Annotated in this window: 104 protein-coding genes, 1 tRNA gene and 1 pseudogene (1 of these 106 only partly in view); 57 read left to right on the forward strand and 49 right to left on the reverse strand. The window is 68.0% G+C overall.

Annotated features, from left to right (window positions below):
* The 4 genes from Q0C57_RS10740 to Q0C57_RS10755 form a co-directional block, all read left to right on the forward strand.
* Window positions 1–1027 (forward strand): ABC transporter ATP-binding protein (locus Q0C57_RS10740; protein WP_296576138.1); only part of this gene is annotated, 1027 nt, incomplete at its 5' end.
* Window positions 1024–2742 (forward strand): ABC transporter permease subunit, encoded by a 1719-nt coding sequence (locus Q0C57_RS10745; RefSeq protein WP_296576141.1) that lies wholly within the window; start codon window positions 1024–1026, stop codon window positions 2740–2742. The genes Q0C57_RS10740 and Q0C57_RS10745, both read left to right, overlap by 4 nt.
* Window positions 2743–2749: 7 nt before the next feature.
* Window positions 2750–3550, forward strand: coding sequence for an enoyl-CoA hydratase/isomerase family protein (locus tag Q0C57_RS10750; RefSeq protein WP_296576143.1), 801 nt, complete (start codon window positions 2750–2752; stop codon window positions 3548–3550).
* The gene (locus tag Q0C57_RS10755) at window positions 3550–5256 is read left to right on the forward strand and encodes a class I adenylate-forming enzyme family protein (protein ID WP_296576146.1); all 1707 of its coding nucleotides are present in this window, start codon (window positions 3550–3552) and stop codon (window positions 5254–5256) included. Before Q0C57_RS10750 ends, Q0C57_RS10755 begins: the two co-directional genes overlap by 1 nt.
* Window positions 5257–5671: 415 nt before the next feature.
* Here Q0C57_RS10755 and Q0C57_RS10760 read toward each other — a convergent pair whose 3' ends face one another.
* The 12 genes from Q0C57_RS10760 to Q0C57_RS10815 all read right to left on the reverse strand — a co-directional run bounded on the left by Q0C57_RS10760 (window position 5672) and on the right by Q0C57_RS10815 (window position 16970).
* Window positions 5672–7024 carry an MbnH family di-heme enzyme gene (locus Q0C57_RS10760; RefSeq protein WP_366937824.1) on the reverse strand — a complete coding sequence of 451 codons (1353 nt, stop codon included), beginning with the start codon at window positions 7022–7024 and terminating at the stop codon, window positions 5672–5674.
* The gene (locus Q0C57_RS10765) at window positions 6978–7874 is read right to left on the reverse strand and encodes an MbnP family copper-binding protein (RefSeq protein WP_296576150.1); all 897 of its coding nucleotides are present in this window, start codon (window positions 7872–7874) and stop codon (window positions 6978–6980) included. Before Q0C57_RS10765 ends, Q0C57_RS10760 begins: the two co-directional genes overlap by 47 nt.
* Before the next feature lie 45 nt (window positions 7875–7919).
* The gene (locus Q0C57_RS10770; RefSeq protein WP_296576152.1) at window positions 7920–8546 is read right to left on the reverse strand and encodes an SCO family protein; all 627 of its coding nucleotides are present in this window, start codon (window positions 8544–8546) and stop codon (window positions 7920–7922) included.
* Window positions 8543–9352, reverse strand: a complete 810-nt coding sequence (locus Q0C57_RS10775; RefSeq protein WP_296576157.1) for a DJ-1/PfpI family protein — start codon at window positions 9350–9352, stop codon at window positions 8543–8545. The genes Q0C57_RS10770 and Q0C57_RS10775 overlap by 4 nt, the downstream gene beginning before the upstream one ends.
* A gap of 11 nt (window positions 9353–9363) precedes the next feature.
* Window positions 9364–11493: a TonB-dependent siderophore receptor gene (locus Q0C57_RS10780; protein WP_296576159.1), complete on the reverse strand. Its 2130-nt coding sequence runs from the start codon at window positions 11491–11493 to the stop codon at window positions 9364–9366.
* An 82-nt stretch (window positions 11494–11575) separates the two neighbouring features.
* The gene (locus Q0C57_RS10785) at window positions 11576–11962 is read right to left on the reverse strand and encodes a hypothetical protein (RefSeq protein WP_296576161.1); all 387 of its coding nucleotides are present in this window, start codon (window positions 11960–11962) and stop codon (window positions 11576–11578) included.
* Between the two features lie 668 nt (window positions 11963–12630).
* Window positions 12631–13110 carry a copper chaperone PCu(A)C gene (locus tag Q0C57_RS10790; RefSeq protein ID WP_296576164.1) on the reverse strand — a complete coding sequence of 160 codons (480 nt, stop codon included), beginning with the start codon at window positions 13108–13110 and terminating at the stop codon, window positions 12631–12633.
* A 27-nt stretch (window positions 13111–13137) separates the two neighbouring features.
* The gene (locus Q0C57_RS10795) at window positions 13138–13479 is read right to left on the reverse strand and encodes a hypothetical protein (protein ID WP_296576166.1); all 342 of its coding nucleotides are present in this window, start codon (window positions 13477–13479) and stop codon (window positions 13138–13140) included.
* A gap of 68 nt (window positions 13480–13547) precedes the next feature.
* The gene (locus Q0C57_RS10800; protein WP_296576169.1) at window positions 13548–15008 is read right to left on the reverse strand and encodes a hypothetical protein; all 1461 of its coding nucleotides are present in this window, start codon (window positions 15006–15008) and stop codon (window positions 13548–13550) included.
* A 189-nt stretch (window positions 15009–15197) separates the two neighbouring features.
* Window positions 15198–15575 carry a hypothetical protein gene (locus Q0C57_RS10805; protein WP_296576171.1) on the reverse strand — a complete coding sequence of 126 codons (378 nt, stop codon included), beginning with the start codon at window positions 15573–15575 and terminating at the stop codon, window positions 15198–15200.
* Window positions 15576–15806: 231 nt separating this feature from the next.
* Window positions 15807–16433, reverse strand: coding sequence for a tyrosine-type recombinase/integrase (locus tag Q0C57_RS10810; RefSeq protein ID WP_296576174.1), 627 nt, complete (start codon window positions 16431–16433; stop codon window positions 15807–15809).
* A gap of 447 nt (window positions 16434–16880) precedes the next feature.
* Window positions 16881–16970: transfer RNA gene (locus Q0C57_RS10815), tRNA-Ser, on the reverse strand.
* A gap of 377 nt (window positions 16971–17347) precedes the next feature.
* On the opposite strand from Q0C57_RS10815, the gene rplU reads away from it, so the two are divergent.
* From rplU to mog, 5 genes are all read left to right on the forward strand, one after another.
* The gene (gene rplU, locus Q0C57_RS10820; protein ID WP_296576176.1) at window positions 17348–18001 is read left to right on the forward strand and encodes a 50S ribosomal protein L21; all 654 of its coding nucleotides are present in this window, start codon (window positions 17348–17350) and stop codon (window positions 17999–18001) included.
* Window positions 18002–18071: 70 nt separating this feature from the next.
* Window positions 18072–18341 carry a 50S ribosomal protein L27 gene (gene rpmA, locus Q0C57_RS10825; protein ID WP_296576179.1) on the forward strand — a complete coding sequence of 90 codons (270 nt, stop codon included), beginning with the start codon at window positions 18072–18074 and terminating at the stop codon, window positions 18339–18341.
* A 163-nt stretch (window positions 18342–18504) separates the two neighbouring features.
* Entirely contained in the window at window positions 18505–19152 is a 648-nt protein-coding gene (locus Q0C57_RS10830) for a GNAT family N-acetyltransferase (protein ID WP_296576182.1), read from the forward strand.
* Between the two features lie 62 nt (window positions 19153–19214).
* On the forward strand, window positions 19215–19817 hold the full coding sequence (locus tag Q0C57_RS10835) for a GNAT family N-acetyltransferase (protein WP_296576184.1): 603 nt from the start codon (window positions 19215–19217) through the stop codon (window positions 19815–19817).
* The gene (gene mog, locus Q0C57_RS10840; RefSeq protein WP_296576185.1) at window positions 19814–20353 is read left to right on the forward strand and encodes a molybdopterin adenylyltransferase; all 540 of its coding nucleotides are present in this window, start codon (window positions 19814–19816) and stop codon (window positions 20351–20353) included. Before Q0C57_RS10835 ends, mog begins: the two co-directional genes overlap by 4 nt.
* 15 nt (window positions 20354–20368) lie before the next feature.
* On the opposite strand, the gene Q0C57_RS10845 is transcribed toward mog, so the two are convergent.
* Window positions 20369–21535, reverse strand: a complete 1167-nt coding sequence (locus Q0C57_RS10845; RefSeq protein WP_296576187.1) for an acetyl-CoA acetyltransferase — start codon at window positions 21533–21535, stop codon at window positions 20369–20371.
* Window positions 21536–21839: 304 nt separating this feature from the next.
* Between Q0C57_RS10845 and Q0C57_RS10850 the strand changes: the two genes are divergently transcribed.
* From Q0C57_RS10850 to Q0C57_RS10910, 13 genes are all read left to right on the forward strand, one after another.
* Window positions 21840–23300: a D-alanyl-D-alanine carboxypeptidase family protein gene (locus Q0C57_RS10850; RefSeq protein ID WP_296576188.1), complete on the forward strand. Its 1461-nt coding sequence runs from the start codon at window positions 21840–21842 to the stop codon at window positions 23298–23300.
* Window positions 23297–24214 carry an EamA family transporter gene (locus tag Q0C57_RS10855; RefSeq protein WP_296576190.1) on the forward strand — a complete coding sequence of 306 codons (918 nt, stop codon included), beginning with the start codon at window positions 23297–23299 and terminating at the stop codon, window positions 24212–24214. The genes Q0C57_RS10850 and Q0C57_RS10855 overlap by 4 nt, the downstream gene beginning before the upstream one ends.
* Entirely contained in the window at window positions 24204–25313 is a 1110-nt protein-coding gene (locus tag Q0C57_RS10860) for a GTP-binding protein (protein ID WP_296576192.1), read from the forward strand. The genes Q0C57_RS10855 and Q0C57_RS10860 overlap by 11 nt, the downstream gene beginning before the upstream one ends.
* 58 nt (window positions 25314–25371) lie before the next feature.
* The gene (gene tam, locus Q0C57_RS10865; RefSeq protein WP_296576194.1) at window positions 25372–26145 is read left to right on the forward strand and encodes a trans-aconitate 2-methyltransferase; all 774 of its coding nucleotides are present in this window, start codon (window positions 25372–25374) and stop codon (window positions 26143–26145) included.
* Between the two features lie 41 nt (window positions 26146–26186).
* Window positions 26187–26939 carry an SDR family NAD(P)-dependent oxidoreductase gene (locus Q0C57_RS10870; RefSeq protein WP_296576197.1) on the forward strand — a complete coding sequence of 251 codons (753 nt, stop codon included), beginning with the start codon at window positions 26187–26189 and terminating at the stop codon, window positions 26937–26939.
* 62 nt (window positions 26940–27001) lie between these two features.
* Window positions 27002–27589: an ANTAR domain-containing protein gene (locus Q0C57_RS10875; RefSeq protein WP_296576394.1), complete on the forward strand. Its 588-nt coding sequence runs from the start codon at window positions 27002–27004 to the stop codon at window positions 27587–27589.
* A complete protein-coding gene (locus tag Q0C57_RS10880; RefSeq protein ID WP_296576199.1) occupies window positions 27586–28743 on the forward strand; it encodes a CmpA/NrtA family ABC transporter substrate-binding protein in 1158 nt (385 codons plus the stop codon). The genes Q0C57_RS10875 and Q0C57_RS10880 overlap by 4 nt, the downstream gene beginning before the upstream one ends.
* A gap of 386 nt (window positions 28744–29129) precedes the next feature.
* Complete coding sequence (locus Q0C57_RS10885) at window positions 29130–30452, forward strand: CmpA/NrtA family ABC transporter substrate-binding protein (RefSeq protein ID WP_296576202.1); 1323 nt, start codon at window positions 29130–29132, stop codon at window positions 30450–30452.
* Window positions 30453–30525: 73 nt separating this feature from the next.
* Window positions 30526–31431, forward strand: coding sequence for a nitrate ABC transporter permease (ntrB, locus tag Q0C57_RS10890; RefSeq protein WP_296576204.1), 906 nt, complete (start codon window positions 30526–30528; stop codon window positions 31429–31431).
* A gap of 11 nt (window positions 31432–31442) precedes the next feature.
* Window positions 31443–32243, forward strand: coding sequence for an ABC transporter ATP-binding protein (locus tag Q0C57_RS10895; protein ID WP_296576207.1), 801 nt, complete (start codon window positions 31443–31445; stop codon window positions 32241–32243).
* A gap of 12 nt (window positions 32244–32255) precedes the next feature.
* On the forward strand, window positions 32256–33464 hold the full coding sequence (locus Q0C57_RS10900; RefSeq protein ID WP_296576208.1) for an FAD-dependent oxidoreductase: 1209 nt from the start codon (window positions 32256–32258) through the stop codon (window positions 33462–33464).
* 2 nt (window positions 33465–33466) lie between these two features.
* Entirely contained in the window at window positions 33467–36151 is a 2685-nt protein-coding gene (locus Q0C57_RS10905; protein ID WP_296576211.1) for a nitrate reductase, read from the forward strand.
* Between the two features lie 55 nt (window positions 36152–36206).
* Window positions 36207–36986 carry an SDR family oxidoreductase gene (locus Q0C57_RS10910; RefSeq protein ID WP_296576397.1) on the forward strand — a complete coding sequence of 260 codons (780 nt, stop codon included), beginning with the start codon at window positions 36207–36209 and terminating at the stop codon, window positions 36984–36986.
* Between the two features lie 33 nt (window positions 36987–37019).
* Here the strand turns inward: Q0C57_RS10910 and Q0C57_RS10915 are convergent, their stop codons facing one another.
* From Q0C57_RS10915 to Q0C57_RS10950, 8 genes are all read right to left on the reverse strand, one after another.
* Window positions 37020–37319 (reverse strand): DUF1304 family protein, encoded by a 300-nt coding sequence (locus tag Q0C57_RS10915; RefSeq protein ID WP_296576400.1) that lies wholly within the window; start codon window positions 37317–37319, stop codon window positions 37020–37022.
* Between the two features lie 102 nt (window positions 37320–37421).
* Complete coding sequence (gene metW, locus Q0C57_RS10920) at window positions 37422–38078, reverse strand: methionine biosynthesis protein MetW (RefSeq protein ID WP_296576213.1); 657 nt, start codon at window positions 38076–38078, stop codon at window positions 37422–37424.
* Window positions 38075–39250 (reverse strand): homoserine O-acetyltransferase, encoded by a 1176-nt coding sequence (locus Q0C57_RS10925; RefSeq protein WP_296576216.1) that lies wholly within the window; start codon window positions 39248–39250, stop codon window positions 38075–38077. Before Q0C57_RS10925 ends, metW begins: the two co-directional genes overlap by 4 nt.
* A gap of 87 nt (window positions 39251–39337) precedes the next feature.
* Window positions 39338–39718: an RNA-binding S4 domain-containing protein gene (locus Q0C57_RS10930; protein WP_296576219.1), complete on the reverse strand. Its 381-nt coding sequence runs from the start codon at window positions 39716–39718 to the stop codon at window positions 39338–39340.
* 32 nt (window positions 39719–39750) lie between these two features.
* Window positions 39751–43101 carry a helicase-related protein gene (locus Q0C57_RS10935; protein WP_296576220.1) on the reverse strand — a complete coding sequence of 1117 codons (3351 nt, stop codon included), beginning with the start codon at window positions 43099–43101 and terminating at the stop codon, window positions 39751–39753.
* Window positions 43102–43458: 357 nt separating this feature from the next.
* Window positions 43459–45243 carry a PAS domain S-box protein gene (locus tag Q0C57_RS10940; protein ID WP_296576223.1) on the reverse strand — a complete coding sequence of 595 codons (1785 nt, stop codon included), beginning with the start codon at window positions 45241–45243 and terminating at the stop codon, window positions 43459–43461.
* A 2-nt stretch (window positions 45244–45245) separates the two neighbouring features.
* A complete protein-coding gene (locus Q0C57_RS10945; RefSeq protein ID WP_296576226.1) occupies window positions 45246–45413 on the reverse strand; it encodes a hypothetical protein in 168 nt (55 codons plus the stop codon).
* 5 nt (window positions 45414–45418) lie between these two features.
* Window positions 45419–46141: a response regulator gene (locus Q0C57_RS10950; protein WP_296576228.1), complete on the reverse strand. Its 723-nt coding sequence runs from the start codon at window positions 46139–46141 to the stop codon at window positions 45419–45421.
* A gap of 110 nt (window positions 46142–46251) precedes the next feature.
* Between Q0C57_RS10950 and Q0C57_RS10955 the strand changes: the two genes are divergently transcribed.
* Both Q0C57_RS10955 and Q0C57_RS10960 read left to right on the forward strand, forming a co-directional pair.
* Window positions 46252–46965: a response regulator transcription factor gene (locus Q0C57_RS10955; RefSeq protein ID WP_296576231.1), complete on the forward strand. Its 714-nt coding sequence runs from the start codon at window positions 46252–46254 to the stop codon at window positions 46963–46965.
* Window positions 46966–47236: 271 nt separating this feature from the next.
* A complete protein-coding gene (locus Q0C57_RS10960; protein WP_296576234.1) occupies window positions 47237–47662 on the forward strand; it encodes a globin domain-containing protein in 426 nt (141 codons plus the stop codon).
* Between the two features lie 5 nt (window positions 47663–47667).
* Here the strand turns inward: Q0C57_RS10960 and Q0C57_RS10965 are convergent, their stop codons facing one another.
* The 3 genes from Q0C57_RS10965 to Q0C57_RS10975 all read right to left on the reverse strand — a co-directional run bounded on the left by Q0C57_RS10965 (window position 47668) and on the right by Q0C57_RS10975 (window position 51319).
* A complete protein-coding gene (locus tag Q0C57_RS10965; protein WP_296576237.1) occupies window positions 47668–50052 on the reverse strand; it encodes a PAS domain S-box protein in 2385 nt (794 codons plus the stop codon).
* Window positions 50053–50066: 14 nt separating this feature from the next.
* Window positions 50067–50516, reverse strand: coding sequence for a cyclic nucleotide-binding domain-containing protein (locus tag Q0C57_RS10970; RefSeq protein ID WP_296576239.1), 450 nt, complete (start codon window positions 50514–50516; stop codon window positions 50067–50069).
* Window positions 50517–50632: 116 nt separating this feature from the next.
* A complete protein-coding gene (locus Q0C57_RS10975; protein WP_296576242.1) occupies window positions 50633–51319 on the reverse strand; it encodes a response regulator transcription factor in 687 nt (228 codons plus the stop codon).
* 136 nt (window positions 51320–51455) lie between these two features.
* Here Q0C57_RS10975 and Q0C57_RS10980 point away from each other — a divergent pair, with 136 nt between their 5' ends.
* Window positions 51456–51986: a L,D-transpeptidase family protein gene (locus Q0C57_RS10980; protein WP_296576244.1), complete on the forward strand. Its 531-nt coding sequence runs from the start codon at window positions 51456–51458 to the stop codon at window positions 51984–51986.
* 3 nt (window positions 51987–51989) lie between these two features.
* On the opposite strand, the gene Q0C57_RS10985 is transcribed toward Q0C57_RS10980, so the two are convergent.
* From Q0C57_RS10985 to acs, 4 genes are all read right to left on the reverse strand, one after another.
* Entirely contained in the window at window positions 51990–52757 is a 768-nt protein-coding gene (locus Q0C57_RS10985) for an SDR family oxidoreductase (RefSeq protein WP_296576247.1), read from the reverse strand.
* Between the two features lie 94 nt (window positions 52758–52851).
* Window positions 52852–54282 (reverse strand): M48 family metalloprotease, encoded by a 1431-nt coding sequence (locus Q0C57_RS10990; protein WP_296576250.1) that lies wholly within the window; start codon window positions 54280–54282, stop codon window positions 52852–52854.
* A 36-nt stretch (window positions 54283–54318) separates the two neighbouring features.
* Complete coding sequence (locus tag Q0C57_RS10995; RefSeq protein ID WP_296576254.1) at window positions 54319–55056, reverse strand: hypothetical protein; 738 nt, start codon at window positions 55054–55056, stop codon at window positions 54319–54321.
* 28 nt (window positions 55057–55084) lie between these two features.
* The gene (gene acs / locus Q0C57_RS11000; protein WP_296576256.1) at window positions 55085–57034 is read right to left on the reverse strand and encodes an acetate--CoA ligase; all 1950 of its coding nucleotides are present in this window, start codon (window positions 57032–57034) and stop codon (window positions 55085–55087) included.
* Between the two features lie 260 nt (window positions 57035–57294).
* On the opposite strand from acs, the gene Q0C57_RS11005 reads away from it, so the two are divergent.
* The 4 genes from Q0C57_RS11005 to Q0C57_RS11020 all read left to right on the forward strand — a co-directional run bounded on the left by Q0C57_RS11005 (window position 57295) and on the right by Q0C57_RS11020 (window position 62176).
* Complete coding sequence (locus Q0C57_RS11005; RefSeq protein WP_296576259.1) at window positions 57295–58464, forward strand: serine hydrolase; 1170 nt, start codon at window positions 57295–57297, stop codon at window positions 58462–58464.
* 105 nt (window positions 58465–58569) lie between these two features.
* Window positions 58570–59895, forward strand: a complete 1326-nt coding sequence (locus Q0C57_RS11010) for a peptidoglycan DD-metalloendopeptidase family protein (RefSeq protein WP_296576261.1) — start codon at window positions 58570–58572, stop codon at window positions 59893–59895.
* Window positions 59892–61274 (forward strand): S41 family peptidase, encoded by a 1383-nt coding sequence (locus tag Q0C57_RS11015; protein ID WP_296576264.1) that lies wholly within the window; start codon window positions 59892–59894, stop codon window positions 61272–61274. Before Q0C57_RS11010 ends, Q0C57_RS11015 begins: the two co-directional genes overlap by 4 nt.
* 83 nt (window positions 61275–61357) lie before the next feature.
* Complete coding sequence (locus Q0C57_RS11020; protein ID WP_296576266.1) at window positions 61358–62176, forward strand: hydratase; 819 nt, start codon at window positions 61358–61360, stop codon at window positions 62174–62176.
* A gap of 43 nt (window positions 62177–62219) precedes the next feature.
* On the opposite strand, the gene Q0C57_RS11025 is transcribed toward Q0C57_RS11020, so the two are convergent.
* The 7 genes from Q0C57_RS11025 to Q0C57_RS11055 all read right to left on the reverse strand — a co-directional run bounded on the left by Q0C57_RS11025 (window position 62220) and on the right by Q0C57_RS11055 (window position 69412).
* Window positions 62220–64010 carry a glucan ABC transporter ATP-binding protein/ permease gene (locus tag Q0C57_RS11025; protein WP_296576268.1) on the reverse strand — a complete coding sequence of 597 codons (1791 nt, stop codon included), beginning with the start codon at window positions 64008–64010 and terminating at the stop codon, window positions 62220–62222.
* A gap of 96 nt (window positions 64011–64106) precedes the next feature.
* Window positions 64107–65300: a phosphopentomutase gene (locus Q0C57_RS11030; protein ID WP_296576271.1), complete on the reverse strand. Its 1194-nt coding sequence runs from the start codon at window positions 65298–65300 to the stop codon at window positions 64107–64109.
* Window positions 65301–65303: 3 nt separating this feature from the next.
* Window positions 65304–66644 carry a thymidine phosphorylase gene (deoA, locus tag Q0C57_RS11035; RefSeq protein WP_296576274.1) on the reverse strand — a complete coding sequence of 447 codons (1341 nt, stop codon included), beginning with the start codon at window positions 66642–66644 and terminating at the stop codon, window positions 65304–65306.
* Window positions 66641–67378, reverse strand: a complete 738-nt coding sequence (gene deoC / locus Q0C57_RS11040) for a deoxyribose-phosphate aldolase (RefSeq protein WP_296576276.1) — start codon at window positions 67376–67378, stop codon at window positions 66641–66643. Before deoC ends, deoA begins: the two co-directional genes overlap by 4 nt.
* Entirely contained in the window at window positions 67371–68186 is an 816-nt protein-coding gene (locus tag Q0C57_RS11045) for a purine-nucleoside phosphorylase (protein WP_296576279.1), read from the reverse strand. The genes deoC and Q0C57_RS11045 overlap by 8 nt, the downstream gene beginning before the upstream one ends.
* Window positions 68183–68584, reverse strand: coding sequence for a cytidine deaminase (locus Q0C57_RS11050; RefSeq protein WP_296576282.1), 402 nt, complete (start codon window positions 68582–68584; stop codon window positions 68183–68185). Before Q0C57_RS11050 ends, Q0C57_RS11045 begins: the two co-directional genes overlap by 4 nt.
* 87 nt (window positions 68585–68671) lie before the next feature.
* Entirely contained in the window at window positions 68672–69412 is a 741-nt protein-coding gene (locus Q0C57_RS11055) for an MBL fold metallo-hydrolase (RefSeq protein ID WP_296576285.1), read from the reverse strand.
* 266 nt (window positions 69413–69678) lie between these two features.
* Here Q0C57_RS11055 and Q0C57_RS11060 point away from each other — a divergent pair, with 266 nt between their 5' ends.
* Together Q0C57_RS11060 and Q0C57_RS11065 are read left to right on the forward strand one after the other, a co-directional pair.
* Window positions 69679–72024 (forward strand): penicillin acylase family protein, encoded by a 2346-nt coding sequence (locus Q0C57_RS11060; protein ID WP_296576289.1) that lies wholly within the window; start codon window positions 69679–69681, stop codon window positions 72022–72024.
* A 114-nt stretch (window positions 72025–72138) separates the two neighbouring features.
* Complete coding sequence (locus Q0C57_RS11065; protein WP_296576292.1) at window positions 72139–72417, forward strand: hypothetical protein; 279 nt, start codon at window positions 72139–72141, stop codon at window positions 72415–72417.
* Here Q0C57_RS11065 and Q0C57_RS11070 read toward each other — a convergent pair.
* Window positions 72369–72824, reverse strand: a complete 456-nt coding sequence (locus Q0C57_RS11070) for an Lrp/AsnC ligand binding domain-containing protein (protein ID WP_296576403.1) — start codon at window positions 72822–72824, stop codon at window positions 72369–72371. The two genes, Q0C57_RS11065 and Q0C57_RS11070, sit on opposite strands and share 49 nt — an antisense overlap.
* 137 nt (window positions 72825–72961) lie before the next feature.
* Between Q0C57_RS11070 and putA the strand changes: the two genes are divergently transcribed.
* Window positions 72962–76054 (forward strand): bifunctional proline dehydrogenase/L-glutamate gamma-semialdehyde dehydrogenase PutA, encoded by a 3093-nt coding sequence (putA, locus tag Q0C57_RS11075; RefSeq protein WP_296576296.1) that lies wholly within the window; start codon window positions 72962–72964, stop codon window positions 76052–76054.
* A gap of 39 nt (window positions 76055–76093) precedes the next feature.
* On the opposite strand, the gene Q0C57_RS11080 is transcribed toward putA, so the two are convergent.
* Window positions 76094–76987 (reverse strand): EamA family transporter, encoded by an 894-nt coding sequence (locus tag Q0C57_RS11080; RefSeq protein WP_296576299.1) that lies wholly within the window; start codon window positions 76985–76987, stop codon window positions 76094–76096.
* Between the two features lie 205 nt (window positions 76988–77192).
* Here Q0C57_RS11080 and hisE point away from each other — a divergent pair, with 205 nt between their 5' ends.
* On the forward strand, window positions 77193–77531 hold the full coding sequence (hisE, locus tag Q0C57_RS11085) for a phosphoribosyl-ATP diphosphatase (RefSeq protein WP_296576302.1): 339 nt from the start codon (window positions 77193–77195) through the stop codon (window positions 77529–77531).
* Window positions 77532–77537: 6 nt separating this feature from the next.
* On the opposite strand, the gene Q0C57_RS21125 is transcribed toward hisE, so the two are convergent.
* The 6 genes from Q0C57_RS21125 to Q0C57_RS11115 form a co-directional block, all read right to left on the reverse strand.
* A complete protein-coding gene (locus Q0C57_RS21125) occupies window positions 77538–78155 on the reverse strand; it encodes a DUF167 family protein (RefSeq protein ID WP_366937825.1) in 618 nt (205 codons plus the stop codon).
* 7 nt (window positions 78156–78162) lie between these two features.
* Complete coding sequence (locus Q0C57_RS11095; RefSeq protein WP_296576305.1) at window positions 78163–78453, reverse strand: YggT family protein; 291 nt, start codon at window positions 78451–78453, stop codon at window positions 78163–78165.
* A gap of 88 nt (window positions 78454–78541) precedes the next feature.
* Window positions 78542–79423: an ABC transporter permease gene (locus Q0C57_RS11100; RefSeq protein ID WP_296576307.1), complete on the reverse strand. Its 882-nt coding sequence runs from the start codon at window positions 79421–79423 to the stop codon at window positions 78542–78544.
* Between the two features lie 10 nt (window positions 79424–79433).
* A complete protein-coding gene (locus Q0C57_RS11105) occupies window positions 79434–80252 on the reverse strand; it encodes an ABC transporter ATP-binding protein (RefSeq protein WP_296576309.1) in 819 nt (272 codons plus the stop codon).
* Between the two features lie 60 nt (window positions 80253–80312).
* Window positions 80313–81362 carry an ABC transporter substrate-binding protein gene (locus Q0C57_RS11110; RefSeq protein ID WP_296576312.1) on the reverse strand — a complete coding sequence of 350 codons (1050 nt, stop codon included), beginning with the start codon at window positions 81360–81362 and terminating at the stop codon, window positions 80313–80315.
* A gap of 205 nt (window positions 81363–81567) precedes the next feature.
* Complete coding sequence (locus tag Q0C57_RS11115) at window positions 81568–82383, reverse strand: DUF3108 domain-containing protein (protein WP_296576314.1); 816 nt, start codon at window positions 82381–82383, stop codon at window positions 81568–81570.
* Window positions 82384–82604: 221 nt separating this feature from the next.
* Between Q0C57_RS11115 and Q0C57_RS11120 the strand changes: the two genes are divergently transcribed.
* The 3 genes and pseudogenes from Q0C57_RS11120 to Q0C57_RS11130 form a co-directional block, all read left to right on the forward strand.
* Entirely contained in the window at window positions 82605–84269 is a 1665-nt protein-coding gene (locus tag Q0C57_RS11120) for a heparinase II/III family protein (protein WP_296576316.1), read from the forward strand.
* A 45-nt stretch (window positions 84270–84314) separates the two neighbouring features.
* Entirely contained in the window at window positions 84315–85967 is a 1653-nt protein-coding gene (gene purH, locus Q0C57_RS11125; RefSeq protein ID WP_296576317.1) for a bifunctional phosphoribosylaminoimidazolecarboxamide formyltransferase/IMP cyclohydrolase, read from the forward strand.
* 47 nt (window positions 85968–86014) lie between these two features.
* Window positions 86015–86323, forward strand: a pseudogene (locus tag Q0C57_RS11130) (heavy metal-binding domain-containing protein); the annotation flags it as partial.
* 135 nt (window positions 86324–86458) lie between these two features.
* Here Q0C57_RS11130 and Q0C57_RS11135 read toward each other — a convergent pair.
* Both Q0C57_RS11135 and Q0C57_RS11140 read right to left on the reverse strand, forming a co-directional pair.
* A complete protein-coding gene (locus Q0C57_RS11135; RefSeq protein WP_296576319.1) occupies window positions 86459–87853 on the reverse strand; it encodes an MFS transporter in 1395 nt (464 codons plus the stop codon).
* 101 nt (window positions 87854–87954) lie between these two features.
* Window positions 87955–88518, reverse strand: a complete 564-nt coding sequence (locus Q0C57_RS11140; RefSeq protein ID WP_296576321.1) for a carboxymuconolactone decarboxylase family protein — start codon at window positions 88516–88518, stop codon at window positions 87955–87957.
* Window positions 88519–88658: 140 nt separating this feature from the next.
* On the opposite strand from Q0C57_RS11140, the gene ggt reads away from it, so the two are divergent.
* Window positions 88659–90416: a gamma-glutamyltransferase gene (gene ggt / locus Q0C57_RS11145; RefSeq protein WP_296576323.1), complete on the forward strand. Its 1758-nt coding sequence runs from the start codon at window positions 88659–88661 to the stop codon at window positions 90414–90416.
* 104 nt (window positions 90417–90520) lie between these two features.
* Entirely contained in the window at window positions 90521–90913 is a 393-nt protein-coding gene (locus tag Q0C57_RS11150; RefSeq protein ID WP_296576325.1) for a hypothetical protein, read from the forward strand.
* Between the two features lie 40 nt (window positions 90914–90953).
* Here Q0C57_RS11150 and Q0C57_RS11155 read toward each other — a convergent pair whose 3' ends face one another.
* The gene (locus Q0C57_RS11155) at window positions 90954–91928 is read right to left on the reverse strand and encodes an NADPH:quinone oxidoreductase family protein (protein WP_296576328.1); all 975 of its coding nucleotides are present in this window, start codon (window positions 91926–91928) and stop codon (window positions 90954–90956) included.
* Between the two features lie 177 nt (window positions 91929–92105).
* Between Q0C57_RS11155 and Q0C57_RS11160 the strand changes: the two genes are divergently transcribed.
* Together Q0C57_RS11160 and Q0C57_RS11165 are read left to right on the forward strand one after the other, a co-directional pair.
* Window positions 92106–92816, forward strand: a complete 711-nt coding sequence (locus Q0C57_RS11160) for a YdcF family protein (RefSeq protein WP_296576330.1) — start codon at window positions 92106–92108, stop codon at window positions 92814–92816.
* A 31-nt stretch (window positions 92817–92847) separates the two neighbouring features.
* Window positions 92848–93612: a 1-acyl-sn-glycerol-3-phosphate acyltransferase gene (locus tag Q0C57_RS11165; RefSeq protein WP_296576332.1), complete on the forward strand. Its 765-nt coding sequence runs from the start codon at window positions 92848–92850 to the stop codon at window positions 93610–93612.
* Here Q0C57_RS11165 and uvrC read toward each other — a convergent pair.
* Both uvrC and Q0C57_RS11175 read right to left on the reverse strand, forming a co-directional pair.
* Window positions 93587–95650 (reverse strand): excinuclease ABC subunit UvrC, encoded by a 2064-nt coding sequence (gene uvrC, locus Q0C57_RS11170; RefSeq protein WP_296576335.1) that lies wholly within the window; start codon window positions 95648–95650, stop codon window positions 93587–93589. The genes Q0C57_RS11165 and uvrC overlap by 26 nt on opposite strands.
* Window positions 95651–95674: 24 nt before the next feature.
* The gene (locus Q0C57_RS11175; protein WP_296576338.1) at window positions 95675–96430 is read right to left on the reverse strand and encodes an SDR family oxidoreductase; all 756 of its coding nucleotides are present in this window, start codon (window positions 96428–96430) and stop codon (window positions 95675–95677) included.
* A gap of 531 nt (window positions 96431–96961) precedes the next feature.
* Between Q0C57_RS11175 and Q0C57_RS11180 the strand changes: the two genes are divergently transcribed.
* The 6 genes from Q0C57_RS11180 to Q0C57_RS11205 all read left to right on the forward strand — a co-directional run bounded on the left by Q0C57_RS11180 (window position 96962) and on the right by Q0C57_RS11205 (window position 101720).
* Entirely contained in the window at window positions 96962–97633 is a 672-nt protein-coding gene (locus Q0C57_RS11180) for an outer membrane protein (RefSeq protein ID WP_296576340.1), read from the forward strand.
* 120 nt (window positions 97634–97753) lie between these two features.
* The gene (locus tag Q0C57_RS11185) at window positions 97754–98515 is read left to right on the forward strand and encodes a heme ABC transporter permease (RefSeq protein ID WP_296576343.1); all 762 of its coding nucleotides are present in this window, start codon (window positions 97754–97756) and stop codon (window positions 98513–98515) included.
* An 8-nt stretch (window positions 98516–98523) separates the two neighbouring features.
* Complete coding sequence (gene ccmD / locus Q0C57_RS11190) at window positions 98524–98706, forward strand: heme exporter protein CcmD (protein WP_296576406.1); 183 nt, start codon at window positions 98524–98526, stop codon at window positions 98704–98706.
* Window positions 98703–99269, forward strand: coding sequence for a DsbE family thiol:disulfide interchange protein (locus Q0C57_RS11195; protein WP_296576345.1), 567 nt, complete (start codon window positions 98703–98705; stop codon window positions 99267–99269). The genes ccmD and Q0C57_RS11195 overlap by 4 nt, the downstream gene beginning before the upstream one ends.
* 85 nt (window positions 99270–99354) lie before the next feature.
* Window positions 99355–100128: an enoyl-CoA hydratase gene (locus tag Q0C57_RS11200; protein ID WP_296576348.1), complete on the forward strand. Its 774-nt coding sequence runs from the start codon at window positions 99355–99357 to the stop codon at window positions 100126–100128.
* A gap of 155 nt (window positions 100129–100283) precedes the next feature.
* A complete protein-coding gene (locus tag Q0C57_RS11205) occupies window positions 100284–101720 on the forward strand; it encodes a homospermidine synthase (RefSeq protein ID WP_296576350.1) in 1437 nt (478 codons plus the stop codon).
* Between the two features lie 248 nt (window positions 101721–101968).
* Here Q0C57_RS11205 and Q0C57_RS11210 read toward each other — a convergent pair whose 3' ends face one another.
* Window positions 101969–102460, reverse strand: a complete 492-nt coding sequence (locus tag Q0C57_RS11210) for a CinA family protein (protein ID WP_296576353.1) — start codon at window positions 102458–102460, stop codon at window positions 101969–101971.
* A 203-nt stretch (window positions 102461–102663) separates the two neighbouring features.
* Between Q0C57_RS11210 and Q0C57_RS11215 the strand changes: the two genes are divergently transcribed.
* The 11 genes from Q0C57_RS11215 to Q0C57_RS11265 form a co-directional block, all read left to right on the forward strand.
* Window positions 102664–103569 (forward strand): ABC transporter ATP-binding protein, encoded by a 906-nt coding sequence (locus Q0C57_RS11215; protein WP_296576356.1) that lies wholly within the window; start codon window positions 102664–102666, stop codon window positions 103567–103569.
* Between the two features lies 1 nt (window position 103570).
* Window positions 103571–104350: an ABC transporter permease gene (locus tag Q0C57_RS11220; RefSeq protein WP_296576359.1), complete on the forward strand. Its 780-nt coding sequence runs from the start codon at window positions 103571–103573 to the stop codon at window positions 104348–104350.
* Window positions 104351–104404: 54 nt separating this feature from the next.
* The gene (locus Q0C57_RS11225; RefSeq protein WP_296576362.1) at window positions 104405–105844 is read left to right on the forward strand and encodes an amidohydrolase family protein; all 1440 of its coding nucleotides are present in this window, start codon (window positions 104405–104407) and stop codon (window positions 105842–105844) included.
* A gap of 57 nt (window positions 105845–105901) precedes the next feature.
* On the forward strand, window positions 105902–107005 hold the full coding sequence (locus Q0C57_RS11230) for a polyamine ABC transporter substrate-binding protein (protein WP_296576364.1): 1104 nt from the start codon (window positions 105902–105904) through the stop codon (window positions 107003–107005).
* A gap of 4 nt (window positions 107006–107009) precedes the next feature.
* Complete coding sequence (locus Q0C57_RS11235; RefSeq protein ID WP_296576368.1) at window positions 107010–108155, forward strand: ABC transporter ATP-binding protein; 1146 nt, start codon at window positions 107010–107012, stop codon at window positions 108153–108155.
* Between the two features lie 3 nt (window positions 108156–108158).
* Window positions 108159–109061, forward strand: coding sequence for an ABC transporter permease (locus Q0C57_RS11240; protein WP_296576369.1), 903 nt, complete (start codon window positions 108159–108161; stop codon window positions 109059–109061).
* Window positions 109058–109849, forward strand: coding sequence for an ABC transporter permease (locus Q0C57_RS11245; RefSeq protein ID WP_296576372.1), 792 nt, complete (start codon window positions 109058–109060; stop codon window positions 109847–109849). The genes Q0C57_RS11240 and Q0C57_RS11245 overlap by 4 nt, the downstream gene beginning before the upstream one ends.
* A gap of 72 nt (window positions 109850–109921) precedes the next feature.
* Window positions 109922–110779, forward strand: a complete 858-nt coding sequence (gene tesB, locus Q0C57_RS11250) for an acyl-CoA thioesterase II (RefSeq protein WP_296576377.1) — start codon at window positions 109922–109924, stop codon at window positions 110777–110779.
* Window positions 110780–111070: 291 nt separating this feature from the next.
* Complete coding sequence (locus Q0C57_RS11255; protein ID WP_106750014.1) at window positions 111071–111409, forward strand: P-II family nitrogen regulator; 339 nt, start codon at window positions 111071–111073, stop codon at window positions 111407–111409.
* A 44-nt stretch (window positions 111410–111453) separates the two neighbouring features.
* Window positions 111454–112947 carry an ammonium transporter gene (locus tag Q0C57_RS11260; protein WP_296576383.1) on the forward strand — a complete coding sequence of 498 codons (1494 nt, stop codon included), beginning with the start codon at window positions 111454–111456 and terminating at the stop codon, window positions 112945–112947.
* A 225-nt stretch (window positions 112948–113172) separates the two neighbouring features.
* Window positions 113173–113784: the 5' portion of a DNA translocase FtsK gene (locus Q0C57_RS11265; protein ID WP_296576386.1), read on the forward strand. It continues 2076 nt past the right edge of the window; the window shows 612 of its 2688 coding nt (coding positions 1–612); it begins with the start codon at window positions 113173–113175; its stop codon lies off the right edge, out of view.

The following is a 113784-nucleotide window of genomic DNA, read 5'->3' on the forward strand; positions in this document are numbered from 1 at the left end:
ACGCCCTTCATCCCCCCTCCACCGCTCAAAAATGAACGGCGAAGCTCATGGTCCAAAGGGGTCAAAATTGAACGCCTATCCCCTCGCTCAGGGGGTCAATATTGCGTGCCGATTCACAGTCGCCGGGCTAACGGAACCATCGGGTGGAACCCTGCTGCTCGATGGCCGGGACCTGACGCACTTGCCAGCCTATCGGCGCGACATCGGCGTCGTGTTCCAGAACTACGCGCTGTTTCCGCATCTGTCGGTCTTCGAGAACATCGCCTTTCCCCTCCGGATGAGGAAGCGGCCGGACGCGGAAGTCGAGAACGCGGTTGCCGAGGCGCTGGATCTCGTTCAACTCCCCCACCTCAGGGATCGCCTCCCCCGCCAGCTGTCCGGCGGACAGCAGCAGCGCGTCGCCTTCGCGCGGGCCATCGTCTTCAAGCCGTCGCTGGTCCTGATGGACGAGCCTTTGGGCGCCCTCGACAAGAAGCTGCGCGACGAACTGAAGCTTGAGATTCGCCGGATCCACCGTGAGCTGAAAACGACGATCGTCTATGTGACGCATGATCAGGAGGAAGCGATGCTGCTCTCCGATCGCATCTGCCTGATGAACAACGCCAGGGTCGAACAGCTCGATGTCCCTCTGGCGCTGTACGAACGACCGGCCACACGATTCTCGGCCACTTTCCTCGGCGACAGCAATATCCTCGAAGGTGTCGCGCGTGATTCAGCCGTCCGGGTCGGCGGGCTGACCCTGGCCACCGCCCATGCCGATCGCCTGCCGGCGGACGGCGAGCCGGTCGGCGTGATGATCCGGCCTGAACGCATTCGCCTTGTTGCTGCCTCCGGCGGTATCGCCGCCCGGATTGCGACCGTGATCGACCTCGGCAATACCCGCCGCATCTCCGTCATTGCCGGAGAGGGCCTCACCCTCAACGTCGTGACCATGGGCGGAGGGACCTGCCCGTCCCCCGGGCAGCAGGTGGGACTCGAGATCCCGGCCATCGATGTTGTCCCGCTTGCAGCGGTGGCCATCGCATGAACAGGGGGCGCTCGGTCCAGGTTCTGTTGCTCGCCCCGGCGATGGCTCTGCTCGGCGCCTTCTTCATCATGCCGATCGGCGGTTTTCTGCTTCAGGGCTTCACCGCGAGCGACGGCAGGCTCACCCTCGTCCACGCCGACCGCATGTGGACGGCGGGAACCTATGCGCAGGTGATGTGGACGTCGGTGAAGATATCCTTCTGGGTGACCCTCCTTTCGGTTCTCGTCGGATATCCCGCCGCCTATGTGATAGCGACGGCTGACAAGCGGTCGAAGGGCTACTGGGCTCTTTTCGTCCTCCTGCCGTTCTGGTCGAGTTTCCTCGTGCGCACATTTGCCTGGATCGTGCTGCTGGGCAGGCAGGGCCCGGTCAATACAACGCTCTGGTCCTGGGGATTTGACCGGGCCGACCTGCTCTACACCTGGGGCGCGGTCATTGTCGGAATGGCCAACGTCCTGGTGCCCTTCGCCATCCTCACCATGGTCGGCGTCATGGAGAAGGTGGACCGGTCGCTGGTCGCAGCTGCCGGAACACTCGGCGCACGGCCCGTGCAGGCGTTCTTCTGTGTCTACCTTCCCCTTTCCATGCCCGGCGTCACCGCCGCCGCCATCCTCGTTTTCATCACTGCACTGGGCTTCTTCATCGCGCCAGCGCTGCTCGGCTCGGCGCGGGAAACGATGATCACGCAATTGATCATCCAGCAGGTGATCGAACTCGCAAACTGGCCCTTTGCGGCCATTCTGTGCTGGCTGTTGCTGAGCTGTGCCCTGCTGATCTTCTTGGTGTTCGATCGGCTGTTCGGGCTCTCCGCCCTGGCCGGCGAGGCACGGGCGGCAACCGGCGGCTTGATCGCGCGGATCGGCCGGCAGGGCGTGCGACTGTCCAGCGCCGTCGGCGACGGCCTGGCGCGACTCGCCGAGTTGCTGCACTGGCCCGCACCCGTTTCACCGGATGTCGCGAATCGCACCCGGTTCGCCGCCGCCCTGGTGATCCTGTTCCTGATCGCCCCGTTGCTGCTTCTGATTCCGGTCTCCTTCTCCGGACGGCCGTTCCTGTCCTGGCCACCGACCGACATCGGACTGGGATGGTATCGCGAGGCGCTGACCTCGCCGGTCTGGCTCGCGGCCACCATGCGCTCCTTCGCGGTGGCCTTCCTGACGGCACTGATCTGCTTCCTCGTTGCGACGCCCGCGGCCTTTGCCTTCCTGCGCCTGTCCGGACGGTCCGCGAGCGCCGTCTTCGCACTGATGATCTCACCGCTGCTTGTCCCGCGCGTGGTGATCGCGGTAGCCCTGTTCTGGGTCTATGCCAAACTCGGCCTCGTCGGCACGATAGCCGGGCTCGTCATCGGACATGCGGTCATCGCTCTGCCCTTCTTCTTCATCGCGGTGATCGCGGTGCTCAAGACCTATGACCAGCGGCTCGACCTCGCAGCGGCGTCACTCGGGGCGTCGCCGCTGCAGACGGCCCGCCGCGTGACCCTGCCGCTGATCGCCGGAGGCCTGACCTCTGCCGCGCTCTTTGCCTTCGTGGTCTCGCTTGACGAGCTGAACATCGCCCTTTTCGCCTCGGGTGGTCTGCAATCGACCCTCCCGAAACTGATGTGGGACGAAGCGACGCTCCGGTTCTCTCCGCTGCTGGCCGCCGTCTCCACTCTCGTTCTCCTCCTGATGAGCAGCGTCGTGCTGGTCGCGGCACGTTTGCGCAACACATGAGTTCCTGATGCCTCTCCACTACGAAAAGTCCGGCCCGATCGCGACGTTCACCATCGACAACGGGAAGGTGAATGTTTTCACCCCGGAGATGCATCTGCAGCTCTATGATGCCCTGGTCGACTTCCAGCGCGATCCGCTGATGCGTGTCGGCATCCTCGCGGGAGGCCAAGGGCGCAGCTTCTGCGCCGGCGACGACATCAAGACGCCACTTCCCGCCCTCAGCGCACATGAAGCGCTTGCCGCCCATCTGGCGCCGCATGCGCATGAACCCGAGAAGGGCCTGACCCGGCCCGGCTGGGAACAGGACGTGATGCGGCTGAAGCGCAACAAGCCGATCATCGGCGCGGTCGACGGCTACTGTCTCGGCCAGGGTCTGATCTATCTCCTGTTGCTGACCGATCTGCGCCTGGCAACGCCCGAGGCCAGCTTCGGCTTCCCGGAGATCGCCTATGGGATGGGCGGCGCGGGTGGAATGACACGCCTTGGCCGGCACATTCCCCATGCCCTCGCCATGGAGATGCTGTTGCTGGGCCAGCGGATCGATTCAGCCACGGCCCACCAGTTCCGCATGATCAACCGGATCGTCCCGCAGGACGACCTGATGGCTTCGGCGCGGGACATGGCCGAGGCCATCGCCCGGCACCCGCCGGTAGCGGTCCAGCTCGAACTCGACGCCTACAACCGCTGCATGGACATGCCCAAAGAGCAGGCCGCTGACTACGCCGGCACTCTCTTTCGCTTCCAGCGCGTCGCCTATGACCGCCCGGCAGGCAATGACGGCTTTTTCCGCGAACCGGAGGGCAAGTGATGGGAGGCAGGGCAGAACCGGGCTTCGCCGCCAAAGTTGCCGCAGAGAAGGCGCGAACACGAGCGCTCGAAGCCGGCTACCTGACGACCACCATCGGAGCCTTCGTTTCACACTGCGCCCGGAACCATGGCGACAGGCTGCTGTTCGACGTTTTCTCCCGCGGAGAGACGATCACCTATGCCGGGGCCGACCGGCGGTCCAACCGGATCGCGCACGCACTCGCGGGGCTCGGGGTCCGAAAGGGCGACCGGGTGGCGGTCATGCTGCCCAACCGGCTGGACTATCCGCTCGTCTGGTTCGCTCTCGCCAAGCTTGGCGCAGTCCACGTGCCGGTGAACACCCGCTATACCCCGCGCGAGATTGCTTACGTGACCTCCGACTCCGGGGCATCCCTGGCCGTTGTCGATGGCGCATTCGTCAAGACGTTCAGGGAAATGGAGCCTCGTCCGGCCGCCCTGCCCGACGACCGCATCGTCGTTCTCGATGGCGCGCCGGCCGGGTGCCACGACTTCGAAGCCCTCGTTTCGGCTAGCCCCGATACGTCGATCCCGGATCGGGGCGTCATGCCGGACGATCTGATGAACATCCAGTACACGTCGGGAACGACGGGTTTCCCAAAGGGCTGCATGCTCAGCCACGACTACTGGATGCTGACCGGACAGACTGCGTTCCACTGGGACGCCGTGCCGGCCGAGAGGCTTCTGACGGCACAGCCGTTCTTCTACATGGACCCGCAATGGCAGTCCCTGAAGACGATGGTTGCCGGCGGCACCCTGTTCATCGCGCCGCAACTGTCAGGAACCCGCTACATCGGCTGGCTCAAGGCGACCCGCGCCGACTGGTGCCAGTTTCCCATCCTGATGACGCGCCAGCCGGAAGCACCGGATGACGGCCAAACCGCCCTTCGACAGACGGCCTCCTTCGGCTGGGACCCCGAAACCTGCCGGGCCTTCCGGCGTCGCTTCGGGGCCCTCGCCCGCGAGGGTTTCGGCATGACCGAGATCGGGCTCGCCACCTGGATGACGCCGGCCATGGACGAGATGTACGACTCCGGCAGCGTCGGCTTCGACGCTCCCTTCCGCGAAACCACGATCCGCGACGCCGAGGGGCGGCCGGTGGTGCCCGGAGAGCGGGGTGAATTATGGGTGCGCGGGCGCTCCCTGCTGAAGGGCTACTGGAATCGCCCCGAAGCGAATGTCGAGAGTTTCCGGACTGCCGAAGATGGCGGGCTACCGTGGTTCCGAACCGGCGACCTGTTCGAGGCGGACGAACACGGCTTTCTCTGGCTCGTGGGGCGGCTCAAGGACATGATCCGCCGTTCCTCGGAGAATATCGCGGCTCGGGAGGTGGAAGCCGTGGTGCGCGAGCTGGATGCCGTCGAAGATTGCGCGGCCGTCCCGGTGCCTGACCCCAGGCGAGGCGAAGAGGTGAAGATCCTTATCCAGCTGAAGGGCGGGCTGCCAAGAGGCGCCCTTTCGCCCGAGGCCGTGCTGGCCCATTGCCGGACGCGGCTGGCAACCTTCAAGGTTCCCCGCTTCTATGCATATGTCGACAGCTTTCCGCGGACCGTCTCGAACAAGATCGAAAAGCGGGAGCTCATCAGCTCCGATGACCCCACTGCGGATTCCTGGGACGCTGAAAGTCCTCACGCTCTGACCACCGCGAGCGACCATCAGCTGACGGCGAAAGGTCCGGAAAGCAAATAGACGGCCGACCGGCCTGTTGGTCCTCGGCGCCGAACCGCAGGTCGGACCGGGTCAACGGCAGAGGTCGCCTTCGCGCCTCCTTGCCGGACATTCTGGAAGCGCCAATTGGCAGACACTGCGCGTCCACCCGCCCCTGTGGCCGGGAAGCAATGATGATCATGGCATGCACGGTCGTTGGGGGGCTCTCTGCTCCTTGCGCCGTGCCCGTCAATCCCATCGGGCCTGCGGCGCGACCTATCTGAAGACACATGCAGTTGTCCTAAGCAGTGGCGCGCACAGTTCTTGGCCGCCATTTGCCATTGGCACGGCCGCAAACATCACCTCGACGGAAATCTCCATCGCGGGTCTCGCCCGTCCAAATTTGATCGACCAACGGAGTGACTTGAATCTTGGAGCCGGTGCGCCTCCGCCGCAGTCATTCACTCGACATCCGTCGCTTCTGGGTTGCCGGATGACCGACAGGCCAGGGGTCCGAAAAGGCGCGATTCTCGATGAAGGACTGATCGGTCAGGCTTCTGAGGAAGGCAATGAGATCCGCTCTCTCCTCGTCGGCCAGCCGGAACCCCTGGATGAGGAAATCCTTGAAAGGGCTGTCTGCGCCGATGCCAGCGTTCGGCCCTGCATGAACGCGCCGTCCGCCGGCCTCGTAATGCCGCACCACCTCTTCAAGTGTGGCGATCGAGCCGTCATGCATATAGGGCGCGGTTAGTTCCACGTTGCGGAGCGAGGGCGTGCGGAAGCGGCCCATATCCTCGGCTTTGCCGGTGTGTTCGATGAGGCCCGGCGCGCTGCGGGGATAGGCGCCCTCTGCGCCGATATTGTAGAGGCCGTTGTTGTGGAACCCGACCTCAGGGAAGGGCATGCGCGAGGATTGCCAGGTGTTGGTGAAATTGAACCCCGAATGGCAGTGGTAGCATTCCAGCCGATGATCAAAGAACAGGGCCTCGCCCCGCTTCGCTTGCTCGGACAGCGCCATCTCGTCGCCGCCGTACTTGTAGCGGTCATAGGGGCTGGTGGCCGAGATTAGGGTGCGCTGGAAGGCCGCGAGCGCCCGGGTCAGCGTGAAGAGCGAGATCTCGCCGCCGCGCTCGGGAAAGGCTGCTCGGAACAGGCGCTGGTAGTCGGCATCGGCACTGAGGGTCGCGAAAAGTGTCTCTTCCCGGCCTGCCATTCCCATCTCCTCAGGATGGGTGCCGAAAATGGGGATGAGCGCCTGGAATTCCAGGCTGGTCAGGTTCGGATTCGACCAGGTCAGAACCGGTAGATAGCCGACATTGGCGAGCCCCATGGCATTGCGATGGGCCCGCTCGCCGTCCACCCCGACTGCAAGGGGGCGGCGATCGGCAAAACCATGCTGGGGCAAGTGGCACGAGACGCAGGCGAGCGTCCCGTCGCGCGACAGCCGGGCGTCGTAGAAGAGGTGCCGCCCAAGCGCGACCTTCTCCGCCGACATGGGGTTGTCCGCGGGGACCGGCGGTGGCGGTAACCAGGCGGGGATGTCCCATCGGAACGGGGACTGAGGCGATGCAGCGCGGCCGGCGGCGAGGCCGACGGCGAGCATCGCCAGCGCACCGGCGAGGAAGGCGCTCGCCTGCCAAGCCCGTGCAGTGGCTGACGCGGTTATTCTCTTCGGAGACTTGGGGCTTCGTAACATGATGGCTCGGAGCGGGACCGGTGCCGTGGCCCTCCGGAGAGGACCACGGCGTCGAAGGGGACGGGTGTCAGCGCACCGACAGGAGTTCCTGGGCAGCCGCGGGCTGCCCTCCATAGGCAAGTCCCATGGCCGCCATCACGGTTAGACAGTCGGCATCGTTGGGGAAGGACATGCAACCGGCTGGAGTCTCGGGGGCGTTCGTGTCGACATTGGCCTTGGCGAGCACACGCGCGGGATCGATGACAACGACATTGCGGGCAGCGTCGAAACGCGCGAAGCGCACGGCGATCCGGTTGGAATGGGTGCACTGCGTCGGCGCTTGCGTGCGTGACGGCGCCGTACAGACGGTCGAACCGAGATGCAGGGACCAGCCCGACGGCGTGGCGGCCGCGGGGGCGCCGCCGTGGCCCGCTGCCCCGTCGGTCTGCCGGACCGGCTGCCCGGCCGTCGACAGGTCGACCTTGATGAACTTGTAGCCGACCTGCCAATTCCAGAACATGGCGGTAAGGTTCAAGGGCGACGGGGCGAGGGTCGGGTCTGCGTGGTTGAGCGCGAAGGGCACGCCCACCGTCAGGACGAGGCCGACATAGTCGCCGCGCGGCACCGAGCCGCGGATCGTGTCGTTGGTCGCCGCTGTGCCGTTGGTGCAGGCCCCCTGACCGTTCTCGAAGTCGAGCAGGGCGACGTTCTGGTGCTGCCAGCGCCCGTCCTGGTCGAGGTCGACGAACACTGCCGACCCGTCGGCCCGCAGCAGGGCGACCTCCGAGACATAAAGGCGATAGTCGGTGACGGAGACCGTGGAGCCTGTCGTCCCGATACCGGAATAGCGCTCGGTGCAGGAGAAGGGCTTGCCGGCGAACTCGCCGGCGAAGCGGATGGCGACCGGCTGGCGGTCATTCGCAGAGGCCGCCGACGGCGCGATGAGCATGGCGGCTGCGAGCAGGGCAGAAGTGAGGTGACGCATGATGGGCTCTCTCGTTGGAGTGACGGGCGTGGGCGGGGGATCCGGTCAGCGCGCTAGGATCAGGCGCCGAAGCTTTTCGACGCTGGCGATCTGGGCCTCGCCGTAGGAGATCACAGAGGTCAGCCGTCCGGCGGCGCTCATCAGGTAGATCGTCGCCGTATGGTCCATGGTGTAGCCGGCTTCGGTCGGGACCTTGCGATAGAAGGCGCGATAGGCCCGAGCCACGGCTGCGATCTCCTCGGGCGTCCCGGTCAGACCGATGATCCGGGGGTCGAAGGAATCGGTGTAGGCCTTGAGCAGGTCCGGCGTGTCACGCTCGGGGTCGACGGAGACGAAATAGACGCGGAAGTCCCGCGCCATCTCGCCGAGGCCGTTCATGACATGGGTCATTTCGAGCATGCTCGTGGGGCAGACGTCGGGGCATTGGGTGAAGCCGAAGAAGATGGCGAAAGGCTTGCCCGCAAGGCTCGCCGAGGAGAGGCGCCGGCCGTCTTCGTCGGTCAGTTCGAACGGGCCGCCGATATCGCCGTAGCTCGGCTCGACCGACCCCGGGAGCGGCAGGCCGCGGTTCTGCCATAGCAGCAGCCCGAGCCCGCAGAGGGCAAGCAGGACGGCAACCCAGAGCGCCATCCGGACGGTGCGAAGTGCGCCGCTCGTCAAGACCTGGGTCATCGCCGGCTCCTGTCTCGCAGGACCGCCACTGTCCGCTCCTTGAAGGCGGCGAACATGTCGTCCATCAGTTTCGTAGCCTGCGGCCCTGCACCGGCGGGTGTGCCCGCCGCAAAGGGCGGTTGGGGATCGTACTCGGCCAGCAACTGGCAGGCCTTTGCGTAATCTGGGCCGCGCATCAGCGCGACCATGTGCAATCCCATGTCGAGGCCGGCACTGACGCCCGCGCCTGTGACGCGGTTGCGATCGACGACCACCCGTTGGTCGACCGGGATGGCGCCGCCATGGCGCAAAAGGTCGCGCACCACCCAATGCGATGTGGCCCGATAGTCCGTGAGTAAGCCCGCTGCTGCGAGCACGAGCGAGCCCGTGCAGACGCTGGTGACATAGGTCGCGCGTGCCCCGCGGTCGGCGACGAAGCCGAGGCTTTCGTCATCCTCGATGAAGGATAGCGTTCCGGTCGTTCCGCCTGGGACGAAGAGCACAGCTGGTTCGGCTGGGGCCTCGGTGAAGGTCATGGTCGGCAGGATCGAGAAGCCAGTGTCGCAGGCGACAGGCTCGTGCGCCTTGCCAACAAGGTGGACCTTGGCGCCGAGCACGTTGGCGAACATGTATTGCGGGCCGACGAGGTCGAGCGCCGTCATGCCTGGATAGACGACCATCACGATTTGGTCGTTGCGTCGGGCCATCTCCGCCCAATCGGGCGGCATGGGGTGATCATGGTCGGTCGCCAACGCGGCTGATGGCGCCGCCGCTGCACCGGCGGCTATCGCCGCCGACGCCGTCGTGAGAAAATCGCGTCTGTCCATCATCCGGGCCTTCAGAACTTTGTCGACACGGTGAGATAGGCAGTTCGCCCTTCGGCGGGCGCGACCCGGCCGGAGAGATAGGGATAGGGGATGAAATAGCGGCGGTCGGCGAGGTTCTTGCCGACGAGGGCCACCGTCCAGTTCCTGTACTGGTAGGAGATGCGTGCATCGAAGGTGACGAAGGCGGGCGTCCTGAAGACATTGCCGAGTTCCACCACCTGTTCGGAGGCGGCATAGAGCCCGCCCCCTACCGACAGCCCGTCGAGTGTGCCCTCAGTGAAGCGGTAGTTCGCCCATAGCCGCCCTGAATGCCGTGGCACGCCGACCAGGGTCTGGCCGACCAGGGCAGTATTGCCGTCGCGCACGACAGCAGCGTCGATATAGGCGTAGCTGCCGAGGATCGACCAGTTGCGGTTCGGCTGCCAGATCACATCCGCTTCCAGGCCGCGAGAGCGCTGCTCGCCGGTCTGCACCGCGAAGAAGCCGACCGTCGTGGGGACGTTGCGCCGCCGCAATTCGAACAGTGCGAAGGTGCCCGACAACCCGAAGGGCAGGTTAAGCTTCACGCCTGCCTCGAGCTGTTTGGATTCCTCAGGTTTTGCTGGGTCGATACCGGTATAGAAGGTGACGGGCTTGATGCCTTCGGCATAGCCGGCGAAGAGCGAGACGCCCTGGAAGATCTCGAAGGCGGCGCCAAGACGCGGCAGGATCCGCGTGGTGCTGGACTCATGTGTCTTCATGAGTGCCACGTCATTGTCGTTGATCTGCAAATTGGCGATCCGGACACCAGCCAGAAGATGCAGCCTGTTCCAAACCGAGGTTTGCAACTGCAGTGTCGCGCCCATGGTCCGATAGGCGTTGTTGGCGAGCAGATAGGGGCCGTAGAAGGGCCCGCTCTCGGCAAAAGTGGGAAAGACAGGGTTCAGGAAGTCCACAGGGGTGCCGACGTAATCGCCCCACATGCCGCCGCGCTCGACGACGCGGTTGTAGTCGACACCGATGAGCAGGCGGTGTTGTGCAGGCCCGGCCTGGAAGCGTCCGACGAGATTGGTGTTGAAGCTCGTCTCGTTCAGGCGCTCGCGGATCAGCAGGTTGTACACGTCGAAGGTCGATGGCGGCGCCGACGGAGTATTGCGGAGGATTCCCTGCGACGGCTCGTTGAAGCCCGAGGTTGCGATCCGTGCGGTGGTGAAGGTGGACCAAGTCTCGTTGAACGCATGGTCGAAGCGCAGCGTCAGCGAGGCGAGATCGGATGAGGCCTTCGGGATCGTGGGGCTGCTGGGAAACAGCGTGTTGCGGATTGAGATTGACGAGCGGTCGAGTGTTCCGATCGCCGGGAGGCCGGCATAGTCCTGCTGCTCGCGCCGGGAATAGCTGCCCTGGATGGTCAGCGATGTTCCGGCATTGTTGGTGAAGGTCAGCGTCGGGTTGATCGACAGACTGCGGCGGTCGAGCACCTCGATATTGGAGCGTGCGCCCTCGATCTGCCCGGTGATACGGAAGAGCACGGTGCCTTCCGTGTTGAGCGGCTGGTTGATGTCGAACCAGGGTGTCCAGTAGCTGCGCCCGCCCATAGTGATGCCGAACTCGGCGAAGCGTCGGTCGGTCGGCAGCTTCGAGACGACGTTGAGCACCCCGCCGATGGCGTTGGCACCGCCCGAATAGAGCAGGGCCTGCGGACCACGTAGCAACTCGATGCGCTCGACATTGACCAGGAGATCTCGCGCGCCCGGATCATAGTAGTTTGGCAGACCATCGGTCAGCCGTTCGGCCGGAAAGCCGCGGGCCTTGTGGTTAAGTTGACCATAATTGATGGTCGGCAGCGATTGCACGCCGGCGAAATTCGCGAAAACCTCGGCCTGCGAGAGGGCACCTTGCTGTTCGATCAGCTGGCGCGGAATGACCTGCACGGAGTTCGGCACCTGCTCGATCGGCGTCTCGGTCCGGGTGGCTCCGGTGGTGGTAAGGGCCCGAATGCCCTGAACCGGGCCCGCCGTGGTGGGCGTGACGTTCCGGCTTGCGCCTTCGACATCGATCTGCGGGAGGGGAGTGGTCTCCTGGGCCGAGGCGACGGTGGAGATATGGGCGAGTGCGCATGTGGCGACGCCGGCCAGAAGGCCGCGCATAAGGATAGACGACATGGACGGAACAACCTGAATAGGGGAGCGGCTGGGGCGCAGGGGCGCGCGCCGGTCGAACCGTCAGGTCAGGCCAGGCGCGACATCAGCCGCGCAACGGCGGCGCCCGCCCCGGCGGGCGGACGAAGGCGATGATTCCTCGGGTCGCTTCCACAAAAGCAGCGAAACGGATCGTTCCTTCGACGACGGTCGCAGTTGGAACCGGGGTCGATGGCGCAGGCGGGGGTTCGATCAGCCGGCATAGGTCGCAATGCGCCGATGTCCCGGCAGAGTGCTTCGGCGAGCCGTCCGAATTGGTCTCGCAAATCTCTGGCAGCGTGCCGTCGGGCAGGGCGAGGACAATCTGGGCAAGGGTCGCCAACTGACCGTTGGCGGCGCGGACCATCGGCATGTGGCCGAACGTGGCGAGCGCACTCGTCACCGCGAAAACCGCGGCGAGTATCCAGCTCACCCTGCGTCCAGCGATCGTCACAATTCGTTGCGCCCTTTGAACGAGTGGCACCATACACGAAGACGCTGCCGCGGAAAGTCCGACCGTTCCCGCGCATCAGGAGCGCCCAAGAAAGGCCAGACTCCAACCGCAGCGCGAGGGTCCAGATCAATTACGAGGTCGCTTCGCCATAATCAGCGGAGGCGGCGTTGATGCGAAAATGGGGGCTTAAGTGTGTGCCGCTGCGTCATGATGTTTCCCTCGTTCACGATGGGTCTGTGTCGAGATGCTCGCCAGGAGGCCTGGATACAGAATCGAGAAGCCAGGCCTTGGCCTCGGAATGGCGCGATGGTCGCCTTGCTGGCGGAGATCGGCGTGGCGGTTACGGTGTCTGGCGGGCCGTTGAAGATCGTCGTCGGTTTTCCCGCCGGAGGTGGGATTGACATCCTAGTGCGCACCATCGCCGAGAAAGTGCAGGCCTGCGACGGTGCCGGCATCATCGTCGAGAACAGGCCTGGTGAGGCAAACGCTCCGGAAATCCGGAGCACTGGCGAGCGAGGCAGTCCGTGTCCTCATCTTGATTGTCGCGGGACAGAACCCGGTTCGACCAGGCTGCACCCTTTGGCGTTTCGACAAGGATGCGGGCGCCTTACACATCGGAGATGCAGGTGCGGATGAGCATCGCATTCACGAGGGTATCGCCACGGGCTTCAATGCCGATGTGTATGGCCGTCGGGCCCTGCGCCCAACGCGCCGACCTCATATTCGACGCTGGCCACACCAGCATTGGCGAAGAGCAGCGTTCCTTTCAGTTTCTCGCCCTGGCGAAGAGGCCGAGTGAGATCGAGGAACATTATGTGGAAGCCGCCGGGTCTCAGCTCCACGCTGCCAAGCGCCGGAATCTCGAGCCCATTGGCGAGTTCGCGCATGCGCATGATGCCGTCGACCACAGCCATTTCATGGATCTCGACGCGGCCAGCCGCCTCCATCGTGCCCCCGACCAAGCGGTCGGCAACGGTCCCATCGTTTCGGATGCGCATGTAGCCGCCGCCCACGCGCGCGCCGCCTGGGGTGGCGCGCGACCACGTGTGGATGATGGTAATTTTGCCGAGCTTGACGTCGTGATGGGCAAGCGCGGGGCCGGTCGCGACCAGCGAAAGGCTACCGAGACATAAGGAGCGTCGGTCCATTTTCGTATTCTCCTGGGACGGGATGGATCAGTTTGCGGCCGTGGTCAGACCATGGCGCGCCTCGAGCCGGCCGATCAGCACGCCGAGACGTGCCGTTTCCTGAGCAGCCGCCCCGAAACTCGGGCCCTCGCAGCCCTTGAGCGCGGCGGTGGTCAGCCGGCCGAGTTCATCCTTCTCGGCGCTGTTGAGGCGCGCGTGGACCGGCAGTGCCATCTGGCTAGCGGCCGTGACAAAGTCGACGCAAGTGGCACGCATTTCCGCCCAGAGATCCTCGGGGTCGCAGGCTCCGGCCGGGCTGACGGCAAGCATGACGCCCAGAAGGGCAAAGGGCAGAATCGCTTGGCGCGGGAGGGTGAGAGCGTTTGGCATGACGATGTCCCTGACGTTGTGGAGGGTCTCCCGGTCGGGGCAGCCGGCCGGGAGTGAGATGATGAGGATCAGTTCGTGTGGACCGGCGGCACCGGGCCATGCGGTTTGGACGGCCCGGCGCTGCCGAAACTCGCCACGCGGTTGGGCTCCTCAGCGACCCTGATGGTGCGTGCAACACGGCGCTCGATCATGTCGACGACCGCAACGCTCTGGTCGCGGTTCGAGGGCACCAGCAGGAAACGACCGTCGCCGGTGATCGCGTAGTCGCGGTGGCCGTTGGAAGCGCCGATGTCGAGTGAGGGCAGCTGACGTGGATTGGCCGGATCTGAGACATCAAACATCACGAGCTTGCGCGAGCGGGCTTCGCGGGCCTGTTGCGGCGTCGCCCCGCCCATCGTGCCAAGAGTTACGAAGAGCGTGCGCCCATCGCCCGACAGCGCGCTGAAGGCCGGGCGAACCAGCGCTTCATCCGTGCCGGCAAGCGAGCGCGTACAGTCGGGCCCGTCGAGCTTGACAGGCACCTGCGCCGCAATGACGCTCGCTACCGGATCGAGCACTGCGATCTGCCCGATCTGGCAGGTTGAGCCAGCACGGGCGCCTTGCCCGCCCTCACGCGGCGTGAACTGGGCACCATAGACCACGCGCCCCGAAAGATGCGCTGTCATGTTGGCTCCGCCGGAGCCTCCGCGGGTCGAAATCACACCGATGCGCGGTTCGGCAAGGTCGGCGTCCACCCACACGAACTGGCCAGTGCCGTTCAGATTGTGAAAATGGCGACCGTTCACTGGCGCTGTCGTTGCGCCGTGCGGCGAAAGCCGCACGCCTTCGCGCCCGGTTGCATCGCAGGTCTTCTCGCGTGAAGAGCCGTCGAAGCCGAGTTGGGTGGCATCTATCGCCGTGATACGCGTCATTCGGCCCTGGCCGTTGATCTCGTATACGCCGAGGACTTCGTCACAATCCGCAATGTTGGACGCGGTGAAGCGGCCTGATGCGGGCGAGAAGGCCAGCTTGGCGTGGCCATTGCCTTTGCGCACCTCGCCGACTACCTGCAGCCGCGTCGGCGAGCCTGGCGTTACGTCAATGGCAGTCAACGCACTATCGATCGCTTCGGCACCGCGTGCGGTCGCACCAGCATTTCCGTCGGTGACACTGATAAAGAACTGACGGCCCCCTAGGGCGGGCGTCAGGTAGGCATGGACTGGACGCACGCCACCAATCGTAGAGGCTGGAAAGCGCTTGATCTCCTGCCCGGTGCGTGCGTCGACCGCGATTATGCCATTACCCGTGGCGCCGCCGCGGTGATTGGCCAGGACTAGGCCGTCGGCAGTGACCGCAAGATCAGTCGTGTCAGCCGATTGCGGCACGCGGGCCACTTCGGTGCCGGTCGCGAGATCATAAGTCACCAGCGCATCCTTCGCGCCAACAAACAGGAGGTCGCGTGGCTGAGGCGCCTGCTGTGCCAGTGCGGGGCCTGTGAGGACCGTCGTGGCAAGGAGGCCTGCGATCAGTCGCTTGGCGGATCGTTCCATACTTCTGTCTCCGTCCGGAAAGGGGTTTGCGACCGACGATCCCAGTGGATCGAGCGGGAAACGGCAGTTACGGCGACGCTTACGAGGAGCGCGCGAAGGGTGAGGGTTATAATGAGGAGGCAAGCCGACAGGGGCTGACCGGAAGGGCGGCGTCAGGTGCACGCCGTTTTCTTGGATCGTCCCGACAAGTCAGGCCCGTACGGGCGCTGCAGACGGTGGCGCCCTTCCAGGCGGACGCACGAAGGCGATGACCTCGCGGGTCGCCTCGGTGAAGGCTGCGAACCGGATCGTTCCTAGAACGACGGTCGCTGAAGGCGCCGCGGCCAGGGGTGCTGTTGGGGGTTCGATCAGCCTGCAAAGGTCGCAATGCGCCGAAGTCTCGGCCGAGTGCTTTGGTGTGCCGTCGGAGTTGGTCTCGCAAATCTCTGGCAGCGTGCCGTCGGGTAGGGCGAGAACAATCTGGGCAAGGGTCGCCAAATGACCGTTGGCGGCGCGGACCATCGGCATGTGGCCGAAAGTGGCGAGCGCACTCGTCACCGCGAAAATCGCGGCGAGTATCCAGCTCACCCTGCGTCCAGCGATCGTCACAGACCGTCTCGCATCGTCCAATTCCACATATCATACACGAGGCAGCCGTCACGGAAAGTCCGCCCGTTCCCTCTGTTCAAGCATGTCACCGAAACGACCGAGGCAAACTATTGCGATGAGCGTGCATCTACCCGATGTTCGCCGCTTCGGCGCATGGTCCACCGGCCGGATGGCAGCGGCGCGGCGTTCGAACGTCGCGCCGCCGATCCGTTATAGATCGACCTGCTCAGACAGCTCCAAGGCGTCGTCCAGCTCAACTCCGAGGTACCGAACTGTCGTCTCCAGCTTTGTATGCCCAAGCAACAGCTGGCAGGCACGCAGATTACCGGTTCGCTTGTAGATCAGTGCGACTTTGGTCCGGCGCAGGCTGTGCGTGCCGTAGAGCGAGTGATCAAGCCCGGCGAGACCCAGCCAATCGTTCAACAGCCGCGCGTATTGTCGGGTGGTCATGGGCTGTCCCGACCTGTTTCGGCTAGGGAAGAGCCAATCGCCATTCCGGTGAGGGCGAAGCCGCAGCCACCCCAACACAGACTCGCGCGACGCATCGGTCAGCTCGAAGACGACCGGTCGGCCGGTCTTGCTTTGCATGACGGACGCCCGCGGGCGGACGTTGCCCGCCAGAACCACGTCAGTGACGCGGAGATGCACCAAGTCGCAACCCCTCAGCTTGCTGTCGATCGCGAGGTTGAACAGCGCGAGATCGCGTATGCGGTGCTGGTGTCGGAGTTGGGCGCGGATCGCCCAGATGTCTTTCGGCTTTAGCGGCGGCTTCGGGCCAACCAAGCGCCCCGAGTTCCACGCGTGCCGAACCTGTTCGGATGATGTCTCTCTTTCCATGGCGCATCCTCCAAAGGATGCCGCATCCGGTCGAGATCATACCACCACGCAGCAGCTTCGCGCCTCTTGGCGAGAACTGTCCGTCACATTCGCTCGCCTTGCCATGCGAGCCCGTCAGCAGCGCCCCTAAGGCGCTGTGACTCTACACCTGAGGCCGCGCCACACATGCAGAATTCTTCATCCCCAACGATCCGCCGAAGCCGAAAACGGACATTCCCCATTTCCGCTTGGGGCCGAAAAGCCGACCATGATCCCGAGGCTACCGGCAAGCGAACGCGCTGCCCAAGCTAACGACGAGAACCTTTTCTGTTGCGAGTTGGGCGGTCAGCTCGTCAGCAGGCACCAGCGCAGACGAGGCCGAACAAGACCGGCGCCGGAAGCCCGTAAGGGTAGACGTTGGGGAAAGTCTCCCAACGGCCATAATTCATCAACGATTTCAAGGACGATTGGCGGAGAGGGAGGGATTCGAACCCCCGATACGGTTGCCCGTATGCCGCATTTCGAGTGCGGTGCTTTCAACCACTCAGCCACCTCTCCGCGGTCGCATGGGCGAGGGAAAGATCCATCGCCGGCTGTTGAAGCGATGCGCGACATAGCGGAACGGGACGGCGCATTCAAGCACGGGTTTCACCGGCGGCCGAGATTTCCGGCGCCGCGCCGGCGCCCCAGCGGCCCCTGGACGCCGACCGGCGCGACAAAAAAGCCGAGGCGCCGCAGGGTTTTCCTTGACTCGGGCGGGTCTTTCCAGCATTGAGCCGCCTTCCGGACGGACAGGAAGCGTCCCCCATGCGGGCCGCCTCCCGTCCGGAGCCTGAACCCACCGCGCCTCCGGGAGCGGCAAGACCAAACAAGAAGACGGCCGGCCGGCTCCTCATCGGGGCGCGCCAAGGCCCGTCGAGACAAGGACGAAGACGATGTACGCAGTCATCAAGACGGGCGGCAAACAGTACAAGGTTGCCGCCGCCGACACGATCACCATCGAGAAGCTCGAAGCCGAGGCCGGCGACGTGGTTGTGTTCCCCGAAGTTCTCATGCTCGGCGGCGAGGCCGGAACCACCATCGGCGCGCCCTTCGTGGCCGGCGCCTCGGTGTCCGCCGAGATCGTGCGCCAGGCCCGCGGCCCGAAGACGATCTCCTTCCGCAAGCGCCGCCGCCAGAATTCGAAGCGCAAGAAGGGCCATCGCCAGGACCTGACGATCGTCCGCATCTCCGAGATCCTCGTCGGCGGTGCCAAACCCTCCAAGGCCGCCGCCGGGAAGCCGGCCGCCGCCATGCCGCAGGGCATCGCCGCCATGCCCGCCGAGGGTGGCCGGGACACGTCGAACCTGTCGCTGATCGCCGGCATCGGCCCGACGATCGAAAAGAAGCTGCGTGCTGCCGGCATCACCACCTGGGAGCAGATCGCTGCCTGGACCGATGCCGACGTCGAGGCGAAGGACCAGGAGCTCGCGCTCCGCGGCCGCGCCAAGCGCGAGGAATGGGTCGAGCAGGCCAAGGAGCTGCTGGCGGGTAAGCCGCCGCGCGCCAAGGCCGATCAGGCCGAGCAGAAATCCGGTGAGGACTGGTAAGCAGCGTCCTGCTGTTGCCATCTTCGTGAATCAGACGTCTTATAAGACATAACGGAATCGGGAGCTCCTCATGGCTCACAAAAAAGCAGGCGGCTCGTCTCGGAACGGTCGCGATTCGAATGCACAGCGTCTCGGCGTGAAGCGCTTCGGCGGTCAGGCTGTCCTGTCTGGCAACATTCTCGTGCGCCAGCGCGGCACCAAGTTCCACCCGGGCACCAATGTCGGGCTCGGCAAGGACCACACGCTCTTCGCGACCGTCGACGGCCGCGTAGAATTCCGAACGAAAGCGAATAACCGCACCTACGTGTCGGTTGTTCCGATGATTGCCGCCGCCGAGTAACAGGCGGCACCGACATCGGAGCCGCCGGCGAGTTCGCCAGGCCGCTCCGCTGATCGCAGGATCAAGGATCAAGGGGCGCCCGGCAGGACCGGCCGGCGCCCCTTTTTCTTTCGGTCCTGGAAATGGTTCCGGGCCCGGCCACCGGCGAGGGAAGGAACCTGCCATGACTGCCCTGGAAACCGAACTGGAAGGCCGCTGCGGCGGCGAATTGCTGGAAAGCTGTATGCCCGTCCTCGAGACGGAGCGGCTTGTTCTCCGTGTGCCGCGTTTCGAGGACGTCCCGGCGGTCGTGGCGATGGCCAATGACCGGCGGATTGCCGAAATGACGGCCAATCTTCCCCACCCCTATGCGGTCAAGGACGCGGAGACCTGGATCGCCAATGCCTGGACCTCCCAGGACCATCCCCTTCTCATCACCCTCAAGTCCAACGGCGCGCTGGTCGGCGCGACGGGCTTCGTGCGGCCCGAACTCGGTGACCCCGAGATCGGCTACTGGCTGGGCACGGCCCATTGGGGCCAGGGCTATGCGACGGAGGCCGCCCGCGCCGTCGTCGACCACCTGTTCACTGACCGTGGCGCCGAGGCGGTGGCCGCCCGCGCCCGGGTCGTCAATCCCTCCTCCCGGCGCGTCATCGAGAAGTGCGGCTTCCAGTGGATCGGCGCGGGGCTTACCCGCTCGCGGCTGCTCGCTAGTTCGGTGCCGGTCGACAAGTTCCGCCTCGACCGGCCGCTCTGGGCGAGCCTCAAGGCCTGGCGCGACCCGATCCTCAGGCATTCGGCGGCGAAGGTCGTGATCGGTGAGCCCTGCTGAAGGCAGGGCCTTGCGGGCCGCGCCCGCCGGTTCCATACCGGCGGGAATCCCCCGGAGACCCGATGTCGCCGCCTCCCGCATTGCCCTGGCTGGACGCCGTCCCGCTCGCCACGCGCCGCCTGGTGCTGCGCCGGCCCGGCTTTGCCGACGTGCCACGTCTCGCCCTCTATGCCGGCGACCTCGCGGTGGCGCGGATGCTGGTGGCGGTGCCCCACCCCTATGGCGAAGCCCATGCCTCGGCCTTCATCGGCGATGTGCTGGCCTCCAACCTGACGGGTTCCTCCCTTGCCCTCGCCGTGGCGCGCCAGAAGGAGCCGCATGCGCTCATCGGCATGATCAGCTACAGCCGCGAGGGCCGGGGCGCGACGATCGGCTGGTGGCTCGGCCGGCCCTATTGGGGTCGCGGCTTCGCCACCGAGGCAGTCACCGCCATGGCCGGTCTTGCCTTCCTTGACCCGCAGATCGACGCCCTCGTCGCCGGAGCCTTCGCCGACAATCCCGGTTCGCTGCGGGTGCAGGAGAAGACGGGTTTCGTGCGCACCGGGCAGAGCCTGCGCCGCAGCGCGGCGCGCGGCGCGGAGGTTGTCCAGATCGACATGCGCCTCTCCCGCATCGCCTTCGCCGCATTGAGCGGGCGGGCGCCTGGCGCTATGGGAAGGGGATGAGCACAGCTTCCATTCCCATCGGCGTCGTCACCGTCTCGGACCGGGCCAGCCGCGGCGTCTACGATGACAAGGGCGGTCCCGGCATCGTCGCTGCCCTCACCGATCTCCTCGCCTCGCCCTGGCACCCCGTCGCGCGCATCATTCCCGACGAGCGGGACGTCATCGCGGCGGCGCTCGTCGAACTCGCCGATGTCGCGCATTGCCCGCTCATCCTCACCACCGGCGGCACCGGCCCGGCCGTCCGCGACGTGACGCCGGAGGCGACCGAGGCGGTCTGCGCGAAGATGATGCCGGGCTTCGGCGAACTGATGCGGCAGGTGAGCCTCAAGGTGGTGCCCACAGCCATCCTGTCGCGGCAGACGGCCGGCATCCGCGGCCGCTCGCTCATCGTCAACCTGCCGGGCAAGCCATCCTCGATCCGCGAATGTCTCGATGCGGTGATGCCGGCCATCCCCTATTGCATTGACCTGATCGAGGGGCCGCGGCTGGAGACCAACCCGGCCCATTGCATCGCCTTCCGGCCGAAGGGAGCGTGAGCGCGACGCCTGCGCTCAGCGCAGGCGCTCGAGCACGCTCACGTAGTTCGCCACCGCGGCGCCGCCCATGTTGAAGATGCCGCCGAGCTTCGCGTCCTTCACCTGGATGCCGCCGGCCTCGCCCATCAGCTGCATGGACGAGAGCACGTGCATTGACACGCCGGTGGCGCCGATCGGATGGCCCTTGGCCTTGAGGCCGCCGGAGGGGTTCACCGGCAGCCTGCCGTCCTTCTGCGTCCAGCCCTCGAGGATGGCGCGGGCGCCCTGACCTTCGGGGGTGAGCCCCATCGCCTCATATTCAATGAGTTCGGCCACGGTGAAACAGTCGTGGGTCTCGACGAAGGAGAGGTCGGACAGGGCGATGCCGGCCTCGCCCAGCGCCTTGCCCCAGGCCCTGGTGCAGCCTTCGAATTTCAGGATGTCGCGCTTCGACATGGGCAGGAAGTCCTGCACATGGGCATGGCTGCGGAAGGCGACAGCCTTCTTCATCTTCAGTGCGGTGGCGGTGTCGGTGATGACCAGCGCCGCCGCGCCGTCGGAGACAAGCGAGCAGTCGGTGCGCTTCAGCGGACCGGCGACGAAGGGGTTCTTCTCGCTCTCGGTGCGGCAGAAGTCGTAGCCGAAATCCTTGCGCATCTGCGCATAGGGGTTCTCGACGCCGTTTTTGTGGTTCTTGGCGGCGATCATGGCGAGAGCGTCGGACTGGTCGCCCCAGCGCTGGAAGTAATTATGGGCGATCTTGCCGAAGACGCCTGCGAAGCCTCCCGGCGTGTCGCCGTCTTCGGGAAGATAGGAGGCCCTGAGGAGGTTCTTGCCGATCTCCGGACCCGGCGTCTTCGTCATCTGCTCGACGCCGACGACCAGCACGACGCGGGCATCGCCTGCCTTCACCGCGCGCACCGCCTGGTGCACGGCCGCCGAGCCGGTGGCGCAGGCGTTCTCGACGCGGGTTGCCGGCTTGAAGCGCAGGCGCGGATCGGCCTGCAGCACCAGCGAGGCGGTGAAGTCCTGCGGCGAGAACCCGGCATTGAAATGCCCCAGAAGGATCTCGTCGACGTCGTCCGGTCCGATGCCGGCATTGTCGAGCGCCTCGTTGGCCACGCGGATGATCAGGCTCTCGACGGTTTCGGTCTCAAGCTTGCCGAAGGCGGTATGAGCCCAGCCGACGATGCAGGCGGTCATGGTGGCGTGTCCCGGGTCTGGTGATGAGAAATGTCATTTTAGGTGCAAGGACCGCCTTTCGCCATCCGCCGTCCGGCGCATGGCAGGCTCCGCCGCACGGCGGCGCCATGCTTTGGCCGCGTTGACGCTGTTCTTGCTCGCCGTCTGGACAGTCTCGTGCCGGCGCGCCGCCGACCTGTCGCCGCAACGCCTCCGTCTTCGCCCTTGGCGAAGCGAGCCCGAAGCAGGTAAACAGGGTCGAAGTCGCGGCGACATTCCCAAAAGGCCCATGCTCTTGCGGATCAGCATCCCTTGTCTTGCCGGCGTGATCGCGTTGTTCGTCGGCGCTTCGGCCGCCAGCGCCCAGCAACTGGGCCCGACCATCGTCGTCGACGCGGCGACCGGCCAGGTGCTGCAATCCGATCGGGGCGGGATGCCCTGGCTGCCCGCCTCGCTCACCAAGATGATGACGACCTATGTCGCTCTCCGTCAGGTGCAGGCTGGTCGCGCCACCATGAATACCGGCCTGGTCGTGTCCCAGCGCGCCTTCCGCTCGGCGCCCTCGAAGATGGGTTTCCGGCCAGGCACGGTGGTGACGCTCGACAACGCGCTGAAGATGATCATGGTCAAGTCGGCCAACGACGTCTCCGTGACGATCGCCGAGGGCCTCGGCGGATCGGTCGAGAACTTCGCCGCCATGATGAATGCCGAAGCCCGCCGCCTCGGCATGTCCGCGACCCGCTTCATCAATCCCAACGGTCTGCCCGGTGCCGGGCAGCAGACCACCGCCCGCGACATGGCGCTGCTCGCCCATGTCATGATGCGCGAATTCCCCGAGCATTCCCTGCTCTGGCGCATGCCGGCGATCCGCTTCGGCAACCGCGTCATGCGCAACCCCAACCATCTCATCGGCCGCTACCAGGGCGCGGACGGTTTCAAGACCGGCTTCACCTGCTCCTCCGGCTTCAACGTCGTGGCCACCGCCACCCGCGGCGGCCGAAAGCTCATCGTGGTGGTGCTGGGCGCGACTTCGGCGCGCGGCCGTGCGGAAACGGCGGCCGGCCTCTTCGAACGTCATTTCGTCTCGGGCGGATCGGGTATCGGTCTCGACGGCATTGCCAACGACCTGTCCTCCGGCCCGCCGAACATCCGTGACCAGACCTGTCGCCGTCGCGGCCGCGGTCCCGTTTACATCGAAGCGGCCGAGGAGCTCGACAACGAGCCCGTCGCCGCCGCGCCCAGTGATCCCGGCAATCTCACCTATGCGCAGATGATGGCCGCCTCGCAGCAGCAGCGACAGGCCCGGCCCGGCCGGCCGGCCAACGCGCTCGCTGCCATGCCCGGTGCCGTCGTCTCGCTGCTCGGCCCCTACCGCCCGTCCATGGACCCGATCCCGGTCTCGATCGGGGGAGCCGGGCCCATTGCCACGCCCGCCGCGGCGCTCGCCTCTGCCGGTTCGCGTACGGTTACCGTGCCAGCCTCGACCCAGCCCGGCACCCTTGTCGCTCCCGTCGCTCCGGCCACTGCGGCTGTCACTGCGACGCCCGGTGCCATCCGCCGCGGGGCGGCGGCACCGGCCGAGGCGCCCCCCAGGCATGGCGCCATCGGCGCGCCGATGATGCTGCCTGGCGCCTTGCCACCGGAACGTCCCGTAACGGCACCAGCCCGCACGGGCGCGGGCGCGACTCCGCCCGTCACCCGTCCGGCGGCACGGCAGGGCCGCACCGCCGCTGCCGGCACTGCGCGCCAGACCCCGCGTCAGCAGCGTCCGCGCGAGCGCAGGTGACCCTTTCCCCTGTTGCCATCGGCATCGCGGCTGCCCTCGCCTCGGCGACCGCCTACGGCATCAACATCGTCTATGCGCGGATGGCGACCCAGCAGGGCGTCTCGGCGGCCGATCTCGTCTTCCTGCGCGTCTTCCTGATGCTCGGCGCCGTCGCCGTCGTCGTCGGACTGCGCGGCCGCAGCCTCGCCATCCCGCCCGCCAGCCGACCGGCCGTGGTGGCGCTCGGTATCGCCTCGGCCGGTGTCGGCCTGGCCTATTTCTTCGCGGTTTCCTTCGTGCCGATCGGGATCGCCGCCATCATCTTCTACACCTTTCCGCTGCTCATCCTGCTGGCCAGCCCCTTCGTTGAAGGCGGCCGGCTGACGCTGCACCGGCTCGTCGTCTTCGCCCTCGCCTTCACCGGTCTGGCCATCGCCATCGGCCCCGGCCTCGGTGCCATCGACATCCGCGGCATCGCGCTTGCCGCCCTCGCCAGCACCCTCGCCGCCTGGCAGTTCTTCATGGCGGCGCGGGCCGGCCGGCATGTGCCGCCGGCGGTGCTGATGTTCTGGGCGCATGTGGTCATCATGCCCATCGCCGGTGCCGCCGCCTTGCTGCTCGGTGGCATCAGCTGGGGGACGATCGGGTCGGCCTGGTTCGCCAGCGCCATGACGGTCGCCGGCTATCTCGTCGGGTTCGCCCTGCAGATGGTCGCCGCCAGACGTGCCCCCGCGGCGCTGATCGGCCTTGTCTTCTGCCTGGAGCCGGTGGTCGCCATCCTCTTTGCCGGCCTGATCCTTGGCGAAACGCTGGGCAGTGCCCAGATGATGGGAAGCCTTCTCGTCCTCGCCGCGCTCGTCGCCTCCTCGCTCGCCGAGCTGAAGCGCGAGAGCCAGCCCGTCATGCCACGCACCAACGCCCCCGATGTCCGCTGAACCCGCTCCCCGCCGGCCGCGGCCGCCCGTTCCCGTCACCGTGCTGACGGGGTTTCTCGGCGCCGGCAAGACGACGCTCCTCAACCGCCTGCTCGCCGACGAGGGGATGAAGGACACGGCTGTTCTGATCAACGAGTTCGGCGAGATCGGTCTCGATCACCTGCTGGTGCGCACCGTCGAGGAGGGCATCGTCATGCTGTCCTCCGGCTGCGTCTGCTGCTCGGTGCGCGGCGATCTGGTGGCGGCGCTCGAGGACCTGCTGCGCGCGGTCGACAATGGCCGCGTCGAGCCGTTCTCCCGGGTGATCATCGAGACGACGGGGCTCGCCGACCCGATTCCGGTCATCCATACCCTGATGGCCCATCCCTATCTCGCCATGCGCTACCGGCTGGATGCGGTCATCACCGTCGTCGACGCGATCAATGGGCTGGCCACCCTCGACGCCCATCCCGAAGCGGTGCGGCAGGCGGCGGTGGCCGACCGGATCGTGCTGACCAAGACCGATCTGCTGACGGATGCGCCAGCCCGCGCAACCTTCGACCGTCTGATCGCCCGGCTCGCGGGCCTCGCCCCGGCCGCCCGCCGGCTCGACGCCGCGAAGGGCGAGGCGACGCCTGCGCAGGTGCTCGCCGCGGGCCTGACCGATCCGGTCACCAAGATCCCCGATGTGGCGCGCTGGCTTAACGAGGCGGCGCTCGCCGGCGCCGACGGCTCCCATACCCACGACGACGGCATCCGCGCCTTCGCGCTGACGAGCGATCAGGCCATGGGCTCCGCTGCTTTCGACATGTTTCTCGAATTGCTGCGCGGCGCCCACGGTCCGCATCTCCTGCGCGTCAAGGGCGTGGTGAAAATCGCCGAGTTTCCCGACCGGCCGGTGGTCGTCCATGGCGCCCAGCACGTGTTCCATCCGACGACGGTGCTCGATTCCTGGCCCGACGGCGATGCTCGCACCCGCATCGTCTTCATCCTGAAGGACATGGACCCCGCGGTGATCCAGGCGCTCCACAACGCCTTCCTCGGCATCGCCAGGCCCGACCAGCCAGACAGGGCGGCGCTGACCGACAATCCCCTTGCCATCCCCGGCATGCGTTTCTGACAGGTCCTCACTCTTGCCCGCCGGGCCATGCGGTGATCGACTGACTTTGGAGGCCGTCATGGACTGGTCGGCGAAACAATATCTGATGTTCGAGGACGAGCGGACGCGGCCCGCCCGCGACCTGCTGGCGGCGATCCCGACGCAGGGTCCGCGCCGCGTCGTCGATCTCGGCTGTGGCCCGGGCAACACGACAGAACTGCTGCTGCGGGCCTATCCCAAGGCCGAGGTCATCGGGATCGATTCCTCCCCTGACATGATCACCCACGCCCGCACCCGCCTCGGCGGCATCGGCTTCGCGGTGGCCGACCTGACGACCTGGCGGCCCGATCCCGCCGCCCCGGTCGACATCATCTATTCCAACGCCGTCTTCCAGTGGATTGCCAGCCACGAAACCATCCTGCCGCGGCTCGTTCACCTGCTGCCCGCGGGCGGCAGTCTCGCCATCCAGATGCCCGACAATCTCGAGGAGCCGAGCCATGTCGCCATGCGCATGGCCGCGCAGGCGGGACCATGGTCGCACAAGCTGGCCAGCGCCGAAGGCTCCCATACGCCGATCGCCCCGGCCGCCGCCTATTACCGGATGCTGAAACCCCATGCGGCGCGGGTGGATGTCTGGCGCACGGTCTATCACCATCCGCTGGATGGCATCGAGGGCATCGTCGCGTGGTTCACGGGCTCACGGCTGCGCAGCTATCTCGGCCTGCTCGATCCCGCCGAGCGCGAGGCCTATCTTGCCGCCTATCGCGCCGCGCTGGCGCCCCATTATCCTGTCGATGCCGAGGGCAGGGTCCTGCTCGCCTTCCCCCGTCTCTTCGTCGTCGCCACACGCTGACACCCCCCAACCCACGCCAGAAAAACACCGAGGAAACAGCCATGAACCGCATCGATCTCGCCGGTCGGACCGCCATCATCACCGGGGGTGCCCGCGGCATCGGCTATGCCGCGGCCGAGCGCATGCTGGAGTCCGGCGCCGAGGTGGCGCTGTGGGATGTCGATGCGACGAAGCTCGCTGATGCCGCGGCGGCGCTTGCGGCCAAGGGTCGCGTCTCCACCCATGTCGTCGAACTCACCGACGAGACCTCGGTCCAGGCGGCCACCGATGCCACCGTTGCGGCCCATGGCGGCATCGCCATCCTGGTCAACAATGCCGGCATCACCGGCGGCAACGGCAAGACCTGGGAGCTTTCTCCGGAGATCTGGCGGCGCGTCGTCGAGGTCAATCTCGTCGGGCCCTATCTGACCTGCCGCGCCGTGGTCCCGGTCATGCTGAAGGCGGGCTACGGGCGCATCGTCAACATCGCCTCCATCGCCGGCAAGGAGGGCAACCCCAATGCCTCGCATTATTCGGCCTCGAAGGCCGGGCTGATCGGCCTGACCAAGTCGCTGGCCAAGGAACTCGCCACCTCCGGCATCCTCGTCAACTGCATCACGCCTGCCGCGGCCAAGACCGAGATCTTCGACCAGATGAAGCAGGAGCATATCGACTTCATGCTGTCGAAGATCCCGATGAACCGTTTCCTGCAGGTCGCGGAGGCGGCCGCGATGATCGCCTGGCTGTCCTCCGAGGACTGCGCCTTCTCGACCGGCGCCGTCTTCGACATTTCCGGCGGCCGGGCGGTCTATTGACGGCCCTTGCCGCATCCCCTTGTGCAGTGCACCATAGGGGGACTCGCTGACGGAGCCGCGCCCTGAGTGATCTCAGTCTGACCATCGCCATCGTCGACGAGAGCCGCTCCCGCGCCGCAATCATCGAGGAGGGGCTGCGCGATGCCGGCTATTCGAAGATCGTCCATATCGGGGAGATGACCAATCTCCTCGCCCGGCTCTATGCCACCGACCCCGACGTGGTGGTCATTGACCTGGAGAATCCGTCCCGCGACGTGCTGGAACAGTTGTTCCAGGTCTCCCGCCTGGTGAAGCGGCCCGTCGCCATGTTCGTCGACCAGTCCGATACCGGCATGATCAACAAGGCGATCGAGGCCGGGGTCTCGGCCTATGTGGTCGACGGGCTGAAGAAGGAACGGGTCAAGTCCATCCTCGACATGTGCATGGCGCGTTTCCACGCCTATGCCCGGTTGCAGAACGAACTCGACCAGGCTCGCTCGGCGCTGGAGGAGCGCAAGATCGTCGAACGTGCCAAGGGCCTGCTGATGCGCCACAAGGGCGTCACGGAGGACGAGGCCTATACGCTGCTGCGCCGCCGCGCCATGAACGAGAAGAAGAAGCTGGGCGACATCGCCCAGGCGGTGGTCACCGGTCTGGAGATGCTCGGATGAGACGGATCACCATCGGTTTCATCCCTCTGACCGACGCCGCCCCTCTCATCGCCGCGCACGAGCGGGGCTTCGCGGCGGAGGAGGGTCTTGCCTTCGACCTCGTGCGCGAGGTCTCCTGGGCCAATATCCGCGACAAGCTCTCCATCGGCCTCTTCGATGCGGCCCATATGCTCACGCCGCTGGCCCTGGCGAGCGCGCTCGGGATCGGCCACGTCAAGGTGCCGATGATCGCGCCGATCACGCTGGCGCTGAACGGCAATGCGATCACGCTGTCGGCGGCTTTCGTACGCGAACTGGGGGCACTGCCGGAGGATCCGGTGGCCGCCCTGCCGTTGATCGCCGCGGCCATCCGGCGGCGGGAGAGTGCCGGATTGAGCCCGCCGGTCTTCGCCAGCACCTTCCCCTTCTCCACCCATAACTACATCCTGCGCGCCTATCTCGCCGCCGGCGGCATTGACCCGGACCGCGACGTCCAGCTCGTGGTCATCCCGCCGCCGCTGATGGCGGGATCCCTCGAAAAGGGCCTGATCGACGGCTTCTGCGTCGGCTCGCCCTGGAACTCGGTGGCCGTCGACCGCGGCGCCGGCCATATCCTCGCTCCGAGCTCGGCGCTCTTTTCGCGCATTCCCGAGAAGACGCTGGTCATCGGCGATACGCTGGCGGCCGGCGACGCCGAGACGCTGCGCGCCATCATCGCCGCGACCGCCAAGGGGGCGGCCTGGTGCGCCGATCCCGGCAATGCCCTCGAACTCGCAGCCATCCTCTCGGCCCCGCATTATCTCAGCGTCGCCGCTCCCCTGGTGCTGCGCACCATCGAGGGCCGGCTGATCTTCACGCCGGGCGGGCCGTCCCGTGCCGTTCCCGATTTCATCCGCTATGACGTGCCCGGCGCGGCCCGTCCCGATGCCGGCCGTTATGCCTGGCTCTATGCGCAGATCGTCCGCTGGGGGCAGACCCGGTTCGATCCGGAAGCGCCTTCCAAGATCGCCGCGCTGATCCGCACCGACCTCTTCGACGCGGCTGTGGGCGGAGCGCCGCCCGCCGCCGCCGCCGACCCGATCGGCAGCCTCCTGGAGCCGGCCTTCGATCCCGCCGCCCTCGCCGACTATCTCGCCCGGTTCGACGCGCGCGGCCTGCCCAGGCGGCTTGCCTGAGGGCTGTTGCACTGCACAGCGAAGCGGCACCGCGGCGCTAATCTGCCGTCGTTTCGAACGTTTCCAGCCTCGCCCGGTCGGACTTTGCCTTCAAGGACAGTTGACGACCGGGGTTTCCGGCCCCGGAGGCACTTGGCATGACCCTTGAATAGACTTTGTCTCAAGGGTCGGCCCGAGGGTCGCATCCCGGCCCAGTGCAGGGCCCTTCAGCAACGCCGCTGACAAAAGTCCGACGTGCCGCTCTCCGACGGAGAACCGGCGACGACGAGGCCTTTGTCGGCGGCTTTTTTGTGCCCGGAACCAGCCGGGCGGCATGAGGACCCATCCCGCCGCGGCCCGCCGCGGCCGCCATTCACCTGTTCCTTGACCGTAACCTGGACCTGACGATGACAAAGACCTTCCAGGCACAGTCCCTCGCATCGGCGCGCACCAGCCGCCGCGCCTTCCTCAGGCAGACCGCCGCCGCTGCGGCCCTCTTCGCCGCCGCCAAGACGGCCCTGCCAGCCGGCGCCTTCGCGCAGGGAGCCGGTCCGGAGGTGAAGGGCACCAAGCTCGGCTATATCGCGCTCACCGATGCTGCGCCGCTCGTCATCGCACGGGAGAAGGGCTTCTTCGCCAAGCATGGCCTGCCCGACATGGACATTGCCCGCCAGGCCTCCTGGGGCGCGACGCGCGACAACATGGCTCTTGGCACCAAGGCCAACGGCATCGACGGTGGCCATATCCTCCGGCCGAAGACGCATCTCTACAGCACCGGCAAGGTGATGCAGAACGGCCAGCCCCTGCCGATGTACACGCTCCTCAACCTCAACGAGGACGGCCAAGGCATTTCGGTGTCCAACGAGTACAAGGACCTGAACATCCAGAAGGACGCCTCGCCGCTGAAGGCGGCCTTCGAGCGCAAGAAGGCCCAGGGCAAGGACCTGACCGCCGCCATGACCTTTCCGGGCGGGACCCATGACCTGTGGATCCGCTACTGGCTCGCCGCCGGCGGCATCGATCCCGACACCGACATCAAGGTGATCGTCGTGCCGCCGCCGCAGATGGTGGCGAACATGAAGGTTGGCACCATGGACTGCTTCTGCGTTGGCGAGCCGTGGAACGAGCAGCTGGTCAACCAGGCCATCGGCTATACGGCCCTCACGACCGGCGAGCTCTGGTTCAAGCATCCCGAGAAGGTCCTCGGGATGCGCGCCGAATGGGTCGACGCCAATCCCCGCGCCACCCAGGCCATCCTGATGGCGGTGATGGAAGCGCAGCAATGGTGCGAGAGGATGGAGAACAAGGACGAACTGGCGCAGATCGTCGGTCGCCGCCAGTGGTTCAACGTTCCCGTCAATGACATCAACGGCCGTCTCAAGGGCAATATCAACTATGGCCACGGCCGGACGGTCGCCAATTCGCCGCTGCGGATGAAATTCTGGGGCGAGGGCGGCGCCGTCTCCTATCCGTGGAAGAGCCTCGACACCTGGTTCGTCACCGAGAACATCCGCTGGGGCAAATTCGAGCCCAACACCGACATCAAGGCGCTGGTCGATCGCACCAACCGCGCGGATCTCTGGCTACAGGCGGCGAAGACCCTCGGCATCGCCGGCGTTCCGACCTCCGACTCGCGCGGGGTCGAGACCTTCTTCGACGGCGTGAAGTTCGATCCCGCCGATCCGCAGGCCTATCTGCGCGCCCTCAAGATCAAGCGCGCCCAGGTCTGAGCCGCGAGGCCCGACCGACGCATCGCCGCCCGGCCCGGTCGGGCGGATCCCCACCTCCGGCAAGAGAGCGCTCATGTCCCGACCCGCATTGAGAGCCGTCGCAACCATGCCAGACGCCTCCACCACGACGCCCGCCGCCGCGGTGGTGACGTTGACGCCACCTCGATCCGTGAACCGGCGGGCCGTGCTGCGGTCGAAGCTCGTGTCCACAGCCAGCGTGGTGGTGCCGCCCGTCCTCACCCTGACCCTCATCCTCCTCGTCTGGGAAATCCTGTGCTCCGGGCCGGGCGCGACCCTGCCCGCGCCAAGCCAGGTCTGGCGTGACTCGAGCGACCTGATCCTCGACCCCTTCTTCGTCGCGGGCAGCCAGGATATCGGTCTCGGCTGGCGGGTCCTGACGTCGCTGCAGCGTGTCGCCATCGGCTTCGGCCTCGCCGCGCTTGTCGGCATTGCCGTCGGAACCCTCGTGGGCCAGTCGACCTGGGCCATGCGCGGCCTCGACCCGATCTTCCAGGTGCTGCGCACCGTGCCGCCGCTCGCCTGGCTGCCGATCTCGCTCGCCGCCTTCCGTGACGCCAATCCCAGCGCCATCTTCGTCATCTTCATCACGGCGATCTGGCCGATCCTCATCAACACCTCGGTCGGCATCCGCAACATCCCGCAGGACTATCGCAACGTCGCCGCCGTGCTGCGGCTGAACCAGATCGAGTTCTTCTGGAAGATCATGCTGCCCTCGGCCGCGCCCTATATCTTCACCGGCCTGCGGATCGGCGTCGGCCTCGCCTGGCTCGCCATCGTCGCGGCGGAAATGCTCACCGGCGGCGTCGGCATCGGCTTCTTCATCTGGGACGCTTGGAACTCCTCCAAGCTCTCCGACATCATCGTCGCGCTCGTCTATATCGGCTTCATCGGCTTCGTCCTCGACCGGCTGATCGCTGGGCTCGCGACCATTGTCACCCGCGGCACGGCCGCGAATTGAGGAGCGCCGCCATGAAACAGGCCCCCTATCTCCAGATCGACGGCGTCGAGAAGACCTTCACGCGCGGCGATACGTCCAATCATGTCCTCGCCGATATCAATGTCGGTATCGACAATGGCGAGTTCGTCTCCATCATCGGCCATTCCGGCTGCGGCAAGTCCACCCTTCTCAACATCATCGCCGGCCTCACACCGGCGACCTCCGGCGGCGTGCTCCTCGACAACAAGGAGGTGAACGAACCCGGTCCCGACCGCGCCGTTGTCTTCCAGAACCATTCGCTTCTGCCCTGGCTGACCGTCTACGAGAATGTCCGCATGGCCGTCGACAAGGTCTTCCGGGCGACGAAGTCGCGGGCCGAGCGCCATGACTGGACCATGCACAAGCTCGATCTGGTGCACATGGCCCACGCCAAGGACCGTCGCCCCGCCGAGATTTCCGGCGGCATGAAACAGCGCGTCGGCATCGCCCGGGCACTGGCCATGGAGCCGAAGATCCTGCTGCTCGACGAGCCTTTCGGCGCTCTCGATGCGCTGACGCGGGCCCATCTGCAGGACTCCGTGATGCAGATCCACGCCACGCTGAAGAACACGATGATCATGATCACCCATGACGTCGACGAAGCGGTGCTGCTGTCCGACCGCATCATCATGATGACCAACGGGCCCGCGGCGACCATCGGCGAGATCCTCGAGGTCGCGCTGCCGCGCCCGCGCAAGCGGCTCGAACTCGTCACCAACACCACCTACATCAAGGCGCGCGAGGCGGTGCTGAAGTTCCTCTACGAGCGCCATGCCTTCGTCGAAGCGGCCTGACGGGCGACGCCCATGTCCGAACCGCTCGTCGTCATCGGCAACGGCATGGCCGCGGCGCGCTTCGTCGAGGAGCTCGGGCGGGTCGCGCTCGGCCGCTACAGCGTGCTGGTCGTCGGCGCCGAGCCGCGCCTCGCCTATAACCGGGTGCTGCTGTCCTCCGTTCTCGCCGGGGAACTGGCTGTTGTCGACACCGAACTGAAGCCGCCGGCATGGTGGGAGGCGCAGGGCGTCACCCTGGTTTATGGGCAGCGGGCCAGCGCCATCGATCGTGCCAGCCGGAGCGTCTGGCTGGAGGACGGGACGCAACTGCCCTATGCGCGGCTCGTGCTCGCCACCGGCTCCGACCCCATCCGCCTGCCGAAGCCGGGCATGGAACTGCCCGGTGTCCTCACCTTCCGCGACCATGACGATGTCGGCGCCATGCTGGCGGCTGCGGGGCCTGCGACGCGGGCCGTGGTCATCGGCGGCGGACTGCTCGGCATCGAGGCGGCCTGCGGCCTCGCCGCGACCGGGACGCGGGTCACGCTGCTTCATTTGATGGACCGCCTGATGGAGCGCCAACTCGATGCCGAGGCGGCGGGCCTGCTCAGGGCGGCCCTCGAGGCGCGGGGGATCACCGTTCTGCTCAGCGCCGATACGGCTGTGGTGGAGGGCGAGGGCTGCGTCGAGGCCGTCCGCCTGACCGATGGCCGGGACCTGCCGTGTGACATGGTCGTCGCCGCCATCGGCATCCGCCCCAATGCGACGCTCGCCCGCGCGGCGGGCCTGGCAACGTCCCGCGGCATCGTCGTCGACGACCATCTGACAACCTCCGATCCGGTCATTCATGCGATCGGCGAATGCGCCGAGCACCGCGGCACCTGCTACGGCCTGGTCGAGCCGGCCTATCAGCAGGCCGGCGTCCTTGCCCGGCATCTCGCGGGAAAGCCCGACGCCTATGAGGGCACGGTTCCGGCGACCAACCTCAAGGTCTCCGGCGTGCCGGTCTTTTCAGCCGGGGACTTTCTCGGCGCGGTGGGAACCCAAAGCATCGTCTGGCGTGACCCGGGCCTTGCCACCTACCGCAAGCTGGTCCTGCGGGACGGCGCGCTCGCTGGTGCGATCCTCTGCGGGCAGACCGCCGACGCGCCCTGGTACCTCGACCTCATCCGGTCGGGCCGGCCGCTCGGTCCGCTGCGCGACGGCCTGATCTTCGGCCAGGCGTTGGCGGAGGCGGCCTGACCATGACCGTGCAAGCGCTTCTGCCGAACCCCGTCGCGACCGCCTGTCCCTATTGCGGGGTGGGCTGCGGCGTCATTGCCAGCGTCGATGCCGCAGGGCAGGTGACGGTCGCGGGCGACCCGGCCCATCCCGCCAATCGCGGACGGCTCTGCGTCAAGGGGTCGACCCTCGGCGAGACCGTCGACCTCGAGGGCCGCCTTCTCCATCCGATGATGCGGACCCGGTCCGGAAGCCTGGAGCGCGTCTCCTGGGACACGGCGCTGGAAGCGGTGGCCGACGGGTTCCAGCGCGCCATCCAGGCAGCGGGCCCCGATGCGACGGCCCTCTATCTGTCAGGGCAGTTGCTCACCGAGGACTATTACGTCGCCAACAAGCTGATGAAGGGCTTCGTCGGCACCGCCAATGTCGACACCAATTCGCGCCTGTGCATGGCCTCGTCGGTGGCCGGTCACCGCCGGGCCTTCGGCTCCGACACCGTGCCGGGCAGCTACGAGGACCTGGATGAGGCTGATCTCCTGGTGCTGGTTGGCTCCAACGCCGCCTGGTGCCATCCGATCCTCTGGCAGCGGATGGTGGCCAACCAGAAGGCGCGCGGTGCCCGCATCGTCGTCGTCGATCCGCGCCGGACGGCGAGTGCCGCCGATGCGGACCTCGTGCTGCAGATCCGCCCGGGCACCGACGGCGTTCTGTTCGCGGGGCTCCTGGTCCATGTCGCCGATCACGGTGCGATGGACGGCGCCTATGTCGCCACCCACACGGAGGGCCTCGACGCCGCCCTGATCCGTGCCCGCGAGATCGCGCCCTCCATCGCGGCCACGGCCACCGCCACCGGGCTGGCCGCCGCCGATGTGGCGCGGCTCTTCGCCTGGTTCGCGGCAACCCCGCGCGCCGTGACCCTCTACAGCCAGGGGGTCAATCAGTCGGCCCAGGGCACCGACAAGGTCTCGGCGATCCTCAACGTCCACCTGGCCACTGGCCGCATCGGTCGCCCGGGCATGGGGCCCTTCTCCCTCACCGGCCAGCCCAATGCCATGGGCGGGCGCGAGGTCGGCGGGCTCGCCAACATGCTCGCCGCCCATATGGGCTTTACCGCGGACGACATTGACCGCGTGCGCCGGTTCTGGGCAGCGCCGCGGATGGCGGAACGCGAAGGCCTCAAGGCCGTGCAGATGTTCGAGGCGGTCGCAGCGGGCACGATCCGGGCGCTCTGGGTGATGGGCACCAACCCCGCCGCCAGCATGCCGCGGGCCGACCACGTGCGCGGCGCCCTCGCCGGGCTCGATCTCCTCGTCGTCTCGGAGAACGTGGTGTCCAACGACACGGTCAATGCCGGCGCGCATATCCTCCTGCCCGCCGCCGCCTGGGGCGAGAAGGACGGCACAGTGACCAATTCCGAGCGGCGCATCACCCGCCAGCGGTCGTTCCTGCCGCTGCCGGGTGAGGCCCGGCCGGACTGGTGGATCCTTGCCGCGGTCGGCCGCCGCCTCGGCTTCGGTGAGGCCTTCGCGTGGCGCGACCCGGCCGCGATCTTCCGCGAACATGCGGCGCTTTCCGGCTTCGAGAATCGCGGCACCCGCGACTTCGACATTTCAGGCCTGTCTGCCCTGTCTGATGCCGATTACGCGGCTCTCCAGCCCGTCCAATGGCCGGTCCGGACGCGCTCCGACCATCGCGACAAGCGCTTCTTCGCGTCCGGCGGCTTCTTCACCGCCGACGGCCGTGCCCGTTTCATCGCCATCGCCCCGCCCGCCCTGGCCGCGCCGGCCGATGCAGCCCGACCGCTCCTGCTCAATACCGGCCGGCTGCGCGACCAGTGGCACACCATGACCCGGACGGGAAAGGCGCCGACGCTGGGCCGCCACAGTCCCGAACCCTGCCTGGCCATCCATCCCGCCGATGCGGCCGCCGCCGGTCTGGCCGACGGCGACATGGCCCGGCTCGACTCGGCCCATGGCACGGCCCGTCTGCGCGTCGCGTTCGATGCAGGACAGGCGCGTGGCGAGGTCTTCGCTCCCATCCACTGGACCGGCGAGACGACGGCGGCGGCCCGCATCGGCGCGCTGGTGCAGGCGGCGAGTGATCCTTTCTCCGGTCAGCCGGAGATGAAGGCGACACGGGTCGCCGTCGCGCGCGTGCCCGTCGCGGCGGATGGCTTCCTGCTCTGCCGCGGCGCTGCACCCGTGATCGACGGTCTGTTGTGGACAAAGGTCGCCGTCGATGGCGGCGCGGGGCTCCTTTTCGCCGCGCCCGATGCTCTGGACGGGCCCGCCCTGATCCGCCGCGCCGCCGGGCCACGGGCCGTGGTGGCGGAGGTCAGCGACCCCGCCCGCGGCCTCTATCGCGCGGCAGCCTTCTGCGGCGACAGGCTGGAGGCCATCCTGTTTGCAGGACCGGGCGCCCGCCCTGCCTGGCACGGCGTTCAGGGGCTTTTCGGCCGCCCGCTTCTCGACGCGGCGAGCCGGCGGGCCCTGCTCTCCGGTCGGTCCGCCGAGGGCCTCCCCGATCCCGGCCCGACCGTCTGTGCCTGTTTCTCCGTCGGCCTCACCGCCGTGACCGCGGCGATCGGGGCCGGAGCAACCGATGTCGATGCCGTTGGCCGCGCCACCAAGGCCGGCACCAATTGCGGCTCCTGTCGCTCTGAGATCAGGAGGCTCCTGGCGCGCACCGGCGCTCCTGTCCCCGCATGAGCGGTCCGCGCCAACGGGACGAGACAAGATCGTGCCCGCGGATTATCACGTCCCCATGGATCTCGGGCTCAAGGGAAAGTCGGCCATCGTCTGCGGCGCCAGCCGCGGCATGGGCCGTGCGGCTGCGGAGATGCTGGCGGCCGAGGGTGTCGCGCTCACCCTCTTCGCCCGCAATCCCGAAAGGCTGGAGACAGCCGGCGCGGAGATCGGTCGCCGCTTCGGCGTGCCTGTCGCGGTCGTCGCCGGTGACGTTACCATCGCCGCCGACCGGGTGCGGCTTGTCGTCGCCTGCCCGGCGCCCGACATCCTGATCACCAATGCCGACGGCATGCCACCCGGCGATTTCCGTGCCTGGTCGCGTGCCGACTGGATCACCGCGCTCGATGCCATGATGCTCGCTCCCATCGATCTGATGAAGGCGACGGTGGATGGCATGATGGGGCGTGGCTTCGGGCGCATCATCAACATCGTGTCGCGCTCGGTGAAGAGCCCGCAGGCCGAGATGGGCCTGTCGAACGGTGCCCGTTCCGGCCTTGTCGGCTTCGTCGCTGGCCTGTCCCGGCAAACCATCGCGCGGGGCGTCACCATCAACAACGTTCTGCCGGGGATCGTCGCCACCGACGCGCAGAAACATCATGTCGACAAGCTCAGCGCCATGACGGGCCGGTCGTTCGACGCGATCTGGGCCGAACGCGCCGCCCAGAACCCCGCCGGGCGCTACGGCGAGGCGGCCGAGATCGGCGCCATCATCGCCTTCCTCTGCTCGGTCCATGCCGGCTTCATTACCGGTCAGAGCCTGCTGGTCGACGGTGGCCAGTATCCCGGAACCTATTGAGCCTGCAGCGCGGCCATGGCTGTCAGTCGGGGTTCAGGTGCGGTCCCGCGCCATGAGCACCGCGCCGATCGCCAGGGCGGCCGGCGTGGCCTGGACGAAGAAGATCGACATCTTGGCAGTCGCTGCGCCGATCAGGCAGGCGACGTCGACGCAGCCGAGGAAGAAGATCGCCAGCGGCAAGGCGCAGTTTTTCGGCGCCAGAAGCTCCAGATCAGCCCCGCCGCGAGACAGCCGCTGGACAGGTCCGGATTGGCGGCGAGGACCGCCGACTGGGCCGCGTTCGGGTCTCAGGTTCGACGCCCCCAGGCCGATTGGCGTATGCCAGAAGACCATCTCGATGGCGAAAATGCCGTCGTGGATCAGCACTTCAAGGGCGATGAGGGCGCTGGCGACGGCGTCATGTGGTCGCTCCTGGCAGTGCGCTGGCGGGAAGGGTCAACGCTTGCCGCGCAGCTTGAACACGGCCTGCTCGCCGAAGAAGTTCCAGAACCACCAGGGCGCGTTGACCCGGACTTCGCGGCCCCAGGCGTCGAGGGCGGTGGAATGGTCGATCACGGCCTCGACTTCGCGCACCAGGTCGACGAAGTCGCGGATGGTGCAGAAGTGGATGTTGGGTGTGTCGTACCAGTGATAGGGCAGGTTCTCCGAGGTTGGCATCCGCCCGCGGGTCACCAGTTGCAGCCTGAGGCGCCAGTGGCCGAAGTTCGGGAAGGATACCACGGCCTGCTTGCCGATGCGCAGCATGTGTTCGAGCACGACGCGCGGCGCCCGGGTCGCCTGGATCGTCTGCGACAGGATCACCACGTCGAAAGCGTCGTCGGGATAGAAGGCGAGGTCGGTATCGGCGTCGCCCTGGATGACCGCGAGACCCTCGGCGACGCAGCGGTTGACGCCCTCGCGCGACAGTTCGATGCCGCGTCCATCGACCCCCTTCTCGTCACGCAGGAGCTTGAGGAGGCCGCCGTCGCCGCAGCCGACGTCAAGCACCTTCGAGCCGGGCGCGATCAGGCGCGAGACAACGAGGTAGTCGGCGCGGATCGGCCCCGGGACGGCCCGCATGGTGAGATCGGTGGTGGTTCCGGCCGTGCTCATGCAATCCCTCGCGCGCGCGCCGCCGATTCCAGGAAGCCGCGGGTGATGGCGAAGAGTTCCGGCTCGTCCAGCAGGAAGGCGTCGTGGCCCTTGTCTGAGGTGATCTCGGCGAAGGACACGGAGGCGCCGGCGGCATTGAGCGCATGGACGACCTGGCGGGAATCGGCGGTCGGAAACAGCCAGTCGGAGGTGAAGGAGACCACGCAGAACCGCGTCCTGGTGCCGGCGAAGGCCTTGGCGAGCGAACTGCCATGGTCCGCGGCGATGTCGAAATAGTCCATGGCCCGCGTCACATAGAGATAGGAATTGGCGTCGAAGCGCTCGACGAAGGCCTCGCCCTGATAACGCAGGTAACTTTCCACCTGGAAATCGGCGTCGAAGGAGAAGGTCGGCGCATCGCGGTCCTGGAACCGGCGACCGAACTTGCGGTGCAGCGCCGCATCGGAGAGATAGGTGATATGTGCCGCCATGCGGGCGACGGCGAGCCCGGCGAGGGGACGCGTGCCTTCGGCGAGATAGCGCCCGCCACGCCATTCGGGATCGGCCATGATCGCCTGGCGGCCGACCTCGTGAAAGGCGATGTTCTGGGCCGAGTGGCGTGCCGCCGTCGCGATCGGCATGGCCGAGAAGACGCGGTCGCGATACTGGGCCGCCCATTGCAGCACCTGCATGCCGCCCATGGAGCCGCCGACGACGCTGAACAGCGTGTCGATGCCGAGGCGTTTCACCAGCATGGCCTGCGCCCGCACCATATCGGGAATGGTGATGAGCGGCAGGGACAGGCCGTAGGGCTGCCCCGTCGCCGGATCGGTGGACGCCGGACCCGTCGTGCCCATGCAGCCGCCGAGCACGTTGGAGGAGATGACGAAGTAGCGGTCCGTGTCGATCGGCTTTCCAGGCCCGATCATGATCTCCCACCAGCCCGGCTTGCCCGTCACCGGATTGTTGCTGGCCACGTGCTGGTCGCCCGTCAGTGCGTGGCAGACGAGGATGGCGTTGGATTTCTCCGCGTTCAGGGTGCCGTAGGTCCGGTAGGCGATCTGGAACGGCGCGAGCGAGATGCCGGCATCGAGCAAAAGGGGTTCATCCACCCCGAAACGGGCGATCTCGCCGGCCGGGTGGTCGGCCTGCTGGCGGGCGAGGTCATCGGAAATGCGCCTGGGGCGGGCCATGGACAGGGCTTCTGGCGTTTTACAAGTCAATCAGATCGTTCGTTATTCCGAACAACGGTGTCCTGGCAAGTGGATTCGCATCGCCGGTCAATCGTCACCGCGGCGGAGGCGATTGATATCGCGGCGATCGGCTTTGGTCGGCCGTCCGCTGCCGGCCTCGCGCGCAGCCACCGGTGAAGGGGGATCGAAACGCGGCGGCTCCGGCGAGAGATCCTCGTAGATGTGCCGCGCTTGCGCATAGGGCCCGCGGCGCTCGGCGAGGGACACGATCTTCAGGACCTTGATGCGCTCGCCGAGCGCCACCGTCACCACGTCGCCGACCCGGACCGCCTTGTGGGCCTGATCGACGCGCGTGCCGTTCAAACGGACCGATCCGTCCTCGCAGAGGGCCGTCGCGGCGCTCCGCGTCTTCACGACCCGGGCGAACCATAGCCATTTGTCGATCCGCAGTTTGCCGGTGTCGTTCAAGCGTCCTCGTCGCCTGGATCAGGGCTGCAGGGTCACGGCTTCTTGGTCAGCGCATCCTTCAGCGCCGCGAGCTTGGCGAAGGGCGAGTTCGGATCCGGCTCCTTGTCCTTGCGCGGGGCACGGTCCTGCGGACGGGGGCTGCGCTGGTCGGGTCGGTCCTCACGCTGCGGGCGGTCACGGCGCTCGCCGTCACCGCGCGGGTTCTTGCCGCGTGCGTCCGGGCCTCGGGCGTCCTTGCCGCCGAAGTCCTTGAACTTCGAGAAGTCGCGGCGCGGCGGGCGTCCACCATCCCGGCGTTCTCCCTCCGGTGTGCCCTCACGCGGGGCCGGTCGCTCACCCGCCGGCTGCCCCTCGCGGGGGGGCTGGGGCGGGCGCTGGCCGCTCCTTTGGTTCTGGCCATGCCGTTGCCGGCCCTGATGGGGGCGCTGTTCGCCCTCGCCGCGCTCGCCCCGGTCTGCGCCGCGGCGGAAATCGCGGCGGGCCGGGCGCTCGCCGTCCATCCGGCCACCAGGACGCCAGACCTCGACAAGAGCCGGCTCGGCGATAACCGCTGCCGGGGCTGTCGCCTCGACATCAGCAGCCGGAGCGCTCTCGCTCGCCGCCGCGGTCGTCTCCAGCCCCGCATCGGCGGACGTAGCGTCCTCGACAGTGACGGGTGTGTCAGCTTCCACTTGGCCGTCGGCCGCCATGGGCTCGTCCAGGGCGGGCGCCTCGAAACCCGGCGCGACCGCGTCGGCGGTCGCCGGCTCGATGGCCGCGGCCGTGACCTCTGCCGCCGGAACGGCTGCAGCACCGTCATCCGTCGGGAATCCGCCATCGGCCTCCACAGCCCCGGTCACCGGTTCCGGACCCTCGTCGGGCGCCACAATGGCCTCCGCCGGCGCCGGCACGCTTTCGGCGACAGGTTTCGGCGGCGGCGCCGGGCGCTTCTCCATGCGGTAGCCGAGACCCTTGAGGATCGAGGCGAAGTCCTCGCCGGAACAGCCGACCAGAGAGGTCATGCCCACCGTCGCGGTGAATCCGCCACCGGGAAAATGGCCGGCCGGTTCCGGCGACGGCGTGCCGGGACGCCAGGCAAGCGCCGGTCGAATGATATCGGCGAGGCGCTCGAGAATGTCGACGCGAACGGCGCGGGCGCCGAGCGCCCGGAAGCCGACGAGGCGGTAGAGATCCTTCTCGATCTCCGGATCCACCGCGATAGAGGTCCGCCCCGAGGCGGCGAGCGCCGGCAGCTCGGCGAGACCCTTCTTCTCCAGCATGTCGTGCTTGAGCATGTACAGCTGCAGCGCCATGGCGCGCGGCGCCGGCTTCAACGTTGCCGGCAGATAGATGTGATAGGCGCCGAAGCGCACGCCGAGCTTGCGCAATGCGGCCCGCGCCTCCTGGTCGAGCTGCTTGACGTCCTCCGCGACCTTCGGGCGTTCGACAACTCCGAGCGCCTCGGAGAGCTGGAAGGCGACGCCGCGGGCAAGGCCAGTGAGTTCCTCGGAGGTCTCCAGCGCCAGGACCGGACCGAGCAGCTTGCTGATCTGGGCATGGACCCACAGGTCGAGGCGCGCCTGGACCTGGTCGCGCGGCCCGCCGGTCAGGTGCTCGTCCGACAGGATGCGGATGCGGGGCGAGAGAATCTTGTCGCCGCCGACGAGCTTGGCGACAGCCTCGCCGCGCCAGCGGATCGTCCCGTCATTCGACAGAATGAAGGCCTCGTCGCCCGAGCCCGCGAGCTTCTCGGCCCGCTGGTCAATCTCGCCCGCCAGCGCCTTGGACGCGGCGGCGCGCAGTGCCTTGCCGGCCTCGCCGTCGCCGGCAAGCGGATCGGGCGCGAAGCGGAAACCCTCGAGGCGGCCTACGTGCTGGCCCTCGACGGTGACGTCGCCGGTCTTGGTGATCTCGGCCTCGAGCATGGTGTTTTCCCTTAGGCGCCGCATCAGCACGCTCGTCCTGCGATCGACAAAGCGCTGCGTCAAGCGTTCATGGAGCGCGTCGGACAAAATGTCTTCGACGCGGCGGGTCTCTGCCTGCCAGTGGAGAGGGTCGTCGACCCAGTCCGGGCGGTTGGCTGCGAATGTCCAGGTCCGGATATGGGCGATCCTGGTGGAGAGGGTGTCGATGTCGCCGTCGGTGCGGTCGGCAAAGGCGACCTGGGAGGCGATCCAGTCGGACGGCAACCGCCCCGAACGCCCGGTCAGATAGCCGAAAATGGTCATGACGAGGTCGGCATGGCTCGCCGGCGAGATCTTGCGGTAGTCCGGCATCATGCAGGCTTCCCACAGGCGGGTCACCGCATTGCGGCCGACGGCACGCTCGCGCACGAGCGAATCGCGCAGGACCAGTTCCAGCACCCGCTGGTCCTCGGCGATCGGCGAACGGGTCAGGCCGGGCTCGCTGGGGATCTGGTCGAGGCTGTCGCGCAGCGTCTCGACCGAAGCGAAATCGAGATGGGTGTTGCGCCATTGCAGCACCTTCACCCCGTCGAAGGCATGGCTCTCGAGGGCATGGACAAGATCGTCCTCAAGCGGCGGGCAGCGTCCCGTCGTGCCGAAGGTGCCGTCGCGGTTGGACCGGCCGGCGCGCCCGGCGATCTGGGCGAATTCCACCGGGTTCAACCGGCGGAACTGGTAGCCGTCATATTTGCGGTCGGCGGCGAAGGCGACATGTTCGACGTCGAGATTGAGGCCCATGCCGATGGCGTCGGTGGCGATGAGGTAATCGACGTCGCCGGCCTGGTAGATCTCGACCTGGGCGTTGCGGGTGCGCGGCGACAATGCACCGAGGACCACGGCCGCCCCGCCGCGCTGGCGGCGGATCAGTTCGGCGATGGCATAGACCTCGTCGGCCGAGAAGGCGACGATGGCTGAGCGGCGCGGCAACCGCGTCAGCTTCTTCTCGCCGGCGAAGGAAAGGTTCGAGAACCGCGGACGGGTGACGATATTGGCGCCCGGGATGAGCTTCTCGATCAGCCCGCGCATGGTGGCGGCGCCGAGCAGCATGGTCTCGTCGCGGCCACGGCGGTTGAGGATCCGATCGGTGAAAATGTGGCCGCGCTCCAGATCGCCGGCGATCTGAATCTCGTCGATGGCGAGGAAGGAGACGTCTAGATCGAGCGGCATGGCCTCGACGGTCGCCACCCAGTAGCGCGCGCCGGGCGGCTTGATCTTCTCCTCGCCGGTGACCAGGGCGACGGCGCCTTCGCCGGCGCGGGCGACCAGCTTGGCATAGACCTCCCGCGCCAGGAGGCGCAGCGGCAGGCCGATCATGCCGGAGGGATGGGCGAGCATCCGCTCGATAGCAAGCGTGGTCTTGCCCGTATTGGTCGGGCCAAGCACTGCGGTGACCCCTCGCCCGCGGAGGGCGGGGGGCAATGGCGGAAGAGACAAGGTCATTCCCCCATTCCTGTATCATGCCGGCACGGCGAATGCGTCACAATTCAGTGCAGGCCTCCGGCGCGTTCACGGTCGGAACGGGGTGGGAACGAATCGGGTCCGAATCGCTGACTCGCTGTGAATCACGTTTCGTTCACGACCAGATATGGTGGGTGAATGTTGAACGGCCCACTAGTGGAGTCGCCACTGGCGTGCGCAGAGTCTTGGTGTATTTGACGCGAGTCATTTGGGTTGACGAATGCTTAACGTCGACTCCGCAATGGCTGACGGCGGCTGTGACCGTCCTTCGCAAGACTCATCATCGCCGCGCGAGGATTCGCCGGCCGGGCTACGCCACTCGGCGGCCGGTCGGGATGCTCAGGTAAAGGCGGCGAGGATACGCCTGACGTCGTTGAGGGTGAAGGGCTTTTCCATCACCGGGATGGTACCGTCGCCGGCATGGCGCTCGATCGCGCCGGGCCCCTCGACGGCATCGCCGGTCATGATCACGACCCGGTCGGCGAGGCGGGGATTGAGGGCAATGGCCTTGTCGCGGAACTTCAGGCCGTCGATGCCCGGCATGCGCAGATCGACGAAGACGAGCTCGGCCTCCGCAATCGCGCCCTCGTCCAGGGCTTCCCGGGCGGTCTGGGCAGGCAGGACGCGATGGCCGAAGAGCTCCAGCATTTCCGCCAGGCTGGCCCCGACATCCGCCTCGTCGTCCACCACAAGGATGGTGAGGCCGTCGCGGTCGGCCGGGCCCTCCGCCTCGGCGTCCGCATCCGCTTGCACCGCGGCGGGCAACAGGACGGTGAAGCGGGCACCGCCATCCTCGCTGCGGTCGAGGGCGATGGAGCCGCCGTGGGATTCGACGATCGACTTGCAGATAGACAGGCCGATGCCGGTGCCGACTCCGGCGGGCTTGGTGGTGAAATAGGGGTCGAAGATACGCCCCGCGATGGCCTCGGGAACGCCGGGTCCATTGTCGCTGACGACAAGGCGGACATGGCCGTTCTTGCGCCGCGTCGCGATGGTGACGCGCCGGGGCGGTTCCATCTCGATCAGGGCGTGCTGGGCGTTGATGACGAGGTTGGCGACGACCTGCCCGATGAAGTCCTGGTCGGCCAGAATGGTCGGCAGATGCGGGTCGAGATCGAGCTCAAGCGTGACGTCGTGGCTGCGCAGGCCATAGGCGAGCATCTCCGCCGTGGCCCGCACCAGATCGTTGAGCTGGGCCGTCTCGCGTTTCTCGGGTCGCTGGCGCGCCATGGCGAGGAAGCTCTTGACGATTCGCCCGGCCCGGTCAGCGGCGGCGTGGATGCGCTCGGCGCGGCGCTTCTGTGCGGCATCCACCGCCGTTTCCATCAGCAGCGTCGACTGGGCGACAAGAATAGCCAGCGGGTTGTTGAGTTCGTGGGCGACGCCGGCGAGAAGGGAGCCCATGGCCGACAGCTTCTCGGCCTGGTGCAACCGATCGCGTTGCTGCTCCATCTGCCGCTCCGACTCGCGGACCTGGGACAGGTCGCGCAGATGGGCAGTGAAGACGCGGCGTTGGGGCAGACTGATCTCTGAAATGGTGAGTTCGATCGGGATCAGCGAGCCGTCTGCCCTCTGCGCTTCCATGGACATCCGCTGGTCGAGGACGCGGCTGATGCCGGTTCGCGTGTAGCGCGCCATGCCGTCGGCGTGGGCCCGGCGCATGGCCGGCGGAATGATGAGGTCGGAAATCGGCCGCCCCACTGCATGGCTGCGGGCATAACCGAAAGTCGCCATCGCGGCGGGGTTGAGGTCGATCAGGACGCCTTCCTCGTCGACCACCATGATCGGGTCGATCGAGGTCTTGATGATCGCCGTGTTGATGGTCTCCGCGACGTTGAGCGCGGCAAGCCGTGCCTCCAGGGCTTCTTCCCGCTCCTTCAGGGCGGTGATGTCGCGGGTCAGCGCGATGAAGCCGACCAGGGTGCCCTCACGGTCGAAACAGGGAGCACTCGCCTGTTCGAGATAGCGCCGCGCCCCGGTGGCGTCAGTGACCCAGTCGCTCCACTGGGGCGTCTCGCCATTCCGCAGCCCGACCAGCATCGCGGCGGTGCGGGCGGCCTGCGTCTCCCCGAGGATGTCGCGCACCGTATACCCGATGACCGCCTCGTGCGTCAGGCCGAACATGGCTAGGGCGGCGCGGTTCGCATAGACGAAGCGGCCCTCGGCATGGCCTCGAAAAGTCGGGCGAGGATGCCGGTGTCGAAATGGCCGCCCGGCGCGACGACCTCGTCGCGCATCATGGCCGCGACGCCGTCCTGCAGATCTGAAATGGTCTCCCCGCCCGCCGCCGACATGCGCCTCAGGCTCCGTTGGGAACGAAGACATAGCCCTCGCCGCGTACGGTCTTGATGAAGCGCGGATGTTCCGGATCGGGTTCGATCTTCTTGCGCAGACGCGTCACGCGGATGTCGATGGAACGGTCACTCTCATCGGTGGAGCGGCCATGGGCGAATTCCTGCAACTGGCCACGGGAGAGCACCCGGTTGGGGCGGGTCGCCAGCGCCTGGAGGAGGTCGAATTCCATCGCCGTCAGCTCGATCGGGCCATTGGCGGCATCGATCAGCCGACGGGCGTCGAGATCGAGCGTCAGGGCACCGAAGCGCAGGCTCCGCCCCTCGCGGCCGGCGGCCGATTGCGTCTCAGCGGCAGGGGGGGCGGCATTGACCCGCCGCAGCACGCTCTTGATGCGCGCGAGCAGTTCCCGCAATTCGTAAGGCTTCACCAGATAGTCGTCCGCGCCGATCTCCAGGCCAACGATCCGGTCGATGGGACGCCCGGCGGCCGTGGCCATGATGATGCCGGTCTGGCCGGATTTGCGGATGAAGCGAGCCAGCGACAGTCCGTCCTCGCCCGGCATGGCAATGTCGAGGATGGCGACGTCGATCGCCTTTCCTGGGCTTTCCTGGCGGAAGGCCTGGGCGTTGCGAAAGGTCAAAACCTCGAAACCCTGCATTTCGAGATATTCCCCGACCGCCTCACGCAGATGTTCCTCGTCGTCGACGATGGCTACGGTGGATCTCATTGCAGATGCCCTTGTGTTGCAAGTGCGGGTGACAGCCCGGCAGGCTGCGCATTAGGATCATTTGTCGCACGCAGATGCGGGTGCCGCGACGTGATTTGAGAGGGATGTCCATGGCGCGGCGCGGGCGGATAGCGGTGCTCGACGACGAACCCGACTGGGTCGACGCGGTCCGCGAATATCTCACCGATCTTGGCTATGACGTCGACTGCCTCAAGGCGGCCTGGGAACTGGAGCCCTATCTCGCCCGCGAGAGGCCAGACCTCATCATCCTCGACATCGGCCTGCCTGGCGAGAGCGGCATCGACATCCTCATCCGGACGGATCTGGCCAGCGACATCGCGGTTCTGGTCCTGACCGGCAATCCCGACCCGATCGACCGGGTTCTCGGCCTGGAACTCGGCGCCGACGATTATGTGCAGAAGCCGGTGGAACTGCGCGAGTTGGCGGCGCGCGTGGCGGGCATCCTGCAGCGCCGGCTCGGACGCCGCCGCAGCCTCGTCGTCTTCGAGCAGGCCTCCGTCGATCTGGTTGCGGCGCGCATCCTGAGGGTCGACGGGTCGACGGACCGGCTGTCGGCCGGCGAGGTCGCCCTGATCCGCATCTTCGCGGAGAATCCGGGCAAGGTCCTGACCCGCGAGGAGATCATGGAACAGGCCCCCGCGGAGGACGATGAGGCCTTCGACCGGGCCATCGACTCGCGGATCGCGCGCCTGCGGCGCAAGCTGGAGACCGAGGCGATCCGTACGGTCCGCGGCCATGGCTATGTCTTCGACGTGCCGCGCCATGCCGGCGAGGTGCCAGCCCCCGGCGGGGACAAGGCCTGAACCGTGCCGTCGAGGTGCGCGGAAGATCGGGTGCGACGGCATCGGTGCGGTTTCGCCCTGGAATGGTCAAGGGGGTGACGGTGGCAGGCTAGCCGCGGCAGCCGTGCCGCCCCATGTCGTGCGGCATCGCCGAATGTTTCAGCCACGCGATCAAGCGGGGCGCGCCGCTGCCGAAACAGGGGAAACAGCGGGCCTTCGCCCGAGGCAAGACGGTGAAGGACGACAGGACAATGGTCGGGGTCATGATCCTCCAACCGGAACCTCTTCGACCATGACACCCCGCCAGATCGCCATCGTCCGCCAGCAGTTCGGCCTCGTCGCCCGCCACGCCGACGCTTTCGCCGCCGGCTTCTACGACACGCTCTTCACCATCGACGACACCCTGCGGCCGCTGTTTCCCGCCGACCTCGCCGCCCAGCGCGGCAAGCTCGTCAAGGTGCTCGCCCATGTCATCCTCTCCCTGCACGACCTCGGCGCTGTCATCGATGACGTCCGGGCGCTCGCTGCCCGGCATGCCGGATATGGCGTGACCAGCACCGACTACGACACCGTGGGCATCGCGCTTCTGACGACCCTGGGTGATCATCTCGGCGACCGCTTCGACGACGAGGCGCGCGCCGCCTGGGCGCTCTGCTATGGCACGCTTGCCAATGCCATGATCGACGCCGGGCGGTCTGCGCCTGCGGTTGCGGCCTGACGGGGTCAGTCGCGAGAGGCGGCGGCCGCGGTCCCGCCGGGCACCACCACCCGCGCGAGAACGGTCCGAACATCGTCGAAAGTGAAGGGTTTCTCCAGCACCACCGCCTCGGATCCCTCGGCCCGGGCGAGCCGGTCGGGACCGGCGACCGTGTCGCCGGTGACGATGACGGTGCGCTCGGCCAGTGCGGGATCGCGGCGGTGGATGCGGTCGCGGAAATCGACGCCGTCGAGGCCAGGCATGCGCAGATCGGCGAAGATCACGTCGAAGCGACCGTTGGCCACCTCCTCCAGCGCCGCCGCCGGCCGGTCGACGGTCACCGGCCGGTGGCCGAGACCCTCGACGATCTCGGCAAGGCTGCGGGCGACGTCGACCTCGTCATCGACGATGAGGATCGACAGGCCGGCCCGCGCCGCGGGGTCAGTCACGATCTCGGGCACCTCGGCCATGGCTTCGGCGATGGGCAGGGTGATGTCGAATTGCGCCCCGCCTTCGGCCCTGTTGCTGAGGACGACCTTGCCGCCATGCGCTTCGACGACATTGCGGCAGATCGACAGGCCGATGCCGGTGCCAACCCCTGCGGGTTTGGTGGTGAAATAGGGCTCGAAGACGCGCCGCATGATGTCCGGCGGGATGCCCGGTCCGTTGTCCGCGACACGGATGGCGATGTCTGCGCCCGCGCGCGCGATCCGCAGGGAGATCTGCCGCGGCGCCGGACGGTCCATCAGCGCCTGCTGGGCATTGATCATCAGATTGGCGATGACCTGGGTCAGGAGGTCCCGGTCGCCGCTGATGACCGGAAGGTCGGGCGTGATGTCGCGGTCGATGGCGATGCCTGAGCTGCGGATCCCGTAGCTCACCATGTCCAGGGCGCCCGTCACCACCTGCGCCATATCCACCGGCTCACGCTGGGGCGGCTTCTGCCGGGCCATGGCGAGGAAGCTCTTGACGATGCGCCCGCAGCGCTCGGCCGCCGCGTGGATGCGCTCGCCTCGCCGCTTGACGTCGTCGCTCGCCGCCTTTTCGACCAGCAGCGAGGACTGGGCGATGACGATGGCCAGCGGGTTGTTGAGCTCATGCGCCACGCCAGCGAGCAGCGAGCCCATGGCCGAGAGCTTCTCGACCTGGTGCAGCCGCTCGCGGTTCGCCTGCGATTCCGCCTCCATGCGCTTGGCTTCCGTGAGATCGCGCACATGGGCCATGAACAGGCGATGGTCGCCGCTGCGGATCGTGTTGACCGAATATTCGACCGGAAAGACCGTTCCGTCGCGCCGCCGGGCGACCGTGTCGAACCGGCGGGCGAGGTTGCCGACGTCCACTTTCGCCTTGTAGCGGGTCATGGTGTCGATCTGCATGTCGCGCACGTCGTCGGGGACGACGATGTCGAAGGCGTGCCGGCCGATCGCTTCGGCTCGGTCATGGCCGAACATGGCTTCGGCCGCCGGATTGAACTCGACGATTCGCCAGTCCTCGTCGGAGACGATGATGGCATCGAGGGCCGAGACAACCACGGCCTTGTTCATCGCCTCGCTGCGCGCCAGCGCCTCCATGTTGCGGGCGAGTTGCTGCTCGCCGCGCTTCAGTTCGGTGAGGTCGCGGGTGAAGGTGAGGAAGCCGACCCGGGTATCGCCGACGGCGACATAGGGCATGAGCGAGACCTGCAGATAGCGCTCGCCGCGGGTGACGAAGGGGATCCAGCCCTCCCAGCGCATGGTCTCGCCGGCCCGTACCCGTTCGCCCATGATCTGGTACTGCTCGACAACCTCCGGCCCGAGGATTTCCCCCACGGAATGGCCGATGACCTCGTCGCGGCTCTTGCCGACGAATTCGAGGAACTCGCGATTGGCGTCGCGGTAGATGAGATCGGGATCGACATAGACGGTGCGCAGCGGAATGCCGTCGATCATCGCCCTGAGCTGGTGGATCTTGGCCCGCTGCTCGGTGATCGCGATCTCGAGCTGGCGGCGCAGGCCCTCCCAGGGGGCCGGGACGTCCGGCAAGGCCGTTGCCGTCCCCCGCCCGTTGAGCGCTCCGGCGCGCGCGAGGGCGACGGCGGGGGCGACGAACTGCCGCCAGACGACGGTTGCAAGGACCGAGAAGGTGGCGACGATGCCGGCGACGAGGAGGAGATGCTCGACGATATGGTCGCGCGCCTGGGAGGTTACCTCGGCCTGCCCGTAGGTGGACCAGCCGAGGGCTGCGACGAGCAGCAGAAGCGGCAAACCACACAGGATCAGGACCCCGGCAAAGCGGCGTGACAGGTCCGTGCCGCCATTGCCGGGCGGAATATTGCGCGTGCCGGTCTCGGCCATCGCCTTCTCCGCGGCAAGGGTCTCGGCCGGGGACCGGACACCGGTCGGGACATTGGTGCCGCGCCGCTGTTGCGTCAAGCGGCTGCGCCGCGTCAGCCGCGCTCGAAAAGCCGTCCGACGCGGAGGAGATCGGCGGTGGTGGCGCGCATCTTTTCCCGGAATTCCTCGTGGATCCGCTGGGCTGCATCCGGGAATTCGGTCAGCACCCGGCGGAACAGCGCTCGCGGAATGCGCAGCACGGTGACGGGGTCCCGTGCCACCGCGGTGGCTGGCCGCAGCGTCTCGATGATCAGGGCCATCTCGCCGATCAGGCTGCCGGGGCCGGCGAGATGCTCGGTCAGGCCGCCGTCATTGGTCAGCGCCATGCGCCCCTCGCCGACCACATAGCCGCAATCGGCCGCCTGTCCCTCCTTGAACAGCACGTCGCCGGAGCGCAGGAACCGCGTCTCGGCAGAGAAGGCCAGCAGACGCAAGGGCTCTCCGCCGAGACTTGCGAACAGCGGAACCCGCGCCAAGAGGGCGATGTCGTCGTCGAGGGCCATGGGCTCCGCTTAGCACGACTGCAGGAGAATCGAACGTCAACACGGCGATCCACCGGGGAAGGCGGACCGCCGATGCAGACAATGCACCAAAAACTCTTTGGATTTCGGTAACGCTCTCAGGGGACGAGCTTGTAGCCGCCGCCTTCGGTGACGAGAAGCGATGCGTTGCCCGGGTCCTTCTCGATTTTCTGGCGCAGCCGGTAGATGTGGGTCTCCAGCGTATGGGTGGTCACGCCGGAATTGTAGCCCCAGACTTCGGAGAGCAGGATCTCGCGCGATACCGGCTTGATGCCCTGGCGATAGAGATAGCGCAGGATCGCCGTTTCCTTCTCGGTCAGCCTGATCTTGCCGTTCTTGTCGGTAATGAGGGTCTTGGACGAAGGGCGGAACGAATAGGAGCCGATCTGGAACACGGCATCCTCGCTGGCCTCGTGCTGGCGCAACTGGGCCCGGACGCGCGCCAGCAGCACGGCGAAGCGGAACGGCTTGACGACATAGTCGTTGGCGCCCGCCTCAAGGCCGAGGATCGTGTCGGAATCAGTGTCGTGGCCGGTCAGCATGATGATCGGGCTCTTGAAGCCGCCCTTGCGCATGATCTTCACCGCCTCGCGACCGTCCATGTCCGGCAGCCCGACATCCATGACGAGGAGGTCGAAGTGGTCGGCCTTGACCGTCTGGATGGCCTTGCTGGCGGAATCGACGCTGACGGTGGCGAACTCCTCGTGCAGCGCCAGTTGCTCGGCGAGAGCCTCGCGCATGTCGGCATCATCGTCGCAGAGCAGGATCTTGCGGACTTGGCTCATCAAATCACCCGGGGAAGATGGGGGCTGCCGCAAGGACGCGCCCGGAGGTCGAGGGGGAAAAGGCACTACGCGCGTATCGCCGATCGCGTTACACGTCGGCAGCCTGCTGCTTCGTAGAGATATGGATGACATTTTCATGGCGAAAGACCGCCTCACACGGATTTTTGTCCACGCCCTGCCGGGCCGACGCTCCCGCGGCATGCTCCATGTCGGCCTTGCCTCCTTTCCCTGTGCGCTCGGTCGCGCCGGAATCCGCACCGACAAGCGCGAGGGCGACGGCGCGACGCCGCGGGCGCGGCTGCCGTTGCGCCGCGTCTTCCACCGCGCCGACCGGCTGGTCCGGCCGCGGGTGCTGCGGGCGGTCCGGGCCATCGGTCCGGAGGATGCCTGGTGCGACGATGCCGGCGACCGCCGCTACAACCGGCTGATCCGCCGGCCGCCGGGCCCAGCCGAGGAGCGTCTCGCCCGTGCCGACCATCTCTATGACACGATCGTCGAACTCGGCTGGAACGATGCGCCGGTGCGCCGCCATCGCGGCAGCGCCATCTTCTGGCACGGCGCCCGCGACGGCTTCACGCCGACGGCGGGCTGCGTTGCCATCCGCATCGCCGATTTTGCCAAGATCCTGCCGCGGCTGTCGCGCCGGGCGGTGCTGATCGTCCGGTAGGGCTCAGACGGAGGCCGTCAGGCCGCCATCGACGAAGAGCACATGGCCGGTAACATAGTCCGAAGCCGGCGCGGCGAGGAACACGCAGGCGCCCTGCAGTTCCTCCACATTGCCCCAGCGGCCGAGCGGCGTGCGGCCCTCGAGCCAGGTCGAGAAGGCCTGGTCCTTCACCAGCGCATCGGTCAGCTCGGTCTTGAAATAGCCGGGCGCGATGCCGTTGGAGCGGATGCCCCGGCGGCCCCATTCCACCGCCATTTGCCGCGTCATCATCTTCACTGCGCCCTTGGAGGCGGTGTAGGGGGCGATGGAGGGGCGGCCAAGCTCGCTCATCACCGAACAGGTGTTGATGATCTTGCCGTAGCCACGCGGCAGCATGTGACGGGCTACCGCCTTGGAGACGTAGAAGACGCTGTCGATGTTCGTCGCCATGACGCGGCGCCAGGCATCCTCCGGGAAATCCTCCAGCGGATGGCGGATGGTCATGCCGGCATTGTTCACCAGGATGCCGATCGGGCCGATATCCTTCTCGATCGCGTCGACCCCTGCCTTCACCGCGGCGGGATCAGTGACGTCGAAGGCGCAAGCGCTGACCTTGTAGCCTTTCGCCTTGAGCGCCGCCTCGGCACCGGCGAGCTTGGCCTTGTCGCGGCCGTTGAGGACGATCTCGCAGCCCGCATCGGCGAGGCCCGCCGCATAGGCCAGGCCGATGCCGCTGCCGGATCCGGTGATGAGGGCGCGGCGGCCGGTGAGGTCGAAGGTTTTCAGGGTCATGGGGGTGGCCTCTTGGCGTTTCCTCGGTCGGGCGAGGAGCAAAGGCCAAGGGCGATGCCGATGCAAGGGCCGCCTGCGACTTGTATGGTAGTTTTTACTCGGTGACGATCTTGACGAGTTCGCCGCCGCGCGGCTGTTCGCCGTCGCCGAGGCCGTTGAGCACGCGGAAACGCTCGTCGGCCCGGTCGGGCACCTGCATGCGGCGGGCGAAGGTCAGCACGGTGTCGCCCTCGCCGGCGCGCAGGGTCTTGACGCGGGCGGGCTTCACCGCGGCTTCGGCGCTGGTCAGCCGGCGGAAGCTTTCCATCGAGGCGCGGAAACTGCCGTCCACCTCGCCGTTCAGCTCCCGCGCCGCATAGATGATGCGATAGACCTCGCTGCCGAACCGCACCACGAAGATCCTGAACGACCAGTCACTGCCGCGGGCGACGGCCGTGGCCGCCTGGAAGCCGTTGATCGTCACCGCCTCCACCGTCTCCGGGGCGAGGCCGTCGATCCAGCCGGACGCGAGATAGGAGGTCAACGCCTGGTTGGCCTGCACCCTGACGACATCGAGGCGAATCGCCATCTCGTTCGGGCCGAGGCCGGTGACGGCCTGGCGGGAATTCTCCAGCGTGAAGCCCTCCGGCGCCGTGACGGTGAAGCCGAGGCGCGGATGGATGAAGCTGCGGCCGCGCACGACGCCCTGGCGCGGATCCTCGCCGAAGGTGATGCCGTCGATGGCGCGCAGATAGCGCTCACGGTCGCGCGGGCGGCCGTCGGGCGCCATGTGCTGACGGGCCGCGAGTACGGCCTGGCGGATGCGCTCGGGCGTCGAGGGATGAGAGGCGAGGAAGTCCGGTCCGCCACCGGTGGCCTGGGACGGCGAGCGCAGCGCCGCATAGCGGTCCATGGTCTCGAGAAAGCGCGAGGCGCCGTAGGGGTCGAAGCCGGCCTTGGCGATCAGGGCGACGCCGATCGCGTCGGCCTCCAGTTCCTGGGTCCGCGAGAAATTGGCGAGCGACACCCGCGCCGCCTCGCGCCGGGCTTCCGCGCCCGCCATGTCGTTGAGAAGCCGGGCCCGCATCACCGCGACGAGTTCGTTGGTGCGGACCTGGTCCTCGCGCTGGTTGGCGTGGCGGGCCGACACATGCGCCATCTCGTGGCCGAGCACGGCGGCGAATTCGCTCATGTCATTGATCAGCGCCAGCATGCCGCGGGTGATGTAGAGATGGCCGGAGGGCAGCGCGAAGGCGTTGATCGTCGGCGAATTGAGGATGGTCAGACGGTAGCGCTGGTCTGGCCGGTCGGAGGCGGCGCCGAGACGGTCGAGCACCTCGGTCGCCAGCCGCTCGATACCCGGCGCGCTGTATTCGCCGCCGAAGGCCGCGAGGATGCGTCCGTGGTCGCGGGTCGTCAGCGGCGGCAGGCGCGTTTCGGTCGGAACCGGCTCGGGCAGCGGCGACGTGGCGTCGGGGGCGGTGGCGCAGCCCGCTAGAAACAGGGCGAGCGCCAGCATCGCCGTCTGCGGCGACTGCCAATGCACTTTCGCTGCTCCGTCGAACCGAAACACGGTCCTGGGCTACCTTGCACCCCGGGCGGGCGCCTCTGCGATGGTGACCGCCTCCGGCATCGCCGCCGCGATGAAGGGACCGCGCCGGATCGTGACGACCCCGCGCACCCGCAGCATGTGCCCACGGATTGCGGCAGGTTCAAGCCCGAATTCCCGAAAGGCGGGCATGTCGCGCTCATGGATCGTCACCGTCAGCGCTCCCGCGCGCGGGGCTCCGAAATTGATGTAGGTGATGCGATTGACGGTGCGGACGCTGCGGACTCGGCCCGTCGCGACGACGAAGCGACCCTCGGCGGCCGTGAGCGCTTCGGCATCGTTTGTATCAAGAAGAACGGACCGGGACGTGGCCCAGATGCCACGCCGGGCGGATACCGCCTCCGTCTCCGCGGCCTCGAGCAGCCGCCAGCAGTCGCGGGGAACGAGGCGTGTCAGGGTCAGGCGCGCCGCGCCGTCGCGGAGCATCTCGGCCTCGATCGGTCCGGACGCGCCGAGCGCCAGGACGGGGAGGCGCTCGTGCCGATCGGCCGGTCCGAGGATGGCGATCCGGGCCACCGCCGCCGCCGGTACCGCAGCCTCGCCGGCGAGCGCCACGAGGCGGATCCGGCGGCCGTCGGGGGCGGCGAGGGTGAGGGGGCGGTCGGCGCGCAGGCCGGCGACGGGCTCGACCCGTTCGGGTGCGCAGGCGAGGGCGGTCGAGGCGGCACAGGAGAGGGCCACCGCCAGCCAGGCGGGCGCCCTCCCCATCATCAGGCCCGTCCAGCCCTGTCGGGCATCATCAGGTGCCCTTGCGGTTCTGCCGGTTGTTGATCAGGTCGTCGACCACGGCCGGATCGGCCAGGGTCGAGGTGTCGCCGAGCGCGCCGAACTCGTTCTCGGCGATCTTGCGCAGGATGCGGCGCATGATCTTGCCCGAGCGCGTCTTCGGCAGGCCGGGCGAGAACTGGATCAGGTCCGGCGAGGCGATCGGACCGATCTCCTTCCGCACCCAGGCGACCAGTTCCTTGCGCAGCTCTTCCGTCGGGTCTTCGCCCCCCATGAGCGTCACATAGGCGTAGATGCCCTGGCCCTTGATGTCGTGGGGATAACCGACGACGGCGGCTTCCGAGACCTTGGGATGGGCGACGAGAGCCGATTCGACCTCGGCCGTGCCCATGCGGTGGCCGGAGACGTTGATGACGTCGTCGACCCGGCCGGTGATCCAGTAGTAGCCGTCGGCGTCGCGCCGGCAGCCGTCGCCGGTGAAATATTTGCCGGCATAGGTCGAGAAATAGGTCTGCACGAAGCGCTCGTGGTCGCCGAAGACGGTGCGCATCTGCCCCGGCCAGGAATCGGCGATGACGAGATTGCCCTCGCAGGCCCCCTCCAGCACCTTGCCCTCGGCGTCGACGATCTCCGGCTGCACGCCGAAGAAGGGCCGCGTCGCCGAGCCCGGCTTCAGCGCCGTGGCGCCGGGAAGCGGCGTGATGAGGATGCCGCCGGTCTCGGTCTGCCACCAGGTATCGACGATCGGGCAACGGCCGTCGCCGACGACGCGGTGGTACCATTCCCAGGCCTCCGGATTGATCGGCTCGCCGACCGAGCCGAGCAGGCGCAGCGAGGCGCGCGAGGTCTTCTTTACCGGATCCTCGCCGGCGCCCATCAGCGAGCGGATGGCGGTGGGGGCGGTGTAGAAGGTGTTGACCTTGTGCTTGTCGACCACGTCCCAGAAGCGGGAGATGGACGGATAGGTCGGGATGCCCTCGAACATCAGGGTCGTCGCGCCATTGGCGAGCGGTCCGTAGACGATGTAGCTGTGGCCGGTGACCCAGCCGACATCCGCGGTGCACCAGTAGATGTCGCCGTCCTTGTAGTCGAAGACATATTGATGGGTCATCGAGGCATAGACGAGATAGCCTCCGGTGGAGTGCAGCACGCCCTTCGGCTTGCCGGTCGAACCGGAGGTGTAGAGGATGAACAGCGGATCCTCGGCGTTCATCTCCTCGGGCGGGCAGTCGTCGGGTACGGTGGCGGCGAGGTCGGCATAGTAGTGGTCGCGGCCCGCGGTCATGGCGACGGGCGAGCCGGTCCGCTTCACCACGATGACGCTCGACACGACGCCCGGGATCTTGTCGACGGCGGCGTCGACATTGACCTTCAGTGGCACCTTGCGACCGCCACGCAGGCCCTCGTCGGCGGTGATCACGACGGAGGTCGCGGCATCCTCGATACGGCCGGCGAGGCTGTCGGGCGAGAAGCCGCCGAAGACGATGGAATGGACGGCGCCGATGCGGGTGCAGGCGAGCATGGCATAGGCCGCCTCGGGGATCATCGGCAGGTAGATCGTGACCCGGTCGCCCTTCTTGACGCCCTGCGACTTCAGGACGTTCGCCCATTTCATGACCGCGGCGTGGAGCTGGCGGTAGGTGATGTTCGCGTCGTCCTTGGGGTCGTCGCCCTCCCAGATGATCGCCACCTGATCGCCGCGCGTGGCGAGGTGCCGGTCGACGCAATTGTAGGAGACGTTGGTGGTGCCGTCCTCGAACCAGCGGATCGAGACATTGTGCGGGTCGTAGGAGGTGTTCTTCACCCGGGTGAAGGGCTTCATCCAGGCGATGCGCTTGCCGTGCTCGCCCCAGAAGGCGTCGGGCGAGGCCACCGAAGCCTGGTACATCGCCCGGTACTTGGCGTCGTCGACATAGGCGCGCGCGGCCCAGTCGCCGCTGACGGGATAGAGCTTGTCGGACATGCGGGTCCCCTCTCGATGGCGGCCGCCCGCAATGCGGGCCGGGCGGCGACGTTTCCTGGCGCGGGCAGCCTGTTGTGGCCGGCTGTCTCGCAAATTTCGCCGAGACCATACGTCGGCAGCCGGCGACGGCTCAAGCCGGACCGGTCTCACACTTTGGTCGCCCGCAGGGCTCGGCGCCAGGGCTGGCGCTTCGGCCGAATTGACCCGGTGGCCGGCCCCGCCGAATGTGAGGCCGTCCCCGCCTGCTGATTGGACTGCGCATGACCGCTGCTCTCGACACGATTCTCAGCCAGGCGACCGCGGCGGGCGAGGTCCCCGGCGTCGTCGCCATGGTGGCGAACCGCGACGGCGTGATCTACCAGGGCGGCTTCGGCACCCGCCGCCTCGGTGCCGACGCGCCGATGACGCCGGACACCGTCACCTGGATCGCCTCGATGACCAAGGCGGTGACCACGGCAGCTCTCCTGCAGCTGGTCGAAGCCGGCCAGGTCGCGCTCGACGCCCCTGCCGCGACCTATGCGCCGGACATCGGTGACGTGCAGCTTCTCCATGATTTCGACGCCGAAGGCCGGCCGCTGACGCGTAACGCCGCCCGGCCGGTGACGGTCCGTCACCTCCTGACCCACACGGCCGGCTACACCTACGACTTCGCCTCGTCGGCGCTGCGCAAATTTATGAAGGCCACGGGCCTGCCGTCGACCAATACGGGCAGGCTTGCCGCTCTTGGCGCACCGTTGGTCGGCGAGCCCGGCGAGGCCTTCATCTACGGCATTTCAACCGACTGGGCCGGCCGCATCGTCGAAATGGTGACCGGGAAACCGCTGGAAGCGGTGTTCCGCGAACGGATCTTCGCCCCCCTGGGCATGGCGGATTCGATGTTTCGCCTCGGCCCCGACCAGATGGCGCGCCGCGCCACGGTCCACGGTGTCGCCGCGGACGGCACCTATGTGCCGACCGACATGGTCGTCGTGCAGGACCCCGAATTCGTCTCCGGCGGCGGCGGGCTCTATGCCACGGCCGGGGACTATCTCACCTTCCTGCGCATGATCCTGGCCGGCGGCACGCTGGAGGGCTCCCGCATCCTGTCACCGGACAGCCTTGCCGGGCTGATGACGGACCAGATCCCGTCTCTCAGCGTCCCGGCCCTCGGCCTGATGTCGCCGATGGGGCCGCGCAGCGCCGATTTCTTCGGCGGCCAGCCCACCGGCTGGACCCTCGGCTTCCAGCAGAACCGCCTGCCGACGGCCGAGGGCCGGTCGGCCGGATCGCTGTCCTGGGCGGGATTTGCCAATACCTTCTACTGGGTCGATCCGCGCCAGGGCCTCGCCGGGGTGTTTCTCACCCAGATCGTGCCCTTCTTCGACCCGCGGGCGATCACGCTGTTCCGCGCCTTCGAAACGGAGGTCTACCGGACGCTGGCCTCGCCGTGAGCCCAACGCCCTGCCGTCAAATCAGCAAGGCGCCGCCGCGATTCCGCCCGGCCCGGCTGCCATGTAGCATTGGCGTTTTCCCCGCCGCCTGCTGATTCGGGACCGATGCTGTCCAGGCACCTCCTTCTTGCCGCCGCCCTCACCCTCGCTCCGGCTGTGCCAGCTCTCGCCGAGTCCGTGACGCCGGCCGAGCGGGCGGATGCCGAGCGCCGCGAGCGCCAGCGTGAACTCGATGCGATCCGGGCGGACATTGCGCGCAACCAGGCCGAGCGGGCGCGCGTCGAGGCCGAGGTCACCGCCCTGCGCAACGACCGGGCGGCGCTGGTGCGCTCCAGCATCGACACCGCGGCCCGGGTCCGCACCGGCGAGGTGCGCATGGCCGCCATCGAGGACAATCTCGTCGTCCTCGACGCACGCCAGCTCACGGTGCGCCAGTCGCTCTACGACCGGCGACAGCTGATCGCCGAGGTTCTCGCTTCCCTCCAGCGCATGGGGCGCCGTCCGCCGCCCGCCATGCTGGTGGGCCCGGACGATGTGCTGAAGAGCGTGCGCACTGCCATGCTGCTCGGCACGCTGGTACCGGACATGCGCGAGGCCGTGACGGTGCTGGCGCGCGATCTCGAGGAACTGTCGACACTGCGCAGCCGCATCGCCACCGAGCGCGACCACCTGGGCCGCGAGGCGGTGACGCTGCGCGAGGAACGCGTCCGCCTCGACGCCCTCGCCGAGGCGCGCCGAGGCCAGGTCGCCTCCGGCGAACAGTCGCTGCAGGCGGAACGGGCACGCGCGGCGACCCTCGCCCGCCAGGCCGCCGATCTCGAACATTTGATAGGCCGGATGGAGACGGAGATCGCCGCCGCGCACCGTGCCGCGGACGCGGCCCGCACCACCACGGTCGCCCGCGGCCCCGCCGTTCTCGACCGGCGCCAGCAGATGGCAGCGCTGCAGAATGCGGCGCGGATGACCCCCGCCATGCCCTTCGAACAGGCCAAGGGTGCCCTGTCCCTGCCGGTTCTGGGTGTCAGACTGCGTGAATTCGGTGATCCCGACGGTCTCGGCGGCGCCGAACGTGGCCTGTCGATGGCGACGCGGCCGGGGGCCTCGGTTACCGCGCCCGCCGACGGATGGGTCGTCTATTCCGGTCCGTTCAGGACCTATGGGCAACTCTTGATCCTGAACGCCGGCGGCGGGTATCATCTGGTCCTTGCCGGTATGGACAGGATCACGGTCGATCTTGGACAATTCGTTCTGGCGGGGGAGCCGGTCGGTGTGATGGGCCACGCCCCGCCGCCAGCCTCCGCGGTGACAACGGGCTCCTCCCAGCCCGTTCTCTATGTTGAGTTCCGGAAAGACGGGTCGAGTGTCGACCCAACGCCCTGGTGGACCACAAGGACACCGGGCGTGCAGGCCACTGAAAGGGTTCGCGGATGATGCGCAGAGCTTCGATCCTCCTCGCCGGCGCCGCCATGGGCGCGCTGGCCACCGTCGCGGTCACGCAGCCCCGGGCGATCCTCGGGATGACCGCCAATGCCGCGGCCTCCGACACCTATCGGCACATCAACCTGTTCGGCGACATCTTCGAGCGCGTGCGCACCGACTATGTGGAGAAGCCGGACGACGCCAAGCTGATCGAAACGGCGATCAACGGCATGCTGACCGGGCTGGATCCGCATTCGAGCTTCATGGACGCCCGCAACTTCCGCGACATGCAGGTCCAGACGCGTGGCGAGTTCGGCGGCCTCGGCATCGAGGTGACGCAGGAAGACGGCCTGATCAAAGTCGTCTCGCCGATCGACGACACGCCGGCCTCCAAGGCGGGAATTCTGGCCAACGACATCATCACCCATATCGACAACGAGCCGATCCAGGGCCTGACCCTGCAGCAGGCGGTGGAGAAGATGCGCGGCCCGGTGGGCTCGAAGATCACCATCCGCGTCACCCGCACCGGCGCCCAGCCGCGCGATATCGAGATCACCCGCGACCGCATCGTCATCCGCGCCGTGCGCCACCAGGTGATCGGCGACGATGTCGGCTATGTCCGCATCACCCAGTTCAACGAGCAGACGACAGAAAACCTGCGCCGGGCGATCGAGGACATCAAGGCCAAGGTGCCTGCCGACAAGCTGCGCGGCTATATCCTCGACATGCGCAACAATCCCGGCGGCCTGCTTGACCAGTCCGTGTCCGTCTCCGACGCCTTCATGGAGCGCGGCGAGATCGTCTCGACCCGTGGCCGCAATGCCGAGGAGACCCAGCGCTGGAACGCCCGCGCCGGTGATCTGACCGCCGGCAAGCCGATCATCGTGCTGATCAATGGCGGCTCCGCCTCCGCCTCCGAAATCGTGGCCGGCGCGCTGCAGGATCACAAGCGGGCCGCTGTGCTCGGGACGCGCTCCTTCGGCAAGGGATCGGTGCAGACCATCATCCCGCTCGGCAGCCAGGGCGCCCTCAGGCTGACGACCGCCCGCTACTACACGCCCTCCGGGCGCTCGATCCAGGCGCGCGGCATCGACCCCGACATCGTGCTCGAGCAGCCGGTGCCGGAGGCGATGCGCGCCCGCCTGCAGGAAAACCGCGGCGAAGCGGGCCTGCGCGGCCATCTGCGCAACAATGCCGACGGCTCCGAGGAGCGGTCGGCCTCCTCGGTCTATGTGCCGCCGGACCAGAAGGACGACGCCCAGATCGGCCGTGCGCTGGAATTGCTGCGTGGCACCGCGACGGATCCGGCCTTCCCGCCAAGCCAGCGTGCGGCTGCGGCCCCGAGCCCGGGTGCGCCCGCCGCTCCCGCTCCGGCGACGCCAACCCGCTGAGGCCCGCCGGCCCCCTGCCCAGTCAGAACCCCGGCCTGCGTGCCGGGGTTTTTCTTGTCTCAAGACCCACCCAGGATCGCGTGATGTCGTTGTGCTCCTCCCAGACCCGGATGTTCGCGGACGAGGTGCTCGCCGCCTATCGCACAGGCCGGCAGATCACTCCCCTGACGCGCCTCGAGCCGACCTTTGCGGTTGCCGACGGCGAGCGGGTTGGCCACGAGGTGGCGCGCCGCAGGGTCGCCGCCGGCGAGACGGTCATCGGGCGGAAGATCGGATTCACCAATCGGACGATCTGGGAGGAATACGGCGTCTACTCGCCGATCTGGGGGCCGGTCTACGACAAGACCTTCCACGACGTGGCCGGGCCGGCGCACGCCGCCATCGGCCATCTCGTCGAGCCGCGGATCGAGCCGGAGATCGTGCTCGGGTTCCGGGCGCCGGTGACGGCGCAGATGGATGAACGGGCGATCCTCGCCTGTGTCGGCTGGGTGGCCCACGGCTTCGAGATCGTCCAGTCGCTGTTTCCGGGCTGGGTGTTCCAGGGCGCCGATTGCCAGGCGGCCTTCGGCCTCCACGGCGCGCTCCACTGTGGTCCGCGCACGCCGGTCGAAGGCGATTCCGATGCCTGGATGGCGGCGCTGACCGGGTTTGCCGTAACCCTTTACCGGGATGGCGAGATGGTGGACCGCGGCATTGCCGCCAATGTCCTCGACGGGCCGCTTTCGGCAGTCCGGCATCTGGCTGGCGTGCTCGCCGCCGATCGCGAGGCCAGCCCTATCGCCGCGGGCGAGATCATCACCACGGGCACGGTGACGCGGGCCTTCCCGATCGCCGCGGGCGAGACATGGTCGACGCAGGTCGAGGGGATCGCCGTTCAGCCGATGCGGCTGAGCTTCGTGTGATCGGCGACGCCCGCACGGCGTGAGGGGAGTGCGGGCGCGGGGATTATGCCGTCGTGATCGGCTTTGCCGCGGGCAGGTCCTCGGCGCCCGACATGAACTGGGCCTTGGCGAGGGCGGCGAAGATGCCGCCCTGGGCCACCAGTTCCTCGAAGGAGCCGCTCTCGACGACCCGGCCCTGGTCGAAGACGAGGATGCGCGAGGCGTGCCGGATGGTGGCGAGGCGGTGGGCGATGACGAAGGTGGTGCGCCCCTTCATCACCTCTTCCAGCGCCAGTTGCAGCTTCTGCTCGGTGGTGGCGTCGAGGGCGGAGGTCGCCTCGTCGAGGATGAGGACGGGCGGGTCCTTCAGCAGGGCCCGCGCAATGGACAGACGCTGCCTCTCACCGCCGGAGAGCGAGCGGCCGCGCTCGGCCACCTCGGTGTCGAGGCCGTCCGGCTGGCGCCTGAGGAAGTCCATCGCCTGGGCCCGCTCGCAGGCCTGCCAGATCTCCTCGTCGGTCGCCTCGGGGCGCCCGACCTGCAGGTTTTCCTTGATGGTGCGGGCGAACAGCATGGGCTCCTGGAAGACGACGCCGATATTGCGCCGCAGCGACACGAGGCTGACGTCGCGAATGTCGTGTCCGTCGATGAGGACGCGCCCAGACTGTGGGTCGAAGACCCGGTGTAGCAGCGACAGCGTCGTCGACTTGCCCGATCCGGTCGAGCCGACCAGGGCGATCGTGTCGCCGGGATGGGCGACGAAGGACAGGTCGGCCACTGCGGCGCGCTTGCCGTCATAGGAGAAGGACACGTTCTCGAAGGCAACGGTGCCCTTGACCTGACCGATGTCGAGCGCATTCGCCCGATCATGGACCTGCGGCAGGGTGTCGACGACGTTGAAGAAGTCCTTGATCTTGGGGCCTTCGAGGAAGACCGAATTGATGAAACCGACCAGCGCCTCAAGGCGGCCGATCAGCATGGTTGCGAAGCCCATGAAGGTGACGATCTCGCCGATGGAGGCGAGGCCGTTGATGTGCAGCCAGGTACCGACCAGGAAGATCGAGAGCACGGTCAGTGTCGCCGAGGCGCGGGAGGCGACCGCCGCGATGGCCCACCAGGACAGGACGGGGATCTGGGCGGCGAGCAGGGCGTCGATGGTCGCGCGCATGGCGCGGACCTCGGCCTCGATGCGGGTGAAGGACTGGATCACCGGGACGTTGCCGAGGGCATCGGTGGCCCGTTCGGCCAGCGCGTTGTGATATTCCTGAACCTTGCCCTGCAAGGTCTCCGTCTTCCGCAGCACCCAGCTCGTCAGGAAGAAGAAGAAGAAGACCATCACCACCAGCAGGCTGCCGAGCCGCCAGTTCACCCAGAGCGAGACCGGCACCAGGATGACCAGGGCGATGAGCGAGGCGCAATGCTCTCGCAGGAAGGACAGCAAGAGCCAGGCCATGGCATTGGAGCCTTCCAGCATCTGCTTGAGCAGGCGGCCGGAATGGGCTCCCGAATGGTAGCTGAGCGGCAGGTTCAGCACGTGTTCGAAGAAGTGCTGCATGAAGGCGAGGCGTCGGCGGTGCGACATGCGGTCGGCATGGAGCGCGACGAGGACGCCTGCGGCGATGGTGAAGAGGCCGAAGACGACCCAGGCCAGCACCAGCGGCAGGATCTCGCTCCAGGTCACCGTGCGGCCGCGCGCCTGGGCCGCCGACAGGGTGTCGATGATGCGGCCGAACAGGATGGGCTCGGCGAACATGATGCAGGCGAGTACGACGTTGCAGGCGAGCAGCGTCAGGCCCAGCCGCGTCTCCGGGCCGAGCTGCCTGAGGACGCGCCAGTAGACGTGGAGGAGCGACATGCGACGGCCTTTGCGGGGAGGCGGAATGCCCCGGAGAGTCGGGAGCTGTGATACACGCCCCTCAACGCGCGACAAGGGGCGTTGTTGCCGTCGCGCCTAGAACGACCGGCCGGCACCCGTCCAGGCGAGGCCGAGATGGGCTGCCGCCGTCGCGGCAATATCGGCGAACGTCTCCCGCCGGCCGATCGGGCCCGTCGGCAGGCCCGGCCCGAAGGCGAGGACGGGAACGTGTTCGCGGGTGTGGTCGGTGCCGGGATAGGTCGGGTCGCAGCCGTGGTCGGCGGTGAGGATGCAGAGGTCGCCGGGCTGGAACGCCGCGCTCAGGGCGGGCAACCAGGCGTCGAAGGCCATGAGCGCGCGGCCGTAGCCACCGGGGTCGCGCCGGTGGCCATGGAGCGAATCGAAGTCGATGAAATTGGCCATCAGCAGGCCGCCATCGGCGAGTCGCGCCAGTCCTTCGAGGGTGCGCGCGCCGAGCGCCGCGTTGCCCGCCGCCTTCAGCACCTCGCCGGTGCCGGCATGGGCGAAGATGTCACCGATCTTGCCGACCGTGATCACCTGCCGACCGGCGTCCGAGGCGAGCTCAAGCAGGGTCGGTGCCGGCGGCGGCACGGCATAGTCGCGGCGGTTGGCGGTGCGGGTGAAGTCGGCAGGACCGGTGCCGGTGAAGGGGCGGGCGATGACCCGGCCGATGCCGAGGGGGTCGCAGAGCCGGCGGGCGATGAGGCAAAGGTCGTAGAGCCGTTCAAGGCCGAAGGCCTGCTCTTGGGCGGCGATCTGCAGCACCGAATCAGCTGATGTGTAGAGGATCGGCTTGCCGGTCGCGAGGTGTTCGGCCCCCAGGCGGGCGATGATCTCGGTGCCCGAGGCGTGGCAGTTGCCGAGAATGCCGGGAAGGCCGCCCTCGCGGATCAGCGCGTCGGTGAGCCCGGCCGGAAAACAGGGGACGGTTTCGGGGAAATAGCCCCAGTCGAAGGTCACCGGCAGGCCGGCAATCTCCCAATGCCCGGAGGGCGTGTCCTTGCCTTTCGAGGTCTCCACGGCAAAGCCCCAGTGGCCGGCGAAGGGCTCGTCTGCCGTCAGGCCCGGCGGCAGACGGCCGGTCGCGGCGCGCGACGCCGCGCCGAGGCCGAGCCGGTCGAGGTTTGGCAGCGCGAAGGACAGGCCTTCGGCCGCGAACCACTCCGCCACATGCCCCAGCGTATCGGCACCCGCATCGCCATAATCGGCGGCATCCGCGCTGGCGCCGATGCCGACGGAGTCGAGGACGAGGATCAGGGCGCGGGGCATGGTTCAGCCGGTGATCCGCGCCTGGACGAGGGCACCGACGGCGGCGCCGCCCTCGCCAAGGGTAACGGCACCGGTGATCATGGCGGCGGCCGCGGCCATGGTCTCCTCGTCACGGCCGTGGATCAGCGCCAGCGGCTCGCCGGGAGCGAGGCTGTCGCCGAGGGCGACGAGGCCGGTCAGGCCGACTGCGTGGTCGACCGGATCGGCGGAGCGGGTGCGGCCGCCGCCGAGGGCGACGACTGCCAGGCCGATCCGGCGGGTGTCGATCGAAAGCACCGTACCGGCCGCCGGCGCGGGAATCGGGCGTACCAGGGGCGCGCGCGGCAGGTGCTTGTCCGGGTGTTCGATCAGGTCATGGGGGCCGCCAAGACTCGCGACCATGCGCTGGAAGATCTCGGCGGCGCGGCCGTTGGCGAGGACCCGTTCGAGCTTGCCAAGGGCGGTGTCGAGATCGGGCGCGAGCTTGCCGAGGACCAGGAGTTCGGCGGCCAGCGCCAGGGTGACGCCGTGCAGGCGCGACACGCGGTGGCCACCGGCGAGATGTTCGATGGCGATCCGGACCTCAAGCGCATTGCCGGCGGCGGGTCCCAGCGGCTGGTCCATGGGCGTGACCAGGGCGATGGTCGGCAGCCCGGCGCCACGGGCCACGGAGGCGATGGAGTCGGCGAGCTCGCGGGAGCCGGCGAAATCCGGCATGAAGGCGCCCGATCCTGTCTTCACGTCCATGACAAGGCCATCGAGGCCGGCGGCGAGCTTCTTCGACAGGATGGAGGCGGTGATGAGCGGCATCGATTCCACCGTCGCGGTGACGTCGCGCACGCCGTAGATGACCTTGTCGGCGGGGGCGAGATCGGCGGTCTGGCCGATGATGGCGCAGCCGACCTCCCGCACCGTGCGGCGGAAGCGATCATGGGCCGGTGTCGCGTCATAGCCGGGGATGGATTCGAGCTTGTCCAGCGTGCCGCCGGTATGGCCGAGGCCGCGGCCGGAGATCATGGGCACGAAGCCGCCGGCCGCCGCCACCATCGGGGCGAGCATGAGCGAGACCGTATCGCCGACCCCACCGGTGGAGTGCTTGTCGAGGACAGGGCCGGGCAGGTCGAGATCCCGCCAGGACAGGATGCGCCCGGAGGCGGTCATGGCCCGGGTGAGGGCCACGCGCTCGCCCATGGTCATACCGCGGAAAAAAGTAGCCATGCAGAAGGCCGCCACCTGCGCCTCGGTGACGGTCCCCGCGCCGATGCCGGCGACGAAGGCGGCGATGTCACCGTCGCCGAGCGCCGCGCCATCGCGCTTGGCCCGGATGATCTCCTGCGGGATGAAGGCGGTATGGCGCTTCTTCATGGGGCGGCCTTCCCTGCGGCGAGGAGCTGGTCGAGGAGCCCGGAAGCACCGAAGCGGAAGGTCGCCGGACTTGCCCAGCCGATCCCCATGACCTCATCGGCGAGGGCGAGATAGGTGCCGGCATCCGCGACCGTCCGGATACCGCCCGAGGGCTTGATGCCGACCCTGCGGCCGCAGGCGCGGATTTCCTCCAGCATCAGGCGCACCGCCTCGGGCGTCGCGGAAACGGCGGTCTTGCCGGTGGAGGTCTTGATGAAATCGGCGCCAGTGCCGATGGCGATGCGCGCGGCGGCCCGGATGAGTTCCGGCGTCTTCAGCTCGCCTGTCTCCAGGATGGTCTTGAGGGTGCGGCCCTGTGGCACCACCGCCCTGACAGCACCGAGCAGGGCGCCCACCACCTCGTTGCGGCCGGCCATCAGTGTCCGCCAGGGCAGGACGACGTCGATCTCGTCGGCGCCGTCGAGCAGCGCCCAGCGGGCCTCGTCGGCGACGCGCATCACGTCGTCCTCGCCAGCGGGAAAGTTGACCACCGTGGCGATGCGGACCGGTGTGCCCTTGAGCAGACGGCGGGCCTGCGGCACGAAACCGGCCCAGAGGCAGACGGCCGCGACCGGCCCGAGCGGCGTCATCGCGCGGGCGCAGAGCCGCTCGACGCCCGCTTCGTCGAGCCCGTTGGACAGGTCGGTGAGGTCGAGAAGCGCGATGGCGCGGCGGGCGAGTGTTGCGTCAGTCATGGCGGGCCTCGGCCCGGCCGATCTCCACGAGGAAGCCGCGGATGACCGCCTCCATGGCGGCAGCGCCAGCGGCCGCGACGGTTTTGGTCTCGGCATGGGAGGGCGCATCCGGCGCAAGGCCGGCGGCGAGGTTGGTGATGAGCGACAGGCCGGCCACGGCGATCCCGGCATGTCGGGCGAGGATGACCTCGGGAACGGTCGACATGCCGACGGCATCAGCACCGAGTGTCCGCAAGGCGCGAATCTCGGCCGGCGTCTCGAAGCTCGGGCCAGTGACCCAGACATAGATGCCTTCGAAGAGCGCGACATGCCGGCGCGCCGCGCCGCCGGCAATCGCCCGGCGCAGGACGGGGTCATAGGCCCCGTTCATCGGCACGAAACGGCCGTCGCCATGCTGGCCGATGAGCGGGTTGGGCCCGAACAGGGCGATGTGGTCCTCGATGGCCATGATCGACCCGGGGAGCATGTCGGGCTTGAGCGATCCCGCGGCATTGGTGACGAGCAGACGGGGGATGGCGAGGGCCGCGAGCGTGTCGATCACCGGCTTCATGACGCGGGGGTCGCCGTTCTCATAGGTGTGGGCGCGGCCCTGGAGCACCGCGACACGGCAGCCTTCCAGCGTTCCGACGACGAGCCTTCCGGCATGGCCGGAGACGCCGACAGGGGGGAAGCCCGGCAGGTCGCCATAGGGGATGACGCGGGCATCTTCCAACGCTTCAGCCAGCGGGCCGAGGCCGGTGCCGAGGATGATGGCGCAGGCGATGGGAGCCTCGCCCGCCGCGGTGCGGATGATGCGGGCTGCGGTCATGACAGGTTGTCCGGACCGAAGGCATGGGGGAGGAGCTCGGCGAGGGTGAAACGGGCGCGCGGCCCCTTCGGGCCGGCGACGTGGATCACCAGAGAGCCGGCGCCGAATTCACGCAGCCGCTGGCGGCAGGCGCCGCAGGGCGTGCAGAGCTCCGGACCTTCGCCAAAGACGAGAATCTCGGCGATGGTGCGGTCGCCGGCGAGGAGCATGGCAGCGATGGCTCCCGCCTCGGCGCAGGTGCCGACGGGATAGGCGGCGTTCTCGACATTGCAGCCGGCGTGGATGCGGCCCGATCCGGCGCGCAGGGCGGCGCCGACCCGAAAGCGGGAATAGGGCGCATAGGCGGAAGCCTGCGCCTTCCGCGCCGCGTCGAACAGCTCGTCCAGTGCCTGCGTCATGGCTGCTCCTTCACGCCGCGACCCTCCGCCATGGCAGGATATAGGGCAAGGCGGGCGGCGCCTGAACCGAAAAGGGCCGGCCGATGCTCAGGGATCGATGACCAGCCCGTCCTCGGCACAGGCGACGGTGGCCTTGTCGCGGTTGGCCAGCATCTGCGGTCCCATATGGGTCAGGACGATGCGCTTCGCCGTGAGGTCGGGCAGCCGGCGCGACAGCGTCATCCAGTCGAGGTGATTTTTCAGCGGGATATCCCAAGTATAGCACTCGACGAGAAGCACGTCGGCGCCCGCCGCCAGGGGCACCAGATCCTCGGTCCAGGTGGTGTCGCCGGAATAGGCGAAGATCTTGCCGTCGCGGGCGATGCGGTAGCCCTGGCAGGGGCCGGCCCGCTGGTCGTGCACCATCGGGAACGCCGTCACGCCATTGCCGGCGACAGTGCCCGGCTGGTCCGGGGTGATCTCGAGATAGGTGATCGCGAAGGGATAGGCGTTGCCCGAGGAGCCCGGGAAGGCCGCCTCCATCACCGCCTTCACCCAGTCCTGCACCCGCTTCGGACCAGCAATGGTCAGCGGGGCCGTACGGCGCGAGTTGAACAGTGCATCGAGCATGAAGAAGGGCAGGCCGCCGATGTGATCGGCGTGGAAATGCGTGAAAAGGATCGCCGAAACGCTGTTGCGGTCGATCCCGGCGCGCTGCAGTGCGAGCAGGGACGTCGCCCCGCAATCGACCAGCATCACCGTGCCGTCGTTGCCGGCGAGGTGCAGGCAGGTGGAGAAGCGTCCGCCCGAGCCGAACGCATCGCCGGAGCCAAGTACGGTGATCTTCATGGGCCATCCATGGTTGAGGTCGAGGCGACCGGTCTGCGAGCCGCGGCCTGGCGCCGGTGCCCGGTCACCGGCATGATATGAGCACGCGCGGCGCCGTCTTTGAAGCGGCGCTGTCCCGGTGACGCGACAGCATCCTTTCCAAAAACTTCCCCCGTCCCGCCCTGCAATAGACCCGCATCGTTGCAGGCCTCGTTCTCGTCCGCAAAGGATGACACCGGCCCACCCGGCGTGCACAGTCCCGCTCCCTCGCAGCGACATGTATGGCCATGACCCCATCAGAAACGCTCACGCTCCCCGGCCTGTCGGCGCCCGGGTCGATCGGCATCGATCGCAACGGCATTCCCCATATCCGGGCGGAGAACGAAGCCGATCTCTTCTTCCTGCAGGGATTCCACGCCGCGCGCGAGCGTCTGTTCCAGATCGATCTTTTCCGCAAGCGAGGCCTGGGCCTCCTCTCCGCCGATTTCGGACCTGGCTATATCGAGCAGGATCGCGCCTCGCGGCTCTTCCTCTATCGCGGCGATCAGGCGGCGGAATTCGCCGCCTACGGCCCCGAGGCCGAGGCGTCCTTCACGGCCTTCACGAAGGGCATCAACGCCTTCATCGCCATGACCGAGGCCGACCCTTCGCTGCTGCCCGTCGAGTTCGGCCTGCTCGGCACGAAGCCGGCGGTCTGGGCCGCGGGGGACGTCTCCCGCATCCGCACCCATTCGCTGTCGCGCAATGCGCTGTCCGAGATCCTGCGCTGCCAGGTGTACGGCAAGGCCGACCATCGGACCGACCTGCTGCGCCGCTATCTCGAACCGAAGATCGCGCCAGCCGTCCCCGAGGGGCTCGACCCCGCAACGATTCCTTTGGCGGCGCTGGATGTGGTCAAGCTCGCCACCGCCAACGCCACGTTCTCCCCGGAACGCCTCGCCGCGACCCTCGATGAGGCGCCGAAATGGCGCGCGACCACCGACCTGCTGGAGGTCGTCCTCGACGCCCAGTATACCGGCTCGAACAACTGGGCGGTGCACGGGTCGAAGACCGATACGGGGCTGCCGATCCTCGCCTCCGATCCGCACCGGATCCACGGCATGCCCTCGCTGCGGACCATCGTCCATCTCACCTGCCCCGGCCTCGACGTGGTCGGTGCGGGCGAGCCCTCCGTTCCCGGCGTGATGATCGGCCATAACGGCACCATCGCCTGGGGCCTGACGATCTTCTACATCGACCAGGAAGACGTCTATTTCTACGAGACCCATCCGGAGGACTGCGACCTCTACCGCTACGGCGAGGGCTGGGAGCGGGTGCGCACGGTCGAGGAGCGCATCAAGGTCAAGGGCTGCGACGACCAGATTCTGACCCTGAAATTCACCCGCCACGGCCCCGTGGTCCACGAGGATCCTGTAGCAGGCCGGCTCTATGCCGTGCGGGCCGCCTATTTTGAGCCGGGAACGGCCCCCTATCTGGTCGCGCACAAGCTGATGCGGGCGAAGAACCTCGCGGAGTTCCGCGCCGCGGCAGTGACCTGGGGTACGCCCTCCTGCAACCTCGTCTATGCCGACACCGCCGGTGATGTCGCGTGGATGCCGGCGGGCATCAATCCGATCCGGCCCAACTGGGACGGGCTGCTGCCGGTGCCGGGCGACGGCCGCTACGAATGGGCCGGCTGGCGCGACCGGGCGCAGGCGCCCCTCGTGCACAATCCCGCTCGCGGCTTCGTCTTCTCGGCCAATGAGATGAACGTGCCGGCGGGCTGGGACCACAAGGCCTATCCCTTCGGCTATGAATGGGTCGACTATTCGCGCGCCACCCGGATCGAGGAGGTGCTCGGTTCGGTCGCGCCGCACACGCTGTCCACCTCGCGCGCGCTGCAGACCGACGTCGTCTCCATTCCGGCCCGCCGCCTCGGCAAGCTTCTGGCCGGGTTGACGCCCTCCGATCCGGACACTGCCGCGGCCATCGCCATGCTGGCCGGATGGGACCATGCCCTGACCAGCATGTCGGCCGCCGGGGCGCTGTTCGAGGTCTGGTGGTCGCGCCACCTGAAGAAGGCGCTGTGGAACGCCATCGTCGCCCCCGAGTTGCACGCGCTGATGGTGCCTGGCGACGTCGACGGCACTCTTGCCATCCTCGAAGACCCCGACGATCGCTTCGGAAGCGATCCCGCCGCGGGGCGCGATGCCATTCTCGCCGCCTCGCTGGGGGCCGCCTTCGGCGAAATGCAACGGCTGCTCGGGCCCGATCCCGCGGCCTGGGCCTGGGGCAAGCTCCATCACGGCTTTTTCGAGCATCCCCTGTCGTTCCTCCTGTCGGAGGCGACGGCCAAGGCCTGGGCGATCGGGCCGGTTCCTCATGCCGGCTCCTCGGTCACGCCGATGCATACCGGGTATCGCGGCACGGATTTCCGCACCATGATGGGATCGTCCTTCCGGCTGGTCGTCGATCTCGCCGATTTCGATCGCTCGGTGACGATCAATACGCCCGGCCAGTCCGGCGATCCGCGCTCGCCGCATTACCGCGACCTTTTCGCCCGCTGGGCAGCGGGGGACTATGCGCCGCTGCCCTATACAGCTGCGGCGGTTGACGGTGCACTGGAGAGCCGACTGGACCTGAAGCCAGGCTGACCCGTTTCAGGGACTCTATTTCGCCCGGTAACATTCATGTCCCATCGTGTCGCCGTGCTGAAACCCGCCGTCCATACCCTCTGACCACAATGCTCAGACGGGATGAACCGGCCCATGCCGCACCGTGACGCCCTCGCCAGCCTCAACCAGTCCCTCGCCGCGATCGATGTGATGATCCGGGGCGGCAAGGGTCAGGGTGGCCGTCTCGTCGGCGTGGCGCAGGAAGCCCGGCAAGCCGCCGAGACCCTGGTCCGCGTCATGCGGGTTCAGGCCGCGACGGTCGCCAATGAGGCAGCCCTGGCCGAAAAGGTCCAGAACCCGGCCGCCTTGTCCGCCGGACCGGCTCAGACCGGCAGGCTCGATGACGCCTTCACTTCCTCCATCACCGCATAGGTCCGCGTCTCGCGCACCCCCGGCAGGGCGAGGAGCACTTCGCCGAGGAAGATGCGATAGGCGGCCATGTCGGCGACGCGCGTCTTGATGAGATAGTCGAAGCCGCCGGCGACCAGATGGCATTCCAGGACATCGGGCGCCCGCGCCACCGCGTGGGCGAAGCGGTCGAAGACGTCCGGCGTCGTCTTGTCGAGCGTCACCTCGACGAAGGCGAGAAAGCCGCGTGACAGTTTCTGCGGGTCGAGGCGGGCGCCATAGCCGGCGATGATGCCCTCGCGCGTCAGCCGCTTCACCCTTTCGCTGGTGGCGGTGGGCGAGAGGCCCACCCTCTCCGCCAGATCGACATTGGCGAGGCGGCCGTCGTCCTGCAGCAGGCGCAGGATCTTGCGATCGACGGAATCGAGGATGGCGCTCACCGTGGAAACGCCGCCGATCCGGCAAACTGATGGTGAATATCACCATGGTTCATGGAAGATAACCTCTCGAACGGCCGGAGTTCCCCGGATAGTCTCTCACGATCCCCTAGCGACGCAAGAGGCTCGCCTTGTCCCCCGAACCGTCATTTCAGGCACCCTATGCCGAGGCCGACGAGATCATCGCGCGCCGTCTCCTGGCCACCGCTTCGCTCCCGCCCGCGGCGGAGGCGCGCATCGACGCGCGCGCGCGCGAGCTCATCGGCGCCATCCGCGCCAAGGCCGGGGGGCTCGGCGGCATCGAGGACTTCCTGCGCGAATATTCGCTGACCACCAAGGAGGGCCTCGCCCTCATGGTGCTGGCCGAGGCGCTGCTGCGGGTGCCGGATTCGCGCACGGCCGACGCGCTCATCGAGGACAAGCTGTCAGGGACCGACTGGGCGCACCGGGCCACCAAGTCGGAGGCCTGGCTGGTCTCGGCCTCGGCCTGGGCGCTCGGCGTCACCGCCCGCGTCATCCATCCCGGCGAGAGCCCGGAGGGCATTCTTGAGACGCTCGGCAAGCGGCTAGGCCTGCCGACGGTGCGCGCCGCGACGCGTCAGGCCATGCGGCTTCTCGGGTCGCATTTCGTGCTCGGCCAGACCATTTCCGAAGCGCTGGGACGGGCCGGCTCGGCCCGCCGCTTCCGCTATTCCTACGACATGCTCGGCGAAGGCGCCCGCACGGCTGAGGATGCCGAGCGCTACCTTGTCTCCTACCGCGATGCCATCGCGGCGATCGGCCAGGCCGCCGGCAACGAGACCCTGCCCAACCGTCCCGGCATTTCGGTGAAGCTGTCGGCGCTGCATCCGCGCTACGAGGCGGTGAGCCGCGACCGCGTCATGGCCGAGCTCGTGCCGAAGCTGCTGAAGCTCGCCCAGGCGGCCAGGGCCCATGACCTCAATTTCACCGTTGACGCCGAGGAGGCCGACCGCCTCGAGCTGTCGCTCGACGTCATCGCCGCCGTCCTCGCCGATCCCTCGCTCGCCGGCTGGGACGGGTTCGGCCTCGCCGTCCAGGCCTACCAGAAGCGGGCGCTGGCGGTGATCGACTGGCTCGACGCCCTGGCGACGCGCCTCGACCGCAAGCTGATGGTCCGGCTCGTCAAGGGTGCCTATTGGGACACCGAGGTGAAGCGGGCGCAGGAGCGCGGCCTGCCCGACTTTCCGGTCTTCACCCGCAAGCCGATGACCGATCTCCACTACATGGCCTGCGCGCGGCGGCTGCTCGCTGCCCGGCCGCGGATTTATCCGCAATTCGCCACCCACAATGCGCTGACCATCGCGACGATCCTCGAAGAGGCCGGGGGGCCCGAGGGCTACGAGTTCCAGCGCCTGCACGGCATGGGCGAGGCGCTCTACGAGTCCCTGCTGGCGAAGCTTCCCGAAGCGGCCTGCCGGACCTATGCGCCGGTCGGCGGCCATCGCGACCTCCTCGCCTATCTCGTCCGCCGGCTGCTGGAGAACGGCGCCAATTCCTCCTTCGTCTCGGCCTCGGCCGATCCCGCGGTACCGGTGGAGACCCTGCTCGCCCGGCCGCAGAGCTGGATCGGCAATGCCGGCGACGCCCGCCCACACCGGCTGCCGCTGCCGAAGGACCTCTATGCGCCCGGCCGGATCAACTCGGCCGGCGTCGAGTTCGGCGACGCCGCGGCGCTCGCCGGCTTTCTCGACGCCGTCACAAGGGGGCGCGGACGGGTTCCGGCAGTGGCCCAGCCGCTGATCGGCGGCAAGGTCCTGCGCGGTGCCATCCGCTCGGTGATCAGCCCGGTGGACGGCACCCCGGTCGGTGCGGTCGAGGAGGCGGATGCGGCGATGGTCACGGCCGCCTTCGACCGCGCCGCCGCCGGCTTCGCCGGCTGGAACCGCTCACCCGTCAGCACCCGCGCCGAGGCGCTCGACAGACTTGCCGATCTCCTGGAGGCTGAGCGTGGCCTGTTCTGCGCGCTGCTCGCCCGCGAGGCCGGCAAGACCCTCGACGACGGCGTGGCGGAAGTGCGCGAGGCCGTCGATTTCTGCCGCTACTACGCGCAGGAGGCGCGTCGGCATTTCGGTGCGGGTGTCCTGATGCCGGGCCCGACCGGCGAGGAGAACCGGCTGACCCTGCGCGGGCGCGGCACCATGGTCTGCATCAGCCCGTGGAACTTCCCGCTCGCCATCTTCCTCGGCCAGGTGGCAGCGGCGCTCGCCGCCGGCAATGCGGTCATCGCCAAGCCCGCCGAACAGACGCCACTGGTGGCCGCCGCAGCGGTGGCGCTCGCCCACAAGGCCGGCATTCCCGGCGACGCGCTGGCGCTGGTGCCAGGCGACGGCCGCGTCGGCGCGCTGCTGGTGGCCGAACCGCGTGTCGCCGGCGTCGCCTTCACCGGTTCCACCGAGGTCGCGCTCAAGATCAACCAGCAACTGGCGGCCAGGCGCGGCCCCATTGTGCCGCTGATCGCCGAGACCGGTGGCATCAACGCCATGATCGTCGATGCCACCGCGCTGCCCGAACAGGTCAGCGACGATGTCGTCATGTCGGCCTTCCGCTCCGCCGGCCAGCGCTGCTCGGCCCTGCGCCTTCTCTGTCTGCAGGAGGATGTGGCGGAGCGCATGCTGGAAATGATCCGGGGAGCTGCCGCCGAACTCCGGATCGGCGACCCGCTCGATCCTGCGACCCATGTCGGCCCGGTCATCGACGCGGAGGCCAAGGCGCGGCTCGCGGCGGTCGTCGACAGGGCGCGCGCCGAGGGGCGGCTCGTCTGGCAGGCAAGCCTTACCGCCGAGGCGCCGCCGGGGCTCTTCGTCGCCCCGGCGATCATCCGTGTGGCCAGGGCCGAGGATCTGGCGGAAGAGCTTTTCGGCCCCATCCTGCACGTCACCACCTGGAAGGCGGGCCGTCTCGGACAGCTCACCGACGCCATCGCCGGGAATGGCACGGGCCTGACGCTCGGCATCCATTCGCGCATCGACCAGGTCGTCGAGGAGGTCGTGTCCCGGCTCTCCCACGGCAATGTCTATGTCAATCGCAACATGATCGGCGCGGTGGTCGGCACCCAGCCCTTCGGCGGCTCCGGCCTGTCGGGCACGGGCCCGAAGGCCGGCGGGCCGCACTACCTGCCGCGCTTCGCGCTGGAACAGGTGGTGACCGTCAACACCGCCGCGGCCGGCGGCAATGCCAGCCTGCTGGCCGGCGGGGAGGGCTGAGCCCCGCCTGGCGCCGGCCTGCCGGCGGACCGCTCCGGCTCATCCGCGGAACAGGCGCCAGACCCGGCCGTCAATGGCGACGAGCCCGAGGCCGATCAGGGCCATGCCGGCAACATGCGTCCAGGCCAGCCGCTCCCCCAGAAAGAGGCCCGTCAGCAGGATGGTCGAGACGGGAATGAGGAAGGTCACGAGCAGCAGATTGCTCGGCCCCGCCGTCGCCAGCAGGCGGAAGAAGATGATGTAGGCAAGCGCCGTCGAGAGGATGGCGAGCGCCAGCACGGCTGCGATCGCGGCCGCCCCGGGCATCGGCAGCATCCAGGGCCGGTCGACCAGCCCCACGAGCGGCGCCATCACGAGGCTGGTGATGGTGAGCTGCAGCCAGGCGGTGACGGTCGGCGTCAGGGCGAGTGGCTTGATACGCCGGCCCCAGAGGCCGGAGAAGGCATAGGAGAGCGTGGCCGCAAGGCAGGCGGCGAGCGCCCAGAGCGGCGTGTCCAGCCGCCCTACGGCTGCCGGCCCGACAAGGACGACGACACCGAGGAAACCCAGCGCGACGCCGGCGGCCTTGCCGGGCGTCGCCCGCTCGTCGGTGGTGAAGAGATGCATGACGATGACGCTGAAGAGGGGCGTCGTGGCGTTGAGAATGGCGGCGAGCCCGGCGGGGATGGCGGTCTGGCCCCAGAAGATCAGCGAGAAGGGGATGATGTTGTTGAGCAGCGCCATGACCGCCAGGGTCGTCCAGACCTCGCGGCGGCGCGGCAGGCTCTCGCCGGTGGCGCGCAGGACGGCATAGAGGACGGCGGAGCCGATGACGACGCGGGCGAGGACCAGTGTCAGCGGCGGCAGGTCGTCGAGAGCGACGCGCACGAAAAAGAACGTGCCACCCCAGAGGAAGGACAGCGTCGTCAGCAAGATCCAGTCGCGCAGGGTCACGGCGGCAGGGCTCCGGTTCGGCTCCCGGGCGGTTTAGTGATCGCGGCCCGCCACGGCCACCCGTTCCCTCGCATGCCGCCTGTCGATGGTGCGACACCGCAGGCTGTGGCCCTGTCATTGACAGGCCGCACTTGTCTGCGACCGTTGAATCGTCCGCAGGACTAGACCATTGATTCGACCGGAGCCGGGGACGCGAACCACCGACATGTCCGATGCCATCGACCGCCTGCATGCGGCCATCCTGCAGCTCCGCCAGACCCATGTGCCGTCCTCGCGCACCGCCAAGCTGCTGGCCGGCGGCCGCGCCAAGATGGCCAAGAAACTGGTCGAGGAGGCAACCGAGGTGACGCTCGACGCTGTCGGCAACGACCGCGACGCGGTGATCCGCGAGAGCGCCGACCTGCTCTACAATCTCACGGTGCTGTGGACCGACATGGACATCGCGCCCGCCGATGTCTGGCGGGAGATGGAGCGGCGCGAGCGTCTCTATGGCCTGGCCGAAAAGCTGCACAAGGGTCCGGTGGCGGTCGCCGGCGGCCTCTGAGCGGCCCTATTCCCGCAGGAACAACGGCAGGTCGACGGGCGGCAGGCGCACTTCGCGATTCACCGCGTTCACCATGCCCACGGCGCGCCGCACCAGCCAGCCGTCGCGGTTGGGGCAGGCGTCCCGGGCCAGCGACTGGGCTGCCCGCAACGTGCGGACGAGGCGGGCCCGGTCGGGGGTCTGCAGACCCGCCCGCTCGACGGCGGCGCGCGAGCGCTGGAACTGCGAGGGATCGGAGCAGATGTCGCCGCGCGCCATGAACTGGGCGTCCGCCGGGGCGCCGGCGAAGGTAATCAGAAGGAGGAGGACGGCAGCGGCGAGCCTGGCGAGGCTTGCCGACAGCCGGACGAGATCGCCGGCCACGGACAGGGTCTTCACCCGCGCGGTCTTGCCCTGGACGACCGCCACATGGGCGCGGGCGATGCCGGGCGCCCCGGCGAGAAGCCCCTCGAGCGCTGCATGGGCCTTGCCGTCCTCGGGTAAGGCCCGCACCCGAGCCTTGAGGACGGAGCGGCCGTCCGCCAGCCGCTCGGCACCCCCGAAGGCGTCGCGCCCGCCCCGCGGCGTCAGCCTGACGTCGAGCAGCAGGCGCTCGCGGTCGCCGCGATAGGGCAGGGCGTCCATCGCGGCCTCAGAAGACGTTGGGATAGATGTAGCGGACGATCACCTGCTGGATCAGGATGATGCCCAGCAGCAGGACGATCGGCGAAAGGTCGACCGCCCCGAGATTGGGCATGCGTCGCCGGATCGGCGCCAGGACGGGTTCGGTCATGGCGCGCAGGGTGGTGTCGATCTGCGCGACGATCTGGTTGCGGTAGTTCACCACGTTGAAGGCGATCAGCCAGGACAGCACGGCCGAGATGATGATGACCCACCAATAGAGGTTGAGGGCGATCAGGACGACATCGAGAATGGCTTTCATGGGTCCGCCGTGAAGGGGTGTGGGGTCCGGACCTGTTTTATGGGGTGTCGAACCGGACGGGGCAAGCGCGCGATTGCGCGCCGGCAGGTCACGTGGCGGCGAAGGACGAGCGCTGGGCCCAGCCGGTCATGCGATTTTCCAGCCAGACGGTGGCCATGTACATGGCGACGCCGAGGATCGCGAGGGCGATGAGCGCGGCGAACAGCAACGGCACGTTGAAGTCGGCCGAGGCGCGCGCCATGAGATTCCCGATGCCGTAACGTGAGGCGTTGTACTCGGCGATGACGGAACCGACATAGGCCAGGGTGATGGCGACCTTCAGCGAGCCGAAGAAATAGGGCAGTGACCGGGGGATGCCGACCTTGGTCATGATCTGCAGCTTGGAGGCGCCGAGCGCCTTCAGCACGTCCTCGGTCTCCGGCTCGATCGTGGCGAGGCCGGTCGCCACGTTCACGACGATGGGAAAGAACGAGATCATGAAGGCGGTGAGAACGGCCGGCAGCCAGCCGACGCCGAACCAGATGACCAGGATCGGAACGACCGCGACCTTGGGGATCGAGTTGAAGCCGACGAGCAGCGGGTAGAAGCCGGCATAAAAGAACCGGCTGGCGCCGAGCAGCAGGCCGAGGGCGATGCCGAAGGCGACGGCCAGACCGAAGCCCGCCAGGGTCATCCAGGCCGTGTGGAAGGAATGGAAGCCGATCTGGCGGCGGAACTGCCAGATGGCGATGGCAATGTCGCTCGGCGCCGGTAGCACGAAGGTGGAGACCGCGAAGGCCTTGCAGAGCAGTTCCCAGACGAGGAACGTGCCGATGGTGCAGAACAGCGGCGCGAGCTGGAGCGACAGTTTGGTGCGGTCCAGCGCCGAGGCGCCGATCACCTTGTAGAGCAGATAGGCGATGTAGCCGACCACGCCGATGACCAGCGCCATCGGCCAGGATGTGAGCAGGAAATCCGCCAGGGCGTCCATGGTCGATCCTTCAGGCCGTCGACCGGGCGTGGGCGATGCGCCCGCGCAGGTCGTGGACGATGTCGGAGAATTCCGGCTTGTAGGTGATCTCGATGTCGCGTGGCCGCGGGAAGGCCACCTCGCGTTCGGCGATGATCTTTCCCGGGCGGGAGGACATGCAGAAGATGCGGTCGGCGAGGAAGACCGCCTCGCGCAGGTCGTGGGTCACGAGGATGACGGTAAGCGTGCCGGCCATGCGCGCATGGAGGTCGCGGATGACACACCACAGTTCCTCGCGCGTGAAGGCGTCGAGCGCGCCGAAGGGCTCGTCGAGCATGAGGAGCTTCGGCTCGTGGATCAGGGCGCGGCAGAGCGAGGCGCGCTGCTGCATGCCGCCGGAGAGCTGCCAGGGAAACTTGGAGCCGGCGCCTTCGAGGCCGACCGAGGCCAGCAGGGCTTCGGCCTTGGCGACATACTCGGCCTTGTGGCGGCGCAGGCGCGAACGGTGCGGCTCGACGATTTCGAGCGGCAGCATCAGGTTCTCGAGCGTCGTCCGCCAGGGCAGGAGGGTCGGCGCCTGGAAGGCCATGCCGGCGATCTTGACGGGGTCGCGGACTTCCTGGCCGTCGACGACGACGGCGCCGGCCTGCGGAAACTGCAGGCCGGTGGCCAGTTTCATCAGCGTGGACTTGCCGCAGCCGGATGGACCAACCACGGCGGCGAACTCACCCTCGTTGACCCTGATGTCCAGTCCGTCGACGGCAAGCGTGCCGCCGGTGGCGTAGGTATGGCTGACGCCGGTCAGTTCGACGAATGGACGCAAGGGGACGGCGCTTTCGGAGCGGTGCATTCACGCGGAATCTGGGGCGGGGGCATTCGCGCCGCCCGCGGCTCGGTAGGAAAGCAAGCCTCAGGCCACCTTGCGGTCAGCGGCGGCCGGCAGCAGGTCGGAGATGAAGATGTCTTCCGGCTTCGGCTTGTTCTTGAAGGCGAAGGTCAGGCCGATCTGGTCGATGGCGGTGGCCATGCGCGCCGGATTGATGCCGCCGATGCCGTTGGCGCGGACATAGGGGGAGAGGACGTAGTTGTCGATCGTCATCTTCAGGCGCTCGGTCTCCGTCTCGAGCCGCGCGACGTCGTTGCGGGCGATGACGAGCTTGGCGCCGGCCGCCGGGTCGGCGATGCAGTCACGGATGCCCTTGACGAGGCCGCGGTTGAAGGCAGCGACCGCCGCGCGGTTGGCGGCCAGGAAGCCCGGGCTGGCCATGATGGCGTTGCCGTAGAGCTCGACCCCGTAGTCGAACATGTGGAGCACGACGATGTCGTTCTCCGGCACGCCGCGCGATTTCAGGTTGATGAAGGAGGAATTGGCGAAACCGAAGATGGCGTCGACCTCGCCGGAGGCCAGCATCGGCTCGCGGACGGGGAAGCCGACATTCTCGAAGCGCATCTTGGAATCATCGAGCTTGTTGACCGTCTTGAAGATCGGCCACTGGGCAAAGGCGGCGTCCGGGGCCGGGGCGCCGAACTTCTTGCCCTCGAGGCTCTTCACGTCGGTGGTGATGCCGCGCGACTTGCGGCCGACAATGGCAAACGGCGGACGGTCGTAGACGATCATGTTCGCCTTGATGTCGACGGTCGGGTTCTCGTCGCGGAAGCGGATCATCGAATTGATGTCGCCGAAGCCGATGTCATAGGTGCCGGAGGCAACGCGGGTGACGCCTTCGCGCGAGCCCGAGGCGGCGTCGATCGAGACGTTGAGACCCTCGGCGCGGAAATGGCCCTTCTCCAGCGCTGTCAGGAACAGGGCGGAGGGGCCCTCGAAACGCCAGTCGAGGGTGAAGCGGACATTGGTCGTCGCCTGGGCATGGACGGCCGGAGCGAAGAGCGGGGCGAGCGAGGCGGCGCCGGCGAGCTTCAGGGCCGCGCGGCGGGTGGGCAGGAAGCGATACTCGGTCATCTGCGGGCCTTCTGTCGATCGGTGAGCTGCAGCCCTGGCCTGCGGGCCATGGCCGGGCGGTGACCGCCGCGGCGAGGCGCGGGCACCGTGAAATTACCGTTGGCAGCAAAGACCATGCCGTTGCGGACGGCAACCGATTTTTCGACGTCCGGCCGCTTCTCTGCCCGGGAATCGAGCACTTTGCCTAATGGGCGGGCGGAAAGCCTTAGCGGCTGGCCGAGGCCGTCGTGGTGGGGCCGCCGAGTTCCAGGCGCGTCGGCTGGATCTCGGCCATGCCGACCGGCGTGCGGATGGCGATGCGGGCGGGGACGAGCGCCCGCGTGCCGGCGACCGGCGCCAGCCAGATCTGCATGTCGCGGTTCGCCTCCATCGGCGCGGTAACCGCGGGTCGATGGCCGGCGATCGCCCGGTAGCGCGCATTGCAGACCACGGCGGGGCCGTCATAGCCGGCGACCTTCAGGTTTTCGGTGCGGGCATACGAAAAGGACAGGTCGTAGCGCTGGCGGCCGTCGAAGACCGGGAAGGTCTTGGCGCAGGCCTCGGCCACCACCGTCGGCCCCGTTCCGGGCACGAAGAACAGGCCGGCCGAGAGCGGATCGAGGACGCCCTGGCGATGGCTTGCGGTAACCGGCACCTCGTCGGCGGCGGCGGGGCGTTGCGGCTCGGCGGAATGAGAGCGCACGGAGCCGCCGGCCATGGCCATGCGGATGGCATCGTTCTGCTGTGTGGTGTTGAGGGTCAGGGTGTAGCTGGCCGGTACGGCGCGGCCGCCGAGGATCCGCCCGGAGGCCATGGCCGAACCGCGACCGGAGGCGATGACGCGCGACACCCCCGACAGGCGCAACGAGACCGAAGCCTGGTAGCTGTCCTCGGAGACGCGGCCCTCGAAACCGGCAATGCCGACCTGCAGTCCCCCGATCAGGATCTCGTAGCGGGCGGAGACCCGCTCCTGCGCCAGCGCCGGCACGGCGAGACAGGACAACAGCGCGGCGGCTGCGGCGGGCAGGGTCGATCGAGACACGGGACACACTCCAGGACCAACGGTGCCGGACAGCGCCACCCGGCATGACCCGCATCAAAGCGCGAAATGGTTAATGGCTTGGAAATCGGACTGTGGCTTGATCAACGTAAACGCGTCGACCGGCTGTGAATGCTAGGCTGGCGGACGGACGGGGGACCCGTCGCATGGGGAGGCGCGCGGCATTGTCGGCGGGATTGACGAGGTGGATCGGGGAGCGGCGGGTGGCCCTGTCGCTCGTCGTGGCGGCCGGCCTGCGCGCCGCGGCGGCGCTGTCGGCGCTGCCAGGGCGCCTGCGCGTCGCCTTCGGGGCGACGCCCGCGCCCGCGCTCGTCCTTGTCCCGCAGGACCTGCGCACCGCCGATCCGGTGCGGGCCGACGAACTGATCGCCGGCGTCTATGTCTTTGCCGGCCGCATCGTCTCCGGCCCCGACCCCTTCGCCGCCACCCCGCCCAGTGCCGAATGGGCCGAGGCGCTGGCAGGATTCGCGTGGCTGAGGCACCTGCGCGCCGTCGGGACGCCGGAAGCCGCCGACGCGGCCCGGCGGCTTGTACAGGCCTGGATCGACGCCCAGGCGCGCGGCCGGCCGATGTCCAGCTCTGTCGTGCTCTCGGCCGAACGGATCCGTTCCTGGATCGGTGCCTCCGGCCTGCTTCTCGCCGGAGCGGACCAGGTTTTCTACCGGCGCTTCTCCCGCGCCCTCTGGCGGCAGGTGCGCCAGCTCGAATTCCAGGTCGCCCGCTTGTCCCCAGGGGTCGAGCGGCTGGCGGTGCTCATTGCCCTGGTCACAGCCGGGCTGTGCATGGACGGCGAGGACAGGCTGGTGGCGCGTGCCGCCCGCCTTCTCGGCGACGAGCTGGACCGCCAGATCCTTCCCGATGGCTGTCATGTCAGCCGGGATCCCGGCGTGCTGGTGGGTCTCGTCCTCGATCTCCTGCCGCTGCGCCAGCTCTTTCCCGCCCGCAGCGCCACGCCCCCCGCCGCCATCCTGACGGCGGTGGACCGGATGATGCCGATGATCCGCTTCTTCCAGCACGGCGATGGTACGCTCGCCCGGTTCAACGGCATGGGCCAGACCGCCATCGACCAGGTCGCGACGGCGCTCGCCTATGACGAGACGCGCGGTCTGACGCCGGCTTCGGCGCCGCGCGGCGGCTATGAGCGGCTTGAGGCCGGCGGCACCATCGTTCTCGTCGATACCGGGCCGGCGCCGCCCGCCGCCTTCAGCGCCAGGGCCCATGCCGGCTGCCTGTCGCTCGAATTTTCCTCCGGCCTCGACACGATCGTCATCAATTGCGGCAGGCCGTCCCTCCAGCGCGCCACCTGGCGCATCCAGGCCCGCAAGACTGCCGCCCATTCCACGGTGACCGTCGCCGACAGGTCGTCGATGACGGTCGGCCGGGGGCCCTGCACGGCCGGGCTGCTCCTGTCCGGTCCCAGCGAGGTCTCGTGCCAGAGGCAGGACCTGACACTTGATGCCCGCCACGACGGCTACCGCGGCCGGTGCGGTGTCCTGCACGGCCGGCGGCTCCGCCTGTCCGGCGACGGCGCCCTGCTTGAGGGCGTCGACCGGATCGAGGGCGAGGACCGGGCCTATGTCCTGCGATTCCACATTCATCCGGCCGTCACGCTGATCCCCACCGAGCATCCGCGCGCCGCGCTCCTGCGCCTGGCAAGCGGCGAGGGTTGGCGCTTCCTCGCCGACCAGCCGGTGGCCATCGAGGAGAGCGTGGCGCTGACCCTCGCCGAGGGGCCGCGCCGCACGCTGCAACTGACCGTGGCGGTCGCATCCTCCGCCGCCGTTCCAGCGGTCTCCTGGTCCTTCCAGAAGCTCCAGCGTCCGCGGCCGACCGCCATCGCCGAGCCCGAGCCCGAACTGCCGCTCTGAGCGGCGCGCCGGTCCTGCGATCCGCGAAAGCGGTTTCGGGCTGCCATGGCCCGTGCTAGAGCGCGCGGCATTCCACCGCGCCCGCCGGAGTTGTCCGCCTTGCCGAATGCCAAACCCATTGCCCGTGCCCTGCTCTCCGTCTCCGACAAGACGGGAATCGTCGATTTCGCCCGGGACCTCGCCGGTCTGGGCGTGGCGCTGGTGTCCACCGGCGGCACCTTCAAGTCGCTGAAGGATGCGGGTCTGGCGGTCACCGAAGTGGCCGAACTGACGGACTTTCCGGAGATGATGGATGGGCGGGTCAAGACGCTGCATCCGAAGGTCCATGGCGGGCTTCTCGCCATCCGCGGCAACGACGAGCACGAGGCCGCTGCCAAGGCCCACGGCATCCTGCCGATCGACCTCCTGGTGGTGAACCTCTATCCCTTCGAGGCGACGATCGCCCGCGGCGCCTCGTGGGACGACACGATCGAGAACATCGATATCGGCGGTCCGGCCATGATCCGCGCCGCGGCGAAGAACCACGAAGCGGTCACGGTGGTGGTCGATGCCGCCGACTATGTCGCTGTCATCGCGGCGATGAAGGCCAATGGCGGGGCGACCACCCTTGACCTGCGCAAACGTCTTGCCGCCAAGGCCTATGCCCGCACCGCCGCCTATGACGCGGCCATTTCCAACTGGTTCTTCGACGCTCTCGGCGAGACCGCGACGCCCTCCCGCGCCTTCGGCGGCGCGCTGGCGCAGGGCCTGCGCTATGGCGAGAACCCGCATCAATGGGCGGCCTTCTACAAGACCCCGCAGGGGCCGAATGCCCGGCCCGGCGTGGCGACGATCCGCCAGCTGCAGGGCAAGGAACTCTCCTACAACAACATCAACGACACCGACGCGGCCTATGAGCTGGTCGGCGAGTTCGATCCGGCCCGCACCGCGGCGGTGGCCATCATCAAGCACGCCAATCCCTGCGGCGTCGCCGAGGGGGCCGATCTCCTTTCGGCCTATGAGAAGGCGCTGGCCTGCGATCCCGTTTCGGCCTTCGGCGGCATCGTGGCGCTGAACCGCACCCTCGACGCGGAAGCGGCGCGGAAGATTGTCGAGATCTTCACCGAGGTGATCATCGCCCCCGACGCGACGGAGGAGGCGAAGGCCATCCTCGCGGCGAAGAAGAACCTGCGCCTTCTGCTGGCCGGGGGTCTGCCCGACCCGAAGGCGCCCGGCATCACGGTCAAGACGGTGGCGGGCGGTCTGCTGGTCCAGTCGCGCGACAATGCGGTGGTCGATGCCATGGATCTCAAGGTCGTCACCAGGCGCATGCCGACGGCCCAGGAACTGACCGATCTCCGCTTCGCCTTCCGCGTTGCCAAGCACGTGAAGTCGAACACGATCGTCTATGCCAGGGACGGCGCGACGGTCGGCATCGGCGCCGGCCAGATGAGCCGGGTGGATTCGGCCCGGATCGCCGCCCGAAAGGCGGAAGATGCGGCGGTTGCCGGCGGCTGGACGATCCCGCTCACCAAGGGTTCGGTGGTCGCCTCCGATGCCTTCTTCCCCTTCGCCGACGGCCTCGTGGCGGCGGTCGAGGCCGGTGCAACGGCGGTGATCCAGCCGGGCGGTTCGATGCGCGACCAGGAGGTCATCGCCGCGGCCGATGCGGCCGGGCTCGCCATGGTCTTCACCGGAGTCCGCCACTTCCGCCACTGAGCACGCATCCCCACTTGCCAGCGGGCGACCCCCGAGGAGACCAACCCATGCTGCTTTCCACGACGCCGGCGCTCGAGGGCGGACGGATCATCCGCTACAACGGCATCGTCACCGGCGAGGTCATCCTCGGCGCCAACATCTTCCGCGACCTCTTCGCCTCGATCCGCGACATTGTCGGCGGCCGGTCCGGGGCCTATGAGACGGTCCTGCGTGACGGGCGGACCACCGCCTTCCAGGAAATGATGGCGGAGGCCCAGCGCCTCGGCGCCAATGCCATCGTCGGCATCGACATCGACTACGAGACGCTCGGCAAGTCCATGCTGATGGTCTCGGTCTCCGGCACGGCCGTCACCGTCGAGATGCTGATGGGCCAGCAGGCGCCGATCCAGCCCACGGGGTTCGGCGGCTCGGTGCCGCCCTGGGGTGGCCAGCGCTGACCTGCCGAACGGTCGATCATGACGGGCCGCGGCGCGGGGCCTTCCCGTCCGGCCTCAGGCCGCCCGCTCGGTCCGGACAGAGGCGAGAACCGTCGCGCCGATCAGGAACATGATCGCCAGCATGCCGAGCCCGGCCCGCTGGTCGTTGAGAGCGAGGGTGACGACGCCTGCGAGGAACGGCCCGACAAAGGCCGTGACCTTGCCCGACAGGGCGAAGAGCCCGAAAAACTGGCCGATCTGCGCCCTTGGGGCGAGTTGCACCAGCAGGGAGCGGGACGCCGCCTGGAGCGGGCCCGCGGCCGCGCCGATCAGACCGCCGAGGACGAGATAAACCTGTTCGGGGGCGGTGGCGAAGAGCCCGTCGCCCGGCGCCGGCAGTGCGGTCTGGAAGACGAAGAAGACGTGGCCGGGGCCGATCAGCAGGATGGTGATGACGGAGAAGGTAAGGACGAAGATCGAACCGAGGATGACCGCCTTGGAGCCGAGCGTGTCGTCGAGACGTCCGCCAAGGAGCGCACCGGCCGTGCCGGTGATGGTCAGGAAGATGCCGAAGAGGCCGATCTCGATGGTGGTCCAGCCGAAGACGCCGGCGGCATAGATGCCGCCAAGGGCGAAAAGCGCCACCAGCCCGTCCATGTAGATCATGTTGGCGACCAGGAAGACCAGCACATTGCGGTGCCGGCGGACCTCCTTCAGCGTCGCCGCGAGGCTTGCCATGCCCGAGCGGACCGCCGCGCCCATGCCCATGCGGGCGGGCACGTCGGGCGTGAAGAGGAAGAGCGGGATGATGAAGAGGATGAACCACAGGGCGGTCAGGGGGCCGGCGGCGCGGTCACCCTCCCGCTGCGCCGGATCGAGGCCGAAAAGCGGTTCGAGCCCGACCAGGGTGCGCCCGGTCTCGGGGCTGGCAACCAGGAAGCCGAGCATGAAGATCAGCGAGGTCATCCCGCCGAGGTAGCCGACCGCCCAGCCGAGGCCGGAGAGCCGCCCGATGCGCTGCGGCGGCACGAGGGTCGGCATCATCGAATTGTTGAAGACCGTGGCGAATTCAGCGCCGATGGTGGCGAGGACGAAGGCCACCAGCACGATGGCGACGGTCTCCGGGGCGCCAGCACGGCCGAACCACAGGAGGCTCGCCCCCACCACCAGCAGGAGCCCGAAGGCGGCGATCCACGGCTTGCGCCGACCGGAGGCGTCGGCGATGGCGCCGAGCACCGGCGAGAGAATGGCGATGGCGATGCCGGCGGCGCTGGTGGCAAAACCCCACATGGCCTGGCCTTCGACCGGGTTGGCGGCGATCGCGCTGGCGAAGAAGGGGGCGTAGACGAAGGTGTTGATCAGCGTGAAATAGGGCTGTGCGGCCCAGTCGAAGAGAACCCAGCCGGCGATGGCCTTGCGGGGCGCCGGCTGGACGGCCGTGTCGCCGGAGACGGTGACCGGAGGCAGCATGGGGGACCTTGGAACAGTTCCGCGGCGGATCGACGAATCAGGCGTCGCCCTGGTGTGCTGGCATGGAAGGCGATGCGGAAATCACAATCAGGCGAGGTGTTTTATTCCGGCCAACGGGGCAGGCCTTCCGGACCGTCGGCGGGCGTGCGCGCCACGTTGAGGACCATGGCCAGCAGCGAATAGATGCCGACGAGGGTCGGGATCTCCACGGCGCCCTGCTCGCCATGGCGGGCGACGATGCGGGCAAAGGTGGTGTCCGACCAGCGCTTCGTCGACAGGAGTTCGGCGACCGCATCGTAGATGAGGGCTTCGTCGGGGCTCATGGCGTCGGGACGGCGGCCGTCGGCGATGGCGGCGAGGATGTCCCTGGACACACCGGCCTTCTCCGCTTCCATGGCGTGAACCGACCACTCGAACTGCTGCGACCAGGAGCGCGCCACCTGGCAGATGGCCAGTTCCTTCAGGTCTTCGGACAGGCAGGACCCGTAGCGCAGGCGGCGGCCCAGCGCCTCGACGTCGATCATCACCTTGGGCGAACGCATCAGCGGCGCATAGGGGCCGAAGGGCTCGACGCCGCGGCGCCTGCGGAAATCCGCCGCTGCGGCTTCCTGCTCGGGCGTATAGGTGGCGGGGGGGATGGGGGGCAGGCGATCGGGGGCGGGCATGGACGTGTCTCGCGCCGGTTGTTCTTATGGGGTCGCGCGGAAGTGACCGACTCACCTCCGTCATCGCGCCCATCATGGCTCTCGCGGGCGGCTTGCCAAGAGCCGCCGCTGCGGGGCGGCAGTGCGCCGGGAGAGGACGGATGCGTCAACGGAAAAATCTGGCCGCCTGGGCCCTCGCCGCCGCTTGGCTGATGGCGCCGGCCGCCCTCGCGCAACCGGCGCCGGCGCCGGCCGCCCCGCCCTGGCCGATCATCGCCGAGGCGGCGCGCGTCCATCCGGCGCTGGCGCCGAACGGCATGGTGGCGAGCCAGGAGGCGCGGGCGACGCGGGTCGGGGTCGAGATCCTGATGCGCGGCGGCAATGCGGTAGACGCGGCAGTGGCGGTCGGCTTCGCCCTGGCGGTGACGCTGCCGCGGGCCGGCAATCTCGGCGGCGGCGGCTTCATGCTGGTCCATCTGGCGGAGCGGAACGAAACCATTGCCATTGATTATCGCGAGACGGCGCCGGCGGCGGCGACGCCGACCATGTTCCTCGGGGCGAACGGCGAGCCTGACCCGCGTCTGTCGCGCGATACCGGGCTTGCTGCGGGGGTGCCCGGCACGGTGGCCGGCCTCGCCGAGGCGCATCGCCGCTACGGCTCGGGGCGCTTCAGCCTCGCAGAATTGATCGCGCCGGCCATCAGGCTCGCCCGCGACGGGATTTCCGTGGATGAGGACCTCGCCGATTCGCTCCCCCGGGCGGCGGCGCGGCTCGGCCGCTTTCCCGCCTCGCGGCGCATCTTCCTCAAGCCTGACGGCAGCGCCCTCGGCCATGGCGACCGTCTGGTGCAGGAGGACCTCGCCCGCGCGCTCGAGGCCATCGCCCAGCAGGGGCCGGCCGGGTTCTACGAGGGCGCGACGGCGATGCGCATCGTCGCGGCGCTGGCGGAGCATGGCGGCCTGATGACAGAGGCGGACCTGCGCGCCTACCGGCCGGTGATCCGCGCGGCGTTGCGCGGCAGCTACAAGGGCTACGGTATTGCCTCCATGCCGCCGCCCTCCTCCGGCGGGGTGCATCTTGTGCAGATGCTGAACCTGCTGGAGCCGATGGACCTCGGGCGGCGCGGCCACAACAGCGCCGAGACGATCCACCTCATGGTCGAGGCGATGAAGCTCGCCTATGCCGACCGGGCGCAGCACCTGGGCGATCCCGATGCTGTCGCCGTGCCGGTGCGCGGGCTCACGGCCAAGGCCTATGCCGATGCGCTGAGGCCGCGCATCGACCCCCTCCGCGCCCGTCCCTCGGCCGAGATCCGCGCCGGCGACCCGGCGCCCCACGAGGGCGAGCAGACGACGCATTTCTCGGTCGTCGACCGGCATGGCAACGCCGTCTCGAACACCACCACCCTCAATTTCTCCTATGGTCTCGGCCTCGTCGCCGCGGGCACCGGCATCCTTCTCAACAACGAGATGGACGATTTCGCCGCCAAGGCCGGGGCTGTGAACGCCTTCGGCCTCGTCCAGGGCGCCGCCAACCTGCCCGGACCGGGCAAGCGCCCGCTCTCCTCGATGACGCCGACCATCCTGTTCCGCAACGGCAAGGTGGCGATGGTCACGGGCTCGCCGGGTGGCAGCCGCATCATCACCATCACCCTCCAGACCATCCTCAATGTCATCGACCACGGCATGAACATCGCCGAGGCGGTCGCCGCTCCGCGCATCCACCACCAGTGGCTGCCCGATGCGATCGACATCGAGGGGGGGCTGTCGCCCGACACGCTCCGGCTGCTGGAGTCGCGGGGCCACCGGATCGCGCCGCGCGGCGCCTTCGGCAATGTCAATGCCATCCTCGCCGTGCCAGGCGGCTGGGCCGGGGCGGCGGATACGCGCCAGCGCGGCACGCTGGCCGCGGGGCATTGAGCGGGACGACGCCGGCGCCTCTTGCCACAACGCTGTCAGCAAGGGGCCGGTGAAGGGAGCCGGCCCCATTGACCGCAACGCTGCTTTGTTCTCATAATGTTCCAATGAACAAAGGCCGAACGATCCACGCTTTCGACGCCGGTATCCCCTCCGCCCTGAGGGTCACCGGCCTTGCCGCGCGCTTCCATGCCTGGCGCGGCATTTCCGGGCGGCGCTACCTCGCCACCGTCCATGCCGCCGCGGCCGCTCCCGCCTATCCGGGGGCCGTCATCGTCCTCGCCCGTGCCGAAGCCGACGGCACGCGCGTCGCGCTCTGGGCCGGCCGCTCGCCGGCGTCTCCCGCGGCGCTGGCACGCCTCGCCCAGATGAAGCGGGCCGCGGAGGTGCATATCCACCTCATCGCCGAGAGCGAGGCCGACCGCGCCGCCGCCGAGGCCGATCTCAGCACCGTCGCACCGGAGAGGACACCGGCGCATCGGTCCCTGGTCCCGGCCTGACGGCGCGGCGGCGCGTCGGTCACGGGGGCTGCGGCCGGGATCACGGCCTCAGGATGACCTTGCCCTGGGCCCTGCGGCTGGTCAGTTCGCCGAGAGCCTCGGCGATCTTCTCCAGCGGCCAGCTGCCGTGGACATGGAGGGAGAGCTTGCCCTCGGCGGTCCAGCGGGCGACCTGCATGAGATTGTCGCGGTTCTTCTCCGGCTCGCGCTGGGCGAAGGAGCCCCAGAAGACACCCCTTATGTCACAGCCCTTGAGCAGGGTCAGGTTGAGCGGGATCTTCGGGATATCGCCGCCGGCGAAGCCGATGACCAGGAAGCGTCCCTCCCAGGCGATGGCGCGCAGCGCCGGCTCGGCCAGCTTGTCGCCGACGGGGTCGTAGATGACGTCCGGCCCCTTGCCACCGGTCAGGGCCCTCAGGCCCTCCTTGAGGTCTTGGGTGGCATAGTTGAGCGTCTCGTCGGCACCATGGGCACGGCAGAAGGCAAGCTTCTCGTCGGAAGAGGCGCAGGCGATGACCCGGGCCCCCATGGCCTTGCCGAGCTCGACGGCGGCGAGGCCGACGCCACCGGCGGCGCCGAGAACGGCCAGCGTCTCGCCCGGCTTCAACTGGGCCCGATCCTTCAGCGCATGGATCGTGGTGCCGTAGGTGATGATCATGCCGGCGGCCTGTTCGTCCGACAGCTCCGCCGGGATCGGTGCCAGCGCCGCGGCCTTGACGACGACATGGGTGCGCGCGGCGCCATGGGCGATGTTGCCGAGGACACGGTCGCCGGGCTTGAGGCCGCTCACGCCCGCGCCGATGCTCTCGACCCGGCCGGCGAATTCGGAGCCGGGCGAGAAGGGAAGCTCCGGCTTCACCTGGTACTTGTTCTGGATGATCAGGTTGTCGAAGAAATTGAGGCCGACCGCTGCGACCCTGACGACCGCCTCGCCAGGTCCGGCGACCGGATCGGGCAGATCCTCGACGACGAGGCTTTCGGGAGGCCCATAGGCCTTGCACAGGACGGCTTTCATGACGGCGCACTCCAGGGGACGGATCGGACAGGCTTCGGCACCGGCCGGCGCCGAGTCAATCCCGGCCGAAGGAAGGGAGGCGAAGGGCGGTTTCGGGCCGAGTCGCCTGGGGGAAACCATGGCAGCCGGTCATGAACGGGACTTCTGATTGCCTTATTCGGTGCTATCCTGTGGCTCATGACGCTCCTGCGCAGCGACAGCGCGCCCGGTCTGGCGCCCGGATCAGAGGCCTCCCGCCGGCCTTCGCCGGTGCGCGTTGTTCTGCGGCCGACATTCCTGATCCCGGCGCTCCTGGCCGCCGCCGCCCTTGGGCTCGGTGGCGGCTTCATCGCCTTCGCCGACAGCGCGACGCGCCCCTATGATCCCGACAGTCCGCGCACCGAGGCGATCGTGGCGATGACGGGCGGCTCCTACCGGGTCAGCGATGCGGTGACCCTGCTGGGGGCCGGTCATGGTCGCCGGCTCCTGATCAGCGGCGTCAACCCGATGGTGCGTGAGCGCGAACTCGCCCGGGCGGTCCCCGCCGCCTCACCGCTCATGGCCTGCTGCATTGACCTCGACCACCGGGCGCTCAATACCCGCGGCAATGCCATCGAGACCGCCAAGTGGACAAGGCTGCATGCCTTCCGCTCGCTGCTCGTGGTGACGTCGAGCTATCACATGCCGCGCACCATGCTGGAGTTGCAGCGGATCATGCCGGACGTGCGGCTGGTTGCCTTTCCGGTCCAGACCGGGGCGATCCATCCGCAGCGATGGTGGAAAGACGCTGCGAGCGTGAAGATTCTCGCCGTGGAATATGCCAAGTACCTGATGGCGGCGGTGGGGCTGCGGCTGGACCGGGCAACTGCCGATCCACCCGTCCCGCCGCTGCGCACTGCCCGCAGCTGATCCGCCGGACCGGGCGGCAAGGACCCGCCCGATGCTCCATCTGCGCTCTCTCGTCTTCAACGTCTTCTTCTACCTGTGGACGGGGCTTCTGCTCCTTGTCATGATCCTGCTCCTGCTGCTGCCCGGCGACCGCCTCATCCTGGGCATCGGGCTCGTCTGGGGGCGGGGCAATCTCTGGGCGCTGCGCGTCATCTGCGACCTGAAGGTCGAGTGGCGCGGGATGGAGAAGATCCCCGAGGGCGCCATCCTGGTCGCCGCCAAGCATCAGTCAGCCTGGGAGACCTTCGCCTTCTTCCTGCCATTCCGCCGGCCGGCCTATGTGTACAAGCGGCAGCTGGCCTATGTGCCGCTGTTCGGCTGGGCGGTGTGGAAGGCGCGGCAGATTCCGGTCGACCGCGGCAAGAAGGGCGAGGCGCTGGCCTCCATCACGGCTGGGGCCAAGATCGCGGCATCGATCGGCCGGCAGGTGATGATCTTTCCCGAAGGCACGCGGCGGCCGGTGGCTGCGCCGCCGGACTACAAATATGGCGTGGCCCATCTCTATCGGACGCTCGATCTGCCATGCCAGCCCGTGGCGCTGAATTCCGGCATGTTCTGGGGCCGCAAGTCCTTCATCCGCCGGCCGGGCACCGTGCTGGTCGAGTTCCTCGATCCGATCCCGCCCGGCCTGTCGCCGACCGAATTCGCCGAGCGGCTGGAGGCCGATATCGAGGGCGCCACCAATCGGCTGATCGCCGAGTCGCGGGCGCGGGGCGAGGGCGAAGAACCCCTCACCCCTGCGGGTGGAAGAAATTGAAGACCGCCTGGGCCGTGGCGGCATTGATGCCGGGGGCGCGCTGGAGGTCGTCGAGGCTGGCGCGCTCGATCGCCTTCAGCGTGCCGAAATGGTTGAGCAGGGCGCGCTTGCGCGCCGGGCCGATTCCACCGATTTCGGCAAGGCCAGCCGAGCGGATGTCCTTCTTGCGGCGGCCGCGATGGGTGCCGATGGCGAAGCGGTGGGCCTCGTCGCGCAGGCGCTGGACGAAATAGAGCACGGGATCGCGCGGTTCGAGCCGGAACGGCTCGCGTCCCGCCATGTGGAAGGTTTCGCGCCCCGCCTCGCGGTCGCGGCCCTTGGCGATGCCGACGAGCGGCACATCGGTGATCCCGAGGTCGGCGAGGATCGCCTGGGCGGCGGCGAGCTGGCCCGGCCCGCCGTCGATGATGACGAGATCGGGCCAGGAACCGTCGGCCTCGACTTCGGCTTCGACTTCGGCCGCGGCGCCGGCTGCGTCATCCGCTTCGGCGGCGGCCCTGGGGGCGTCTTTCAGCAGCCGCCTGAAGCGGCGCTCCAGCACCTCGCGCATCATGCCGAAATCGTCTCCGGGGGCGATGTCGGACTTGATGGTGAAGCTGCGGTAGTCGCGGCGACGGAAGCCGTCGGGACCGGCGACGATCATGCCGCCGACGGCATTGGAGCCCATGATGTGGGAATTGTCGTAGACCTCGATGCGGCGCGGCGGCGCCGCAAGGCCGAAGGCTTCGGCGAGGCCCTGCAGCAGTTTGAGCTGCGAGGCGCTCTCGGCGAGTTGGCGTCCGAGCGCCTCGCGGGCATTCTGGGCGGCATGGTCGACGAGGTCCTTCTTCTCGCCGCGCTGCGGCACCTGCACCTCGACCCGCCGGCCGGCGACGGCGGAGAGCGCATCGGCGAGGACCGGCTGGTCCTCGACCGGGTGGGACAGGAGCACGAGGGCCGGGGGCGGCTTGTCGTCATAGAACTGGGCGACGAAGGAGGCGAGCACCTCTCCCGCCTCCAGCGACCGGTCGGCCTTGGGGTAATAGGCGCGATTGCCCCAGTTCTGGCCGGTGCGGAAGAAGAAGACCTGGATACAGGTCTGCCCACCCTCCTGCACCGCCGCGAAGACGTCGGCCTCCTCGACGCCGCGGGGATTGATGCCCTGGGTCGCCTGGATGGCGGAGAGGGCGGCGAGGCGGTCGCGATAGACCGCGGCGCGCTCGAATTCCATGGCCTCGGCGGCCGCCTCCATCTGGCGGGCAAGGACCTGCTTCACCGCCTGGCTGCGGCCGGAAAGGAAGAGCTTGGCCTCCTTGACCAGGGCAGCATAGTCGTCCGGCGCGACCTCGTCGGTGCAGGGCCCGGCACAGCGCTTGATCTGGAAGAGCAGGCAGGGCCGGGTGCGGCTGTCGAAGACGGCGTCGGAGCAGGACCGCACCAGGAAGGCGCGCTCCAGGGCGTTGATGGTGCGGCCGACGGCCCAGGCCGAAGCGAAGGGACCGAAATAGTCGCCCTTAGCGGTGCGGGCGCCGCGATGCTTCGTGATGCGTGGGGCGGCATGGTCGCCGGTGATGAGGATGTAGGGAAAGGACTTGTCGTCCCGCATCAGGACGTTGAAGCGCGGGCGCAGCTGCTTGATGAGATTGGCCTCGAGCAGCAGCGCCTCGGTCTCGGTCTTGGTCGAGACGAATTCCATGGCGGTGGTGGCGGCCACCATCCGCACGATGCGGCTGACGAGACCGGTCGGGCGGGTATAGGAGATGACCCGGCGGGCGATCGACTTCGCCTTGCCGACATAGAGCACCTCGCCCCGGGCGCCGATCATCCGGTAGACGCCGGGACCCCTGGGGGCATGTTTCACAGCGGCCTTGATGACCTCCATGCCGGCGGCGACCGTGCCCTCGGCAGGCGTCTCGTCCGCCTCGGCGGCGAGGTCGAGGAGAAGGGTTTCGGTCTCGTCCGCGGCGGCGGACTCGGGGTCCGAGAGGTCGGGATCGATATTGGTGCGGCCGGCGCGAGTCATGATGGGCGATATATAGGTGATCGCCGCGTCCGACATCTGGCATCAGCGATGGCGGGACCGCTATTCCCGCACGCCGTCCACATCGGGGGTCTGCCAGATCAGGTGCTGGCCGCCGTCGACCGGGATGGTGACGCCGGTGACGGCTGTGGCACCCGCGAGATAGAGCACGGCGCGGGCGATCTCGGCGGGCGGGCTGCCGGTCCGGGTCAGGGTGGCGGCGGTCTGGCGGGCGAAATCCTCCGGACCTTGGCGATGACCCTGGAGACTGGGACCCGGCGCGACCGCATTGACGCGAATATGCGGGGCGAGGGCCTGGGCCATGGCCACGGTGGCGGCGGCGAGCGCCGCCTTGGTCAGCGCATAAGAATAGAACTGCGGCGTCGGCTTCAGCACCCGCTGATCGGTGATGTTGACGATGGCCGACCCCGCCGGGGCCTGCGCCGCGAAATCCTGGGCGAGGAAGGAGGGGGTCTGAATATTGACGCGGAACTGACGGTTCCAGACCTCGCGCGTCAAGGTTCCGAGCTGGTCGTCGGCGAATTCGCTAGCATTGTTGACCAGCAGCGTGAGCGGGCCGAGGGCGGCCACGGCGGCGGCGATGAGGCCGTCGACATCGGCCGGTTCGGCGAGATCGGCGGTGACGACGGCGGCACGGCCGCCCGCCGCCACGATGTGCCGCGCCAGGGCATCGGCCTCGCCCTGCGAGCGGTTGGCATGGATGGCGACGGCATAGCCCGCCGCTGCCAGAGCCTCGACGATGGCGCGGCCGACCCGCTTCGCGCCGCCCGTCACCAGGGCCGTGCCGATCTCGCTCATCTGCGTTTCCATCCCTGGTGCCGCTCGCGGCGACGACATGGTCCCGGTGGTGCCGATCTGCCACAGGCGACTTTACCGGGCCGGTCCCGCATGGCGTCAGTATCGGCAGGACGATCGACTTGCGCCCGCAGGTCCTGTCACACTGCGTCATGCTCTACGCCGGTTCCGGGACCCCGGTTCACTGCCGCAGCCCGAGGAAGGCCCGCCGGCTGCCATGATTGTGACACATGACAAGCGACGAATTTCAGTAAATATTTTAAAATCTATAATATTGATTTTTCATAAGGCGAGAAGTAACCGAATCTTTCCCAATTTGACTTGGCTTAAGGCGCCTCATTTCAGCCAATAACCGATGAAAATGAGAAGCGTGGCGTTGGCCGACGGCTATGCCATCTTCCTTCGGTAACGCTCCATTAAGGACACGGCGAAGGAACACGCGAAAATTCGAATGAATGCGGTTATGGATTTTTCACCGCATCACAACAGGGGCGCTGCCGTTTGCCGGCACCGTTCGTGGGACAGGAGTTGACCATGAAGAAGTTCATCTGGGCCGCGGCTGCGGTCGCCACCCTCGCCACCCCGGCCTTCGCAGCGGATATTCCGCGCCGCCAGCCGATCGCCGACGCCGTCTATGCCCCGGTCGCTCCGGCCGGCGTGTGGACCGGCTTCTCCGTAGGCGCCCATCTTGGCGGTGCCTTCGCCTCCAACTTCCGTAACAATGCCGGATACGGGCTCGGCAGCGCTTCGGGCATTTTCGGCGGCCTGCAGGCCGGCTATGACTGGCAGATCAACCGCGTCGTCCTCGGCGTCGCCGGTGACATCTCCTATGGCAGCATCTCGCGCCGCTTCGTCTCCGCCGGCCCGGCCGTCGACGTCCGCGCCAGCGAGAACTGGCACGGGTCGCTGCGCGCCCGCCTCGGTTATGCCGTGCAGGACAACCTGCTGCTCTACGCCACGGGTGGTCTCGCCCTCGGCCAGATCCAGGCCCGCGAGCTCGCTCCGGCGGTCGCCCGCCAGACCCGGTCGCTCACCGGCTGGACGCTCGGCGTCGGCGGCGAATACATGTTCACCCGCAACGTCTCGGCGCTTGTCGAGTATCGCTACACCGACCTCGGCCGCTCGGCCTTCACGGCGCTCAGCGGTGCCCCGCGCATCGGCATGAACAGCCACACGATCCGCACCGGCGTGAACTACCGCTTCTGATCCGCCTCACGCAGGCGTGTCCACCGACGGCCCGGGTTCGCCCGGGCCGTCGTCGTTTTTCGCCGGCCGCGGTTGATCGGCCGCATTGCCAGCCCGGCCCCCGCGCTCTAGAAAATGGTCATGGCGCTGACCGACTTGGCCAATCCGACCCGATTTATCGCGCTGGTCGCGCGAGCGCTGCCGTGGCTCGCCGCCGCGACCGCCATCGTCATGGCCATCGCCTTCTATCTCGCCTTCTTCGGCTCGCCCGCCGACTACCAGCAGGGCAGCACCGTCCGGATCATGTATGTCCATGTGCCTTCGGCCTGGCTGTCGCTGTTCTGCTATGCGCTGATGGCGGCGGCCTCGATCGGCACACTGGTCTGGCGCCACCCGCTTGCCGACGTCTCGGCCAAGGCGGCGGCGCCCATCGGGGCGGCCTTCACCTTCATCTGCCTCGCAACCGGTTCGCTCTGGGGCCGGCCGATGTGGGGGACCTGGTGGATCTGGGACGCGCGGCTGACCTCGCAGCTCATCCTTCTGCTCATGTATCTCGGCCTGATGGCGCTCTGGCGCGCGGTCGATGATCCCGGTCGGGCCGGCCGCGCCGCTGCCGTCCTGACACTGGTCGGAACGATCAACCTGCCGATCATCAAGTTCTCCGTCGACTGGTGGAACACCCTGCACCAGCCGGCCTCCGTCTTCCGGCTCGACGGCCCGACGATCCATCCGTCCATCCTCACACCGCTGCTGGTCGCCGCGATCGCCTTCACCCTGCTCTTCGTCACCTTGCATCTGGCGGCGATGCGCAACGAGATCCTGCGGCGCCGGGTGCGTGCCATGCAGATGGTGGCGGCGCAGCGCGAGATGCCGACGGGCGCCGCGCCGGTTCCGGGAGAGTGAACGCCATCATGTTCGGTTCCGATCCCCATACCGGCTTCATCCTCGCCTCCTATGCGGTGACGGTGATTACCCTTGGCCTGGTCGCCGGCTGGATCGTCGTCGACCACCGCACCCAGAAGGCGCGGCTGGCGGATCTCGAGGCCCGCGGCATCACCCGCCGCTCGGCCCGCGGCGGAGACCTTTCGTCGTGACCGATACAGCAACCCCGGCGCCGAAGCGCCGCTCGTGGTTCGCCTATCTCCCGTTGGTGCTCTTCGCCGCGCTGGTTGCCGTCTTCCTCGTCGGCCTGCGCGGTGATCCGCAGCGTCTGCCCTCAGCCCTGATCGGCCGGCCAGCGCCGCAATTCGACCTCGCGCCGCTCGCCGGCCTCGACCGGCCAGGCTTCCGCACCGCCGACCTCGCCGGTCATGTCACCGTGGTCAATGTCTTCGCCTCCTGGTGCATCCCCTGCCACGAGGAGCATCCGTTCCTCATGGAGCTGGCGAAGGACACGCGCATTCGCATTGCCGGGATCAACCAGAAGGACCAGCCGGACAATGCGCGCCGTTTCCTTGGCCGCAATGGCAATCCCTATGCGCTGGTCGGCGTCGACCCAGCCGGCCGGGCGGTGATCGACTGGGGCGTCTATGGCGTGCCCGAGACCTTCGTCGTCGGCCGCGACGGCACGATCCTCTTCAAGCATGTCGGGCCGATCACGGCGCAGGTGCTGGCGGGGATCATCCGGCCGGAGGTCGAGAAGGCGCTGGCGCGGTAGGGCCGGGCGAAGCCTCCCCCGAAACGCCGGGATGCGCCGTGTGCCGGGCCACCGCACACTTGGTGCGGGCAGCGGAGGGAACGCCATGACCGAACTCCTCATCGAACGCCACGGGCCTGTGGCGGTGCTGATCCTCAACCGCCCGCAGGCGATGAACGCCCTGTCGCAGTCGCTCATCCGCTCGCTGACGGCCGCGGTCGCCGCCCTCGGCCGCGACGAAACGGCGCGGGTCCTGGTGCTGACCGGGGCCGGCGAGCGTGCCTTCTGCGCGGGTCTCGACCTCAAGGAACTGGGCTCCGCGCCGGGCCTGCTCGGCACGGCGGAGGGCGGCGAGAGGCCGAATCCGGTCCGCGCCATCGAGCAGTGCCCGAAGCCGGTCATCGCCGCGATCAACGGCGTCGCCATCACCGGCGGAGTCGAACTGGCGCTCGCCTGCGACATTCTCATCGCCGCCGAGACCGCGCGCTTCGCCGATACCCATCAGCGCGTCGGCGTCATTCCCGGCTGGGGCCTGAGCCAGAAGCTGTCCCGCATCATCGGCCCTTCCAGGGCGAAGGAAATGGCCTTTTCCGGCCGGTTCGTCACGGCGGCCGAAGCCAGCGCCTGGGGCCTTGTCAGCCGCACCGTGCCGCCGGGCGGGTTGATGACCGAGGTGCTGGCGCTGGCAGGCGAGATCGCCGAGGTCGATGCGGGCTTTCTCGCCGGTTACAAGCGTCTGATGGACGCGGGTTACAGCCTGCCCTTCGGCGAGGCGATGGCGCTCGAGGCGGACTGGTCGCGGCAGCACAACAGCGCCCTTGCTCCGGCGGATCTGGCGGCCCGCCGGGAGGGCGTCCAGTCCAGGGGCCGGTCGCGCTGAGCGGGGGGCGAACCCCTCGTCATCATCGCGTCATGCGAAGAGGGTGTTGACGGACGGGGCGCGGCATGTCCAAGAACGCGCCGCTATCTCAACCGGGTCCCGGCTTTGCCGCCGCGGACCCGTTTTCAGTTTCCATGCAAGAGCGGAGACCTCGCATGAGCTCATGGCCCGTCTATCATGAAATCACCGGTCCGATCGTCATGATCGGCTTCGGCTCCATCGGCCGCGGCACGCTGCCGCTGATCGAGAGGCATTTCAAATATGATCAGGCGCGCCTGACGGTCATCGATCCTGTCGACACCGACCGCAAGCTTCTGGACGAGCGCGGCATCCGCTTCGTGCAGGAGCATGTCACGCAGGAGAACTACAAGGACCTGCTGACCCCGCTGCTCACCGCCGGCGGCGGCAAGGGCTTCTGCGTCAACCTGTCGGTCGACACCTCCTCCGTCGACATCATGGAGCTTTGCCGCGAACTCGGCTGCTTCTACATCGACACGGTGGCCGAGCCCTGGGCCGGCTTCTATTTCGACACGTCGAAGGGTCCGGCCGCGCGTTCCAATTACATGCTGCGCGAGCGGGTGCTGGAGGCGCGGGAGCGCAATCCGGGCGGCATCACAGCCGTCTCCTGCTGCGGCGCCAATCCGGGCATGGTGTCCTGGTTCGTCAAGCAGGCGCTGCTCAATGTCGCCACCGACCACAAGGTCGATTTCACCGAGCCGAAGACCAAGGCGGAATGGGCAGCGCTCGCCGCCAGGGTCGGCGTCAAGGGCATCCACATCGCCGAGCGCGATACCCAGCGCTCGAAGAAGCCGAAGCCGCCCAATGTCTTCGTCAACACCTGGTCGGTCGAGGGTTTCGTGTCGGAAGGCATGCAGCCGGCCGAGCTCGGCTGGGGCACGCACGAGACCTGGATGCCGGCCAATGCCGGCACGCATGAGACCGGCTGCGGCGCCGCCATCTACCTGCTGCAGCCCGGCGCCAATACCCGCGTCCGGTCCTGGTGCCCGACGCCGGGCGCCCAGTACGGCTTCCTCGTCACCCATAACGAGGCCATTTCCATCGCCGATTACCTGACAGTGCGCGATGCCTCGGGCAAGGTCACCTACCGGCCGACCTGCCACTATGCCTATCATCCGGCGAACGACGCGGTGCTGTCGCTGCACGAGATGTTCGGCGCCGCCGGCAAGCGCCAGGATAGCTGGCACATCCTCGACGAGAACGAGATCGAGGACGGCATCGACGAACTCGGCGTGCTGCTCTACGGCCATGCCGGCAATGCCTACTGGTACGGTTCGCAGCTCTCCATCGAGGAGACGCGGCGCATCGCCCCCTACCAGAATGCCACCGGATTGCAGGTGACCTCGGCCGTGCTCGCCGGCATGGTCTGGGCGCTGGAGAACCCGGAGGCCGGCATCGTCGAGGCTGACGACATGGATTTCCGCCGCTGCCTCGAGGTGCAGAGGCCCTATCTCGGGCCGGTGATCGGCACCTATACCGACTGGACGCCGCTCGCCGGGCGCCCGGGCTTCTTCCCGGAGGACATCGACACCTCCGATCCCTGGCAGTTCAGGAATATTCTCGTCCGCGACTGAGCCGGGCGACACGGATCGCATGCGAAGGGCGGGCCTCAGGTCCGCCCTTCGTTTTTTGTTCACTGAAGGAATGCCCCACCCGCACCCTCCCCTCTGGCGAGGGGAGGGGACTTCGACGTCGCGTATATCCGGACAGCGGTTCAGCCAGGCACGACCGGCGAAGAAGAGGCGGTCGGTTGTAGTCCCCCTCTCCTCGCGCCAGCGAGGGGAGGGTGCGGGTGGGGCGTTCTGGCTCGTGACAGCCGCCCTCAGGCGCGGCTCTCCAGTGCATCCTCGAACAGGCCGAGCGCCGCGGCGGCGAAGGCGCGCATGTTGGCGGCGCGGTCGTCCGACCCGGTCCGCAGGGTCGTGGCCATGACGGTAGGACCATCGAGGCCGAGGCAGGCATGGCCGGCGGGATCGCCGTAGCGGTTGCCCGTGGGCCCGGTGGCCCCCGTCTCGGACAGGCCCCAGGTGGCGCCGTGGCGCTCGCGGATCGTCTTCGCCATCAGCGCCGCCCAGGGCTCGGAGGCCGAGCGGATGCCGGATTCCACCATCTGCCGGGTCGAGATGCCGAGCAGGGCGTCGCGGGCCTTCGGCGTGTAGACCACGGCGCCGCCGAGATAATAGGCCGAGGCGCCGGGGACCGAGAGCAGGGCCGCCGAGATGAGCCCGCCGGCGGAGGATTCCGACACGGCGACGGTTTCCCCCCGGTCGACCAGCAGGCGGCCGATGCGGGTGGCGATGGCGTCGAGATCCATGGACGTCTCCGATCTGGAACGGTTGGCGGACCCTGCCCGAGCCGGCGGGGCGGTGCAACGCGGCCGTCGGGCGGAGCCGGCGCGGGTGTCGCCGGCGGTCCTGTGGGCGGTCCCATGGACGCTGGCCGAGCGACCGCTTGGCATCCGTCTTGCCACAAGGAGGCGGGGTTCAGCGCCGCTGCGCCGCCCAGCCAGGATTTGCCATGACCCGCGCCCTCGCCGCTGTCGCCGCCATCCCCGATGACGACATGGCTGCCCAGAAATCAGGCAAATCGCCACGGGTCTCCCATGCCAGGCCCTTCATCGCCTTCGAGAAGGTCTCGGTGCGCTTCGGCAAGGGCGACAAGCAGGTCCAGGCCCTGGCGGAGACGAGCCTCGCCATCCACGAGGGTGATTTCGTTGCGCTTGTCGGCCCCTCAGGCTGTGGCAAGTCCACGCTCCTGAAGCTGGTCGGCGACCTGCTGAAGCCCTCGACCGGCCATGTCTTCGTCGCCGGCCGCGAGATCGGTGCGACGCCGATCCGCATCGGCATGGCCTACCAGAATCCGACCCTGCTGCCCTGGCTCACCATCCGCGACAACGTCATGATGCCGCTGAAGATCGTGGCGCCGTTCCGGTCGCAGTTCAGGGCCAAGCGGCGGGGCGAGTTCCGCGACCGGGCCGACGCGTTGCTGGCCCAGGTCGGCCTCGCCGGCTTCGGCGACAAATATCCCTGGCAGCTCTCGGGCGGCATGATGCAGCGGGCGAACCTCTGCCGCGCCCTTGTCCACGAACCCGATCTGCTGCTCCTCGACGAGCCTTTCGGCGCCCTCGACCAGTTCACCCGCGAGGAGCTCTGGCAGATCATGCAGGAGCTGTGGATGGCCAAGAAGACCACCGTGCTCCTCGTCACCCACGACCTGCGCGAGGCCGCCTTCCTCGCCAACCGCATCTGCGTGATGAGCGCCCGGCCGGGCCGGATCCTCGACGATTCGCCCGTCGATTTTGCCCGCCCGCGCAGCATCGACATGACCTACGAGCCGGATTTCGTGGCGCTGAACCAGCAGTTGCGCAGCCTCATCGTCGCGGCCCGCGGCGGCACCGGCATCGTCCAGGCGGGAGGGCACTGACATGGACGGGATCCTGGACCTGGTGCGGCGCAAGTCCGCCTCCATCGCGCTGATCATCGGCGTCTTCGTCGTCTGGGAGCTCGCCTGTCTCGTCGGCGGCATTTCCGATATCGTGCTGCCGCGCCCGAGCCAGATCATCGCCTCGCTGATCGAGTACTGGCCGGCGATCCAGCCCCATGCGGCGCAGACCCTGTTCACGACGCTGGTGGGATTTGCCATCGGCGTTGTCATCGGCATCCTGTTCGGCGTCGGGATCGGCTCCTCGCGCCTCGCCTATGACACCGCCTATCCCCTCCTCGTCGGCATCTCCTCGATCCCCAAGGTGGCGGTGGTGCCGATCTTCGTCCTGTGGTTCGGCGCCGGCACCGTGCCGGCCATTCTCACCGCGGCGATCATCTCGATCTTCCCGATCGTCGTGAATGTCGCGACCGGCATCGCCACGGTGGAGCCGGAGCTCGAGGACGTCATGAAGACGCTGAAGGCGTCGAAGTGGGACATTCTCTGGAACGTTTCGCTGCCGCGCTCCATGCCCTATTTCTTCGCCTCGCTGAAGGTGGCGGTGACGCTGGCCTTCGTCGGCTCGGTGGTGGCCGAGACGGTGGCCTCCAACCGCGGCATCGGCAACATGATGATGGTGGCCTCCTCCACCTTCAACGTGCCGCTGGTCTTTGCCGGCCTCTTCATCCTCGCCGGCCTCGGCGTCGGGCTCTATGCGCTGTTCTCCATCGCCGAGAGCCGCGTCACCGGTTGGGCCCACCGCAAGGACCTGGCGGTGACGTGACGCGATCCAGGCCGTGAGGCACAGTCGCCCGCCGTCCTGCCAGCGGAGACCCCTATGCGCATCATCACCTGCTCCGCCCTCATCGACCGCGACGGCACCCGCGGACCTTCGCGGCTGACGCTCGACAGCGACGGGATCACCGCGGTCGAGGCGCTGCCGGCGGGGGCGGTGCATGACGACCTCGTGGTCATGCCGGCGCTGGCCAATGCCCATGACCACGGCCGCACCATCCGCACATCCTCCATCGGCGGCTTCGGCCGGCCGCTGGAGGTCTGGCTGCACCGCCTCAGGCTTTTCGCGCCGCTCGATCCCTATCTGGCGGCGGCCGCGCCCTTCGCCCGCGCCGTCGCCGGCGGACAGGGGGCGACCATGGTCCACTATACCGGCGTGCAGGGCCTGACCCCCTATGTCGACGAGGTCCGGGAGGTGGCCCGAGCGGCGTCGGACGCCGGGCTGCGCATCGCCTTCGCCCTCGCGATGCGCAACCAGAACCCGCTGGTCTATGGCGACAGTGTGCCGGTCCTCGACCAGCTCTCAGGCGACGCGCGGGCCGAGGTGGAAAGGCGCTTCCTGTCGGTGACGCCGCTGTCGGTGGCGGCACAACTCGAACGGGTCGATGCGGTGGCCGAAGCCATCGGCGGGCCGATGGTCGACGTGCAATATGGTCCGCAGGGCGTGCAATGGGCCACGCCGGATCTGCTGGAGGCCATCGCCCAGGCCTCGGCGACGACGGGGCGGCGGGTCCACATGCATCTCTTGGAAACGCGCTACCAGCGCGACTATGCCGACCGCACCTTTCCGCAGGGCATCGTCACCTATCTGAAGGAGATCGGCCTCCTGTCGCCGCGCCTGACCCTGGCGCATTGCGTCTGGGCGCGGCCCGACGAACTGGAACTCCTGGCCGAGGCGGGCGTCACGGTCTCGGTCAATACCTCGTCGAACCTGGCGCTGCGCTCGGGCCTCGCGCCGGTGGCCGCCATGCTGAAGGCGGGCGTGAAACTCGCCATCGGAATCGATGGCCAGGCCTTCGACGAGGACGACGACCTCCTGCGCGAAATGCGGCTGATCTGGTCACTCCATGCCGGCTGGGGATTCGACCGCGCACTCAGCCCGGCCGACGTGCTGGACGCCGTGCTCGCCACCGGCCACCGGACCCTGAATTCGCCGGTGACCGGACGCCTCGCGCCGGGGGCGCCGGCCGATCTCGTGCTTGTCGACCGGGCGCTGCTCGACGCTGACGCGCTGATGCCGGTGGAGCCGGTGGAGCTGCTGTTCGCGCGGGCCACGGCCCGCCACGTCAAGGAGACGATCGTCGCCGGCCGCACCATCGTGCGGGACGGCACGGTGACGGGGATCGACGCCGAGGCCATCCATCGGGAGGTCCGCAGCCGGCTCAGGGCGGGGATGGCCGGCTCCGACCGGTTCCGGGCCGTCCTGCCGGAGCTGGAGACGACAATCTGCCGCCACTTCACTGAGCGGCTGGGCTGTTGCTAAACGGGCCGCTTGGCCTAGATTGCCGCATCCCCCTTCCCACTGATCAAGGATGGCATCATGGTCCTGCGCTTCCTCGCGAAACTCGCCCTCGCCGGCGTCGCGACACTCGGTCTCGCCGCCACCGCCGCCGCGCAGGCCCCGAGGGAGCTCCGGATCTTCAACTGGTCGAACTATATCGACGAGCAGGTGCTGCGCGACTTCGAGCGCGAATTCAACGCCAAGATCACCTACGACACCTATGATTCCAACGAGGTGCTGGAGACCCGGCTGCTCGCTGGGCGCACCGGCTATGACATCGTCGTGCCCTCGGCCCCCTTCCTGTCGCGGCAGATCGCGGCCGGTGTCCACCAGCGGCTGGACATGGCGAAGATCCCCAACCGCGTCCATCTCTGGCCGGAGATCCAGCGCCGGGTCGCCGCCTATGATCCCGGCAATGCCTATTCGGTGACCTATCTGTGGGGCACCACCGGCATCGGCTACAACGTCGCCAAGATCCGCGAGCGGATGCCCGACGCGCCGCTCGATTCCTGGAAGCTGGCCTTCGATTTCGACACGCTGGCGAAGTTCCGGGACTGCGGCATCCATTTCATCGACACGGTCGAGGATTTCCTGCCCTCGGTGATGCGCTATCTCGGTCGCGATCCGAATTCGAAGCGGGCCGAGGACTGGGAGGCCGCGGCCGCCCATGTGCAGAAGCTGCGCACCCTCGTCACCAAGTTCCACTCGTCGGAATATATCGCGGCGCTGGCCAATGGCGACATCTGCCTCGCCGTCGGCTATTCGGGCGACATCTTCCAGGCGCAGAAGCGGGCGAAGGAGGCGGGCAACGGCGTCGACATCCAGTATGTCATCCCGAAGGAAGGCGCGCAGATGTGGTTCGACCAGATGGCGATCCCGGCCGATGCGCCGAATGCCGACCTGGCCCATGCCTTCATCAACTACCTCAACCGCCCCGAAGTCATCGCCAGGGTGGCGAGCTTCGTCTCCTATGCCAGTGGCAACCTGGCGGCGAAGCCGCTGATCGCGCCTGCCGTGCGCGACAATCCCTCCGTCTATCCGCCGGATGCGGTGATGGCGCGGCTCTTCACCGTCACCAGTCCGGACGCGCGTCTGCAGCGCGTCATCACCCGCGCCTGGACGCGGGCGAAGACCGGCCGCTAGCGCCGTGGAGCCTCCCGAACGTCCTGCCCGTGGCGCCTTCGCGCCCTGGGACGAGCCGGCTGCCCAGCCGCTCGTGGTCTTCGACGGCGTGACCAAGCGCTTCGGCGCGGAGACCGCCGTTTCCGATCTGACCCTCGCCGTCTACGAGCGCGAGTTCTTCGCCCTGCTGGGTCCGTCCGGCTGCGGCAAGTCCACCCTGATGCGGATGCTCGCAGGGTTCGAGACGCCGAGTGCCGGCCGCGTTCTGCTGGCCGGACAGGACCTTGCCGGCCTGCCGCCGCATGTCAGGCCCGTCAACATGATGTTCCAGTCCTACGCGCTCTTCCCGCATATGAGCGTGGAGAAGAACATCGCTTTCGGGCTGGAGATGGACGGCCGGCCGCGCGACGAGGTCGGCGCCCGCGTCGCCGAGGCGCTGCGGATGGTGAAGCTCGAGGGCCTCGCCGGGCGTCGGCCGCACCAGCTCTCCGGCGGTCAGCGGCAGCGCGTGGCGCTTGCCCGCGCCCTGGTGAAGCGGCCGAAGCTACTCCTCCTCGACGAGCCGCTCGGCGCCCTCGACCGCAAGCTGCGCGAGGAGACGCAGTTCGAGCTGATGGCGCTGCAGGAGCGGCTCGGCCTCACCTTCATCATCGTCACCCACGACCAGGACGAGGCCATGACCATGGCGACGCGCATTGCCGTCATGGACAAGGGGCGACTCGCCCAGGTGGGAACGCCGCCCGTCATCTACGAGGCGCCGGCGACGCGCCACGTCGCAGGCTTCATCGGCGAGATCAACCTGGTGGAGGGGACGGTTTCGGGCTGCGATGGCCGTCGCGTCACCGTGGCGACGGCGGTCGGCGATCTGACCGTCGCCGATGCCGTGGACAGCGTGGCGGTCGGCCAGATGGTGGCAGTGGCCTGGCGGCCGGAGAAGACACGCATCGTGCGGGGAGGCGAGGCGATCTCCAATGGCCGCGCGGTGATTTCCGGGACGGTGCACGACATCGGCTATCTCGGGGGACGCACGACCTATCACGTGGACGTCTCCGGCCTCCGGCTGAAGGCGGCAGTGGCGAATGCCGCGCGCAGCATCGAGCGGCCGCTCGGAACGGGCGAGGCGGTGAAGCTGGCGGTGGCGCCGGACGCGCTCTTGTTGCTGGTGCGGTGAGCCATGAGTGAGCGCGCCACCCGCCGCACGATCATTCTCGTGCCCTATCTGTGGCTGGCGCTGTTCTTCCTCGTGCCCTTCGCCATTGTGGCGAAGATGTCGCTGTCGCAGGTGGCGACCGCCATCCCGCCCTATGTGCCGGTCTTCGGGCTCGCCGATGGGCCGGCCGGCTGGTTCGCCAAGGCGCGCGAGCTCTCCCTCGACAATTACGGTGTCATCGTCGGCGACCGGCTCTATGTCGACGCCTTCCTCGCCTCGTTGCGCATCGCCGCGATCGGCACGGCCATCCTTCTCGTCATCGGCTATCCCATCGCCCATGCCATGGCGCGCGCGCCGGAACGCTGGCGGCCGATCCTGGTCATGGCGGTGATCCTGCCATTCTGGACGAGCTTCCTGATCCGCGTCTATGCCTGGATCGGCATCCTCAAGCCGGAGGGCCTGCTCAACGAGTTGCTGCTCGGCCTGGGGCTGATCGGCACGCCGCTCCAGATCGCCAATACCGAGACGGCGGTGCTGATCGGCGTCGTCTATTCCTATCTGCCCTTCATGGTGCTGCCGCTCTACGCGACGCTGGAGCGCATGGACCGGACGCTGCTGGAGGCCGCCCAGGATCTGGGCTGCCCGCCCTGGAAGGCGTTCTGGCGCATCACCCTGCCCTTGTCCCTGCCCGGCATCGTGGCCGGCTGCTTTCTCTGCTTCATCCCGATCACCGGCGAGGTGGTGATCCCCGATCTGCTCGGCGGTTCCGACACGCTGATGATCGGCAAGACGCTGTGGACGGAGTTCTTTTCCAACCGCGACTGGCCGGTGGCCTCGGCGGTGGCAGTGTTGCTTCTGGTCATCCTCGTCGGGCCGATCATGGTCTATCAGCGTCAGCAAGCGCGGCAGATGGAGGCGGGACGATGACCTCGCAGCGCTCCCGCGCCCTCGACGCCACGGCCCTGACGCTGGGCTTCGCCTTCCTCTACCTGCCGATCGTCATCCTGGTGATCTTCTCCTTCAATGCGAGCCAGCTCGTCACCGTCTGGGGCGGGTTCTCGACCCGCTGGTATGCCGCCATCTGGCAGAACCGCCAGCTCATGGACGCCGCCTGGATGACGCTGAAGGTCGCCGCAGCCTCGGCCGCCTTCGCCACGGTGGTGGGCACGCTGGCAGCGCTGGCCCTCACACGCTATGCGCGGTTCCGCGGCCGGACGCTGTTTTCCGGGCTCGTCTATGCGCCGATCGTCATGCCGGAGGTGATCACCGGCCTGTCGCTGCTGCTGCTCTTCGTGTCGCTCGGCATCGACCGCGGCTTCTGGACGGTGACCGTGGCGCATGCGACCTTCACCTGCGGCTTCGTGGCGGTGGTGGTGCAGTCGCGGCTCGTCACCTTCGACCGGTCGCTGGAGGAGGCGGCGGCCGATCTCGGCGCGACGCCGGCCCAGGTCTTCTGGCGCATCACGTTGCCGATCATCGCCCCGGCCGTGGTGGCGGGCTTCCTCCTCGCCTTCACCCTGTCGCTGGACGATCTCGTTCTTGCTTCCTTCACGACGGGGCCAGGCTCCACGACCCTGCCGATGCGCATCTACAGCCAGGTGCGGCTTGGCGTGACGCCGGAGATCAACGCCATCTCCACCCTGATGATCGCTGCGGTGACGGTGCTGGTGATCGCCGCCTCGCTCGCCACCAAGCGCAGCGCCGCGGCGCATTGACAGCCGGGTGGTTGACCCGGGGGCCGCGACGGTGATTTCTGGCGGGATACCCCGTCCGTTCCGCGAGCGCCCATGTCCGCCGTCGCCAATCTCCTCGGAATCCTCGACCTCGAACGCCTCGAGGTGAACCTGTTCCGCGGCAAGAGCCCGCAGGACGGCTGGCAGCGCGTCTTCGGCGGCCAGGTCATCGGCCAGGCGCTGGTGGCGGCCTGCCGCACGGTGGAGGAACGCCGGCCGCATTCGCTGCACGGCTATTTCGTCCTGCCGGGCGATCCCAAGGCGCCGATCATCTACGAGGTCGAGCGGGTGCGGGACGGGCGCAGCTTCTCCACCCGGCGGGTGCGGGCGATCCAGCACGGGGCGGCGATCTTCTCGCTTTCGGCCTCCTTCCATGTCGAGGAGGAGGGCGAGGAGCACCAGTTTGCCATGCCGGACGTGCCACCGCCCGAGGCGCTGAAGTCGGAGACCGACGTGCGCCAGCTCTTCCATGCCCATATGCCCGAGGCGATGAAGGCCTATTTCGCCCGCGAGCGGCCCATTGAGATCCGCCCGGTCGAGTTCGGCCGCTATACCGGCGAGAGCCAGCCGGAGGGCAAGTTCCATGTCTGGATCCGCACCACCGCTCCCTTGCCCGACGACCCCGTCGTCCACCGCTGCGTGCTCGCCTATGCCTCCGACATGACGCTGCTGGACGCGGCCAACGTGCCGCATGGCCGCTCGTTCTTCGACCAGTCGGTGCAGGCGGCGAGCCTCGACCACGCCATGTGGTTCCACCGGCCGTTCCGGGCCGACGACTGGCTGCTCTATGCCCATGATTCGCCGTCCGGGCAGAACGCGCGCGGGTTTACCCGCGGCTCGATCTACACGCGACAGGGCGTGCTGGTGGCCTCCGTGGCCCAGGAAGGCCTGCTGCGGAAGAAGCGCGGCTGAGGCGGCTGCCTCGTTCATGGGCAATTGTCCGGGCCGAAGACGGCTGAACCGGGGCAGCCTCCTGTGTCTGCCTAAAAATGCGGCATTGGTCACTCCCGGGCCCGACCGCGGCCACCGGAGGCCTTCTCAACCCATTGGCAATGCTTCGAAAAACGCCACGATTCGACTGTGGCACGCGACTTGATTCCCTGATTGCGGTTCGGACGGCGGCCTTCGGGTTTGCGGTCCGCTCGCAGACACACACGCTTCGGCAGGACCTCGTCCCAACGGAGCCAATTCGGGGATGACGACATGAAGATCGTAATGGCGATCATCAAGCCATTCAAACTGGAGGAGGTCCGAGACGCCCTGACGGGGATCGGGGTCCACGGCCTGACCGTCACCGAGGTGAAGGGATATGGACGCCAGAAGGGCCATACCGAGATCTATCGCGGCGCTGAATATGCCGTGAGCTTCCTGCCGAAGCTGAAGATCGAGGTCGCCGTGCCCGGCACGGATGTCGAGAAGGTGGTCGCGGCCATTGCCGGCGCCGCCAAGACCGGCCAGATCGGCGACGGCAAGATCTTCGTGACGTCGATCGAGCACGCCGTCCGCATCCGGACCGGCGAAACCGACGTCGACGCGCTGTGACGCACCCTCCCACCGCACAAGACATGCCTCTGGAGATTTTCCACATGATGAGATCGAGCCTTTCCAGGTGGGGCCTCGGCGCGCTAGCGCTGGCGGGCTTTGCCGCGGCCCTTGCCGAACCCGCCCTCGCGCAGGCGCCGGCCGCTACCCCGCCGAAGCCGACCGCGGGCGACACCGCCTTCGTTCTCTTCTCGTCCTATCTGGTCCTGCTGATGGTCATCCCCGGCCTGGCGCTGTTCTATGGCGGCCTGGTCCGTGCCAAGAACATGCTGTCGGTGCTGACCCAGGTCTTCACCATCGTTGCCGTCGTTTCGATCATCTACGTGGTCTACGGCTATTCGCTGTCCTTCACCTCGGGAGGCGGGCTGAACGCCTTCGTCGGCGGCTTCTCCAAGGCCTTCCTGATGGGCGTCGACGCCAATTCCACGGCGGCAACCTTCTCCAACGGCGTCGTCATCCCGGAATATGCCTATATCTTGTTCCAGATGACCTTCGCCTGCATCACCCCGGCCCTCATCGTCGGCGCCTTCGCCGAACGCGTGAAGTTCTCGGCGCTGCTGCTATTCACCGTGCTCTGGGTCACCTTCATCTACTTCCCGATGGCCCACATGGTCTGGTACTGGGCCGGCCCCGACGCCATCGCCAATGCGGTCAAGGCGGTTGCTGCCGCCGGTTCCGACGCGGCGGCCAAGGCTGCGGCCGAGGCGAAGCTCGCCGAGGTCAAGGCTGATGCCGGCCTGCTCTTCTCGTGGGGTGCCCTCGACTTCGCCGGCGGCACGGTCGTTCACATCAATGCGGGCATTGCCGGCCTTGTCGGCTGCATCGTCATCGGCAAGCGCATCGGCTACGGCAAGGAGCTCATGCCTCCCCACTCGCTGGTCATGACGCTGATTGGCGGCGCCCTGCTCTGGGTCGGCTGGTTCGGTTTCAACGCCGGCTCCAACCTCGAGGCCAATGGCGTTGCCGCTATGGCCGCGATCAACACCTATGTCGCGACCGGTGCCGCGACACTGTCATGGCTCTTCGTCGAATGGGCCGCCAAGGGCAAGCCGTCGCTGCTCGGAGCCGTCTCGGGCGCCATTACTGGGCTCGTCGCGGTGACGCCGGCCGCCGGCTTTGCCGGCCCGATGGGCGCCATCGTCCTCGGCCTCGTCTCCGGTGGCGTCTGCTTCATCTTCTGCTCGACGGTGAAGAACGCCTTCGGTTACGACGACACGCTGGACGTTTTCGGCATCCACTGTGTCGGCGGCATCATCGGTGCCCTCGGTACGGGAATCCTGGTGAATACCGCCCTCGGCGGCGCCGGCATCCCTGACTACGAATCGAAGCCCGGCGAACTCGCTGTCGGCGCCTATGATTTCGGGACGGCGATGTTGGCCCAGATAAAGGGCGTGCTCTTCACCATCGTCTGGTCCGGGATCGGCTCCTTCATCATCTTCAAGATCGTCGATGTGATCATCGGCCTGCGGGTGACGGCGGACCGCGAGCGCGAGGGTCTCGACCTCGCAGAGCACGGCGAGCGCGCCTACAACCTCTGACGCCTGCCCTCCTTCAGGCTTCACACTCCCCGGCGCAGCGATGCGCCGGGGTTTTTATTGGTGCGGACCGGTCCCGTCGATCTGCCTGGCCGGGGGCGACGATGGTTAATCCAACGTCAACCGTTGCCTCGCTAAGGTTCGCACCTGAACCGGAGGGCCTGCCGGGGAGGGCGTGCCGCAGGGCCGCCCCGCCGCGGGTCCTCGCTCGCATGGGATGGAATGACGATGGCAGTGGTGCGCCGGCACACCGGACCTTCGCTGGTTCCCGACGGTCTGGGCGGCGCGATGCGGCGCCAGCTGCGCCGGCTCGCAGGGCTCGGCATTCTGGCGGGTGTTGTCGTCGCCGCCGTCGCCATGCTCACCTGGACGGCCGGCGACCCCTCGCTGAGCCACGCCACCAATGCGCCGGTGAAGAACTGGATCGGGCGACCTGGCGCGATCCTCGCCGACCTGCTGATGCAGCTCTTCGGCCTTGCCGCCATCGTCCTCCTGTCGGTGGCCGCCATCTGGGGCTGGCTGATGCTGCGCGCCCGCCCCTTTGACCGCGAGGGCCTGCGCGTGCCGCTGGGCATCGGCGCGGCGATGATCCTGGCGGTCGGCGCCTCGCTGCTGCCCTCCCCGTCCGGCTGGCCGCTGCCGACCGGCATCGGCGGCGTGATCGGCGACGGCGGCCTGACCGTCATCTCCGCCGTCTTCGGCCGCATGACCGGCCTGTCGCGCATCGTGGCGCTGGCGGTGACCGGCCTCGTTGGCCTCTTCCTGTTCGCTGCCGCCATCGGGCTGGTTCTGCGACCGGAGCCGGAGACGCCGGAGGAGGAGATCGAGCGCATCGCGCCC

The organism is Phreatobacter sp. (assembly GCF_022843985.1).
Taxonomy (GTDB): domain Bacteria; phylum Pseudomonadota; class Alphaproteobacteria; order Rhizobiales; family Phreatobacteraceae; genus Phreatobacter.

Bases quoted from the DNA above. Each gene is read 5' to 3' on its own strand.
- hisE (WP_296576302.1), top strand. From the start codon at position 77,193: ATGTCCGATGCCATCGACCGCCTGCATGCGGCCATCCTGCAGCTCCGC.
- Q0C57_RS10810 (WP_296576174.1), bottom strand. From the start codon at position 16,433: ATGGAAAGAGAGACATCATCCGAACAGGTTCGGCACGCGTGGAACTCG.
- Q0C57_RS10975 (WP_296576242.1), bottom strand. From the start codon at position 51,319: ATGAGCCAAGTCCGCAAGATCCTGCTCTGCGACGATGATGCCGACATG.
- Q0C57_RS10940 (WP_296576223.1), bottom strand. From the start codon at position 45,243: ATGTTCGGCCTGACGCACGAGGCGGTCATCGGGTATACGGTGCGCGAC.
- Q0C57_RS10770 (WP_296576152.1), bottom strand. From the start codon at position 8,546: ATGACCCAGGTCTTGACGAGCGGCGCACTTCGCACCGTCCGGATGGCG.
- Q0C57_RS11240 (WP_296576369.1), top strand. From the start codon at position 108,159: ATGAGTGAGCGCGCCACCCGCCGCACGATCATTCTCGTGCCCTATCTG.
- metW (WP_296576213.1), bottom strand. From the start codon at position 38,078: ATGAGCACGGCCGGAACCACCACCGATCTCACCATGCGGGCCGTCCCG.
- Q0C57_RS11215 (WP_296576356.1), top strand. From the start codon at position 102,664: ATGACCCGCGCCCTCGCCGCTGTCGCCGCCATCCCCGATGACGACATG.
- Q0C57_RS21125 (WP_366937825.1), bottom strand. From the start codon at position 78,155: ATGGACGCCCTGCCCTATCGCGGCGACCGCGAGCGCCTGCTGCTCGAC.
- rpmA (WP_296576179.1), top strand. From the start codon at position 18,072: ATGGCTCACAAAAAAGCAGGCGGCTCGTCTCGGAACGGTCGCGATTCG.
- Q0C57_RS11255 (WP_106750014.1), top strand. From the start codon at position 111,071: ATGAAGATCGTAATGGCGATCATCAAGCCATTCAAACTGGAGGAGGTC.
- purH (WP_296576317.1), top strand. From the start codon at position 84,315: ATGGCCCGTGCTAGAGCGCGCGGCATTCCACCGCGCCCGCCGGAGTTG.
- Q0C57_RS10870 (WP_296576197.1), top strand. From the start codon at position 26,187: ATGAACCGCATCGATCTCGCCGGTCGGACCGCCATCATCACCGGGGGT.
- Q0C57_RS10895 (WP_296576207.1), top strand. From the start codon at position 31,443: ATGAAACAGGCCCCCTATCTCCAGATCGACGGCGTCGAGAAGACCTTC.
- Q0C57_RS11025 (WP_296576268.1), bottom strand. From the start codon at position 64,010: ATGTCGCTCCTCCACGTCTACTGGCGCGTCCTCAGGCAGCTCGGCCCG.
- Q0C57_RS11065 (WP_296576292.1), top strand. From the start codon at position 72,139: ATGCCGCACCGTGACGCCCTCGCCAGCCTCAACCAGTCCCTCGCCGCG.
- mog (WP_296576185.1), top strand. From the start codon at position 19,814: ATGAGCACAGCTTCCATTCCCATCGGCGTCGTCACCGTCTCGGACCGG.
- Q0C57_RS11150 (WP_296576325.1), top strand. From the start codon at position 90,521: ATGAACAAAGGCCGAACGATCCACGCTTTCGACGCCGGTATCCCCTCC.
- Q0C57_RS10910 (WP_296576397.1), top strand. From the start codon at position 36,207: ATGGATCTCGGGCTCAAGGGAAAGTCGGCCATCGTCTGCGGCGCCAGC.
- Q0C57_RS10950 (WP_296576228.1), bottom strand. From the start codon at position 46,141: ATGAGATCCACCGTAGCCATCGTCGACGACGAGGAACATCTGCGTGAG.
- ccmD (WP_296576406.1), top strand. From the start codon at position 98,524: ATGTTCGGTTCCGATCCCCATACCGGCTTCATCCTCGCCTCCTATGCG.
- Q0C57_RS10835 (WP_296576184.1), top strand. From the start codon at position 19,215: ATGTCGCCGCCTCCCGCATTGCCCTGGCTGGACGCCGTCCCGCTCGCC.
- Q0C57_RS11160 (WP_296576330.1), top strand. From the start codon at position 92,106: ATGACGCTCCTGCGCAGCGACAGCGCGCCCGGTCTGGCGCCCGGATCA.
- Q0C57_RS11005 (WP_296576259.1), top strand. From the start codon at position 57,295: ATGACCGCTGCTCTCGACACGATTCTCAGCCAGGCGACCGCGGCGGGC.
- Q0C57_RS10880 (WP_296576199.1), top strand. From the start codon at position 27,586: ATGAGACGGATCACCATCGGTTTCATCCCTCTGACCGACGCCGCCCCT.
- Q0C57_RS10780 (WP_296576159.1), bottom strand. From the start codon at position 11,493: ATGTCGTCTATCCTTATGCGCGGCCTTCTGGCCGGCGTCGCCACATGC.
- Q0C57_RS10945 (WP_296576226.1), bottom strand. From the start codon at position 45,413: ATGTCGGCGGCGGGCGGGGAGACCATTTCAGATCTGCAGGACGGCGTC.
- Q0C57_RS11055 (WP_296576285.1), bottom strand. From the start codon at position 69,412: ATGAAGATCACCGTACTTGGCTCCGGCGATGCGTTCGGCTCGGGCGGA.
- rplU (WP_296576176.1), top strand. From the start codon at position 17,348: ATGTACGCAGTCATCAAGACGGGCGGCAAACAGTACAAGGTTGCCGCC.
- Q0C57_RS11175 (WP_296576338.1), bottom strand. From the start codon at position 96,430: ATGAGCGAGATCGGCACGGCCCTGGTGACGGGCGGCGCGAAGCGGGTC.
- deoA (WP_296576274.1), bottom strand. From the start codon at position 66,644: ATGAAGAAGCGCCATACCGCCTTCATCCCGCAGGAGATCATCCGGGCC.
- Q0C57_RS11100 (WP_296576307.1), bottom strand. From the start codon at position 79,423: ATGGACGCCCTGGCGGATTTCCTGCTCACATCCTGGCCGATGGCGCTG.
- Q0C57_RS10960 (WP_296576234.1), top strand. From the start codon at position 47,237: ATGACACCCCGCCAGATCGCCATCGTCCGCCAGCAGTTCGGCCTCGTC.
- Q0C57_RS11205 (WP_296576350.1), top strand. From the start codon at position 100,284: ATGAGCTCATGGCCCGTCTATCATGAAATCACCGGTCCGATCGTCATG.
- Q0C57_RS10845 (WP_296576187.1), bottom strand. From the start codon at position 21,535: ATGACCGCCTGCATCGTCGGCTGGGCTCATACCGCCTTCGGCAAGCTT.
- Q0C57_RS11110 (WP_296576312.1), bottom strand. From the start codon at position 81,362: ATGACCGAGTATCGCTTCCTGCCCACCCGCCGCGCGGCCCTGAAGCTC.
- Q0C57_RS11200 (WP_296576348.1), top strand. From the start codon at position 99,355: ATGACCGAACTCCTCATCGAACGCCACGGGCCTGTGGCGGTGCTGATC.
- Q0C57_RS11060 (WP_296576289.1), top strand. From the start codon at position 69,679: ATGACCCCATCAGAAACGCTCACGCTCCCCGGCCTGTCGGCGCCCGGG.
- ntrB (WP_296576204.1), top strand. From the start codon at position 30,526: ATGTCCCGACCCGCATTGAGAGCCGTCGCAACCATGCCAGACGCCTCC.
- Q0C57_RS11105 (WP_296576309.1), bottom strand. From the start codon at position 80,252: ATGCACCGCTCCGAAAGCGCCGTCCCCTTGCGTCCATTCGTCGAACTG.
- Q0C57_RS11220 (WP_296576359.1), top strand. From the start codon at position 103,571: ATGGACGGGATCCTGGACCTGGTGCGGCGCAAGTCCGCCTCCATCGCG.
- Q0C57_RS11155 (WP_296576328.1), bottom strand. From the start codon at position 91,928: ATGAAAGCCGTCCTGTGCAAGGCCTATGGGCCTCCCGAAAGCCTCGTC.
- Q0C57_RS10745 (WP_296576141.1), top strand. From the start codon at position 1,024: ATGAACAGGGGGCGCTCGGTCCAGGTTCTGTTGCTCGCCCCGGCGATG.
- Q0C57_RS11140 (WP_296576321.1), bottom strand. From the start codon at position 88,518: ATGCCCGCCCCCGATCGCCTGCCCCCCATCCCCCCCGCCACCTATACG.
- Q0C57_RS10900 (WP_296576208.1), top strand. From the start codon at position 32,256: ATGTCCGAACCGCTCGTCGTCATCGGCAACGGCATGGCCGCGGCGCGC.
- Q0C57_RS11135 (WP_296576319.1), bottom strand. From the start codon at position 87,853: ATGCTGCCTCCGGTCACCGTCTCCGGCGACACGGCCGTCCAGCCGGCG.
- Q0C57_RS11165 (WP_296576332.1), top strand. From the start codon at position 92,848: ATGCTCCATCTGCGCTCTCTCGTCTTCAACGTCTTCTTCTACCTGTGG.
- acs (WP_296576256.1), bottom strand. From the start codon at position 57,034: ATGTCCGACAAGCTCTATCCCGTCAGCGGCGACTGGGCCGCGCGCGCC.
- Q0C57_RS11185 (WP_296576343.1), top strand. From the start codon at position 97,754: ATGGCGCTGACCGACTTGGCCAATCCGACCCGATTTATCGCGCTGGTC.
- Q0C57_RS10985 (WP_296576247.1), bottom strand. From the start codon at position 52,757: ATGACCCTGAAAACCTTCGACCTCACCGGCCGCCGCGCCCTCATCACC.
- Q0C57_RS10935 (WP_296576220.1), bottom strand. From the start codon at position 43,101: ATGACCTTGTCTCTTCCGCCATTGCCCCCCGCCCTCCGCGGGCGAGGG.
- ggt (WP_296576323.1), top strand. From the start codon at position 88,659: ATGCGTCAACGGAAAAATCTGGCCGCCTGGGCCCTCGCCGCCGCTTGG.
- uvrC (WP_296576335.1), bottom strand. From the start codon at position 95,650: ATGTCGGACGCGGCGATCACCTATATATCGCCCATCATGACTCGCGCC.
- Q0C57_RS11095 (WP_296576305.1), bottom strand. From the start codon at position 78,453: ATGAAAGCCATTCTCGATGTCGTCCTGATCGCCCTCAACCTCTATTGG.
- Q0C57_RS10925 (WP_296576216.1), bottom strand. From the start codon at position 39,250: ATGGCCCGCCCCAGGCGCATTTCCGATGACCTCGCCCGCCAGCAGGCC.
- Q0C57_RS10775 (WP_296576157.1), bottom strand. From the start codon at position 9,352: ATGGACAGACGCGATTTTCTCACGACGGCGTCGGCGGCGATAGCCGCC.
- tesB (WP_296576377.1), top strand. From the start codon at position 109,922: ATGTCCGCCGTCGCCAATCTCCTCGGAATCCTCGACCTCGAACGCCTC.
- Q0C57_RS10755 (WP_296576146.1), top strand. From the start codon at position 3,550: ATGGGAGGCAGGGCAGAACCGGGCTTCGCCGCCAAAGTTGCCGCAGAG.
- Q0C57_RS10980 (WP_296576244.1), top strand. From the start codon at position 51,456: ATGGCGAAAGACCGCCTCACACGGATTTTTGTCCACGCCCTGCCGGGC.
- Q0C57_RS11210 (WP_296576353.1), bottom strand. From the start codon at position 102,460: ATGGATCTCGACGCCATCGCCACCCGCATCGGCCGCCTGCTGGTCGAC.
- Q0C57_RS10885 (WP_296576202.1), top strand. From the start codon at position 29,130: ATGACAAAGACCTTCCAGGCACAGTCCCTCGCATCGGCGCGCACCAGC.
- Q0C57_RS11225 (WP_296576362.1), top strand. From the start codon at position 104,405: ATGCGCATCATCACCTGCTCCGCCCTCATCGACCGCGACGGCACCCGC.
- Q0C57_RS11020 (WP_296576266.1), top strand. From the start codon at position 61,358: ATGTCGTTGTGCTCCTCCCAGACCCGGATGTTCGCGGACGAGGTGCTC.
- Q0C57_RS10790 (WP_296576164.1), bottom strand. From the start codon at position 13,110: ATGGACCGACGCTCCTTATGTCTCGGTAGCCTTTCGCTGGTCGCGACC.
- Q0C57_RS11010 (WP_296576261.1), top strand. From the start codon at position 58,570: ATGCTGTCCAGGCACCTCCTTCTTGCCGCCGCCCTCACCCTCGCTCCG.
- Q0C57_RS11015 (WP_296576264.1), top strand. From the start codon at position 59,892: ATGATGCGCAGAGCTTCGATCCTCCTCGCCGGCGCCGCCATGGGCGCG.
- Q0C57_RS11045 (WP_296576279.1), bottom strand. From the start codon at position 68,186: ATGACCGCAGCCCGCATCATCCGCACCGCGGCGGGCGAGGCTCCCATC.
- Q0C57_RS11030 (WP_296576271.1), bottom strand. From the start codon at position 65,300: ATGCCCCGCGCCCTGATCCTCGTCCTCGACTCCGTCGGCATCGGCGCC.
- Q0C57_RS11260 (WP_296576383.1), top strand. From the start codon at position 111,454: ATGATGAGATCGAGCCTTTCCAGGTGGGGCCTCGGCGCGCTAGCGCTG.
- Q0C57_RS10860 (WP_296576192.1), top strand. From the start codon at position 24,204: ATGTCCGCTGAACCCGCTCCCCGCCGGCCGCGGCCGCCCGTTCCCGTC.
- Q0C57_RS10905 (WP_296576211.1), top strand. From the start codon at position 33,467: ATGACCGTGCAAGCGCTTCTGCCGAACCCCGTCGCGACCGCCTGTCCC.
- tam (WP_296576194.1), top strand. From the start codon at position 25,372: ATGGACTGGTCGGCGAAACAATATCTGATGTTCGAGGACGAGCGGACG.
- deoC (WP_296576276.1), bottom strand. From the start codon at position 67,378: ATGACTGACGCAACACTCGCCCGCCGCGCCATCGCGCTTCTCGACCTC.
- Q0C57_RS10995 (WP_296576254.1), bottom strand. From the start codon at position 55,056: ATGATGGGGAGGGCGCCCGCCTGGCTGGCGGTGGCCCTCTCCTGTGCC.
- Q0C57_RS10795 (WP_296576166.1), bottom strand. From the start codon at position 13,479: ATGCCAAACGCTCTCACCCTCCCGCGCCAAGCGATTCTGCCCTTTGCC.
- Q0C57_RS10830 (WP_296576182.1), top strand. From the start codon at position 18,505: ATGACTGCCCTGGAAACCGAACTGGAAGGCCGCTGCGGCGGCGAATTG.
- Q0C57_RS10765 (WP_296576150.1), bottom strand. From the start codon at position 7,874: ATGCGTCACCTCACTTCTGCCCTGCTCGCAGCCGCCATGCTCATCGCG.
- Q0C57_RS10800 (WP_296576169.1), bottom strand. From the start codon at position 15,008: ATGGAACGATCCGCCAAGCGACTGATCGCAGGCCTCCTTGCCACGACG.
- Q0C57_RS10955 (WP_296576231.1), top strand. From the start codon at position 46,252: ATGGCGCGGCGCGGGCGGATAGCGGTGCTCGACGACGAACCCGACTGG.
- Q0C57_RS10760 (WP_366937824.1), bottom strand. From the start codon at position 7,024: ATGGAGGGCAGCCCGCGGCTGCCCAGGAACTCCTGTCGGTGCGCTGAC.
- Q0C57_RS11050 (WP_296576282.1), bottom strand. From the start codon at position 68,584: ATGACGCAGGCACTGGACGAGCTGTTCGACGCGGCGCGGAAGGCGCAG.
- Q0C57_RS11180 (WP_296576340.1), top strand. From the start codon at position 96,962: ATGAAGAAGTTCATCTGGGCCGCGGCTGCGGTCGCCACCCTCGCCACC.
- Q0C57_RS10970 (WP_296576239.1), bottom strand. From the start codon at position 50,516: ATGGCCCTCGACGACGACATCGCCCTCTTGGCGCGGGTTCCGCTGTTC.
- Q0C57_RS11230 (WP_296576364.1), top strand. From the start codon at position 105,902: ATGGTCCTGCGCTTCCTCGCGAAACTCGCCCTCGCCGGCGTCGCGACA.
- Q0C57_RS10750 (WP_296576143.1), top strand. From the start codon at position 2,750: ATGCCTCTCCACTACGAAAAGTCCGGCCCGATCGCGACGTTCACCATC.
- Q0C57_RS10915 (WP_296576400.1), bottom strand. From the start codon at position 37,319: ATGGTCTTCTGGCATACGCCAATCGGCCTGGGGGCGTCGAACCTGAGA.
- Q0C57_RS11245 (WP_296576372.1), top strand. From the start codon at position 109,058: ATGACCTCGCAGCGCTCCCGCGCCCTCGACGCCACGGCCCTGACGCTG.